Genomic DNA, 115,343 nt, shown 5'->3' on the forward strand with positions numbered 1-115,343 from the left:
CGGTGGCTTCGCCGGTGGCGTAGAGCTTGATGCCGGCCTGCTCCATGCCGCGCTCCTTCCACACCTTCAGGAAGGCCGGCGGCATCACGCCCGAGGGGAAGAAGAAGAACACGGCCTGGGGCTTGGCGTCCTTGATGCGCTGCACGTACGCCGAGAAGTCGGGGTTGTTCATCGGCGTGCGCACTTCGCCCGACACCTTGCCGCCGCCGGCCGTGAAGGTCTTCTTGAAGGCGGTCTCGGCGTCGACGCCCGAGGCGTAGTCGGCGACCACGGTGTAGGCGTCCTTGATGCCTTCCTTGAGCATGTAGCGCGCCATCGGGTCCGTCACCTGCTGCACGGTGAACGACAGCCGCGCTACGTACGGCGAGCTGGTGGTGATGGCCGAGGAGGCCGCGTTCATCACGATGGTCGGGATCTTCGCCTGCGTGGCGATGGCGCCCACGGCGTAGGCGTTGGGGCTGAAGTCCAGGCCGGTGAGCACGCTCACCTTGTCGCGCACGATGAGCTCCTGCGCGATGCGCTTGGCGGCGTCGGGCGCGGGGCCGGCGGTGTCCTTCTTGATGATCTCGACCGTGCGGCCGCCCACCTTGCCGCCGTGCTCCTTCAGGTAGAGCGCGATGCCGGCGTCGAACTGGCGGCCGTAGTCGGCGTACGGGCCCGAGTAGGTGGCGATGAGGCCGATGCGCAGCGGCTCGCCGGCGGCCTGCGCGGTCGCTCCCAGCAGGCCGAAGCCGGCCAGCAGCAGGGTCGAGAGGATGGTTCTCTTGGTCATCGTCGTCATGGGAAAACGCCTTTCAGGTGGAGTGGATGCGCCCCTTCGGGCGCCGCTGTCATGTAACCGATGTGCAAACAAAGCGGGCGATGATGCCCGAGGCAGGCGTCAGACCTGCGTATCGGGCACGCGCACCGTGAGGCCATCGAAGGCCGCGGTGATGCCGAGCTGGCAGCTCAGGCGCGAGCCGGGCCGGCGCTCGGACGCCACGGCATCGAGCAGCGCGCTCTCCATGTCGTCGGGTGGCGGCAGCAGGTCGATGAAGGCGTCGTCCACGTAGACGTGGCAGGTGGCGCAGGAGCAGCAGCCGCCGCACTCGGCGTCGATGCCGCGCACGTTGCCGCGGATGGCGGTCTCCATCACGCTGGCGCCGACCTTGGCGTCGACCGAACGCGTGGTGCCGTCCTTGAGGATGTAGTGGATCGTGGGCATGGGTTCTAGAACATGTCGAAGTACTCGCGGTGTTCCCACTCGCTGACTTCGAGGTTGAAACGGGCGATCTCCGCTTCCTTGATGTGGCAGAGGTAGTCGACGAAGGGCTTGCCCATCTGAGCGTTGAGCATCTCGTCCTGGCGCAGGCAGGCGAGGGCGTCGCTCAACGAGCGGGGCAGCTGCTCCGCCGGCGTTTCGTACGGCGCATCGGCAGAGGGGCCGGGGTCGATCCTGTTGCGGATGCCGTCCAGGCCCGAGAACAGCTGCGACGCCAGGTACAGGTACGGATTGGCCGTCGGCTCGCCCACGCGGTTCTCGATGCGCGTGGCCGCCTGGCCCGGGCCGCCGAGCACGCGCAGCATCGCGCCGCGGTTGTCCTTGGCCCAGATCGCGCGGTCGGGCGCGAGCGAGAAGGGGCGGTAGCGGCGGTAGCCGTTGATGGTGGGGCTTGCGAGCGCCGCGGCGCCGCAGGCGTGCGCCTTGAGGCCGCCGAGGTAGTGCATGCCGGTCTCGCTCAGCGGCTGGCCGCTCGAAGCCTCCGGCATGAAGGCGTTGACGCCGTCGCTCCTGCGGCGCAGCGACTGGTGCAGGTGCCAGCCGCTGGACATCACGTTCGGGATCTTCGGCCGGCACATGAAGGTGGCGTGCAGCCCGTGGCGCTGGCAGACCTGCTTGATGGCGCTGCGCAGCAGCACCATGGTGTCGGCGGGCATGACGCCGGCGGTGGGGCCGAAGGTGAGCTCGAACTGGCTGGGGCCGAATTCGATCTCGAGCGAGCGCAGCGGCAGGCCGAGCGCCATGAGCTGCGAGCGCAGCAGCTCCATCAGCCCGTCGACGCGGTCGTAGCGCAGCTCGGTGAGGTACTGGTGGCCGTGCGACAGCAGCGACACGCGCGGCGGCTCGCCGGGCTGGCCCGAATCGGCCAGGCCCATGCGGGCGTCGTCGAGCCTGAAGACGTGGAACTCGACTTCCAGGCCGGCGATGAAGTCCAGCCCCAGCTCGTCGAGCTGGCGCACCGCGCGCTGCAGGATCTGCCGCGTGGCGAAGGGGCAGGGCTTGCCGTCGGCCATGTAGGCGTCGCACATCACCCAGCCGGTGCGCGGCGACCACGGCAGGACCTTGAAGGTGGCCGGGTCGGCCACGATGGTGAAGTCGGCGCCGCCCTGCAGGCCCTCCATGGCGAAGCCGCCGCCCTGGGTGAACACCGGGAACACGGTCTTGTGGGATGTGTCCTTGGCCAGCAGGGTGGAGGTGAGGTTGACGCCCTCCCAGAGGGCCGAGCGCGCCTCGGCCGCGACCAGCGTCTTGCCGCGCAGGATGCCGTGCTGGTCGGGCCAGGCGAAGCGCACGAGGTCGACTTCGCCGCCGTCGATGCGGCGCACCAGTTCCCTGGCCTGCGCGTGCTGGTCTTCGCTCCAGAGGCCGAAGCGGTCGACGAATGTGTGGCTCGTCATGGCGTGTGCTCAGGCTGCGGCCAGGCGTGCGGAGGCCCAGTCCGACTTCAGTCGCCGCGCGCGGTCGGCGTCCTGCCAGTAGGCCTCGGTGGCGGCCTCGTCGGCGACGTTGCGGCCGATGCCGTCGATGGACGGCGGGCCGGTCATGGCGCTGGCCTGCGCGGCGTCGATGACCATCGGCGCGCCTTCGCCGGCCAGCGTGGCCTCGATCGCCTTCACCAGCACGCGGCGGTAGGCAATGATCCCCTTGTCGGTGCTGCCCAGGTGCTCGCGCGTGCGGTCTTGAATAGGGCCCTGCGACTCCACCGCCCACTGGTCGTGCACGTTGATGTCGTCGCCCATGCCGGTGTAGGTCTCAGTGAGCTGCTCTTCGATGCTGTAGCCGTAGTTGTTGCGCTTGTTCTTGCGCGAGGTGTAGTCGGGCAGCTCGTAGAGCTTCAGGCGCTGCTCGCGCATCTGCTGCTTGTCGACCGGGCCGGTGAAGCTTGTGAAGATGGCGTACCAGTAGCAGTGTGTGTCGTCCACCGGCACGTGCCACTGCGAGATGGTCATCTCGGAGCTCATCGGGATCACGAAGGCCTGCGGGAACACCAGGTTGGTCACGCGCACGTGGGTGGTGTCTTCCGACAGCTTGCGCAGCGCCTTCAGGCGGAAGCCGTAGTCGGTGGGCTCGACGCTGATGTCGGGCCGGTCGTATTCGCGCAGCACCTTGGTGATGGGCATGTCGGAGTCGGCCGAGGCGCCGCGGAACTGCTTGCCGTAGCTTTCGGAGGTGTCCTCGTCCTCGAAGAAACGGTGCAGGTACGAGGCATGCGCCGGGTCGATGCCCACCTCGAGCGCCTGCAGCCAGTTGCACTCGAACAGGCCCTTGAACGCGAAGGTGTGGCTGTCGGGCGCGACGAAGCAGTCGAACTCGGGAAAGGCGGGGGGCTCGCCCTCGCCGATGTAGGCGAAGACCACGCCGCTCTTCTCGACCACCGGATAGGCCGACTGCTTGATGCGGCTGCACAGCTTGCTGGTGGCGGGCTCGGCCGGGGTCTCGAGGCAATTGCCCCTGGCGTCGAACAGCCAGCCGTGGAAGGCGCAGCGGATGCCGCCGTTCTCGAGCCGGCCGAAGGCGAGGTCGGCGCCGCGGTGCGGGCAGTCGCGGTCGAGCATGCCGAGCTGGCCGCTCTCGTCGCGGAAAAGGACGAAGTCCTGCCCCATGAGCTTCACCGGCTTGACCGGGCGCGGGCCCGCCAGTTCGTCGGCCAGGGCCACCGGCTGCCAGTAGCGGCGCAGCAGCTTGCCGGCGGGCGCGCCGGGTCCGACGCGGGTGATGAAATCGTTCTGCTCTGCGCTGATCATCGTGCGGGCTCCATCGTGGGGACTGTGGAAAGAGGCTTGCAGCCATTGCATGCAACTGTATGCATTGTCTTGGTGATCCTCGATCCGGGTCAAACTTTCATCTGCCAAATTGCCCCGATATGGGGCCTGCAAACGCCAAAATCAGGGTAAACGCTGAGCGTATCGTCGGTTTTTGACACTTCTTGTGAAGAGATGCATGCAACAACCGAGCCAGAGTAAATACGCTGCGTGCAATGTGGTGCCCGTCTCCTAGAATCCGCCCATGGACTCCCAACAATCCCGCGTGCTCGTGCAATTGCGCGACATGATCCTCAAGGGCGAATTCGGGCCCGGAGAGCGGCTGGCCGAGATCCCGCTGGCCGAGAAGCTCGAAGCCTCGCGCACCCCGGTGCGGCTGGCGCTGGCCAGCCTGGAGCACGAAGGGCTGATCGAGCAGTCGCCCAGCGGCGGCTACCAGATGCGCCGCTTCACCTCGCAGGAGGTGGCCGACGCCATTCGCGTACGCGGCGTGATCGAAGGCTTCGCCGCGCGCCTGCTTGCCGAGGACGGCGCCTCGCGCCAGCTGCTGCGCGACCTGAAGGAATGCCTGGAAGACGGCGACCGCGCCGTGAACAAGCCCAGCATGGAGATCGACGACTACGCGGCCTACGTCGAGATGAACGACCGCTTCCACAAGCTGATCATCGAAGGCTGCGGCAACCTCGCGCTCAAGCGCGTGATGGACATGCTCGGCGGCCAGCCCTTCGCCGCCCCGAGCGCGATGCTGCCGATGCAGTCGTCGATGGAAGAGGGCCAGCAGTGGATGCGCCAGGCTCACCGCACGCACCATGCGATGGTGCAGGCCATCGAGCGCGGCCAGGGTTCGCGCGCGCAGGCGCTGGGCGAGGAGCATGTCGAGATCGCGCGCATGAACCTCGACTACGCGCTGGAGCGGCCCGAGCTCGCGGCCGAGCTGATGCCGGGCATCAAGCTGGTGGCGAAGGGCCGCGGCGGCGCCTGAACCTCCGACGCTGGCGGTGCGGCAGCTCAGCTGCTGAGCGCACGCCTCGGCGTTACCACCGCCTCCACCGCCGCGCCCACTGCCAGCAGGCGGTGATCGGTGTTGCCGATGCTGGCCACCATCAGCCCCACCGGCGCGGTGCCCGCGTCATGGCAGGGCACCGAGAGCGCGCAGCCGTCGAACAGGTTCACCACCGCGGGGTTGCGCAGCATGCGGCCGTTGATCCGGTAGTAGGTGTCATCGTCCTTCAGCACCTCGGCGATCGGCGGCGCGATGTCGGGCGTGGTGGGCATCAGCATTGCGTCGTAGCTCGCGGCCACGGTGTTGATCGAGCGGATGAACTGCCGGCGCAGCGCCTGCAGCTGCAGGTAGTCGGGCGCGGTGATGGTCTCGCCGGTCCTGATGCGGGCCAGCACGCGCGGGTCGTACTTGGTGGCGGCGGTCTTGATGAGCTCGCGGTGCCAGGTGAAGGCTTCGGCGGCGGTGATCATCCCGCGCGGGTTGATGGTCGGCGCCTTCGCGAACTCGGCCATCGGCAGCTCGGTGATCGTCGCGCCCGCGGCGGAGAGCTTGGCCAGCGCCGAGGCGAAGGCCGCAGCCACGGGCGGCGAGAGTTCGTCGAGGAAGAAGGTCCTGGGCACCGCGAAGCGCAGGCCGCGCATCGGCAGCACGCGCAGCGGGCGCGGCAGCTCGGCGGCGAGCACGGAATCGAGCAGGGCGCAGTCTTCCACCGTCCACGCCATCGGACCGGCCGAATCGAAGGAGGTCGACAGCGGCAGCACGCCGTCCAGCGGAACGCGCCGCTGCGTCGGCTTGAAGCCCACCAGGCCGTTGAGGGCGGCCGGAATGCGCAGCGAGCCGCCGGTGTCGGTGCCGATCGCGCCGGCGGCCATGCCGTCGGTCAGCGAGATCGCGCCGCCCGAGGTCGAGCCGCCGGGAATGCGGCCGGTCGCGCGGTCGTAGGCGTTCTTCGGCGTGCCGTAGTGCGGGTTGATGCCCAGGCCGGTGTAGGCGAACTCGACCGTGTTGGAACGCCCGATGACGATCGCGCCCGCGCGCCGCAGCCGCTCGACCGCGATGGCGTCGCGCGCGGCCGGCGGCTGGCCGGCCAGCACCACCGAGCCGCCGAGCGTGGTGACGCCGGCCTCGTCGAACAGGTCCTTCAGCGAGATGGGGATGCCGGCGATGGGCGAGGCGGCGGGGCGGCCGCCCTTGCGTTCGGCGTCGAGCCGCGCGGCGGCGGCGCGTGCCGAATCGGCATGCACGCGGATGAAGGTGCGAGCGCCCTCGCCGGCGGGGTTCTGGATGGCGGCCAGTGCTTCTTCCACGAGCTGGCTGCTGCTGAGGCTTCCGGCGGCGAGGCGGCGCGACATCTCGGCGATCGAGAGCTGCCCCATGGCCCTGCCTCCGGTCGCCTCGGCCGGCTTCTGGGCGAAAGCCCGCGGCCAGAAGGAGGACAGCCCGGCGGTCGCGGCTGCGCCGGCGGCCTGCTGCAGGAAGTGGCGACGTCGTTGTTGTTGCTGCTGCGTCATGGCACGCTCCCCCATCCGGTCGGATGGAATCGGGCCAGTCTACACAGCCATGGCGGCGAACGCGTTGCCGGCCGTTACCGCTGCTGGTGCCGGGCGCCGGGCACTTCGATCAGCAGCTGGGGCTTGTAGCCTTCCTGTTCGCCGTTGCGCGCGTAGCCCAGGGGGTTGGCAACCACGCGGCAGCCGTTCTTCACGTAGTCGGACGGGCAGTGCAGGTGGCCGTGCAGCCAGAGCTGTGCATGGGGCAGCAACTCGTCGAGCGCGTTGCAAAAACCTGCGGTGCCGGGTGTCAATCCGTAGCGCGGATCGCCGCTCTCGAGGCTGGGCGCGAAGTGGGTGATGGCGACCGTGGTCCCGTCGAATGGCTCGGCCAGCGCCTGCTTGAGCCAGTCCTGGCAGGCCAGCCCCTGGTCGCGCAGCTGCGCGGCGAGGAACAGCTCGCCGTTACGCATGGTGGCTGCTTTTTCAAGATAGAAATCGGCCGCGCGCATGGCCTTGCCGCGCTTCTTGAGTGCTTCGGCGAGGCTGTCTGTCGGCTCGGCGAGCGCGTCGAAATCGGCCCAGAGCGTGGTGCCGACGAAGCGGACGCCTTCGATTACCCGGGTTTCGCGCTCCAGCCAGATGATGTTGAGCTCGTCGCAGAGGGCGCGCAGGCGCTGGTGGGTCTCGTCGAAGTCGACGTTGTCGTATTCATGGTTGCCCGGCACGTAGATCACCGGCACCGGCCAGCCCTTGCGGGGGGAGAAGCGGCCCAGGCCGAAGTCGGTGTCGGTCAGGCGGGAGCCCTGCTGGTAGGAGCCGATGTCGCCCGCCAGGATCAGCATGTCGGCGCCGGGCAGGGGCTCGGCTCGGAAGCGGGGATGGGACTCCAGGTGCAGGTCGGACAGCAGTTGCAGCTTCATGGTCGAGCCAGTCTAGGTGAATTGCCCCATGCGTGACACGCATAAGGTTTGGCTTGATATTTTAGGGTTAACCCTTATTCTTGGAGCATCAACCACTCCAGCGCAGCCACGAGCCGCGCACCATCATGTTCAGCCTCATCGCCCAAGTGGCCCGTTTCTTCCGTTCTTCCAGCGCCAATGCCCCGGCCAGCCACGCCGCCGCACTGATGGAAAGCGCCGACATGCGCGCCGGCCGCGGAGCCCATCACGCCCAGGAGCTGCGTGCCGCAGCCAGCGCCTGGCTCAGCGTCGTCCGCTGATCCACATATAGATAGCGCAACAGGTCAGTCGGGCACCTTTTGTCCGAGGACCGAGCCGGCGAAAGCCGCGGCTGCCGAGCGCAACAGCGCATTTCGCAGCCATTCGTGAGAATGCCCGTGCTGGGCGCGCCGATGCCAGATCGCGTCCACGTGTACTGGCGGCTGGTCGAAGGGCAGGTCACGCAGTACCAGCTGGTCGTCGATGCCGGTCACGGTCACGAAGTGGCGGGGCAGCACGGTCAGCAGATCCGAATTGGCGACCACCCTGCCTGCGGTGAAGAACTGGTTCACCGTCACCACGATGCGCCGCTCGCGGCCCATGGCGCCCAGCGTCTGGTCGATGAAGCCGTAGGGCCGGCCCGAGAAACTCACCAGCAGGTGGCGGGCGGCACAGTAGTCGTCCAGCGTGAGGGGCGCATCCGCCAGCGGATGGCCCCGCCGCATCACGCATACATATTGGCCCAGGTAGAGCCGCTGGGTCTCGAACGGAACCCCCACCCCCGACTGCCCCCGCGCCGCGAGGCTCGCGATCACCGCCGGGAAGTAGCCGACCGCCATGTCGACCTCTTCCTGTTCCAGCATGCGGCGCGGATCGCGCGTGGTCAGCGGCAGCACGCGCAGGGAAATGGCCGGAGCTTCCTTTTCGGCGATCTGGACCAGGCCCGGGATGAGCTCCGCCGCGGTGGCATCGGCCATCGCCAAGAGGAATGTCGTGTCGGCCGTGCCGGCATCGAATTCGCCGGGGGCCAGCGTGTGCTGCAACTGGCGCAGGGCGTCCCGCACGGTCGGCCAGAGGGCGAGCGCACGAGGGGTGGGCTCGACGCCTGCGCCGGAGCGGCGCACCAGCTCGTCGCCCAGGACTTCGCGCAGGCGTCGCAGCGCATTGCTTACCGCCGGCTGCGTGATCGACAGGTTGCGAGCGGCTCGCGTGAGGTTGCGTTCGGCCATCACCTCGTCGAAGACGCGGAGCAGGTTGAGGTCGAGCGTGCGAAAGTTGACGTCCATCAGTCTTGTGAATGATAAACATCAGAAAGATAAAGTGGATAAACACTGGGGTAATCCCTAATATCACCCCATCGGCCTTGTTCGCCACCACTGATTACCAATGTCCCAGGAGGGATGCATCATGACCAGCTTCGTTCACGTTGACCAACCTACCGTCCACCCCGGCGTCCGTCGCGCCGAAGTTCTGTTCGGCCAGATCCAGGCCGCACGCGCAGGCGCCAATGGCGCCCGCCCGCTGATCGCCCTGTTGATCGTCGCCATCGCGGCGGCCGTCCTTGTGGTGACCGAGTCGCTCGTTTCCAACTGGAACGACGGCGGCCTGCTTGCTGCCTGGACGGTGTTCTGCATTGCAGCCATCGCCTTGTTCGCGCTGTTCGCCGGCTCGGTCCGCCAGAGCAGCCTCGCCGCCGCGTGGCGCGCAGCTGCCGAACGCCGTGCCGCAGCGCGTGCCGACGCCCGCTTCCTCGCCACCGCTCAAAGCGACCCGCGCGTGATGCAGGAACTGCAGGCCGCCATGTGGCGCCAGCAATCGGAAGGCACCGTGCCCGCAGCCGAAGCCGCCAAGATCGATGCACTGGCCCGCATGAGCGCCCGCTCGCAGGAAGTGCGCATGCCCACGCTGTACGAAGCGATGCGCCGCATGAACAGTTCGCGCTACTACTAAGCAGCAGCGATTCGCCAATAAAGAAAGCCGCCTTCGGGCGGCTTTCTTTATTTATGAGGGGGAGGCGCACAGCCGCTGCGCAAAAAGTGCGAAGGAGTAGACAGAGTCTCAAAATCTGTCATATACTCGTGGGCTTCGCTGCTGAATGCCTCCTGGTGTTCGGGTCTGGCAGGTTCTTAGGGGCTGGTTGGACGGGGTGAAGAAAAGTCTTCGAAAAAGTTGACGCGGTTTGAAAAAACAGTGCATAATCGAAGGCTTCGCTGAAACGAACTGCTTCAGCGACTTGCGATGAGAGTTGCGGGTTGCGAGAGAAGTTGGCGGATGCGAAAAGCCAAAATAGTTTGGTTGATTTGAAAAAATCGTGCTAGACTGCAAGGCTCCGCTGAAATGACTTCGGCGGCTGACAATGAAAGTTGTGAGCTGCGAATAACGAAGAAATGGAAAGCGAAAAAAGTTTGGCGATTCTTTAAAAATCGTGCTAGACTACAAGGCTTCGCTGATCGCAGCAAGCAAACGAAGTAAACGACAAGTTGCTTCGGTGATCGTTAAAAAATTACAGCCGATAAGCGTGGGCGTTTGAAGGTAATTGCACAAGTTCTTCGGAACAAGTCGCAAGACTTAAAACGCTCATGAGAATAGAAGTGAAGTTCACTTCAATTCCGTTTTTGTGAGTTTTGCTCCATCGCGAGATGGGGCGCAAAAATCAAGATCGAACTATAGAGTTTGATCCTGGCTCAGATTGAACGCTGGCGGCATGCCTTACACATGCAAGTCGAACGGCAGCGCGGGAGCAATCCTGGCGGCGAGTGGCGAACGGGTGAGTAATACATCGGAACGTGCCCAATCGTGGGGGATAACGCAGCGAAAGCTGTGCTAATACCGCATACGATCTACGGATGAAAGCAGGGGATCGCAAGACCTTGCGCGAATGGAGCGGCCGATGGCAGATTAGGTAGTTGGTGAGGTAAAGGCTCACCAAGCCTTCGATCTGTAGCTGGTCTGAGAGGACGACCAGCCACACTGGGACTGAGACACGGCCCAGACTCCTACGGGAGGCAGCAGTGGGGAATTTTGGACAATGGGCGCAAGCCTGATCCAGCCATGCCGCGTGCAGGATGAAGGCCTTCGGGTTGTAAACTGCTTTTGTACGGAACGAAACGGCTCTTTCTAATAAAGAGGGCTAATGACGGTACCGTAAGAATAAGCACCGGCTAACTACGTGCCAGCAGCCGCGGTAATACGTAGGGTGCAAGCGTTAATCGGAATTACTGGGCGTAAAGCGTGCGCAGGCGGTGATGTAAGACAGTTGTGAAATCCCCGGGCTCAACCTGGGAACTGCATCTGTGACTGCATTGCTGGAGTACGGCAGAGGGGGATGGAATTCCGCGTGTAGCAGTGAAATGCGTAGATATGCGGAGGAACACCGATGGCGAAGGCAATCCCCTGGGCCTGTACTGACGCTCATGCACGAAAGCGTGGGGAGCAAACAGGATTAGATACCCTGGTAGTCCACGCCCTAAACGATGTCAACTGGTTGTTGGGTCTTCACTGACTCAGTAACGAAGCTAACGCGTGAAGTTGACCGCCTGGGGAGTACGGCCGCAAGGTTGAAACTCAAAGGAATTGACGGGGACCCGCACAAGCGGTGGATGATGTGGTTTAATTCGATGCAACGCGAAAAACCTTACCCACCTTTGACATGTACGGAATTTGCCAGAGATGGCTTAGTGCTCGAAAGAGAGCCGTAACACAGGTGCTGCATGGCTGTCGTCAGCTCGTGTCGTGAGATGTTGGGTTAAGTCCCGCAACGAGCGCAACCCTTGTCATTAGTTGCTACATTCAGTTGGGCACTCTAATGAGACTGCCGGTGACAAACCGGAGGAAGGTGGGGATGACGTCAAGTCCTCATGGCCCTTATAGGTGGGGCTACACACGTCATACAATGGCTGGTACAAAGGGTTGCCAACCCGCGAGGGGGAGCTAATCCCATAAAACCAGTCGTAGTCCGGATCGCAGTCTGCAACTCGACTGCGTGAAGTCGGAATCGCTAGTAATCGTGGATCAGAATGTCACGGTGAATACGTTCCCGGGTCTTGTACACACCGCCCGTCACACCATGGGAGCGGGTTCTGCCAGAAGTAGTTAGCTTAACCGTAAGGAGGGCGATTACCACGGCAGGGTTCGTGACTGGGGTGAAGTCGTAACAAGGTAGCCGTATCGGAAGGTGCGGCTGGATCACCTCCTTTCTGGAAACAGGCAATTTAATTTAAACGCCCACACTTATCGGTTGTTGGAAGAAGTCGAGATCGTCAAGGTCATCGATATGGGTCTGTAGCTCAGCTGGTTAGAGCACCGTCTTGATAAGGCGGGGGTCGTTGGTTCGAGCCCAACTAGACCCACCAAATCTTCTGATATCTCGTGTGAGAGTTGAGGGGGATTAGCTCAGCTGGGAGAGCACCTGCTTTGCAAGCAGGGGGTCGTCGGTTCGATCCCGTCATCCTCCACCAACAACTCGATGCTTACTCAACACCAAAGCGGCTTCCTGCGAAAGCATGAGGCTTCTTTGTTGTTGATCAGGATCTCTTGATCAATCGGCTGTTCTTTAAAAATTCATAGAGTCGAATCAGCGCTGCTGATGGAAACCGCACATTCGTAAAGGTTTAGTGCGGACCGTGCCATCAGCGGCAAGAATTTTTGATTGCGTCAAAAGAAACTTCAATTTCGAATCAAATCGATTTTTGAAGACGGCATAACGCGTCAGGTGAAAGACCTGGCAATTCCTTGATTGACTTTGGTTTCCGTGAGGAAACGTCAAAGTTATAGGGTCAAGTGAATAAGAGCACGTGGTGGATGCCTTGGCAATGATAGGCGACGAAGGACGTGATAGCCTGCGATAAGCTTCGGGGAGCTGGCAAATTAGCTTTGATCCGGAGATTTCCGAATGGGGAAACCCACCGAAAGGTATCGTTATCTGAATACATAGGGTAACGAGGCGAACCGGGTGAACTGAAACATCTCAGTAGCTCGAGGAAAAGACATCAACCGAGATTCCGAAAGTAGTGGCGAGCGAAATCGGAGAAGCCTGTTAGTGATAGCACAAGACATAACGGAACAGCTTGGAAAGGCTGGCCATAGCGGGTGATAGCCCCGTACGTGAAATGACCTGTGTGGTACTGAGCTAACGACAAGTAGGGCGGGACACGAGAAATCCTGTCTGAATATGGGGGGACCATCCTCCAAGGCTAAATACTCATCATTGACCGATAGTGAACTAGTACCGTGAGGGAAAGGCGAAAAGAACCCCGGGAGGGGAGTGAAATAGATCCTGAAACCGCGTGCTTACAAAAAGTAGGAGCCCGCAAGGGTGACTGCGTACCTTTTGTATAATGGGTCAGCGACTTACATTCAGTGGCAAGGTTAACCGAATAGGGAAGCCGTAGAGAAATCGAGTCCGAATAGGGCGATCAGTCGCTGGGTGTAGACCCGAAACCAAGTGATCTATCCATGGCCAGGATGAAGGTGCCGTAACAGGTACTGGAGGTCCGAACCGACTAGTGTTGCAAAACTAGCGGATGAGCTGTGGATAGGGGTGAAAGGCTAAACAAACTTGGAAATAGCTGGTTCTCTCCGAAAACTATTTAGGTAGTGCCTCAAGTATTACCTTCGGGGGTAGAGCACTGTTTTGGCTAGGGGGTCATGGCGACTTACCAAACCAAGGCAAACTCCGAATACCGAAGAGTACAGCTTGGGAGACAGAGCACCGGGTGCTAACGTCCGGACTCAAGAGGGAAACAACCCAGACCGCCAGCTAAGGTCCCTAAAATTGGCTAAGTGGGAAACGAAGTGGGAAGGCTAAAACAGTCAGGATGTTGGCTTAGAAGCAGCCATCATTTAAAGAAAGCGTAATAGCTCACTGATCGAGTCGTCCTGCGCGGAAGATGTAACGGGGCTAAGCCAGTTACCGAAGCTGCGGATTTGCAATTTATTGCAAGTGGTAGGAGAGCGTTCTGTAAGCCTGTGAAGGTGCGTTGTAAAGCGTGCTGGAGGTATCAGAAGTGCGAATGCTGACATGAGTAGCGTTAAAGGGGGTGAAAAGCCCCCTCGCCGTAAGCGCAAGGTTTTCTACGCAACGTTCATCGGCGTAGAGTGAGTCGGCCCCTAAGGCGAGGCAGAGATGCGTAGCTGATGGGAAACAGGTCAATATTCCTGTACCGATGTGTAGTGCGATGTGGGGACGGATCTTAATAGGTCATCCGGGTGTTGGATATCCCGGTTTAGTTGGATGTAGGCGTGCATTAGGCAAATCCGGTGCACATATACCGAGGCCAACGATCGAGCCAGCTTGCTGGTGAAGTGATTGAACGAGGTTCCAGGAAAAGCCACTAAGCTTCAGCTACACACGACCGTACCGCAAACCGACACTGGTGCGCGAGATGAGTATTCTAAGGCGCTTGAGAGAACTCAGGAGAAGGAACTCGGCAAATTGACACCGTAACTTCGGAAGAAGGTGTGCCCTATTAGTGTGAAGTGAACAACGGAGCATGAACGGGTTGCAAAAAATCGGTGGCTGCGACTGTTTATTAAAAACACAGCACTCTGCAAACACGAAAGTGGACGTATAGGGTGTGACGCCTGCCCGGTGCTGGAAGATTAAATGATGGGGTGCAAGCTCTTGATTGAAGTCCCAGTAAACGGCGGCCGTAACTATAACGGTCCTAAGGTAGCGAAATTCCTTGTCGGGTAAGTTCCGACCTGCACGAATGGCGTAACGATGGCCACACTGTCTCCTCCTGAGACTCAGCGAAGTTGAAATGTTTGTGATGATGCAATCTCCCCGCGGAAAGACGGAAAGACCCCATGAACCTTTACTGTAGCTTTGTATTGGACTTTGAACAGATCTGTGTAGGATAGGTGGGAGGCTTTGAAGCAGGGTCGCTAGATCTTGTGGAGCCAACGTTGAAATACCACCCTGGTGTGTTTGAGGTTCTAACCTAGGTCCATTATCTGGATCGGGGACAGTGCATGGTAGGCAGTTTGACTGGGGCGGTCTCCTCCCAAAGCGTAACGGAGGAGTTCGAAGGTACGCTAGTTACGGTCGGACATCGTGACGATAGTGCAATGGCATAAGCGTGCTTAACTGCGAGACTGACAAGTCGAGCAGATGCGAAAGCAGGACATAGTGATCCGGTGGTTCTGTATGGAAGGGCCATCGCTCAACGGATAAAAGGTACTCTGGGGATAACAGGCTGATACCGCCCAAGAGTTCATATCGACGGCGGTGTTTGGCACCTCGATGTCGGCTCATCTCATCCTGGGGCTGTAGCCGGTCCCAAGGGTATGGCTGTTCGCCATTTAAAGAGGTACGTGAGCTGGGTTTAAAACGTCGTGAGACAGTTTGGTCCCTATCTTCCGTGGGCGCTGCAGATTTGAGGAAGCCTGCTCCTAGTACGAGAGGACCGGAGTGGACACACCTCTGGTGTATCGGTTGTCACGCCAGTGGCATTGCCGAGTAGCTAAGTGTGGAAGAGATAACCGCTGAAAGCATCTAAGCGGGAAACTCGTTTCAAGATGAGATCTGCCGGGGCCTTGAGCCCCCTGAAGAGTCGTTCAAGACCAGGACGTTGATAGGTCAGGTGTGGAAGCGCAGTAATGCGTTAAGCTAACTGATACTAATTGCTCGTGCGGCTTGACCCTATAACTTTGATCAGTCAGATCAAGGTGTTATGCCAAGTTGACGCATTCAAAACAATTCGCCAAAAGCTGATTCCAAACTCTATGAATTCGTCTGATTGATCGCGTGATCAACCAGACAACCCTTTATGCCTGATGACCATAGCGAGTTGGTCCCACTCCTTCCCATCCCGAACAGGACAGTGAAACGACTCAGCGCCGATGATAGTGCGGGTTCCCGTGTGAAAGTAGGTCATCGTCAGGCTCTTACAGCCCCAAAAACCCCCGGTCCATCGCGATCGGGGGTTTTTGCTTTGCGCGAGACAAAGACAAATCAATAGACAAGAAAAGCAGAGCCTGCGAAGAGATGGAAATAGCGCTGGGCAGCAAAAACCAAGACAGAGCCCAGAAGAGCCACAAGCGCAGGAGCGCTCCCAGCTACCGGTTGCACAGATCCGTTTGACTCGCTTCAGCTGCGCCCATAGCAACTAATTCCGCAAAGGTTGGGATCTGCAAGTCTGAGTCTCTTAATTGCGAGTTGAGCGACAACAAAAAAAGCCCGATGGCATCCCATCGGGCTTTTTGCTTTTAAAGCAGTCTGCTATCAGGCAGCCAGGCGCTGTTCAATCGCAGCCTTCGTCTCCGGCAGCTCCTTCGGCAGATGATGCTCAAGCTGTTTGAACAGTTCCGCATGCAGCTTCAACTCAGCCTGCCAAGCAGCCTTGTCGATGCTCGTCACGGTAGCGAACTGCTCGGCACTGAAGTTCAAGCCAGTCCAATTCAGATCCTCATACCGCGGGCTCACACCAGTGATGTGATCCACGCCTTCTGTCTTGTTACCTTCGACACGATCGATCATCCACTTCAGCACGCGCATGTTCTCGCCATAGCCTGGCCAGACGAACTTGCCATCGGCGCCCTTGCGGAACCAGTTGGTCGTGTAGATCTTCGGCAGCTTGGCGCCAGCAGCTTCCAGCTTCTTGCCCAGATTGAGCCAATGCTGGAAGTAGTCGCTCATGTTGTAGCCCATGAACGGCAGCATAGCGAACGGGTCGCGGCGCACCACGCCTTGCTGGCCAGCCGCTGCTGCAGTGGTTTCCGAACCCATGGTCGCAGCCATGTAGACGCCTTCGACCCAGTTGCGAGCCTCGGTCACCAGCGGCACGGTGGTCGAGCGGCGGCCACCGAAAATGAACGCGTCGATCGCCACACCCTTCGGATCGTCCCAGGCATCGTCGAGCGCCGGATTGTTCGTCGCAGCCACCGTGAATCGCGAATTCGGATGCGCAGCCTTGGCGCCTGTTTCCTTCGCAATCTGCGGCGTCCAGTCTTTGCCCTGCCAGTCAGTCAGGTGCTCAGGCAGCGTCTTGGTGTCCTGCTCCATGCCCTCCCACCACACGTCGCCGTCGTCGGTCAGCGCCACGTTCGTGAAGATCACGTCGTGGTGCAAGCTGTCCATGCAGTTCGGATTGGTCAGCATGTTGGTGCCGGGCGCGACACCGAAGTAACCCGCTTCGGGGTTGATGGCGTACAGGCGACTGTCCTTGCCAGGCTTGATCCAGGCGATGTCGTCGCCGATGGTCGTGACCTTCCAGCCTTCGAAGCCCGCCGGCGGCACCAGCATCGAGAAGTTGGTCTTGCCGCAGGCGCTGGGGAAAGCCGCCGCCACGTGGTACTTCTTGCCTTCAGGGCTCGTCACACCCAGGATGAGCATGTGCTCGGCCAGCCAGCCTTCGTCGCGGCCCATGTTGGATGCGATGCGCAGCGCGAAGCACTTCTTACCCAGCAGCGCGTTGCCGCCGTAGCCCGAGCCATAGCTCCAGATCTCGCGCGTCTCGGGATAGTGGACGATGTACTTGGTCTTGTTGCACGGCCAGACCACGTCTTTCTGACCGGCCTCGAGCGGCGCGCCCACGGTGTGCACGCAGGGCACGAACTCGCCGTCGGCGCCCAGCACGTCGTAAACGGCCTTGCCCATGCGGGTCATGATGCGCATGTTGACCGCCACGTAGGGCGAGTCGGAAAGCTCGATGCCGATGTGCGCGATCGGCGAACCCAGAGGGCCCATGCTGAATGGCACGACGTACATCGTTCGGCCCTTCATGCAGCCGTCGAACAGCGGCTGCAGGGTCGCGCGCATCTCGGCGGGAGCCATCCAGTTGTTGGTGGGGCCGGCGTTTTCCTTCTGCTCGGAGCAGATGTAGGTGCGGTCTTCCACGCGCGCGACGTCGCTCGGGTCGGACACCGCGAGGAAGGAATTGGGCCGCTTGGCGGGGTTGAGCTTCTTGAAGGTGCCGGCGTCGACCAGTTGCTGGCACAGGCGGTCGTACTCTTCCTTGCTTCCGTCGCACCAGTGGATGGCTTCGGGTTTGCACAGCGCGGCCATGTCGGCCACCCAGGCAATCAGTTTCGCGTTCTTGACGTATGAGGGCGCCTGAATGGTGAGGCCCTTCATCGTGGGTGCGTTCATCGGAAAATCTCCTAAGTTGAAAAATCGTCTTTCCGAACGGGACGCCGCGCCAGCTCAGGCACGGAGGTCCGTTTGAGAAAACGTTTCGCTTCGGGAGATTGCGTCAGCGCGGGCCGCACCGCCCGCGGACAAAGGCGCTAACGCCTGTCAGCGTCAGGCCATGTAGACGGCGATGGATGCCAGCAGCAGCATCAGCACGCCGCCAGCCAGCGGAAGCACCAGCGGCATCAGGTGAACGACCGACTCGACAGCGTCATGTTCGACGGCCGCGCTGTGGCTCGGCTCGACGGGAGTGGGATTGGACATCGGGAAATTCCTCGAATACGCAATTGACAAACTGATGGCATTTTACCGGCGGGCCGTCCGGAGCCGTTCTAGGGGGATGCGAGCCCCCAAACAGCGCCCTGCGGGCTTGATCTTGCAGCTCAATGCTGCTCTTCGGCCTCGAAGCCGGCGTCCTTCAGCGCGGACAGCACGCTGGCCAGGTGGGCCCGTCCACGGGTCTGCAGGACCAGCTCGACATCGACGTTCTGCGCCGCCAGCATGGTGAAGGCGCGTTGGTGATGAACCTCGTCGACGTTAGCGCCCGCTTCGGCCACAGTGGCCGTGATGTGGGCCAGCGAGCCCGGCACGTCGCGTGCGCTCACCCGTATGCGCGCCAGCCGCCCCGCCCGAACCATGCCGCGCTCGATGATGGCCGCCAGCAGCAGCGGATCGATGTTGCCACCCGACAGCACCAGGCCCACGCGCTTGCCCCGGAAGCGCTCGGGGTGCCGTATCAGCGCCGCCAGCCCGGCGGCACCCGCACCCTCGACCAGGGTCTTTTCAATCTCCAGCAGCATCAGCACGCCCTGTTCGATGTCGCCTTCATCCACCAGCAGCAGGTCGTCGACCTTGCTCGAGATGATCTGCTGCGTCAGCACACCGGGTGTACCGACCGCGATGCCTTCGGCGATGGTGCTCGAGCCCTGCGCATGGTGGGTACCCTTGACGGCGTTGACCATCGCCGGAAAGCGCGTGGTCTGCACGCCGACGATCTCGATGTCCGGCTTGCGTTCGCGCGCGGCCACTGCCATGCCCGCGATCAGCCCGCCGCCACCGACCGACACCACCAGCGCGTCGAGATCGGGAACGGCGTCGAGCATCTCCAGCGCCACGGTGCCCTGGCCGGCGATGATCGCCTCGTCGTCGTAGGGATGCACGAAGGTCAGCCCCTCGCGCTGCGCAAGCTCGAAAGCATGGGTGCGCGCCGCTTCCAGCGTGTCGCCGTGCAGCACCACCTCGGCGCCGAAGCCGCGCGTGCGTTCGATCTTCACGCCTGGGGTGAACCGCGGCATCACGATCAGCGCCCGCAGGCCGAGGCGTTGCGCGTGATAGGCCACACCCTGCGCATGGTTGCCGGCAGACATGGCGATCACTCCGCGTGTACCGTTCTCGGAAAGATCCACCAGCTTGTTGCATGCCCCCCGCTCCTTGAACGAGGATGTGAACTGCAGGTTCTCGAATTTCAGGAACACCTGAGCGCCGACGATTTCCGAAAGGGTGCGCGACTCTACGCAAGGCGTGTTGAGCACCTGCCCCTGGAGCCGCGCCGCGGCGCGTTCGATTTCCTGGATTCCGACCATGGCGCGCATTGTGGCTGGAATCGCACCCATCAGGGTTTTTCCCGTTTCACGGTCTTCCCGAAGCCAAAAGTCTGCGTTATGGTCTCTCCGAAATTGTCCTCGTTGGAGGTTGCCTGATGGTCAAGCGTGCGGGTGTCGATGTCGTGGCTGCTGCGGTACGCGGGCAGGCATTGCCGTCGCCCGGACTCAAGGAGGCACCGGTGCTCGAGCTCATGTGCTCGCACTTCGTGCTCACGCTCGCAGCCAAGCAGGGGCCGCGCTTCAACGTGCGGCGCGATATCAACGGGCTGCTCTCGCTCACCGGGCGGCATCTCGTGTGGCCTGCCGCGGTACTGCAGCGGCTGCGCGAATTCCTCGGTCGACGCTGTGCCGGCAACGAAGCCTGGAAGGGCGTCGAAGACTTCGACGGTCGCACGCTGCTGGAGCGTCACGGCGTGTGGCGGGGGCCGTACGAGGAAGGCACGCTCTTCTTCTATCTCGACGAATACGCGAAGGACCAGCCCAAGGACCTGCTTTCGGTGCTGGCCGTCACGCGCGACTGGCTCACGCACGCGCTGCGCAAGCAATCGACGCTGGTCGAGAAGAACATCGACGCGCTCGCGGGCCTGCTGCAGCTCAACAAGGCCGAGCGTGCGCTGCTGCTGTACGGCACGCTCGCGCGCTACCAGCGCGACCTGCGCTCGCTGCTGGTCGAGTTCAAGGTCAACAACGCGCCCGAGGCCTATGCCGCCATCGCCGACATCGCCGGCGTGAACGCGAGCGACGTGGGCGAGGCACTGCGCGCCGGTTCGCGGCTCGAGCGCATCGGGCTCGTCGAGAACCTCATCTCCGAGCACAACATCACCGACCTCGCCGACCTCATGAAGGTCAGCGAGAAGCTGCCGCCGGTGCTCATGCGCGAGTACCGCGACCACAACGAGCTGATGGCCGTGTTCACGCGTCCCTCGGCCAAGAGCGCGCTCACGCCGCAGGACTTCTCCTTCGTGCAGGAAGACGCGCAGATGCTCGTCACGCTGCTGCGTGCCGCCGTCGCGCGCAAGGAGCCGGGCGTCAATGTGTTGCTCTACGGCCCGCCAGGCACCGGAAAGACCGAGCTCGCGAAGGTCGTGGCGCAGGCCGCCGGGCTCGAGCTCTTCGAAGTCGAGTACGCGGACCGCGACGGCAACTCGCTCAGCGGCCGCGACCGCTACCGCTCTCTGCAGATCGCGCAGGTGTTCCTCAAGGGCAGCGCACAGGCGGCGCTGCTGTTCGACGAGGTCGAGGACGTGTTCCCGCCCATCAGCACCGAGGCCGCGCAGTTCATGGCACGCGCCGAGCAGATTCCCGCGCCCACCAGCGGCAGCGTGAGCGGCAAGGCCTGGGTCAACCAGATCCTGGAGGCCAACCCGGTGCCCACGCTGTGGGTCACCAACCGCATCGAGCAGATCGACCCGGCCTTCCGCCGGCGCTTCGCCTATCACCTCGAGCTCAAGTCGCCGCCGCCCGGCGCGCGCGAGCAGCTCGTGAAGAAGACGCTCGAAGGCGTGGTCGTGTCCGAAGCCTTCACCGCCAAGCTCGCGGAGCGCAAGGGCCTCACGCCCGCGCAGATCCGTACGGCGGTGCGCTTCGCCGGACTGGCTGGCGCCGAAGGCGCCTCGATGGAAGCGCTCATCGAACGCCAGTTGCGCAATGCCGACCTCGCCCTCGGCACCGCCGATGCCGCGCGCGGTGAACGCCGCAGCGTCACCACCTACGACCTCGACATGCTCAACGTCGAGACCCGCTTCGAGATCCCGCGCATCGTCGAGGCGCTGAAGGCGCGTGGCCACGGCACGCTGTGCTTCTACGGCGCGCCGGGCACCGGCAAGACGGCGCTGGCCGAGCACATCGCCCGCTCGATCGGCCGCCCGCTCATCGTGAAGCAGGCCAGCGACCTCATGAGCAAGTACGTCGGCGAAACCGAGCAGAACATGGCCGCCATGTTCCGCGAGGCCGAGACCGAGAAGGCGGTGCTGCTGCTCGACGAGGCCGACAGCTTCCTGCAGGACCGGCGCGGTGCGCAGCGCACCTACGAGGTCACCGAGGTCAACGAGATGCTGCAGGGCATGGAGCGCTTCAACGGCGTCTTCGTCTGCACCACCAACCTGCTCGACCGGCTCGACCAGGCGGCGCTGCGGCGCTTCACCTTCAAGATCAAGTTCATGCCGCTCACCGCGGCGCAGCGCGAGCGCATGTTCGTCACCGAGGCGCTCGCGGGCGACGCCGAGCTCATGACGGCTGCCATGCGTTCGCGCCTCGCAGCGCTGGGGCAGTTGTGCCCGGGCGATTTCGCGGCGGTGAAAAGGCAGACCGATATCCTGGCCACGGAGTTCTCCGCTAGCGAGTTCCTGGACCAGCTCGAAGCCGAGCACCGCATCAAGCCCGAAGTGCGCGAATCGCGCGGCATGGGCTTCGTGCAGTAGCTCAGGCTCCAGCGGCAAGCCGAAGGCGCGGGCGGCCGTCGCCGCGCAGAACGAAAACATCCGCCCGCCATCGCGGGCACGAGGAGGAGCGCATGGTGGGATCTCGCAAGGTCGACGACGCGCGGCGGCTGCCGCTTCCAGGTGCATGGGCTGCCGCCGGCGCGGCGCTCGCTGCCGCGTTCCTTCTGGCGGGCTGCGGTGGCGGTGGAGGAGGCGGCGGCGGCGGCGGTGGCTTGCCGATCGGCCTGATCCCCGGCGCCACGACACCACCGGCAACAACTCCCCCGAGCAGCGGCGACGGCATCGTCGCCTCGGCCACTGTCGCGGGACTGTGCGCATCGCCGCGCAGCGGCATCAACCCGGACACCAATGCGGCCTATCCCGACCGCGGCGGCACGCTCGACAATGAAAAAAGCTGGGTGCGCGGCTGGATCGACGAAACCTACCTCTGGTACGGCGAAGTGCCCACCACCCTCAAGGCCGCCGACTACGCCACGCCCATCACCTGGTTCAACGTGCTCAAGACGACGGCCACCACGCCCTCGGGCCGCGCCAAGGACCGCTTCCACTTCACCTACGACACCGAGGCGTATCGCCAGCTCACGCAGGGCGGCGTCTCCGCCGGCTACGGCATGGAGACGGCCGCGATACGCAGCTCGCCGCCGCGTGACATCCGCATCGCCTTCGTCGAGCCGAACTCGCCCGCCACCAATGCTGGCCTGCTGCGCGGCGCGAAGATCCTCACCATCGACGGCATCAACGTCGTCAGCAGCACCGGCACGGCCAACGTCAACGCGATCAACGGGGCGCTTTCGCCCAAGGCCATCGGCGAATCGCACACCTTCACCTTCGAGGTGAACGGCGTCGCGCAGTCGCCGGTGCAACTGACGGCCGCGAAGATCACCAGCACGCCGGTGCAGAACGTGCAGGTCATCGACACCGGCAGCGGCCGCGTGGGCTATCTGCTGTTCAACGACCACATCACCACGTCCGAGACGCAGCTCATCAATGCGGTGAACACCTTCAAGCAGGGCGCCGGCATCCAGGACCTGGTGCTCGACATGCGCTACAACGGCGGCGGCCAGTTGCTCATCGCCAGCCGGCTGGCCTACATGATCGCGTCGCCGTCGGTGACAGCCGGCAAGACCTTCGAGCAACTGGTCTTCAACGACAAGAACCCGTTCCACCTCACGGTCGCGCAGACGCTCACGCCCTTCACGGCCACCAGCCGCAGCGGCCAGGCGCTGCCCACGCTGGGCCTCTCGCGCGTGACCGTGCTCACCGGTCCCGACACCTGCTCGGCGAGCGAGTCGGTCGTCAACAGCCTGCGTGGCGTGGGTGTCACCGTCAACCTCGTCGGCGGCACCACCTGCGGCAAGCCCTATGGCTTCTATCCGCAGGACAACTGCGGCACCACCTACTTCGCGATCCAGTTCAAGGGGGTGAACCAGAAGGGCGAGGGCGACTACGGCGACGGCATGGCGCCCAATGCCGGCTGTGTCGTGGCCGACGACTTCAATCACCAGCTCGGCGACAAGGCCGAGGCGCGGCTCGCTGCCGCGCTCGCGCTGCGCAGCTCGGGCTCCTGTCCCGTCTCCGCCAAGACGACCGTGCAGGGCCTGGAGAAGGCGACCGAGCCTGAAGCGGAGCAGCCCTATCTGCGAGGCCGCTCGCCGCTGCGCGAGAACCGCCTGGTCGGCGTGCCCGATCCGGCCTGAGACACCGCGCCGCCCGAGCAGTTCTGAGCGCTGCCAGGGCCTCCTTCGGCTCGCGGAAAACCCCTAGCGCTGGCGCTTGCCACCCCCGTCGCTCGCGCCGTAGAGTGGGTGAAACGTTTGCGCAAAGCTTTGCGCAAACGTTTGTATCTCGGAGCGGCAGGACTTGGCCGGCTTGAGAACCAACTTCCTAGTACCAGGAGAGACACGATGCGCAAATGGATCGGGGCGATGTTGATCGCCGTCATCACGACGTTGGCGGGCTGCGGAGGCGGCGGGAACGGAGGCTCGGGCATCGGCCTCGGTCCGGGCTGGGGCGCTGGGGGCGGTGGTGGATCGGGCGGCGGCAGCGCCGGTCCGCAGAAGATCATCATCGACAGCGACTACAACACCATGAGCGACGATGGCCAGCTCGGCGTGATGGCCGCGCAGCTGCAGGCCGAGGGCAAGGTGCGGGTCATGGGCATCAGCGTGGTCTCGGGCAACCAGTGGCTCAAGCAGGGCGTGGCCGACGCGCTGATGTCGGTGGAGCGCCTGGGCGTGGGCGACCGCATCGGCATCTACTCGGGCGCGAACTACGCGCTGAACCACACCTTTGCCGACGTCGAGGCCGAGATGGCCGCCGGTGCCGGCGGCGATGGCTACCTCGGCGCCTGGGGCGGCCCCGAGCCCAGGACCGATGCCGACCTCAAGCCCTCGCCCGACGGCTTCGCGAAGCACACGGTGCTGCAGCGCAAGACGGCTGTCGACTTCATCGTCGACACCGTGAAGGCCAACCCCGGCGAGATCACCATCCTGGCCATCGGCCCGCTCACCAACATCGCGCTCGCGGTGAAGCAGAACCCCGAGATCGTCCCGCTCATCAAGAAGATCATCTACATGGGCGGCGCCATCGACGTGCCCGGCAACACCACCAAGGCGGCCGAGTTCAACTGGTGGTTCGACCCCGACGCGGCGCAGTTCGTGGTGCGGCTGCCGATCCCGCAGGTCGTGGTGCCGCTGGACGTGACCGACACCGTGTTCCTCACCAAGCCCATCTACGACCGCATTGCGCACCCGGCCAAGCCCACGGCCGTGACCGACGTGTTCCAGAAGCTCAACGGCTACGGCTTCGACGGCAAGAACGGCTTCGAGACCAACCCGAACTACACGCAGAACATCTGGGACACGCTCACGCTGGCCTACCTGATCGACCCGAGCTACGCCACGCAGACGGTGGACCGCTACGTCGACGTCATCGCCAAGCCGGGCGCGGCGGACAACGGCCGCTCCATCGGCTATTCCTCGCAGCCCGCGGGGCCGATGCTGCAGAAGATGACGGTGGTGAAGAAGTTCGACAACGCGCGCTTCTTCGAGCTCTACGTCGACCTGCTCACGCGGCCCGTGCCCGTGGTGTTGCCCTTGACGTCGAACTGAGCGGCGTCATAAGCCGCGCTTATCCAAACGCAACCGGGAGACCCGTTCCCGGCAGGCGCCGTCCTTCGGATACTCGCCCACGTCCGCTTCTCCGCGGACGCACAACGATTCCGACAGAGACGCCGCCGCCGTGCCTTCCCCCATCACCGCCATCGACAGCCACGCCCACGTGTTCGCGCGTGGCCTGCCCCTGGCGGCGACGCGCCGGCACGCGCCTGACTACGAGGCGACGCTGGCCGAGTACCTCTCGCTGCTCGATGCGCACGGCGTCTCGCACGGGGTGCTGGTGCAGCCCAGCTTCCTCGGCACCGACAACGGCTTCCTGATCGACGCGCTGCGCGCGGCCCCCGCCCGCCTGCGCGGCGTCGCGGTGGTCGATCCGCTGGTGGACGACGCCACGCTGCAGGCCATGGCCGAAGCCGGCGTCGTCGGCATCCGCCTCAATATCGTGGGCATGCCGCTGCCCGATCTCGCCCGGCCCGATTGGCAACGGCTCTTCACCCGCGTGAATGCGCTGGGCTGGCATGTGGAGCTGCATCGCGAGTCGCGCGACCTCGCGCTGGCCGCGCAGCCTGTGCTCGATGCCGGATGCGCGTTGGTCGTCGACCATTTCGGCCGGCCCGCATCGGCGCCCGCCGACGATGAAGGCTTCGCCTGGCTGCTCGGCGCCGCGGACTGCGGGCGCATCTGGGTCAAGCTCTCGGCCGCCTACCGCAACTGGCCCGCGTCCACCGATGCCTGCGCGCATGACGCCGCGCAGGCGCTGCTGAAAGCCTTCGGCCCCGAGCGGCTGATGTGGGGCAGCGACTGGCCCCACACCCAGCACCGCGAGATCGCCGACTACACAACCGCCCACGCGACGCTCGCCGGCTGGGTGCCCGACGCCGCCGTGCGCCGACGCATCCTGGTCGACACGCCGGCGCTGCTTTTCAAGTTCAAGACAGGAGACATCAGAGATGACCAATGAAATCACCCGCGCGCGGCTCTTGCGCGCCGTTCCGCTCGCGCTCGCCGGCGCAGCCCTGCTGATGGGCAGCCTGGGTGCGCATGCCCAGGCGTGGCCGTCCAAGCCCGTGCGGCTGGTCGTGAGCTATCCGCCGGGCGGTACGGTCGACGCGGTGGCGCGCATCGTGGCGCCCAGGCTCTCGGCGAAGCTGGGCCAGCCGGTGGTGATCGACAACCGCGGCGGCGCGGGTGGCGCCATCGGCGGCGACCTCGTGGCCAAGAGCGCGCCCGACGGCTACACCGTGCTGCTCGACGCCTCCAACCATGCGCAGAACCCGGCGCTGCGCAAGATGCCCTTTGACACGCTGCGCGAACTGGCGCCGGTGTCGCTGCTGGTGAAGGTGCCCAACGTGCTGGTGGTGAACCCGTCGGCGCCGTTCAAGAGCGTTGCCGACCTGATCGCCCAGGCCAAGGCGAAGCCGGGCGGCATCAACTACGCGTCTTCGGGCAACGGCTCGGCGCAGCACCTCGCGGGCGAACTGTTCGCATCGATGGCGGGCGTGCAGATGACGCACGTGGCCTACAAGGGCGGCGGCCCGGCGCTCACCGACGTGATGTCGGGGCATGTGCCGGTGTTCTTCGCCAGCCTGGCTTCGAGCATGCCCTTCATCAAGGACGGCAAGCTGCGCCCGCTGGCCGTGACCGGCAAGGCGCATGCGCCCGCGCTGCCGCAGCTGCCCACCGTGGCCGAGGCCGGACTGCCCGGCTACGAGGTCTACGAATGGAACGCGGTGTTCGTGCCGGCCGGCACGCCCGCGCCGTTGGCGGAGCGCCTGTCGAAGGAATTCGCCGCCGCGCTCAAGGACCCGGAAGTGCGCAGCCGGCTCGAAGCGCTGGGCGCCGAGGTGATCGGCTCCAGCCCCGCCGAGCTCGACAGCTTTCGCCGCGCCGAGATCGCCAAGTGGACCAAGCTCGCGAAGGACAACAAGATCCAGCTCGATTGAGGCCGCAGCCTCAGCCGCGCAGCATGGCCGCGAACGCGTCGGCGAAGGTGGGCCGAGAGCGCGCCAGCCACAGCGCCGAAAGCTCGAAGGCCGGCAGCCCCGCGCCGTCGCGCACCTCGGCGTAGCGCACGCCTTCGTGCCGCAGCGCGCGCACCGAGCGCGGCAGCAGCGACCAGCCCAGCCCGGCCGCCACGCAGGCCAGCACCGTCAGCGTGCGATTGGCGTCCTGCACCACCCGCGTCTCGTGGCCGGCGCGGCGCAGCGCGCCCAGCAGCTGTGCGCGCAGGGCGGGAATCTGCTGCTCCGGGAACCACACCAGGCCGTGCCGCGCGACATCGGCGAGCGACACGCAGCCGTCCGCATCCAAGGGCCACGCGGCGGGCAGCGCGGCGATCAGCGGCTCCTCGCCCAGCCGCAGCTCGTGCACCCGCGCCGTGACCGACACCGGCGGATGCAGCAGCGCGATGTCGATGCGCCCGCCTTCCAGCGCCGCCACCTGCTCGGCGTTGCTCATCTCGCGCAGCACCACGTCGAGCTGCGGATGCTCGGCGCGCAGCCGGCGCAGCGCGTTCGGCAGCACCTCGTACACCGCATGCGTGACGAAGCCGATCGTGAGCCGTCCCGCGCGGCCCGCGCCCATCGCGCGGGCACGCTCGGTGGCCGCATCGCCATAGGCCAGGCTGGCGCGCAGGTCGTCGATGACGGCCCGGCCCGCATCGGTGAGCAGGGCGCCGCGGCGCGTGCGCGTGAAGAGCGGCGTGCCGAGCTCCTTCTCGAGCCGGTTCAGCGTCTGCGTGAGCGCCGGCTGCGCCAGGCCCAGCCGCTCGGCCGCCTTGGTGAGGCTGCCCGCCTCGGCGATCGCGACGACGCAGCGCATCTGGCGGGTGTCCACGGCGGCGCCCCTGTTCTCTTCTTTCAGGCCGTCAGAAGGCTTCGCAGACGCGCAGCACCTCGCTGCCGTAGGCCTCGAGCTTCTTGGTGCCGATGCCGCTGATGCCCTGCAGGTCCTCCAGCGAGGCGGGCGCGCGCTCGGCGATGGCCGCCAGCGTGGCGTCGTGGAAGATCACGTAGGCCGGCAGGTTGTGCTCCTTCGCCACCTCGGCGCGCCAGGCCTTGAGCGCGTCGAAGCGCTTGCGGCCCGTCTCGTCGAGCTTGGCGGCGGCCGGCGGCGGCGCGCCCTTGGCGGCCTTCTCGCGCCGGGGCTTGCGCTCGGCGGGCGACGACACCGATTCGCGCAGCGTCACCGGCGTCTCGCCCCTGAGCACGGCGCGCGAGCCCTCGGTGAGCTTCAGCGTGTTGAAGGCCTCCGCGTCCACCGCCAGCGCGCCGGTGGCGATCAGCTGGCGCAGCACGCCGCGCAGCGCCACCTCGCTGAACTCCGCGCCGATGCCGAAGGTGCTGATGCGCTCGTGGCCGAACTGCTTGACCTTCTCGGTCGTCTTGCCGCGCAGGATGTCCATGATGTGCCCGGCGCCGAAGCTGATGCCGCTCAACTGCTGCACGCGGTAGATGGTGCTCAGCAGCTTGCGCGCGGCATCGGTGCCGTCCCACACCTGCGGCGGGTTCAGGCAGTTGTCGCAGTTGCCGCAGGGCGTGCTCTTCTCGCCGAAGTAGCCCAAGAGGCGCACGCGCCGGCAGTCGCTCGCCTCGGCCAGCGAGAGCAGGGCGTCGAGCTTGCCACGCATCACCTGCTTGAATTCCTCGCCGGCGGGGCTCTCGTCGATCATGCGGCGCTGGTTGACCACGTCCTGCAGGCCGTAGGCCATCCAGGCGTCGGCTGGGCCGCCGTCACGGCCTGCGCGGCCGGTTTCCTGGTAGTAGCCCTCGATGTTCTTGGGCATGTCGAGGTGGCCGACGAAGCGCACGTCGGGCTTGTCGATGCCCATGCCGAAGGCGATGGTGGCGACCATCACGATGCCTTCCTCGCGCAGGAAGCGGTCCTGGTGCTGCTGGCGCACCGCGGCGTCGAGGCCCGCGTGGTAGGGCAGGGCGTTGATGCCCGCGTCGCGCAGTTGCACCGCCACGTCTTCCACCCGCTTGCGCGACTGGCAATAGACCACGCCCGCGTCGCCCTCGTGCTCGCGCTCGATGAAGCGCAGCAGCTGCGTGGTGGCGTCCTTCTTCTCGACGATGGTGTAGCGGATGTTCGGCCGGTCGAAGCTGGAGACGAACTGGCGCGCGTCCTCCAGCTGCAGCCGCTCGACGATGTCGGCCCGCGTGAGCGCGTCGGCCGTGGCGGTGAGCGCGATGCGCGGCACGCCCGCGTAGCGCTCGTGCAGCACGGTGAGCGCGCGGTACTCGGGGCGGAAGTCGTGGCCCCACTGGCTCACGCAATGCGCCTCGTCGATGGCGAAGAGCGACAGCTTGCCGCGCTCCTTCAGCGAATCGAGTTGCGACAGGAAGCGCGGCGTGTTCACGCGCTCGGGCGCCGCGTACAGCAGCGTGATCTCGCCGCGCAGCATGCGGCGCTCGACATCCTGCGTCTCTTCCCAGTCGAGCGTGGAGTTGAGGAAGGCCGCGCTCACGCCGGCCTCGTGCAGCGCGCCCACCTGGTCGTGCATCAGCGCGATCAGCGGCGACACCACGATCGCCACGCCCTTGCCCGCGCGCTGCCGGGCGATCGCCGGGATCTGGTAGCACAGCGACTTGCCGCCGCCCGTGGGCATCAGCACCAGCGCGTCGCCGCCGGCCACCACGTGGTCGACGATGTCCTGCTGGGCCCCCCGGAACTGCGCATAGCCGAAGACCTCGTGGAGGATGTCGGAGGGGGCGCTGCTGCCGGAGATGTCGATGGGTTGGGGGGCGAGAGAGGACACGGGCGGCGGGCGGGGGGAGGTCGGAAGGGAGGGGAAAGAGGGCGGCCGTCGATTGTCCCCCAGCGCCACAGATATGACTGTGGCACGAGGTTTGCAATGGTTGCTGCCGTCCTGCGTCCCTCCTGTCTAGACAGCAAAAAGGTGCATTTCCCAAGCAAATGCACCAGAAATGGTCTTTCGGGTTATCCTGTATATACAAGTTGGGGCGCCTGGCAACAATGCGAGGCGTGCGTTACCCGGCCATCGGGCTCGCCGCCGAGCCTTTTTCCCTCAAAGAACAGACCCAGGAGTACCCATGGTCAAGACGGTAGTTGTGAAGTTCGCCTCGCTGGTTGCAGCGGGCGCATGTGCGGCAGGCATGGCCGGAACGGCCGCCGCCCAGGATCTGACGAAGATCTCGCTCGGCATGTCCGGCTGGACCGGCTTCGCGCCGCTCTCGCTGGCGGACAAGGCCGGCATCTTCAAGAAGAACGGCCTGGACGTCGAGCTCAAGATGATCCCGCAGAAGGACCGCCACCTCGCGCTGGCCTCCGGCGCCATCCAGTGCGCGGCCACCACGGTCGAGACGCACGTGGCCTGGAACGCCAACGGCGTGCCGATCGTGCAGATCTTCCAGATGGACAAGTCCTACGGCGCCGACGGCCTCGCGGTGCGCGGCGACGTCAGCAAGTTCTCCGACCTCAAGGGCAAGACCATCGGCGTCGACGCCCCCGGCACCGCGCCCTACTTCGGCCTGGCCTGGATGCTCAGCAAGAACGGCATGTCGCTGAAGGACGTGAAGACCACCACGCTGTCGCCGCAGGCCTCGGCCCAGGCCTTCGTGGCCGGCCAGAACGACGCCGCCATGACCTACGAGCCGTATCTCTCGACCGTGCGCGCCAACCCAGCCGCCGGCAAGATCCTGGCCACCACGCTCGACTACCCGATGGTGATGGACACCGTCGGCTGCGCGCCCACTTGGCTCAAGGCCAACGCCAAGGCCGCCGCCGCGCTCACCAAGTCGTACTTCGACGCGCTGGACATGATCAAGGCCGAGCCCGAGAAGTCGAACGAACTGATGGGCTCCGCCGTGAAGCAGAGCGGCGAGCAGTTCGCCAAGTCGTCGGCCTTCCTGCGCTGGCAGGACAAGGCGGCCAACCAGAAGTTCTTCGCGGGCGAACTCACCAGCTTCATGAAGGAAGCCACGCCGATCCTTCTGGAAGCCGGCGTGATCCGCAAGGCGCCGGAAGATCTCTCGGCCACCTTCGATGCAAGCTTCGTCAAGTAAGGCCTGTCAGATGTCGCAGATGCCGTCCGCCATGGTGGCCGCAGCGCCAGCCTCGAGGCCCGCAGCGGTGCCTGTCGTCGCGCCCGCGCGCCGCCGCGCGCTCGCGCCACTGGAGCCCATCGGCACGCGCGCCCGCGTGCTGCTGGGGCTCGCCTTCTTCGTCGTCTTCGTGCTCGTGTGGGCCATCGCCACGCTCGGCGGCTTCGTGCCGCCGACCTTCCTCGCGAGTCCGCCGACCATGGTCAAGGAAGGCTGGCTGCTCTTCACCGAGTACGGCTTCATCGGCGACATCGGCATGACCGTGTGGCGCGTGTTCGGCGGCTTCCTGCTGGCGGCCGTGTTCGCCGTGCCGCTGGGCATCGCCATGGGCACATGGAAGGCCGTGGAAGCCTTCTTCGAGCCCTTCGTGTCCTTCTGCCGCTACCTGCCGGCCTCGGCCTTCATTCCGCTGCTCATCCTGTGGGCGGGCCTGGGCGAGATGCAGAAGCTGCTGGTGATCTTCATCGGCTCCTTCTTCCAGATCGTGCTGATGGTGGCCGTCACCGTGGGCGGCGCGCGGCGCGACCTCGTGGAGGCCGCCTACACGCTGGGCGCCAACAGCCGCGGCATCGTGGCGCGCGTGCTCATTCCGGGCGCGGCGCCGGGCATCGCCGAGACGCTGCGCCTCGTGCTCGGCTGGGCATGGACCTACGTGATCGTGGCGGAGCTGATCGGCTCCTCCTCGGGCATCGGCCACATGATCACCGACAGCCAGGCGCTGCTGAACACCGGCCAGATCATCTTCGGGATCATCGTGATCGGCGTCATCGGCCTTTTGTCCGACTTCGCCTTCAAGGCAATCAACCGCCGTCTCTTCGCGTGGGCAGCACTGTGATGTCGCAGAACCAACTTTCCATCCAGGGCGTCTCGCGCGTCTTCACCGGCGCCAAGGGCCAGCGCACGCAGGCGCTGCAGCCGATCGACTTCGAGGTGAAGGAGAACGACTTCGTCACCATCCTCGGCCCCTCGGGCTGCGGCAAGTCGACGCTGCTGCGCATCGTGGCGGGGCTCGACTTCCCGACCACCGGGCAGGTGCTGCTCGACGGCCAGCGCATCGAAGGCCCGGGCGCCGACCGCGGCGTGGTGTTCCAGAGCTACACGCTCTTTCCGTGGCTCACGGTGGCGCAGAACATCCGCTTCGGCCTGCGCGAGCGCGGCATGAGCGAGGCCGACCAGAAGGAGCGCAGCGAATTCTTCATCGCCAAGGTCGGCCTGCGCGGCTTCGAGAACCACTTCCCGAAGCAGCTCTCCGGCGGCATGCAGCAGCGCACGGCCATCGCGCGCGCGCTGGCCAACGACCCCAAGATGCTGCTGCTGGACGAACCCTTCGGCGCGCTCGACAACCAGACTCGCGTGCTCATGCAGGAGCTGCTGCTGGGCATCTGGGAGTCGGCGCAGAAGACGGTGCTGTTCGTCACGCACGACATCGACGAAGCGATCTTCATGGCCAACCGCGTGGCGGTGTTCAGCGCGCGGCCCGGGCGCATCAAGACCGAGATCGCGGTCGACTTCCCGCACCCACGCAGCTACACCATCAAGACCTCGCCGGAGTTCATGGAGATCAAGGCGCGCCTGACAGAAGAAATCCGCGCCGAATCGATGGCCGCGGCGGAGCATTGACGAAGACACGATGAAACGCGACCTGCCGACCCTCGCGCTCTACGCGCAAGTCATGGATCACATCTCCCGCAAGATCCAGGACGGGACGTGGCCGCCCGGCCACCGCCTGCCGTCGGAGCACGAACTGGTCGCGCAGTTCGGCATGGCGCGCATGACGGTGAACCGCGCGCTGCGCGAGCTGGTGGAGCAGGGCCGCATCGTGCGCGTGGCGGGCGTCGGCAGCTTCGTGGCGGAGAACAAGCCGCAGTCCACGCTGCTGCAGATCGCCAACATCGCCAGCGAGATCCGCCAGCGCGGGCACGACTACCGCTGCGAGATGATCGCCGTCGAGCGCCTCGCCGCCTCGCCCGACGTGGCCGCATGGCTCGACAAGCGCGCCGGCGACTCGGTGTTCCACAGCGTGTGCCTGCACCTGGAGAACGGCACGCCGGTGCAGCTGGAGGAGCGCTTCGTCAACCCGCAGGTGGTGCCCGACTACCTCGAGCAGGACTTCTCGGCGACGCCGCCCAGCGAGTACCTGGTGCGCAACGTGCCCTTCGACCAGATCGAGCACGTGGTCGACGCAGTGCTGCCCAACGCCGAGCAGGCCGAGCGCCTCGCGATGACGCCCACTGACCCCTGCCTGCTGCTCACGCGCCGCACCTGGTCGCGCAACGTCCCCGTGACCTGGGTGCGCTGCCTGCACCCCGGTTCGCGCTACAGCCTGGGAAGCCGTTTCAAGGCCGACGGCAACCCCAGCTTCGGCTGAAGCAATGAACTCTCCCCCAGTCTTCGCGCACTTCGTGTCGCTTCGCCAACCCCCTCGCCGGGGGCAACACCTGCGGCCCGGCAAAGCCGGTTCCGCGGTGTTCCGCGAAGGGCCGTAGGTCTTTTTTAACGTCGTCATCGGCTTCGATTTCACTCGCAACTACTTGTATAGACAGGTTCACATGACAAGCAAACATACCGCCAACCCAGAAGCCTCCCTGATCCTCACGCCCGGCAAGGTCGACCTCGCCACGCTGCGTCGCATCCAGGCCGGCGGCGTGCGCCTGTCGCTCGATGCGTCGGTGCGCGAGGGCATGCAGCGCGCCGAGGCCGCCGTGCGCCATATCGTCGAGAACGACCAGGTGGTCTACGGCATCAACACCGGCTTCGGCAAGCTCGCGAGCACGCGCATCGGCAACGACCACCTGGCCGAGCTGCAGCGCAACCTGGTGCTCTCGCACAGCGTGGGCACGGGCGAGCCGCTGGCCGCGCCTGTCGTGCGCATGATCCTCGCGACCAAGGCGGTGAGCCTGGCGCGCGGTCACTCGGGCGTGCGGCCCGCGCTGGCCGACGCGCTGCTGGCGCTGTTCAATGCGGGCGTGATGCCGCGCATCCCGGCCAAGGGCTCGGTCGGCGCCTCGGGCGACCTCGCGCCGCTCGCGCACCTGGCCTGCGTGCTGATCGGCGAGGGCGAGGCCACGCTGGCCGACGGCACCGTGGTCAGCGGCGCCGAGGCGATGAAGCACATCGGCCTCGAACCCTTCGTGCTCGGCCCGAAGGAAGGCCTGGCGCTGCTCAACGGCACGCAGGTATCGACCGCGCTCGCGCTGGCCGGCCTCTTCGGCGCGGAAGACGTATTCGCCGCCGCGCTGATGTCGGGCGCACTGTCGCTCGAAGCCATCCAGGGCTCCATCAAGCCCTTCGACGCGCGAATCCACGCCGCGCGCGGCCAGCCGGGCCAGATCGCCGTGGCGGGCGCGGTGCGCACGCTGCTCGAAGGCAGCGAAATCGTTCCCTCGCACGCGGACTGCGGTCGCGTGCAGGATCCGTATTCCGTGCGCTGCATCCCGCAGGTGATGGGCGCCTGCCTCGACAACCTCGCGCACGCCGCGCGCGTGCTGGTCATCGAAGCCAATGCCGCGTCGGACAACCCGCTGGTCTTCACGGACACGGGCGAGGTCATCTCGGGCGGCAACTTCCACGCCGAGCCCGTCGCCTTCGCGGCCGACATCGTGGCGCTGGCCGTGAGCGAAGTCGGCGCGATCTCCGAGCGCCGCCTCGCGCTGCTGCTGGACAGCGGCCTGTCGGGCCTGCCGCCTTTCCTGGTGCGCGACGGCGGCCTGAACTCCGGCTTCATGATCGCGCAGGTCACGGCCGCGGCACTTGCGTCGGAGAACAAGTCGCTCGCGCACCCCGCCAGCGTCGACAGCCTGCCGACCTCCGCCAACCAGGAAGACCACGTGTCGATGGCCACCTTCGCGGGCCGCCGCCTGGCCGACATGGTCGACAACACGGCTGTTGTCGTCGGCATCGAAGCGATGGCCGCCGCGCAGGGCATCGAACTCAAACGCAAGCTCAAGAGCTCGCCGCTGGTCGAAGCCGAATTCGCCGCCATCCGCCGCAAGGTCGCCTTCCTCGAGACCGACCGCTATCTCGCCCCCGACATCGAAGCCATGCGCCAGTGGGCGCTGAAGGCCGAGCTGCCGGCCGCGCTGCTCGACATCCTGCCCAGCCACTCGTAAAACACACCCCGATTAGGAGAACCACGCCATGAACGCTCCCGACAAATTTGCCCTGAACACTGCCACCGACCCGCGCCACGACCCGACGCGCGTGATCCGCGCCCCGCGCGGCAGCGAGCTCAACTGCAAGAGCTGGCTCACCGAGGCTCCCTTCCGCATGCTGCAGAACAACCTCGACGCCGAGGTGGCAGAGCGCCCGCAGGACCTGGTGGTGTACGGCGGCATCGGCCGCGCCGCGCGCGACTGGGCCTGCTTCGACCAGATCCTCGCCTCGCTGAAGGAGCTGAACGACGACGAGACGCTGCTCGTCCAGTCGGGCAAGCCCGTCGGCGTCTTCAAGACGCACGAGAACGCGCCGCGCGTGCTGCTGGCCAATTCGAACCTCGTGCCGAAGTGGGCCAACTGGGAGCACTTCAACGAACTCGACCGCAAGGGCCTCTTCATGTACGGCCAGATGACGGCCGGCAGCTGGATCTACATCGGCAGCCAGGGCATCGTGCAGGGCACCTTCGAGACCTTCGTGGAGGCCGGCCGCCAGCACTACAACAACAGCCTCGCGGGCAAGTGGATCCTCACGGCCGGCCTGGGCGGCATGGGCGGCGCGCAGCCTCTGGCGGCCACGCTGGCCGGCGCTGTGTCGCTCAACATCGAGTGCCAGCAGTCGAGCATCGACTTCCGCCTGCGCACCCGCTACGTCGACAAGCAGGCGCGCGACATCGACCACGCCTTCGAACTCATCAAGCAGCATTGCGATGCGAAGGAAGCCGTGTCGATCGCGCTGCTGGGCAACGCGGCCGAAATCCTGCCCGAGCTGGTGAAGCGTGCGAAGGCCGGCGGCCTGAAGCCCGACCTCGTGACCGACCAGACCTCCGCGCACGACCTGATCAACGGCTATCTGCCGGCCGGCTGGACCGTGCCGCAATGGCAGGCTGCGATGAAAGACCCGGCTCAGCACGAAGCGCTGAAGAAGGCCGCCGCGAAGTCGTGCGCCGTGCACGTGCAGGCCATGCTCGACTTCCAGGCCATGGGCATTCCCACGGTCGACTACGGCAACAACATCCGCCAGGTGGCCTTCGACGAAGGCGTGAAGAACGCCTTCGACTTCCCCGGCTTCGTGCCGGCCTACATCCGTCCGCTCTTCTGCGAGGGCAAGGGCCCGTTCCGCTGGGTGGCACTCTCGGGCGACCCGGAAGACATCTACAAGACCGACGCCAAGATCAAGGAGCTGTTCCCCGAGAACAAGCACACGCACCGCTGGCTCGACATGGCGCGCGAGCGCATCGCCTTCCAGGGCCTGCCGGCGCGCATCTGCTGGCTGGGCCTGGGCGAGCGCCACATCGCGGGCCTGGCCTTCAACGAGATGGTGAAGAACGGCGAGCTGAAGGCGCCCATCGTCATCGGCCGCGATCACCTCGACACCGGCTCGGTCGCCAGCCCCAACCGCGAGACCGAAGCGATGAAGGACGGCACCGACGCGGTGAGCGACTGGCCGCTGCTCAACGCGCTGCTCAACACCGCAGGCGGCGCCACCTGGGTCAGCCTGCACCACGGCGGCGGCGTAGGCATGGGCTATTCGCAGCACTCGGGCGTGGTGATCGTTTGCGACGGTACCGACGCGGCCGCCAGGCGCATCGAGCGCGTGCTCTTCAACGACCCGGCCACGGGCGTGATGCGCCATGCCGACGCGGGCTACGACATTGCCGTCGCCACCGCGAAGAAGCAGGGCCTTAAGCTGCCGATGGTGAAGTGAGGGCGGGCGCCGCCGCGAAGAACGGCGGCACCTTAAGCCGAAGGTAGAAAGAAAAAGCAGGCCCATTCCCACTCGATGGGAATACGGGCTTGGAAGTGGGAACGGCGGGCAAGATACTGCACGCCGGTTCCATTCATCCGATCGACCGCATGACGACCCCGACCGACGCCCCCGCCAACGACCGCGCGCTCTTCGTGCTGTCGGTGCTGGCGCAGAGCAAGGCGTCGATGACGGCGGCCGAGCTGGTGCGGGCCACGGGTCTCTCGCAAAGCACGCTGTACCGGCAGATCGCCACCTTGCGTCGCTGGGGCTTCGTGATGGAGTCCGATGGCCGCTACTCGCCGGGCCCGGTCAGCGTGCAGCTGGCCACCGGCTTCGACGGCAACTCCGACCTCGTGATCGCCGCGCGCGCCGACATGCGCCTGCTGGCGCAGCAAAGCCACGAGAGCGTGGCGCTGGTCACGGCGGTGAACGACCGCGTCGTGTGCCTGGAGATGATCGACAGCGAACAGTCGCTGCGCTGCTCCTTCGACCGCGGCCGCAGCGTGCCCGCGCGCGACGGCGCCAGCGCCAAGTGCCTGCTGGCCCACATGCCGATCGACCAGCGCGACGCCCTGCTCGACGGCCTCGGCGAAAGCCCCGAGCGCCGCGCCGAGCGCGCCGCCGAACTCGACGCCATCCGCGAGGCCGGCCATGCCGTGACTCACGGCGAGGTCGACGCCGGCGTGTGGGGCGCGAGCGCGCCGGTGCTGGCCCCGGGCCGCCGCCTGCGCGGCGCGATCACGCTGATGGCACCGCTCACGCGCGTCGAGGGCATGGAAGCTGCATTGCTGCACATGACCGTCGTCACGGCGGCGCGCATCTCGCGGGCGCTGCAGTAGCCACGCCAGCTCTTCTTTCTTTTCTTTCCCTCTCACCTCCACTCACACCACGAAAGCCCATCGCCATGAACACCCGCCGTTCCATCGTCGCCGCCGCACTCTCCGGCCTTGCCATCTTCGGTTTCGCGGGTGCCGCGCATGCGCAGGGCGAGCCGCTGCGCGTGGCCACCGACGCCACCTTCCCGCCGATGGAATTCGTGGAGAACGGCAAGCGCACCGGCTTCGACGTGGAGCTGGTCGAGGCCGTCGGCAAGACGCTGGGCCGCAAGATCGAATGGATCGACATCGACTTCAAGGGCCTCGTGCCGGGCCTGATCTCCAAGCGCTTCGACATGGCAGTCTCTGGCATCTACATCACCGACGAGCGCAAGAAGGTGGTCGACTTCACCGTGCCCTATTACGCGGGCGGCCTCGTGGTGATGGTGAAGGACGGCAACACGGCCATCAAGACGCCGGCCGACATCAACGGCAAGAAGGTCAGCGTGCAGGTGGGCACCAAGTCGGTGAGCTACACGAAGGAGAAATTCCCGCAGGTGCAGCTGATGGAAGTCGAGAAGAACCAGGAGATGTTCAACCTCGTCGACATCGGCCGCGCCGACGCCGCCGTGACGGGCAAGCCCGCCGCCTACCAGTACGTGCGCACGCGCGGCGGCCTGAAGGTGCTGCCCGAGCAGATCACCACCGAGGAATACGGCATGGCCATCCGCAAGGACACGCCCGAGCTGACCAAGGCGGTGAACGGTGCCATCGAGAAGCTGAAAGCGGACGGCACCTACGACCAGATCGTCAAGAAGTGGTTCAGCACGGCCGCCAAGTAAGCCCGCCATGGATCTCGATTTCTCGCCCGTCTGGGAAGGCTGGCACGACCTGCTGCGCGGCGCGCTGGTCACGGTGGAAATCACCGCCTGCGCGCTGGCGCTGGGCTGCGTGCTGGGCCTGCTGGTCGGCATCGGCCGGCTGAACCCAAAGCGGCGCTGGCTCTACGGCATCTGCACGGCCTACGTGGCGGCCATCCGTGGCACACCGCTGCTGGTGCAGCTGTTCATCCTGTTCTTCGGCCTGCCGCACTTCGGCATCCTGCTGCCGGCCTTCGTGTGCGGCGTGCTGGGGCTCGGCGTGTATTCGGGCGCCTACGTGTCGGAGATCGTGCGCGGCGCGATCCAGTCGATCGACAAGGGCCAGACCATGGCGGCGCAGTCGCTGGGCATGACGCCCGGCCTCGCGATGCGCCACATCGTGCTGCCGCAGGCGGTGGTGCGCATGATCCCGCCGCTGGGCAACGAGTTCATCGCGCTCATCAAGAACTCGGCGCTGGTGTCGCTGCTGACCATCCACGACGTGATGCACGAGGGGCAGAAGATCATCAGCGTGTCGTACCGCTCGCTGGAGGTGTACCTGGCCATCGCGGTCGTGTACTTCGTGCTCACCGGCACGATGACGCTGGTGCTGCGGCATTTCGAACAGCGACTGCGCCAGGGCGGGATGGTGCGATGACCGGCGTGCTTCGTCGCTTCTCGCGCACCTCCCTGCCCGCCACGCCGTGGAAGAACGGCGGCGGCACCACGCAGGAGATCGCCAGCTGGCCGCAGGGCGCGGGGCTCGACAGCTTCGGCTGGCGCGTGAGCATCGCCACCATCGCGGCGTCGGGGCCGTTCTCGGTATTCGCGGGCGTGGACCGCAGCATCACGCTGCTCGAGGGCGACGGCGTGCGGCTCTTCACGCACGAAGGGCGCATCGAACACCGGCTCGACACCGCACTGCAGCCATTCGCTTTCAGCGGCGACGAGGCCATCGACTGCACGCTGCTCGGCGGCGCCTCGAACGACTTCAACGTGATGACGCGGCGCGGCCAGTGGCGCGCCGAAGTCCGCTTGCTGGACGGCGCCACGGCCATCGAGCCCGCGCCGCATGGCGTGCTGCTGGCGCTGCGCGGTGCCTGGCGCCTGGACGACGAAGCCTGCGGCGAGGGCGAAGGCCTGCAGTGGGCCGATGCCGCGCGTGGCTGGCAGGCGCTGCCCGAGGGTGCCGGCGCGCGGCTGCTCGCGGTGCGCATCCTGCCGACGCAACAACAGGAGTGACGATGAAATCCGTCAACGAACTTCCCTCCGCCGACGGCCTCTGGAGCGGCATCCGCTTCGCCGCCGATGCGAATGTCGAAGGCGCCATCGTGGTGGAGCAGGGCGCGATCCGCTGGGTCGGCGCCCGAAGCGCGCTGCCGGCTGAATTCGCCGCCCTCGCGCCGCACGACGGCGGTGGCGCGCTCGTCACGCCGGGGCTGGTCGATTGCCACACGCACCTCGTCTACGGCGGCCAGCGCGCCAACGAATTCGCGATGCGCCTGGCGGGCGCCACGTACGAAGAAGTGGCGAAGGCCGGCGGCGGCATCGTCTCGTCGGTGCGCGCCACGCGCGAGGCCGACGAGGACACGCTCTTCGCGCAGGCCGCCGCGCGGCTCGAACAACTGCTGGCCGACGGCGTGTGCGCCATCGAGATCAAGTCGGGCTACGGCCTCTCGCTGGAGCACGAGCGCAAGCAGCTGCGCGTGGCGCGGCGCCTGGGCGAGGCGTACGGCGTGACGGTGCGCACCACTTTTCTCGGCGCGCATGCGCTGCCGCCCGAGTACGCGGGCCGCAGCGGTGAGTACATCGATCTCGTCTGCCGCGAGATGCTGCCCGCGCTCGCGGCCGAAGGCCTGGTCGACGCGGTGGACGTGTTCTGCGAGCGCATCGCCTTCTCGCTCGCCGAGACCGAGCAGGTCTTCAGGGCCGCGAAGGCGCTGGGCCTGCCGGTGAAGCTGCATGCGGAGCAGCTCTCTGACATGGGCGGCGCCGCATTAGCCGCGAGCTACGGCGCGCTCTCGTGCGACCACATCGAGCACCTGTCGGCCGAGGGCATCGCGGCGATGCGCAGATCCGGCACCGTGGCCGTGCTGCTGCCGGGCGCCTACTACACGCTGCGCGACACGCACCTGCCGCCCATCGCCGCGCTGCGCGCCGCGGGCGTGCCGATGGCGGTGTCGACCGACCACAACCCCGGCACCTCGCCCGCGCTGAGCCTGCTGCTGATGGTGAACATGGCCTGCACGCTGTTCCGCCTCACGGTGCCCGAGGCGCTCGACGGCGTCACCGTGCACGCCGCGCGCGCGCTGGGCCTGCAGGACACGCACGGCGCCATAGCGCCCGGCATGCCCGCCAACTTCGTGCTGTGGAACGTGCGCGAGGCGGCCGAGCTCGCCTACTGGTTCGGACAGCAGCCCGTGCGCACGGTGGTGCGGCAAGGGCGCATTGCCATTGGAGCCAACGCATGACGACAAACACCCTTTTCGCTGCCGACGCGCTGCTGCCCGAAGGCTGGGCCCGCAACGTGCTGCTGGCGTGGGACGACGCGGGCCGGCTCACGCAGGTGCAGGCCGGCGCGCAGCGCCCCGCCGGCACCGAGGCCGCGCGCGGCCCCGTGATCCCCGGCATGCCCAACCTGCATTCGCACGCCTTCCAGCGCGCCTTCGCGGGCCTCACCGAGCACCGCGCCGAGCAGCACGACAGCTTCTGGAGCTGGCGCACGCTGATGTACCGCTTTGCCGCGCGCCTGGGCCCGCAGCACATGGAAGCCATCGCGACCTGGCTCTATGCCGAGATGCTCGAAGCGGGCTACACCGGTGTGTGCGAGTTCCAGTACGTGCACCACGACGTGGACGGCCGCCCCTATGCCGACGACGCCACGCTGAGCCTCGCGCTGCTGCGCGCGGCGAAGAAGGTGGGCATCGGCTTCACGCTGCTGCCGGTGCTCTACCAGACCGGCGGCTTCGGCGAGCAGCCGCCCACCGAAGGACAGCGCCGCTTCGTGCGCTCCACCGAATCGATGCTGCGCCTGCTCGAAACGCTCAAGCCGCAGTGCGATGCGCAGGGCGCGCGCCTGGGCCTGGCGCCGCACTCGTTGCGCGCCGTTCCGCCGGAAGGCCTGCGCGATGCCATCGCGGGGCTCGAAGCCATCGACCGCACCACACCCATCCACATCCACATTGCCGAGCAGACCAAGGAAGTGGACGACTGCGTCGCCTGGAGCGGCCTGCGCCCGGTCGAATGGCTGCTCGACCACGCCCCGGTGGACGAGCGCTGGTGCCTGGTGCACGCCACGCACATGAACGACGCCGAATACGAATACGCGGCCCGCAGCGGCGCGGTGGCGGGTCTGTGCCCGACCACCGAGGCGAACCTCGGCGACGGCATCTTCGACTTCGCCAAGTGGCGCAGCCACGGCGGCGCCTGGGGCGTGGGCTCCGACAGCCACGCCAGCGTGAACGCGGCCGAGGAACTGCTGATGCTCGAATACAGCCAGCGCCTGGCCCGGCGCCAGCGCAACGTCGGCGCCAGCGCGGCGCAGCCGCATGTGGCCAGCGCGCTGACGCTGGAGGCGGTGCAGGGCGGGGCGCGGGCCTCGGGCCGCGCCACGGCCGGCCTCGCGGCGGGGCAGCAGGCCGACTTCGCGGTGCTCGATGCCTCGCACATCGCGCTGCAGGGACTGCCCGCGCCCGATATGCTTTCCGCCCACGTCTTCGCGAGCCATCGCACCTCGGCCATCGAGGGCGTCTGGGTCGCGGGCCGGCCGCGCGTCTCGGCCGGGCGCCACGCGCTGCACGACGAAGCCGCCACCGCCTTCGTGGCCGCGCGCACCCAACTGCTACAGGATTGATCGACCCCACCATGGCCTTCACCACCGCCGAACCTCCTTTCCGCTTCCGCCAGGGCACGCGCCCGTTGCTGATCTCGATGCCGCACGTCGGCACCCACGTGCCGCCCGCGCTGGCCGCGCGCCTCACCGACGAGGCGCGCCAGGTGCCCGACACCGACTGGCACCTCGAGCGCCTCTACGACTTCGCCGACGAGCTGGGCGCCTCGGTGCTGGTGGCGACGCATTCGCGCTACGTGATCGACCTGAACCGTCCGCCGGACGGCGCGAGCCTCTACCCCGGCCAGAGCGTGACGGGCCTGTGCCCGGTCGACACCTTCGACGACACGCCGCTGTACGCCGACGCCGCCGACGTGCCGGGCGATGCCGAAGTCGCCGAGCGCCGCGAAGCCATCTGGCAGCCCTACCACGCCAAGCTCGCCGAGGAGCTCGCCCGCATCCGCGCGCAGCACGGCGTGGCCGCGCTGTGGGACGCGCACTCGATCCGCTCGGTGCTGCCGCGCTTCTTCGACGGCAAGCTGCCCGACCTGAACCTGGGCACCGGCAAGGGCATCAGCTGCGACCCGTCGCTCGCGCAGACGCTGCTTGGCATCGCAGAAAGCGCCACCGGCTACACCGGCGTGCTCAACGGCCGCTTCACCGGCGGCTACATCACGCGCAACTACGGCAACCCCGCGCAGAACGTGCACGCGGTGCAGCTGGAGATGACGCAGTCGAGCTACATGCAGGAGAAGCTGCCCTTCGACTACCTGCCCGAGGTGGCGGCGGGCGTGCAGCCGCACGTGCGGCGGATGATCGAGGCGGTGCTGGCCTTCGTGGAAGGCCGCGCAAAGGGCTGACCGCGGGCAGGGGCAGGGGCCCTTCCTACAATCGGGGGTCTATGAAGCCCGTCACCTACACCCGCGGCCAGGCCCTGCCCGGCATCCTCGCCAAGCGCATCGCCATCCTCGACGGCGCCATGGGCACGATGATCCAGCGCTTCAAGCTGACGGAAGAGCAATACCGCGGCGAGCGCTTCAAGGACTTCGAGCGCGACGTGAAGGGCAACAACGAGCTGCTCTCGCTCACGCGGCCCGACGTGATCCGCGACATCCACGAGGGCTACCTCGCGGCGGGCGCCGACCTCATCGAGACCAACACCTTCGGCGCGACCACCATCGCGCAGGAGGACTACAAGATGGCGCACCTGGCGCGCGAGATGAATCTCGAATCGGCCAAGCTCGCGCGCGCGGCCTGCGACAAGTTCAGCACGCCCGACAAGCCGCGCTTCGTGGCCGGCGCCCTCGGCCCGACGCCCAAGACCGCAAGCATCAGCCCCGACGTGAACGACCCGGGCGCGCGCAACGTCAATTTCGAGGAACTGCGCGCGGCCTACTACGAGCAGACAGAGGCGCTGGTCGAGGGCGGCGCCGACGTGATCCTGGTCGAGACCATCTTCGACACGCTCAACGCCAAGGCCGCGCTGTTCGCGGTCGACGAGTATTTCCATAACAGCGGGCAGCGCCTGCCGCTCATCATCAGCGGCACGGTGACCGACGCGTCGGGCCGCATCCTCAGCGGCCAGACCGTCACCGCCTTCTGGCACAGCGTGCGCCATTCGCAGCCGCTGGCCATCGGCCTGAACTGCGCGCTGGGCGCGGCGCTGATGCGCCCCTACATCCAGGAACTGGCGCGCGTGGCCGGCGACACCTTCATCAGCTGCTACCCGAACGCCGGCCTGCCCAACCCGATGAGCGACACCGGCTTCGACGAGACGCCCGAGGTCACCTCGCGCCTGCTGCACGAGTTCGCCTCCGAGGGCCTGGTGAACATCGTGGGCGGCTGCTGCGGCACCACGCCGGACCACATCGCGGCGATCGGCAAGGCCGTCGCGCCGATGGCCGGCCGGGTGCTGGGCACCAACAACGCCGGCTTCTACAAAGAGGCAGCTTGAGCGCTCCGGTCGCGTCCGCGGCCGATTGACGGGCCCCAGCCCCCGGGCCTACGCTGGGGCGCAAGGAGCCTTGCCATGAACTCATCACTCACCTGGCGCTGGGCCGCCGTCGGCGCGCTGGCCCTGGTGCTGCCGCTCGCCGCGCAGGCGCAGCAGGCCTTCACGCGCGGCGCGGTCAACCTGCGCGCGGGGCCTTCGGGCGACTATCCGCTGGTGGCGCGGCTCGGGCCAGGCCAGCCGCTCGAAGTGGTGGGCTGCACCAGCGGCTACGGCTGGTGCGACGTGGTGCTGCCCGACGGCGGGCGCGGCTGGATCTGGGCGCGCAACCTCGATTACGCCTACCAGGAGCAGCGCGTGCCGCTGGCCACGTACGGCGCGCTGATCGGCGTGCCGATCATCGGCTTCGCCATCGGCAGCTACTGGGCCGACTACTACCGCGACAGGCCCTGGTACGGCGACCGGCGCTGGTGGGGCGGCCGGCCGCCTCCGCCCGTGGCGGGCTGGCGTCCGCCGCCGCCGGTACGGCCCGGATGGCAACCGCATCCGTGGCAGCCGGGGCCGGGGTTCCGGCCACCCGCGCCGGGCTTCAGGCCACCGCCCGCGCCGGGCATCCGTCCGCCGGTGGACCCGGGAATCAGGCCGCCACGGCCGCAGCCGGGGTTCCGGCCAGGGCCGCCGCCGGGCAAGCCGCATCCGCATCCCGGAGGAGGCGGTGGGCATCGTGGGGGAGGCCGTGGCGGTGACCATGGCGGAGGTCACGGCGGCGGGCACCGGCACTGAGGGCCGGTGCCTCAGTCTTCCGCGACGCGCACCACGCGCTTGCCGAAGTTGCGGCCCTGAAGCAGGCCGATGAACGCATCCGGCGCGTTCTCCAGGCCGTCGATGCGGTCCTCGCGCAGCGTGATCTTGCCGGCCTCGACCCACTCGTCCATCTCGCGCCGGAACGCATCGAAGCGCTCGCCGTAGTGGTCGAGGATGACGAAGCCCTGCATGCGGATGCGCTTCTGCAGCAGCGCCGCCGTCAGCAGCGGCAGCCGGTTCGGGCCCGTGGGCAGCGTCTCGCTGTTGTAGTCGGCGATGTGCCCGCACACCGGCACGCGCGCGCCGATGTTGAGCAGCGGCAGCACCGCGTCGAACACCTCACCTCCGACGTTCTCGAAGTAGACGTCGATGCCCTCGGGGCAGGCGGCCGCGAGGCGCGATGCGAACGCCGGGTCGTGGCGGTCGATGCAGGCGTCGAAGCCCAGCACCTCGACTGCGTGGCGGCATTTGTCCGCGCCGCCCGCGATGCCGACCACGCGCGCGCCCTTGAGCCTGGCGATCTGCCCGACCACCGAGCCGACGGCGCCGGTCGCGGCCGCCACCACCACCGTCTCGCCCGGCTTGGGCTGGCCGATGTCGAGCAGGCCGACGTGGGCGGTGAAGGCCGGCATGCCCAGCCCACCGAGTGCCAGCGAGGGCTGGGCCATGTCGCCGAGCGGCATCAGGTCCTGGCCGTCGGACAGCGCGTAGTCCTGCCAGCCGGTGTTGCCGAGCACGAGATCGCCCGGGCGGAACTGCGGATTCCGGGACTCGACGACGCGGTTGACCGTGCCGCCCGGCATCGGCTCGCCCACTTGCACCGAGGCGGGCGCATAGAGCGGCGGCACCTCGTCCATCAACTGGCGCATGTACGGATCGAGCGACAGGTGCAGCGTGCGCAGCAGCACCTGGCCCTCGCCGGGCACGGGGACGGCGGCTTCCTCCAGCCGGAAGTTCTCCGGCGTCGGCAGGCCGCGCGGCCGGGCGGCGAGGACGATGCGGCGGTTGACGGTATCGACGGCGTTGCTGTTCTGGGACATGGGGCGTGGCTCCTTGATTAATAGACCAGTCGTCTAGTGCGTGGGCAAAAAAAAGCGGGAGCGCGTTCGCCTCCCGCCGGGTGATTTCCTTCAGTGGTCCGAAGACAGGCCCAGCTGCTGCCGGGTGTCGCGCATCGCCGCGTCCAGCGACGAGCGGTCGCGCGTGATCTTGGCCAGCAGGCTGGCGCCGAGCCAGCGCTGGTAGAGCGCGACGGCGACGCCCTGGGCGTCCTGCCCTTGCGGCATCGCCTTGATCGAGCCGTCGGCCTGGCCGGCTTCGATGCAGCCGGCGAGCCGGTCGGTGATGGCGCGGGTGCCGCGCGCCAGCGCCGCGCGCATGCTCTCGGACAGGTCGCAGACCTCGGCGCCAAGCTTGACGACGAGGCAGCGGCTCTGCGCCTCCTCGCCGGTCTGGGAGTCGAGCCAGTCGTCGAAGTAGGCGATCAGGCGCTGGGCGGCGGTGCCGGACCCCTCGGTCAGCAGGGCGTCGGTGCGCCCGAGGTACTCGCTGAAGTAGGCCTCCAGAACCGCCTCGCCGAAGACTTCCTTGGAGCCGAAGTAGTGATAGAACGAGCCTTTCGGCACCTTCGCCGCCGCCAGCACCTCGGCCAGCCCGACGCCGGTGAAGCCCTTTCGCAGCAGCAGCGGATGGGCCACGTCGAGGATGTGCTGGCGGACGTCGGTGATGGGTGCGGCTGCGGCGTTCATGGGCCGCACTCTAGCGGCAATTAGACCAGTCGTCTAGTCTTGCGAGCCAATGGTGTCGCCGCTGACTTTGGGACTGCATTCGCCCGCCGCAGCCCGTCCCTTGGCGATCAGATTCACAAAATGCTGGGCTCCCAGGCCGAGTGGGCGCTCACGTGACCACACCACGTCCACCCACAGGTCGAGCCCGTTGCTGAGGTTCTCGAACGGAATCTCGACCAGCGCGCCCGCCGCCACATGGGGCCGCGCGAAGTTGCGCGGCAGCCAGCCCCAGCCCAGCCCGGCGGTGATCAGGCTCAGCGCGGCCAGCGCGTTGTCGGAGCGCCAGACGTGGCGCGCGAACACGAAGCGCGGGTCGCTGGTGGCGAGGTCGCGCCCGGCCACGACGATCTGGCGGGTGTTGGTCAGGTGGTCCTCGCGCAGCCGGCCGCCGTTGGCGGCGAGCACGGGATGGTCGGGCGCCATCACCGCCACCATGAGCTCGCTGCCGACTTCCTGGAAGCCTTCGCGCCCGTCGAGGCTGGGTCGCTCGAAGACCAGTGCCAACTGCGCCCGCCCGCTGTGCAGCAGCGCCAGCGCGTCGGCCTGTGGGGCGGCCAGCACCTCCACCTGCAGCAGCGGATGCTCCCGCGCCAGTTCCGACAGCGGGCCGGTCCACGGTGCGGCCAGCAGTTCGGGCGCGATGGCCAGCGTGAGCCGGTCTTCCAGTCCCTGCGTGAGCGCCAGCGCTTGAACCTGAAGCTGCTTCAGCTGGGCCGCCAGCAGCCGCGCCTGCGGCTCCAGCGAGCGCGCTGCGGCCGTGGGCTGGGGCTCGCGGCCGCTGCGGTCGAACAGCTGCAGGTCGAGCTCGGCCTCGAGGTTGGCGACAGCCATGCTCACCGCCGACGGCACCCGGCGCAGCGCCCGCGCGGCGGCAGAGAAGGAGCCGTGGTCAATCACGGCCAGGAAGACTTCGACGTTGTCGCTGGAAAAGGCCATGGCGCCGATCTTTCAATAAAACTGAAACAAGTTAACTTTTTATATCAGCCCGGGACAAATAAAGTCCAGTCATCGCATCAACGAACACAGAGAGAAAGCCATGCAAGGGATTCAGCGTCGCATCGTCTACATCAGCCTCTACGAAGGCATCGCCATCGTGGCCGCCAGCGCGGGCCTGGCTCTGATGACGGATGCCGGCCTGGGCCATTCGGGCGCGATGGCGGTGGCGGCCTCGGTCATCGCGGTGATCTGGAACCTGGTCTTCAACTCGCTCTTCGAGCGCTGGGAGTCGCGCCAGGTCGTGCGCGGACGCAGCCTGCGCCGCCGCATCGCGCACGCCATCGGCTTCGAGGGAGGCCTGATCGCCTTCCTGGTGCCGATGTTCGCCTGGGGCCTGGGCGTCACGCTCTGGCAGGCGCTGGTGATGGACCTGGGGCTGGTGGTGTTCTTCCTGGTCTACACCTTCGTCTTCAACTGGGCCTTCGATCGCGTGTTCGGTCTGCCGGCCTCGGCCGCGGCGAAGGTGCCGGTGGCGGCCTGAGGGCCGCCCGGGAAGAGAGGATCAAGGCGGCGTGGCCGCCTTTTTCTTTTGCTCGGCCACCCGCATCTCGAGCGCGGCCTGCAGCCGCAGCGCCTCCTGCGGCGTGAAGAGTTCCGCCTGCAGCTGTGCCCGCGTGGCCTCGTCGGCCGCGGCGTAGCGCGACAGGCGGCTCTGCCAGTCCTGCTCCTGCCGGTCGAGCGTCGCGAGACGCTGCGCCGCCTCGTAGCCGTACTGCTTCGAGCGCTCCTCGAAACGCTCCTGCGGACTGGCGCCGCGTGCTTCCAGTGCGGCGGTCTGCTCGCCTACGGCCAGTTGCGCAACGGAGGCCGTGCGGTCGGCGCGCTGCTCGGGCGTGAGCCAGGTTTCCTCGGTCTTCGCGAGCGCCTGGCGTTTCTGCTCGGGTGTGAGGCTGGCGTTGCGCTCGATCTCCAGCTTCTCGACGCTGAAGCGGTCGAACTTCTCGTCGGCGCCGAACAGGCCCTCGACTTCCTCGGGCGCGAAGTAGCGCGAGCGGATGCCGGCGCGCGCATCGAGGATCCGGCGCAGCCCGGCCGGGTCGCCGATGTTGGCTGCCGGCAGCGCCTCCAGCGCGTTGCGGTAGTCGATGTAGCGCTCCAGCAGGCCGAGCGCGCGCATGCGCCATTCGGGCGGCAGGTACCTGTCGATCCTGGCGCGCATCTCGGCCATCAGGCCTTCCTTGTCGCGCGCCTGGCTGCCGTCGAGCATCTGCTCGAAGATGCGCAGCAGGGCGGGCGTCAGCAGCGGATCGGGGGCGTGGGGGCTTGCGTCTGGCGCGGATCTGGAGACATCGGGAAGGTCCGACGAGGTGGCCGGCAGGGCTGCCGATACGACCGCGGGAGCCGGAGCCTCCTCGCCGCCGGCCAGCCACCACGCGGTGCCCGCGGCCAGCACCGCCGCGGCCGCCGCGAGCGGCAGCATGAGCTTGCGGGGCATCGTCTCCTCAGAGGCCGAGTTGCTTCAGTCTCGCCGCCTGGTTCACGTACAGCGTCACCGGGCTCACCGAGAAAAGGTCGCGCAGGCCGAGCATCTGGTTGATCTCGTCCAGGTGGTTCTGCCTGTAGCTGCCGATGTAGGTGCCCAGGTGCGAGCTGCAGGCCGATGCGAGCCCGTCGTTGGGCTCGCCGTGCACCACGCTCGTCAGCGACAGCGCGTAGTCGGAGGCGTCGAACACGTTGGTCAGCGGCTGGGTGCCCGACCAGGAGAAGTAGCGCACCCCGTTGACCAGCTCGGTGCCGTTGCCGCAGGCGGTGGTGGGCACGCCGTCGGGGAACTTGGCGTTGAACTTCGCCGAGCCGGCGGTGTTGAGCGAATCCAGCGCACCCAGCCCGTTCTGCGGTGTGTTGTTGCCCGAGAGAATGCCGATGAGGCTGGAGAACGCGTTGACCACGCTCACCACCACGGCGCGGCTGATGCTGCCGTCCGGCAGCGTGTTGCCGAGCACGTCGGCCACCTTGCTGCCCTTGTGCGGGCTGCCCACGGTGGTGACGGAGGCCACCAGCTGCGGCGCCACGCCCGAGACGTAGCGCGCCGTGGGGCCACCGTGCGAATGGCCGATCAGGTTGACCTTGCTCGCGCCGGTCAGCGCCAGGACGTCCTTGACCTGCTTGAGCAGCTGCTCGCCGCGCACCTCGCTGCTGTTGGTGGCCGCCACCTCGGCGACGAAGACCTTGGCGCCCTGCGCGCGCAGTTCGCCCGGAATGCCGTACCAGTAGTCGATGCCGGCGATGGTGTCGAAACCCAGCATGCCGTGCACCAGCACGATCGGATAGGCCGTCTGCGCGCTGGTGTTGGCCGCTTGTGCCGTCTGCGCCAGGGGCGCGAGCGCCAGCATGCCGCACACCAGCAGCGCGCCGGCCGTCCGCCGGGCCGCGCCGCCCTGTTTGCTGCCCGTCGCCTCGGTCCTCGAAGCCGCATTCCTCTTCATTCGAATCATCGGAACTCCCTGTGTCGGTTGGTAGGGTGGGGGCACGCAAAAAACGAACGAGCGTGCACTTTTCATTCTGCGAAACCGACCGGGCCGGATCGATCCGGACTTTCCCTTTCATGATTCGGACTTACTCCTGCAGCCCCTGCGGCGTATGGGAGGGCGATAGACTCCCCCAACCCGCGCACGAATAACCGCTTTTGCCTCCGAGTCCAACCATGTCTTCCCCAATGCCGCCTCCCATGAAGCTTTCAGGCCTGGAGCCGGTCTCCATCGGCGAAGGCACGCTGTTCGTCAACATCGGCGAGCGCACCAACGTCACGGGCTCCAAGGCCTTCGCGCGCATGATCCTCAACGGCCAGTTCGAAGAAGCGCTGGCGGTGGCACGCCAGCAGGTCGAGAACGGTGCGCAGGTGATCGACGTGAACATGGACGAGGCCATGCTCGACAGCAAGGCCGCGATGGTGCGCTTTCTCAACCTCATCGCCAGCGAGCCCGACATCGCGCGCGTGCCGGTGATGGTCGACAGCTCGAAGTGGGAGGTCATCGAGGCGGGCCTGCGCTGCATCCAGGGCAAGGGCATCGTCAACTCGATCTCCATGAAGGAGGGCGTCGACAAGTTCAAGCACGAGGCCAAGCTGGTGAAGCGCTACGGCGCCGCCGCCGTGGTGATGGCCTTCGACGAGAAGGGCCAGGCCGACACCTACGCGCGCAAGATCGAGATCTGCGAGCGCGCCTACCGCATCCTGGTGGACGAGGTGGGCTTCCCGCCCGAGGACATCATCTTCGACCCGAACATCTTTGCCATCGCCACCGGCATCGAGGAGCATGACAACTACGCGGTCGACTTCATCGAGGCCACGCGCTGGATCAAGCAGAACCTGCCGGGCGCGAAGGTGTCGGGCGGCGTGTCGAACGTGAGCTTCAGCTTCCGCGGCAACGATCCGGTGCGCGAGGCGATCCACACCGTGTTCCTGTACCACGCGATCAAGGCGGGCATGGACATGGGCATCGTCAATGCCGGCATGGTCGGCGTGTACGACGAAGTCGAGCCGAATCTGCGCGAGCGCGTGGAGGACGTGGTGCTCAACCGCCGCCCCGACGCCGGCGAGCGCCTGGTCGAGATCGCCGAGAGCGCCAAGGGCGCGGCCAAGGACGACAGCAAGAAGCTCGAATGGCGCGGCACGCCCGAGCAGCCCGTGCCGGTGGCGCAGCGCCTGTCGCACGCTCTGGTGCACGGCATCACCGAGTTCATCACCGAAGACACCGAAGAGGCCTACCGCGCGATCCTCGCGAGGGGCGGCCGTCCGCTGCACGTGATCGAAGGTCCGCTGATGGACGGCATGAACGTGGTCGGCGACCTGTTCGGGCAGGGCAAGATGTTCCTGCCGCAGGTGGTGAAGTCGGCCCGCGTGATGAAGCAGGCCGTGGCGCACCTCATTCCCTACATCGAGGAAGAGAAGCGCCAGGACGAGGCGGCCGGGCGCGACGTGCGCTCCAAGGGCAAGATCATCATCGCCACCGTGAAGGGCGACGTGCACGACATCGGCAAGAACATCGTCACCGTCGTGCTCCAGTGCAACAACTTCGAAGTGGTGAACATGGGCGTGATGGTCCCGTGCCACGAGATCCTCGCGAAGGCGAAGGTCGAGGGCGCGGACATCGTGGGCCTGTCGGGCCTCATCACGCCGAGCCTCGAAGAAATGCAGTACGTGGCCGGCGAGATGCAGAAGGACGACCACTTCCGTATCCGCAAGATTCCGCTGCTGATCGGCGGCGCCACCACCAGCCGCGTGCACACGGCCGTGAAGATCGCGCCGCACTACGAGGGGCCGGTGGTCTACGTGCCCGACGCCTCGCGCAGCGTGAGCGTGGCGCAGAGCCTGCTGAGCGACCAGGCGGCCGCGTACATCGAGGAGATCAACGCCGACTACGTCAAGGTGCGCGAGCAGCACGCCAACAAGAAGCAGGTGCCGCTGTGGCCGCTGGCCAAGGCGCGCGCCAACAAGACGCCCGTCGATTTCGCCAGCTACCTGCCGCCGGTGCCGAAGTTCATCGGCCGGCGCGTGTTCAGGAACTTCGACCTCACCGAACTCGCGAAGTACATCGACTGGGGCCCGTTCTTCCAGACCTGGGACCTGGCGGGCCCGTTCCCGGCCATCCTGAAGGACGAGATCGTCGGCACCGAGGCCGTGCGCGTGTATGCCGACGGCCAGCGCATGCTCAAGCGCCTCATCGAAGGCCGCTGGCTCAGCGCGAGCGGCGTGGTGGGCTTCTGGCCCGCCAACACCGTGAACGACGACGACATCGAGCTCTACACCGACGAATCGCGCAGCGAGGTGGCGCTCACCTGGTACGGCATGCGCCAGCAGACCGAGAAGCACGAGATCGACGGCGTGATGCGCCCGAGCCGCTGCCTGGCCGACTTCGTCGCGCCCAGGGACAGCGGCGTGAAGGACTACGTCGGCATGTTCGCCGTGACCGCCGGCCTGGGCGTGGAGAAGAAGGAGAAGTACTTCGTCGACGACCTCGACGACTACTCCGCCATCATGCTCAAGGCCCTTGCCGACCGGCTGGCCGAAGCCTTCGCCGAGGCGCTGCACCATCGCGTGCGCACCGACCTGTGGGGCTACGCGAGCGACGAGAGCCTGAGCAACGACGACATGATCGCGGAGAAGTACCGCGGCATCCGCCCCGCGCCCGGCTACCCGGCCTGCCCCGACCACAGCGTGAAGAAGCCCATGTTCGACCTTCTGAACTGCGCGGACATTGGCATGAGCCTGACGGAAAGCCTCGCTATGATGCCCGCCGCCAGCGTGAGCGGGTTCTACCTGAGCCACCCCGATTCGACGTACTTCAACGTCGGCAAGATCGGACACGACCAGTTACAGGACCAGGCCGCGCGGCGCAAGGAAAGCGAAGCCGACCTCGAACGCCTGCTCGCGCCCAACCTTTGAACCTGCCGGCCGGCGCGGCCGTCCGGCACCGGGAGTCGTTATTCAGAAGCTGATGTTTGCAGCCGCGCACTACGCGGCCCTGGCGGTTTTCGTGACGGGCTGCTGGGGCTATGGACGCGCGCTGCTGGGCCGCCTCGCGCCTCCCCCGCGCCGCGACGCGGGGCTCGAAGCCGCCATGGCCGTGGCCCTGGGCGTGGGAATCTTCATCTGCGCCTTCCAGGCCCTGGCCATCTTCGGAGCCTTCAGGCCCGGCGCGACCGCGGCGATCGTCGCCGTCGGCGTGGCAGCCGCGGCGCTCCAGTTGCCCTCATGGCTGCGCGAGCGGCGCACGCTGTTGCTCGCGAACCCGCCCGCGGCGCCCTGGAGCTACGTCGAGCGCGTCGCGGCGATCGCGCTGGCGCTGGTCGTGCTGCCCGCGCTGGCCGCCCCGCTCGCGCCGCCCATTGCCTTCGACGAGCTGATGTACCACCTGCCCTATGCGCAGCAGGTCGCCGAGCAAGGCTCGCTGGGCATCCACGACTGGCTGCGCTACCCCTGGTTCCCGTACAACTACAACCTGCTGTATGCCGGTGCGCTGCAGCTGGGCGACGACGTGCTGCCGCACTTCCTGAACGGCCTGGCCGGAGCGCTGTCGGTGGTCATGGTCTACCGCCTGGGCATGCTGCATGCCGGCCGGCTCACCGCGTGCATCGGCGCGGCCATCTGGCTGGGGCTCGGCGACTACTCCAACGCGCTGATCGACATGGGCGTGGCGCTCTTCGTGCTCTCGGCCTGCGTGGCGCTGTGGTGGTGGCGCGAGTCCGAGGTCGGCAAGCCTGTGCACGGTGGCATCCGCTGGCTCGGCCTGGCAGCCTTCTGCCTGGGCGTGGCCGCGGGCTCGAAGTACCAGGCGCTGGTCTTCCTGCCGCTGGTGGCGCCCTTCGTCTTCCGCCACGAGCGCAGCCTCAAGGCCTGGGCGCTGATGTTCGCCTGCTTCCTGATTCCCTGCGTGTACTGGTACGCACGCAATGCCATCATGACCGGCGACCCCTTCAACCCCATCGGCGCGCGCGTGTTCGGCTTCACCGAATGGACGCCGGCCGACTACGTGCAGCAGGTGGCCGACGTGCGCGTGCATGCCGAGCTGCCCAACGCGCTGCTGTGGTCGGTGTTCTTCGCGCCGTTCAGCCCGCTGTGGAAGCGCTCCGCGGCGGTGCGCGCGGCCGGCTGGTTCTGCCTGTACTCGGTGGTCGTCTGGGTCGCGACCTCGCGCTATCCGCGCTACCTGACGGCCTCGTTCCCGCTGCTGGCGGCCATCGCGGCCGTCGGCTGGCAGGTGGTGTTCGGCTGGATCGCCGCGGGCTTTCGCCGCTTGGCCGGGGGCAAGGGTGCGGCAGCCGACGTTCCGCCCGCCGCCGTCACCGCGCGTACCCCGGCCCGCGTGGGCGACTGGGCGATCGTGCTGCTGCTGGCGGTGCTGGCCGCGGTTTCCGTGCGCCAGACGGCTGCCAAGGTCGCGCTGGTCGCCACCACGCCGGAGGCCCGTGAAGCCGTGCTGCGCAAGCACGTGCCGGGCTACGCGGCCATGGACTACCTGCGGCGCAACGCCAAGGGTCGCGTCTATCAGATCGCGCTGAACGAGGCGATCTACTACGGCCCCAACCCCATCTGGGGCGACACCCTCGGGCCCTGGCGCTACACCGACTTCGGGCGCCTGTCGGGCGGCGATCTCGCGCGCAAGCTCTCGGGCATGGGCTTCGTTGCCATCGTGCTGCCCGATTCGGTGGTGCCGGTCTTCACCGCGCGCATCGACTTCGACAAGTACTTCGCCGTGGAATACCAGAAGGACGGCAGCCGGGTCTACCGTATCCTTCCCGTCGCACCATGAACGACGCGGCAGACATCTCCAGCAGTACCCGGCAAGGCCTCGGAGGCAGCGGCCTGCGCGTCGCCGTGATCATCCCCTGCTACAACGAGGCGCTGGCCATCGAACAGGTGGTTCGGGGCTTTCGCGCCGCGCTGCCGGAAGCCGACATCCACGTCTTCGACAACAACTCCAGCGACGACACGGCCGCCGTGGCGCGCGCGGCCGGCGCCACCGTCACCCACGTGGCCCTGCGAGGCAAGGGCAACGTGGTGCGGCGCATGTTCGCCGACGTCGACGCCGACGTGTACGTGATGACCGACGGCGACGCCACCTACGACGCGGGCGCCGCGCCGCGCCTCGTCGAACGTCTGGTGAACGACAACCTCGACATGGTGGTCGGCAGCCGCGTGGACGACGGCCAGGACGTGCACACCTACCGCGCGGGCCACCGCTTCGGCAACCGCATGCTCACGGGCGCGGTGGCGCAGCTCTTCGGCGGCGGGCTCACCGACATGCTCTCGGGCTATCGCGTGTTCTCGCGGCGCTATGCCAAGTCGTTCCCGGCGCTGTCGCGGGGCTTCGAGACGGAGACCGAGCTCACCGTGCACGCGCTCGAACTGCGCATGCCCTATGCGGAGGAAGCCACCGCCTACAGCACGCGTCCCGAAGGCTCGGTGAGCAAGCTCTCGACCTACCGCGACGGCTGGCGCATCCTCAAGACCATCTGCAAGCTGTTCGTGAGCGAACGGCCACTGCAGTTCTTTTCGATCATCGGCGCGCTGCTGGCGCTGATGTCGGTCGCGCTGGTCGTGCCGGTCTTCATGACCTACGTGCAGACCGGGCTGGTGCCCCGCTTGCCCACCGCGGTGCTGGCCACCGGGGCGATGCTGGCGGCGATGCTGTCCTTCGTGTGCGGCGTCATCATGCAAGCCATCACCTTGGGCCGACGTGAGGCCAAGCGGCTGAGCTACCTCGCGATTCCGAGCGTGCGCGAACGGGTGTCGCGCGGCTTGGCGGCCGGCCCACGATGAAGATAGGCCGCGAGTTCCTCGTCTTCGCCGCCGTCGGCGTGATCGGGCTCGTGGTCGACGTGGTGGTGCTGTACCTGCTGGCGCCGCTGCTGGGCTGGTACGCGGCGCGCGTGGTGTCGTTCCTCGCGGCGGCGACCACCACCTGGGCCTTCAACCGCCGCTACACCTTCGCGGCCAGCGCGGCGGCCGGCCGTTCCATCTGGCGCGAATACCTGGGCTATCTCGCGACCATGACCGCGGGCGCGGTGCTCAACTACGGTGCCTACGTGCTCACGCTGCACTGGGTGGAAGGCCGCTGGGCCGCGGCGCTCGGCGTGGCGCTGGGCAGCCTCGCGGGCATGAGCGCCAACTTCCTGTCGGCGCGTTATCTCGTCTTCCGGTCTCACCGCAACGGCTGAGGCCGGCGGTGCGGCGCGCTCAGTGCGCGCCCGAGACGACGACCGGAATCTCCGTCGCAGGCGGCGTGTTGCGGCTGCGGCCGCAGCGCACGATGCCGTCGATCATCACCATGCCCACGCCCGGGATGTCGCCCAGCTGCACGCTCTCGAGCAGGCCCGGCGCGGGCGAATGTTGCGCGCGGTCCATGAAGACGAAGTCGGCGGCACGGCCCACCTCGACGAGGCCGCAGTTGAGCTTGCGGATCTTCGCGGTGTTGCCTGTCGCGAAGCAGAACACCAGCTCGGCCGGTATGTTCGCGATGGACGACAGCATCGCCACCATGCGCAGGATGCCCAGCGGCTGGACGCCCGAGCCTGCCGGGCCGTCGGTGCCGAGGATCACGCGGTGCGGGCACTTGAGCTCCAGCGCGGCCTTCGCCGCCGCGATGGCGACCTTCTCGTTGCCGTTGTGCACGATCTCGATGGCGCGCGAGCTCTTCTCGCAGAGCTCGCACACGTGCGCCTCGGGCAGCGAGGTGTGGCCGCCGTTGATGTGGCCGATGACGTCGGCGTCGGCCTCGAGCACCACGTCCTTGTCGATCAGCCCCGAGCCGGGAATGGACGGGCCCCCCGTGTGGATCGTGCTCTGGATGCCGTACTTGCGCGCCCAGGCCACCATCTCCTTGGCCTCGTAGCCGGCCTTGACCGAGCCCAGGCCCACTTCGCCGAGCAGGCCCACGCCGGCCTCGGCGAGTTCCTTGAAGTCGCTCTCGACCATGCCCTTCTCGATGACGGGCGCGCCTGCCAGCACCTTCACGCCGCCGGGGCGGAAGTTGTCGAAGGCGCGCTGCGCGGTGATGGCCAGGGCCTTCAGGCCGACGATGTCCTTGGGACGGCCGGGCAGGTGCACCTCTCCGGCGGAAATCATGGTGGTCACGCCGCCGTGCATGGTGGAGTCGATCCAGCCGAGCTGGCCCTGGCGCGGGGTCCAGTCGCCGAACACCGGGTGCACGTGGCTGTCGATCAGGCCGGGGGCCACGCAGGTCTTCTTCGCGTCGATGACGGTGACGGCGCCTTCGAGGTCGCAGTCCTTTTCCTTGCCGATCGCGACGATCAGGCCGTCGTTCACGACGATGGTGTCGGCATCGAGGATGGGCTTGTCGATGTCGCCCGAGAGCAGCAGCCCGATGTTCCTTATGACGACCTTGCCCGACTTGCCGCCGGCTGCGATTTCTGCCATTTCGTGTTTTCCTCGTGGGGTGGGGTGTTGTCTTGCACTTCGTCCGCGCGCACGGTGCGCAGCACGGTCTCGATCACGAAGTCTTCCCAGTGCGCGATCGCCTCGGGCGACTCCAGCGGCTCGCCGAGGAAGGCGGTGAGCGTGTGCCGGTTGGAGGTGTAGAAGTAGCCGGTGGAGGCAATCAGCAGGTAGATGTCGCGCGCCACCAGGTCCTTGCGGAACAGGCCCTGCGCGGCGCCGCTCGCCAGGATCTCCTCGATGATCGCCACCGCGCGCGACGAGTATTCGCGTGCGCGCAGCGACTTCGAAATGTGCCGGCCCTTGTGCAGGTTCTCGGTGTTCAGCAGCGTGACGAACTCGGGATTCTTGCGGTAATAGCCCAGCACGAAGCGGATGACTTCGGTGAGCGCGTCCACCGGCCGCGAGGCGTCGAGCGCGATGGCGGCCTCGGCGTCGTCCATGCGCTGGTAGATGCCTTCGAGCACCGCGATGAAGAGGCCTTCCTTGCTGCCGAAGTAGTAGTAGATCATCCGGTCGTACGACTTCGCGGCCTTGGAAATCTTCTCCACGCTGCCGCCGTCGTAGCCGTACCTGGCGAAGACCTTGGTCGCGGCCTTCAGGATGCTGTCGCGCGTGGCCTGGGCAGCCGCCTCGCGCACGCCCGTGCGGCGCTGCGGCTTGGTGACTGCCTTGCGTTCCATCAGCGGCCGGAATGAAGGGCGAGGCGGTCGCCGCCGGGCCGCCCCAAGGCGGACCGCGCCTCCCCCATGGGGGGTGGAGTTACACGAGCGCAGCGAGTGAAAAGCCGGGGGGCTTTCATTTCTCTGCGAAGGCGCGCTCGACGACGTAGTCGCCGGGGGTCGACGTGTTGCCTTCCTTGAAGCCGCGAGCCTCCAGGATGTGCTTCAGGTCGACCAGCAGGCCGGGGCTGCCGCACAGCATGACGCGGTCTTCCTCGACGTTCAGCGGCGGCAGGCCGAGGTCGTCGGTGAGCTTGTTGCTCTCGATCAGGTCGGTGATGCGGCCCTGGTTGCGGAACTCCTCGCGCGTGACCGTGGGGTAATACAGCAGCTGCTTCTCGATCATCTCGCCCAGGAACTCGTGCTTGGGCAAGTGGTCGGTCACGAGGTCGTGGTAGGCCAGTTCGTCGACCTGGCGCACGCCGTGCACCAGGATGACCTGCTCGAACTTCTCGTAGGTGTCCGGGTCGCGGATGATGCTCATGAACGGTGCGAGGCCGGTGCCGGTGCCGAAGAGGTACAGGCGCTTGGCAGGCAGCGTGTAGTCGATCAGCAGCGTGCCGGTGGGCTTGCGGCCCACGATGATGGTGTCGCCCACCTGGATGTGCTGCAGGCGCGAGGTCAGCGGGCCGTCTTCCACCTTGATGCTCAGGAACTCGAGATGCTCCTCGTAGTTCGGGCTCACGATGCTGTACGCGCGCAGCAGGGGCTTGTTGTTGACCTTCAGGCCGATCATCGTGAAATGACCGTTGGAGAAGCGAAGCGCCGGGTCGCGCGTGGTGGTGAAGGTGAACAGGCGATCGGTCCAGTGGTGGACGCTCAGGACGCGTTCTTCGCTGAATGCACTCATACGGAACTCAAGAGTTGGTTGGTAACAGGGGAGGTTGGCTGAGCCTGCGTGCACGCCTTTGGGGCGCAAGCCGCCGGCCGGCTCCGAACCCTCCATTGTCGTTGGTCGGAGAAACCCCGATGAACACCGCGAGAAAACACCATTGCAAGCATCGGGCCCGTTTGCTACATTGACCTTTGATGTAGTGAATGCAACATGAAAGTGTAGGGAATGCTACACAAACGGAAGTCGATGCACAAGCGGGCGGACGGCACGTTTGTTGCAAACCCCGGCAGCCTGGATTTGCCTTTCGCTCACCACCGAACGCCCACGAGATCGCCCCGATGACAGAACACACCAAGACAGATGGCCTCCCCGGCATGGACATGCCCGTGGTGGCCGAAGCCGGCAGCAGCGCCTTCGGCAAGGCGCCGCTGCGCAACGAGCGCATGAGCACGGCCAAGGTCGAGTGCAACGCCTGCCCGGTGCTCTGCCAGATCTCCGACGGCCGCACCGGCGCCTGCGACCGCTACGCCAACAAGGAGGGCGTGCTGGTGCGCGTCGATCCCGTGGTGCTGCTGCGCCGCACGGTCGAGAGCGAGAAGCCCGCGCTGGTGCCCTTCAACCGGCCCGGCGCCGAAGAGGCCCCCGCCAGCCCCGACTGGAACGGCGACCTGCTGCACGCCGACGAAGTCTTCGTCACCGGCGTGGGCTCCTCCACCACCTATCCCGACTACAAGCCCGCCCCCTTCATCGTGGCCTCCAAGGCCCAGGGCGTGGACATGGTCACCGTCGTCACCGAAGGCATCTTCAGCTACTGCAGCTTCAAGGTGAAGATCGACACCGACCGCTTCCTCGGCCCCGAGCAGGCCAACGTGCGCTACCGCGGCGAGGTCGTGGGCCACGTGACCACGGCCGAATACGGCTCGCAGATGCTCTCGCTCGGCGGCGTGCACCACCTCACCGGCGGCAGCAAGAAGGAAGGCCGCATGACGGCCGAGCTGATGCAGCTGCTGGGCAACAAGAAGGCGGTGGAGTGCACCATCGACGGCGGCTCCACCCTCGTCATCCAGGCCGGCAAGGCGCCCATCGTCAACGGCGTGGAAGAGCAGCGCATGCGCGTGGGCTGCGGCTCGGCCGCGGTCGGCATCTTCGCGCGCCAGTTTGCCGGCGTGGCCGACGAGGTGGTCGTGGTCGACGACCACATCACCGGCGTGCTCACCGAGCACCAGGCCGGACGCTGCCTCGACATGGCGCCCTCGGGCATCCAGATGCTGGGGCGCAAGTCCACGCCGGGGCGCTACTTCCAGGTGGCGAACCCGGGCAACGGCTGGGGCGGCACCGACATCGCCGATCCGCTCGCGATCATCGAGGGCTGGGAAGAGGGCGTCGCCCGCCCCGGCCTGCGCCTGCTCATGACATCGACCACCGGCGAGCACGCGCAGTGGTACGTGCTCGACGACGCGCTCAAGCCCGTCGAGCAGCCGATGCCGCCCGAAGTGAAGCGCATCGTCGACCGCATCGGCGAGAACTGCGAACCGTCGCTTTGCACGGTGCTGTTCCTCGGCGGTGCGGGCGGCAGCCTGCGCGCGGGCGTCACCGAGAACCCTGTGCTGCTCACGCGCGCCATCAAGCGCGCGCTGGTCAACGTCACCTGCGGCGGCGCGCCGGCCTATGTGTGGCCCGGCGGCGGCATCACGGTGATGGCCGACGTCATGCGCATGCCCGACAACAGCTTCGGCACCGTGCCCACGCCGGCCATCGTCGCGCCCATCGAATTCAGCATGCGGCGCGACGACTACGAGGCGCTCGGCGGCCACGTCGAACACATCTTCCCGCTCGAGCAGGCGCTCGCTCGCGGTGCATGGCAGGAAGACGGCGCACCGCTCGCGCGCCAATGGCTCGCGGTGGACGACGCCAACCCGTGGCCCCTGGGCCACGCCCCGATGCTGGGCTGATCATGTCCGCCCAACGCACAGCGCTCGACAAGAGCCGCTGGCATTTCAACCACGGCCCGATCGATATCGTGGCCGAGGCGCATGGCGACCCGTACGCCGTGGCCGCCGCGCACGACGCGGCGTGGGCGCGCTTCGTCCACGTGCTCGACGAGCTCGTGCGTGAGCTGCCGCTGCTGCGCCTGCCCGTCGTGGACAAGATGCGCCCGCGCAACGTGGTGGCACGCCGCATGTGGGATGCCTGCGCCGCTTTTTCGCCGATGTTCATCACACCGATGGCGGCGGTGGCCGGCTCGGTTGCGCAGGAACTCATCGCGTTCTACGAGCGCCCCGGCGTGGAGCGCGCGTGGATCAACAACGGCGGCGACATCGCGCTGCATCTTGCGCCGGGGCAGTCCGCGCGCGTGGGCGTGTTCGCCGACATCGCGCGCTTCGACCTGCGCGGCCATCTGGCCGGCGAAGGCGGCGTCCTTACCACCGACGGCCAGTTCGAGCTGCGCGCCGACCAGCCCGTGCGCGGCGTCGCCACCAGCGGCTGGCGCGGGCGCAGTTTCTCGCTGGGTATCGCCGACAGCGTGACGGTGCTGGCCGCCACCGCAGCGCAGGCCGATGCCGCCGCGACAGTGATCGCCAACGCCGTCGACGTGGACGACGAGGCCATCGCGCGCCGCCCGGCGAGCGAGTGCAAGGACGACAGCGACCTCGGCGACACCCTCGTCACCGTCGACGTGCCCGCGCTGGCCCCCGCGCAGGTGCGCAGCGCACTCGATACGGGCGCGATATGCGCCAAGGTCCTGCAAAAAGGAGGGCTCGTATGGGCCGCTCTACTCGTTTGCCAGGGGCAGTGGAGACTTGTCGAACCCTTATGCTCGAAGGCGCTCGATGCAGAGTCGCCGAAATCCGTTGGTTCAGTATTTGCTTAACGAAAAGCAAGGTTCTTTTTCATGATCGAAATCCGCCGCGTCTTCACCCAGGTCGAGCACATCCACCACGAGTTCGGACCGCGCGCCGACACCCCGCTGGTGCGTGGTGCCATCGGCGCGGTGCTGACCAATCCGTTCGCGGGCCGCTACGAGCCCGACATCCTGCCGATGATGGCGCTGCTCGACCCGGTGGGCGTCGACATGGCGCACCGGCTGCATGCCGCCATGGACGTGCCGCTCGAGCAGATCGCCACCTACGGCAAGGGCGCCATCGTCGGCGCCGATGGCGAACTGGAGCATGGCGCGCTGTGGCACGTGCCCGGCGGCTACGCGATGCGCGAACTGCTCGGCTGGAAGGGCAGCCGCGCCGCCTACACCGCTGGCAAGGCCGAGGAAAAAACCGGCCAGCCCGGCAACGCGCTCTCGATCGTGCCTTCGACCAAGAAGGTCGGCCCGCCCGGCGCCGCGCTCGACGTGCCGCTGACCAACATCAACGCCAGCTACGTGCGCGGCCAGTTCGACGCCATCGAGGTGCGCGTGCCCGGCGCGCCTGCGGCCGACGAGATCGTCTTCATCCTCGCGATGAGCACCGGCTACCGCATCCATGCCCGCGTGGGCGGGCTGCTCGCGAAAGACATCAGCAAGTGGGACGGCCTGCGCTGACCCGCGAAGACCCGCACAGAGACAAGACAAGGAACACACAGAACATGACCGCCAACATCCGCAAGCTCGTCGTCCAGGTCGATGAAACCCGCAAGGAAATGGGCAAGGACATCACGCCGCCCACGCGCCGCGCCGTCGCCATCGCCGTCATCGAGAACCCTTACGCGGGCCGCTACAGCGAGAACCTCGACGAGCTCATCGCCATCGGCGAGGAACTCGGCGCGCTGCTGGGCCAGAAGGCCGTGAAGGCGCTGGGCATCGAGCCCGGCCAGGCGCAGAGCTACGGCAAGGCCGCCATCGTCGGCGAGCGCGGCGAGCTCGAGCATGCCGCCGCCATCCTGCATCCCAAGCTGGGCGCGCCGCTGCGCGTTGCAGTGGAGAAGGGCGCCGCGCTCGTGCCCTCGGCCAAGAAGCAGGGCACGCTGGGCACCGCCATCGACGTGCCGCTGGGCCACAAGGACGCCGCCTTCGTGCGCAGCCACTTCGACGCGGTGGAAGCCCGCGTGAGCGACGCGCCGCGCGCCAACGAGATCGTGGTGGCCGTGGCCGTCACCGACAGCGGCCGTCCGCTGCCGCGCATCGGCGGCCTGCAGGTTTCTGAAATCAAGGGCGAAGACGGCCTGCGCTGAAAACAGACGCACCGCACAGCCCCCGCGTCCGCACAACTCGAATTCTTTCTGCCTTAACCCCTAGGAGCTTCTCGATGAATCCATTGCGCCATGTTTTCTGCGCCGCTTCCGTCGTCACGCTGGCTTCGGCCCTCGTTCCCGCGCACGCGCAGGGCGTGATCAAGATCGGCGAAATCAACAGCTACAAGGCGCAGCCCGCCTTCCTCGAGCCCTACAAGAAGGGCATGGAGCTCGCGGTCGACGAGATCAACGCCAAGGGCGGCATCAACGGCAAGAAGATCGAGCTCATCAGTCGTGACGACAACGCCAACCCCGGCGACGCCGTGCGCGTGGCCGAGGAGCTCATCTCGCGCGAGAAGATCGACGTGCTGGCCGGCGCCTTCCTGTCGAACACCGGCCTGGCGCTGACCGACTTCGCCAAGCAGAAGAAGTTCTTCTATCTCGCCGCCGAGCCGCTCACCGACAAGATCGTCTGGAGCAACGGCAACAAGTACACCTACCGCCTGCGTCCCTCGACCTACATGCAGGTCGCGATGCTGGTGCCCGAGGCCGCCAAGCTCAAGAAGAAGCGCTGGGCGCTCGTGTACCCCAACTACGAATACGGCCAGTCGTCGGTCGCCACCTTCAAGACGCTGCTGAAGGCCGCGCAGCCCGACGTCGAGTTCGTCGCCGAGCAGGCGCCGCCGCTGGGCAAGGTCGACTCGGGCAGCGTGGTGCAGGCCCTGGCCGATGCCAAGCCCGACGCCATCTTCAACGTGCTCTTCGGTGCCGACCTCTCCAAGTTCGTGCGCGAAGGCAACACGCGCGGCCTCTTCAAGGACCGCGAGGTGGTGAGCGTGCTGACAGGCGAGCCCGAGTACCTCGACCCACTGAAGGACGAGGCGCCCAACGGCTGGATCGTCACCGGCTACCCGTGGAGCGGCGTGAAGACGCCCGAGCACAAGGCCTTCCTCGATGCCTACCAGGCCAAGTTCAAGGACTATCCGCGCCTGGGCTCGGTGGTCGGCTACAGCGCCATCCACTCGATTGCGGCCGGCATCAAGAAGGCCGGCGGCACCGACACCGAGAAGCTCGTGGCCGCCTTCAAGGGCCTGCAGGTCGACACGCCTTTCGGCAAGATCAGCTACCGCGCGCAGGACAACCAGTCCACCATGGGCGCCTATGTCGGCAAGACCAAGAACGACGGCGGCAAGGGTGTGATGGTCGACTACGTCTACCTCGATGGCGCGAAGTTCCAGCCGAGCGACGAAGAAGTGAAAAAGATGCGCCCTGCGGACTGACCGCACGGCACCTCCACCGCATTCGCTGCCTTTTCGCATTAGGGCGCGGATGCGGACGTCTCCAGTTTCCTCAGGGTCCTTATGAGCTTCTCTGGCTTCGTTGTTCAGTTGCTCAACGGGTTGGCCGGCGCGTCCTCGCTCTTCTTCGTGGCGGCCGGTCTCTCGTTGATCTTCGGCGTGACGCGCATCGTCAACTTCGCCCATGGTTCGTTCTTCATGGTGGGCATCTATCTCGCGTACACGCTCGTCGACAAGCTGGGCTCGAGCCTGGGCTTCTGGCCTGCGCTGCTGATCGCCGCGCTGGCGGTCGGCGTGCTCGGTGCGCTGATCGAGGTGCTGCTGCTGCGCCGCATCTACAAGGCGCCGGAGCTGTTCCAACTGCTGGCCACGTTCGCGCTGGTGCTCGTCATCAAGGATGCGGTGCTGTGGCTCTGGGGCCCCGACGAACTGCTCGGTCCGCGCGCGCCCGGCCTCAAGGGCTCGGTCGAGATCCTCGGGCGGCAGTTTCCTTCCTATGACCTGTTCCTGATCGTCATCGGCCCGGTGGTGCTGGGCCTCGTGTGGCTGCTGCTCACCCGCACGCGCTTCGGCACGCTGGTGCGCGCCGCCACGCAGGACCGCGAGATGGTCAGTGCGCTGGGCGTCAACCAGGCCTGGCTCTTCACGGCAGTGTTCGCGCTCGGCGCGTTGCTCGCGGGCCTCGGCGGCGCGCTGCAGTTGCCGCGCGAACCCGCCACGCTGGAGATGGACCTGAACACCATCGGCGCCGCCTTCGTGGTCGTGGTGGTGGGTGGCATGGGCTCGCTGCCCGGCGCCTACATGGCCGCGCTGCTCATCGCCGAGATCAAGGCGGTGTGCATCTGGCTCGGCGTGGTGCAGATCTTCGGCATTGACGTCTCGTTCTCCAAGCTCACGCTGATGGTCGATTTCCTCGTGATGGCCATCGTGCTGGTGTGGCGCCCCTGGGGCCTGTTCGGCCGTCCGCAGGCACCCAGCCGCTACGTGGGCATGCAGGAAGAGCCGCTGCGCCGCCCGGGCAGGGCCTATGTGGTGGCGGCCGCAGTCTTCGCGCTGGTGCTGGCGGTGCTGCCGTTCCTGACGGTGAACTCGCCCTACACCACGGTGCTGATGATCGACCTGATGATCGCGGCCCTCTTCGCCACCAGCCTGCACTTCATCATGGGGCCGGCCGGCATGCATTCCTTCGGCCATGCGGCGTACTTCGGCCTCGGCGCCTACGGTGCGGCGCTGCTGGTGCGCGCGCTGCACCTGCCGATGGAACTCGCGCTGATCGTCGCGCCGCTGGTGGCGGCGCTCGGCGCCTTCGTCTACGGCTGGTTCGCGGTGCGGCTTTCGGGTGTGTACCTGGCGATGCTCACGCTCGCCTTCGCGCAGATCACCTGGGCCATCACCTACCAGTGGGACAGCTTCACCGGCGGCAGCAACGGCCTGACCGGCGTGTGGCCTTCCGAGTGGCTTTCCGACAAGCAGGCCTACTACTGGCTCACACTGGTGCTCGTGGGCCTCGGCGTGTGGTGGCTGCGGCGCGTGCTGTTCTCGCCCTTCGGCTACGCGATGCGCGCGGGTCGCGACTCGGTGCTGCGCGCCGACGCCATCGGCATCGACGTCAAGCGCATGCAGTGGGTGGCGTTCATCATCGCGGGCACCGTGGCGGGCCTGGCGGGTGCGCTCTTCGCCTTCTCCAAGGGCAGCATCTCACCGGAGACGCTGTCGGTGGGCAAGTCGGTCGACGGCCTCGTGATGGTGCTGCTCGGCGGCATCCAGACGCTCGCGGGCCCGGTGGTCGGTGCCGTCACCTTCACCTGGCTGCACGACACCGTGGCGCGCAACACAGACTACTGGCGCGCAATGCTCGGCGCCATCATCCTGATCCTGGTGCTGCTGTTCCCGCAGGGCATCGCGGGCTCCATCAAGCAGCTTGCGGACCGCTGGCGCGCGCCGAAGGAAGGTGAAGCCGAAAAGACCGGAGCCAAGGCCAAGCTCGAGGAGGTGAAGGCATGAGCAACACGCTCCTCAAGGTCGAGAACCTCGGCAAGTCCTTCGGCGGCGTGAAGGCCGTGGACGGCATCAGCTTCGAGCTGCCGCCCGGCGAGCTGCTCGCGCTCATCGGGCCCAACGGCGCCGGCAAGTCGACCACCTTCAACATGGTCAACGGCCAGTTGAAGGCCGACCAGGGCTCCATCACGCTCGATGGCCAGGAACTCGTGGGCCGCAAGCCGCGCGAGATCTGGCGCATGGGCGTGGGCCGCACCTTCCAGATCGCCGAGACCTTCGCCTCGCTCACCGTGGTCGAGAACGTGCAGATGGCGCTGCTGTCGCACGACCGCAAGCTCTTTTCCACATGGCGCCGTGCCGCCGACCACAAGCGCGAGGAGGCTCTGGCGCTGCTCGACCAGGTCGGCATGAAGTCGCAGGCCGACCGGCCCTGCAGTGTGCTGGCCTACGGCGACGTGAAGCGCGTCGAGCTCGCCATCGCAATGGCCAACTCGCCCAAGCTGCTGCTGATGGACGAGCCCACCGCCGGCATGGCGCCCAAGGAGCGCAACTCGCTCATGGCGCTGACCAAGGAACTCGTCATCCAGCGCGGCATGGCCGTGCTCTTCACCGAGCACAGCATGGACGTGGTGTTCGCGTACGCCGACCGCATGATCGTGCTGGCGCGCGGGCGCCTCATCGCCCAGGGCAAGCCGCTCGAGATCCGCGACCATCCCAAGGTGCAGGAGGTGTACTTCGGCACCGGCAAGACATTCGAGAAGAAGATCGCCGAGAAGGCCGCAGCCATTGGAGAAGCAGTATGAGCACGCATGAACCTCTCCTGCAGGCCAAGGCACTGTGCGCCTGGTACGGCGCCGCGCAGATCCTCTACGACGTCGATCTCGAAGTGCGTCGCGGCGAAGTGGTCGCGCTCATGGGCCGCAACGGCGCGGGCAAGTCGACCACGCTCAAGGCGCTGATCGGCATGCTCACCAAGCGCCGCGGCGCGGTGCGCTTCCTGGGTCACGACATCTCGAAGAGCGAGCCGCATCATGCGGCGCGCCTGGGCCTGGGCTTCGTGCCCGAAGACCGGCGCGTGTTCACCGATCTCACGGTGATGGAGAACCTCGAGGTCGGCCGGCAGGCCGCGCGCCGCTGGGCCGACGGCAGCGACGCGCCGCTGTGGACGCCCGAGCGCCTGTTCAAGCTCTTCCCCAACCTCGGCGAGATGCCCAACCGCCCGGGCGGGCGCATGAGCGGCGGCGAGCAGCAGATGCTGACCGTGGCGCGCACGCTGATGGGCAACCCGTATCTCGTGCTGCTCGACGAGCCTTCCGAAGGCGTGGCGCCGGTGATCGTCGAGCAGATGGCCAACATGATCCTGGAGCTCAAGGCGCAGGGCGTGAGCATCCTGCTGTCGGAGCAGAACATGCACTTCGCCGAGCTGGTGTCCGACCGCGCCTATGTGCTCGAGAAGGGGCAGATCCGCTATCACGCCACCATGGCCGAGCTTGCGGCCAACGACGAAGTCCGCCGCGCTTACCTGAGTGTCTAGCATGAAGCACACCCCCAGTCTTCGCGCACTTCGTGTCGCTTCGCCAACCCCCTTGCAGGGGGCAACACCGACGGCCCGGCAAAGCTGGTTCCGTGGTGTTCCTGGAAAGTTTCTCTTGTCCTGATTCAAGTTCCCCTTCCAGTCCTACCAGGAGTCCACGCCATGCATCGCAGAACCCTCGTGAAATCCGCCGCCGGCCTCGGGCTGGCCAGCGGCCTCGGCAGTCTCGGCTTCAACGCCTTCGCGGCCGGCAAGATCAAGCCCGGCGCCAAGGCGGCGCTGATCGTGGTCGACGTGCAGAACTGCTTTCTCGACGGCGGCACGCTCGCGGTGAAGGGCGGCAACGAAGTCATCCCGGTGATCAACGCGCTCGCGCCGGCGTTCGAGAACATCGTGGTCACGCAGGACTGGCACACGGCGGGCCACGCATCTTTCGCCAGCACCTACAGCGGCAAGAAGCCCTTCGAGACCACCAAGCTCAGCTACGGCACGCAGGTGCTGTGGCCCGACCACTGCGTGCAGGGCACCGACGACGCCGCGCTCGGCAAGGACCTGAAGGTGCCCACCGCGCAGCTGGTCATCCGCAAGGGCTTCCACAAGGACATGGACAGCTACTCGGCCTTCGAGGAGGCCGACCACAAGACGGCCACGGGCCTCGCCGGCTACCTGAAGGCGCGCGGCATCAAGACCGTGTTCGTCACCGGCCTGGCCACCGACTTCTGCGTGGCCTGGACCGCGATGGACGCGCGCAAGGCCGGCTTCGAGGCCTACGTGATCGAGGACGCCACGCGCGGCATCGACCTCAACGGCTCGCTGGCGGCGGCCTGGAAGCAGATGACGGCCAAGGGCGTCAAGCGCATCCAGTCGGCCGACATCCAGACCGCCTGAGCGCGCCGCCGTGAAGAAGAACGAAAAGAACGGGCAACACACGGATCCACGACGCATGAAACTTTCCATCACAAGGCGCGCCATGGTCGCGGGCGGCGCCGCCCTGGCCTTCGGTCCCGGCCTGTTGCGCACGGCGCGCGCGGACAACAGTGTGAGCGACACCACCATCCGCATCGGCCAGTCGGCCGTGTTCAGCGGACCGGCGAAGGACTTCGGCATCGACTACCGCGCGGGCATCAAGCTGTACTTCGACCGCGTCAACAAGTCGGGCGGCGTGAACGGCCGCAAGATCGAGCTCATCACCTACGACGATGCCTACGATCCCGCGAAGACGGCCGTCAACACCGCCAAGCTGATCGACGAGGACAAGGTGTTCGCGCTCACCGGCTACGTGGCCACCGGCAACCTCGCGGCGGCGATGCCGCTGGCGGAGAAGGCCGGCGTGCCGATGTTCGCGCCGCTGGTGGGCACCACGTCGTTCCGCACCAAGGTCAACCGCTACCTGTTCCACGTGCGCGCGGGCTACGACCTGGAGCTGCGCAAGATCATCAGCCACCTCTCGACCATCGGCATCCAGTCGATCGCGGTGGTCTACCAGGACAGCGCCTTCGGCAAGTCGAACCTCGCCACCTGCGAGGAGCTGGCGGCCGACTACAAGGTGAAGGTGCTCAAGACCTTCCCGCTGGCCATAACAGCTGAAGACGCCAGGCAGGTCGTCACCGGCCTGGCCGACGCGAAGCCGGGCGCGGTCGTGATGATCATGGCCGGGCGCATGGTCGAAGTGTTCATGCGCGACTACCGCGCCAACGCCGTGGGCGCACCGCTGTACACGCTCTCCGTCGGCATCACCGACGCGGCCGGCTCGGCCAAGCGGCTCGAAGGCAAGCTCGCGGGCCTGGTCACGGCCAGCATCGTGCCGCCGCCGCAGGCGCTGCGGGTGCCGATCGTGGCCGACTACCAGCGCGACCGCGCCGAGTTCGGCGAGAAGATCGACAGCTACACCGCGTTGGAAGGCTACATCGTCGCGCGCGTGATGGTCGAGGGCCTGCGCCGCGCCGGCAAGGCGCCCACGCGCGACAGCTTCATCGCCGGCCTCGAGAGCATCGGCAGCACGCGCTTCGGCGACTTCCCCATCGAGTACAGCGCGAAGAACCACAACGGCTCGACCTTCGTCGATCTGGAGATATACGCCCGTGACGGCCAGTTGCGGCGCTGAGCCGCTGCGCCTGCTGGTCAACGGCCGGGCGCAATCGATAGCAGGAGTTCCGCGCGAGGCGACGCTGCTGCACCTCCTGCGCAACGACCTGGGGCTGAACGGTCCCAAGTACGGCTGCGGGCTGGGGCAGTGCGGCGCATGCACCGTGCACGTCGATGGCGTGGCCGCGCGCTCGTGCGTGATTCCGGCGCACGGCGTGGCGGGGCGCGCCATCACCACGCTCGAAGGACTGGGTTCGCGCGGCAGCTGGCATCCGGTGCAGGCCGCCTTCGAGGATGCGCAGGCCGCGCAGTGCGGCTACTGCCTCAACGGCATGGTGATGCAGGCGGCTGCGCTGCTGGCGCGCGACCCGCAGGCCAGCGAGGCGCGCATCCGCGGCGAGCTTTCGGGCAACCTGTGCCGCTGCGGCACGCACATCGAGATTCTTGATGCGGTGCAGCGCGCGGCGGTGCGCATGCGCGAGCAACCCGCCACATGACGCGCCGCGCCGATCTTCCGCGCACGCGCGCCGAATTCCTCGCCTCAGACGGCGTGCTGCTGGTGGTACGCGAGACGCCGGCCGCGCCGGTGCCCGCCAAGGGACAGCCGGCCTTCGTTGCCGGCAACCCCGTCGAGGGCGACGAGATTCTTCTTGCGGTATGGGACGACGGCAGCGCCTCGGCGCTCAACGGGCACGTCGACCTGGGCACCGGCATACAGACCGCACTGGGCCAGATCGTGGCCGAGGAACTCGACCTCGGCATGCCCTGCGTGCGCGTGATGCTCGGCGACACCGCGCGCGCGCCCAACCAGGGCGCGACCATCGCCAGCGCGTCGATCCAGATTCATGCGCAGCCCTTGCGGCTGGCGGCGGCACAGGCGCGTGCATGGCTGCTGGCGCGTGCTGCCGAGCGCTTGGGCGTGGCCGCGGATGCGCTGCAGATGCGCAATGGCGTGGTGCGCGTCGCCGAGCTGCCCGACCGGCACGTCAGCTATGCCGAACTCGTCGCCGGCCAGCGCACCGTGCTGCGGCTCGATCCGCAGGCGAAGCCCAAGGACCCGGCCGACTACCGCGTGGTCGGCACGCGGCAGGCGCGCGTCGACATCCCGGCCAAGCTCGCGGGAGAGCTCGTGTTCGTGCACGACATGCGGGTGCCTGGCATGCTGCACGGCCGTGTGGTGCGCCCGCCGTATGCCGGCGCGGACCACGGCGAGTTCATCGGCAACACGCTGGAGTCGGTCGACGAATCGTCGATCGCGCACATTCCCGGCATTCGCGCGGTGGTCGTCATCCGCGACTTCGTCGGCATCGTGGCCGAGCGCGAGGAACACGCCGAGCAGGCCCTTCGCGAGCTGCGCGTGAAGTGGAAGCCGTGGCCCGGCATGCCCGACCTGGGCGACCTCGCCCAGGCCCTGCGCGACAACCCCTCGACGCAGCGTCTGCTGGTCGACGAAGGCGACGTGGACGGCGCCATCGCATCGGCCGCGAAGCCCATGCGCCGCACCTACGTGTGGCCCTACCAGATGCATGCCTCCATCGGCCCCTCGTGCGCGCTGGCCGACTGGCAGCCCGCCGACGGCAGCGGCATGCAACTGCGCTGCTGGACCGGCTCGCAGAACCCGCACGTGCTGCGCGCCGATCTCGCGAAGCTCATGGGCGTGGACGACGTGCAGGTCGACGTGGTCCGCATGGAGGCGGCGGGCTGCTACGGCCGCAACGGCGCCGACGACGTGGCCGCCGATGCCGCGCTGCTCGCGCGCGCCGTCGGCGCGCCGGTGCGAGTGCAGCTCACGCGCGAGCAGGAACACGCGTGGGAGCCCAAGGGCGCGGCGCAGCTCATGGAGATCGACGGCGGCCTCATGCCCGACGGCAACGTCGCCGCCTACGATTTCGAAACCTCGTATCCCTCGAACGGCGCGCCCACGCTGGCGTTGCTGCTCACGCGCACCATCGAGCCGGTGGCGCAGGCCTTCGAGATGGGCGACCGCACCGCCCGCCCGCCCTACAGCTACGACAACCTGCGCGTGAAGGTTAACGACATGGCGCCGATCGTGCGCGCCTCGTGGCTGCGCGGCGTGTCGGCGCTGCCGAGTTCGTTCGCGCACGAGTCCTACATCGACGAACTGGCGACGGCGGCGGGTGTCGATCCGGTGCAGTTCAGGCTGCGGTACCTGGAAGACCCGCGCGCCGTCGAGCTCGTGCAGGCCACCGCGCAGAAGGCCGGCTGGCGCATGCGCACCGGGCCGCAGGAGAACGCCGACGGCGGGCTCGGCGAGGGCGGCGACATCCTCTTCGGCCAGGGCTTTGCGTACGCACGCTACATCCACAGCAAGTGGCCGGGCTTCGGCGCGGCGTGGGCCGCGTGGGTGGCCGACGTCGAGGTCAACCGCAAGACGGGCGAGGTGCATGTGCGCCGCGTGGTGGTTGGGCACGACGCGGGGTTGCTGGTAAACCCGGCGGGCGTCGAGCACCAGGTACACGGCAACGTGATCCAGACCACGAGCCGCGCGCTGAAGGAGCGCGTGGAATTCGCGCCGCAGCAACAGCAGCAGGATGCGGCGACGGGTGCGCAGCTGCCTGGCGTCCTGCCTTCCGGCGTGGTCGCCAGCCGCGAGTGGGGCGGCTACCCGATCATCAACTTCCGCGAAGTGCCGGTGATCGAGGTGATGCACATGCCGCGGCCCGGCGAGCCTTCGCTGGGCGCGGGCGAGTCGTCGTCGGTGCCGGGCACTGCGGCGATCGCGAACGCGATCTTCGATGCGACGGGCGTGCGCTTCAGGGTGCCGCCGTTCACGCCGGAGACGGTGCTCGCGGAATTGAACAAGGGCTTGCTGCCTCCGGCTCCTCCGGGAGATGGCGGGGGAGGCGAGCTGCGTGGGAATGGTGATGCCGTCGTGCCCCCATCCGGGCCTTCCCCCGGTGCCGGAAGGAGCAATGCGGTCTGGCCTCGGCGCAAGGGGCTGCGGGCCACTGGTGCTGCATTGGTTGTCGGTGGCATCGGCGTCATCGCCGGCCTGCTCGGCTGGCGATCGGCCATCGCGCCGGTGTCGCTCACCGCGCCGGTCTACAGCCAGGCCACCATCGAGCGTGGCTGGGTGCTCGCCTCGGTCGGCGATTGCGCCGTGTGCCACACGGCACCCGGCGGCATGGCCAACGCGGGGGGGCGCGCCATGGACACACCCTTCGGCACGCTCTACACCACGAACCTCACGCCGGATGCCGAGACGGGCCTGGGCCGCTGGTCCTTCAGCGCTTTCCAGCGTGCGATGCGCGAGGGCGTCTCGCGCGACGGGCACTATCTGTATCCCGCATTCCCCTACACCGCTTTCGCGAAGACCAGCGACGACGATCTGCAGGCGCTGTATGCGTACTTCATGTCGCTGCCCGCCGTGCGGGCGGAAACGCCGAAGTCCGAGCTCAAGTTTCCATTCAGCATTCGCCCGCTGATGGCCGGCTGGAACGCGCTCTTCCATGACCCGGCGCCGATGCAGCCCGTGGCCACGCAGAGCGCGGAGTGGAATCGTGGTGCCTATCTGGTCAACGGCCTGGGGCATTGCGGCGCCTGTCATACCCCGCGCAATGCGCTGGGCGCGGAGCAGGGCGGCAGTGCCTTCCTGTCGGGCGCGATGGTCGATGGCTGGGAGGCGCCGGCGCTCACGCAGCTGGCATCGAAGTCGGCGGTGCCGTGGGATGCCGACGAGTTGTATCGCTACCTGCGCAACGGCCACACGCAGCGGCACGGCGTCGCGGGCGGGCCGATGGCCGAGGTTGTGCGCGAGCTCGCGCAGGTGCCGGACGAGGACATTCGCGCGATGGCCACGTATCTGGGCTCGTTCAACCCCGCGCCGGCCGCGGATCCTGCCGCTGTCGCGCAACAGGTTGTGGGCAACGCGGCGCGCACGCAGGGGCGACTGCTGGGCCCCGCACAGCGCATGTTCGACAGTGCCTGCGCCTCTTGCCACCACGACGGCAACGGGCCCACGCTGCTCGGCGTCAACACGCCGCTCGCGCTCAACAGCAACCTCACGAGCGCGCGGCCCGACAACCTGCTGCGCACCATCCTCGACGGCGTGCGCGAGCCGGCGAGCCGCGACATCGGCTTCATGCCCGGCTTCCGCGATGTGCTCGACGACCGGCAGATCGCCGAGCTTGCCGGCTACATGCGCGCACGCTTCGCGCCGCAGGAGCCCGCGTGGACCGACCTGCCTGCCGAGGTGGCGCGCGTGCGCGCGACGCCGGGGCACTGAGGCCGTAGACAAGGAGTGCCGAGCCGGCCGAGCGGGCTGTTTTCTGCGTGCGCCGCTACGATGCAACGTAGCAGCCACATTCATCACGGAGACACCACGCCATGCCGCTCGATCTTTCCACTTCTTCCAGCCTGCCCCGCGACGCCGGACGCGCCACGCTCATCGGCCGTCTCTGGCATCCGGGCGTGGGCCCCGTGCTGGTCGCAGTTCACGAAGGTGGCCTGCACGACCTGTCGAAGCTCGCTCCCACCATGAGCGATCTGCTCGAAGGCAACACACCACCTGCGGAAGCGGTTCGCGCCGCACTCAGGAGCGCGCCGCGCATTGCCGCGCTCGACGAAGCCCTTGCCAACAGCGACGAGGCCGCGCGCGACACGGGCAAGCCCTGGCTGCTCGCGCCATGCGACCTGCAGGCCATCAAGGCGAGCGGCGTCACATTTGTTGCGAGCCTGCTCGAGCGCGTGATCGAGGAGCAGGCGCGCGGCGATGCATCGAAGGCGGAAGCCACGCGAGCGGCCATCGGCAGCGTGCTCGGCGACAACCTCGCGGACATCGTTCCCGGCTCGCCCGAGGCGATGAAGGTCAAGCAAGTGCTGATAGCGCAGGGCGCCTGGTCGCAGTATCTGGAGGTCGGCATCGGGCCCGACGCGGAGATCTTTACCAAGGCGCCCGTACTTTCAGCCGTCGGTACCGGCGCCGATGTCGGCATTCATCCGGGCTCCGCATGGAACAACCCGGAGCCCGAGGTCGTGCTCGCGGTGAACAGCCGCGGCGAAACATTGGGCGCGGCGCTGGGCAACGATGTGAACCTTCGCGACTTCGAAGGCCGAAGCGCGCTGCTGCTGGGCAAGGCGAAGGACAACAACGCGTCGTGCGCGATCGGCCCGTTCATTCGCCTGTTCGATGAACACTTCGGTATTGCTGACGTGAGGCGCATCACCGTCGAGCTGGAAGTGACGGGGCCCGAAGGCTTCACCCTGGAGGGCTCGAGTTCGCTGTCGAAGATCAGCCGCGACCCGCTCGACCTCGTGGCGCAGACGATAGGAGCCAATCACGCTTATCCGGACGGCTTCATGTTGTTTCTCGGAACGATGTTCGCACCGACACAAGATCGTCACGGGCCTGGGCAAGGATTCACACACGTCGTGGGGGACCGCGTGCGCATTGCCGCACCGGAACTCGGTGCCTTGGTGAATCGCGTGATGCATTCGGACAAGGCGCCGATGTGGACTTTTGGTATCAGTGCGTTGATGCGCAATCTAGCTGCGCGCGGTTTGCTCTGATTGGCATGTAGGCGTTCTGTATGAGTTTCAAAAAGGGGTGTACTCCTTAGTAATTCATACGAGTCGTGTTGCAATCTGTTGCTGTTGACCGCATCACTTGTTCCCCTCAAGATTGCTGCTGTTAAGAAACGTTTGAACGAGGGGAGTAGAGGTTGGCGCAGAGCGAGATCGATCTATTGCAGGAGCCCGTCGAGGGCCCGCTACCTTGCGGTGAAGACCTGGAATACGACCCCGATTTCATGGCGTTGCACCAGGCGACGGCGGGCAAGCGCGAACAGCAGTTCGGCTCGACCATCATCCCCGCCGAGCCGCCCGATTGGGCCCGTGTGGAACGCATCGCGAAGCAGTTGTGCTCGCGTACGCGAGACCTGCGCGTGCTGGTGCCTCTCACGCTGGCCTGGACCGAGAGCCGAGGCTTGCCCGGGTATGTAGAAGGTCTGCAACTCGTCGACGTCGTGCTTCAGAGATTCTGGGACGACGTGCATCCACGCGTCGTCGACGACGGCTTCGAAGACCCGCTGCCGCGCATGAATGCGCTGGCCGCATTGGCCGAAGCCGAAGGACTGGGACGCAGCGTGCGCGATGCGCGGCTGCTCGACGAAGGCGCAGGCGCGTCGATGAGCCTGCGCCAGGTCGAGGCCTTGCTCGATTCGAGCAAGACCGATCATCAGATCGATTACCCCGGCGGTATCGGCCGGTTGAAGGACGCGGTGCGGCGAGCGCAGGACAAGGCGGCGCCACCTGTGGTGGCATTGCGCGCGGCGCTGGAGTTGCTGCAGCGAATTCGCGAGACCTGCGAGCGCGCGCTGGGACAGAGCTGGGCGCCCGATTTCTCGCGGCTCGAGCGTTCGTTGCGCACCGTTGCCCAACTGTTGCCGGAGCAGGCGCATGTCGAGGCGACAGTGGCCGGCGAAACCCACGCCGAAGCCGTTGCGCAAGAGGGCGGTGCGGCCGGGACCGTGGCGAATGGTGCTGTTGGCGGTACTGCTGCAAATGTCGGTACCGGCCTACGTCAGGTATTTATTAAGGATATTGAAATATCGAGCCGTGAAGATGTGCAGGTGCTGCTCGAGAAGGCTTGCCAGTTCATGGAACGCACGGAGCCCAGCCATCCTGCGCCCATGCTCATACGCAGGGCGCAGCGGCTGCTGGATCTCAACTTCTTCCAGATCATCGAAGAGCTCGTGCCAGAGGGATTGCAAAAGATAGAGAGCCTTGCAGGACGTCCGTTGAACGGGGGCAGCGCGGAGTAACAGGCGGAGGCCGTCGCGGGCCCCGCGAGCCGAGAGGCCGGCCGGGGGTCGTACCCACACGCATTACAGATTCAAGAGGAAGCTTATGGCAGACAACCGTGTCAGAAACAGTGGTCAGAAGTTCATTGCGCGCAACCGCGCGCCGCGTGTGCAGATCGAGTACGACGTCGAGATCTACGGCAGCGAGCGCAAGATCCAGCTGCCCTTCGTGATGGGCGTGATCGCCGATCTCGCGGGCAAGCAGATCGACCCGATGCCCGACCTCGCCGAACGAGAGTTCATGGCGGTGGACATCGACAACTTCGACGAGCGCATGAAGGCCATCAAGCCGCGCGTTGCCTTCCAGGTGCCCAACACGCTCACCGGCGACGGCCAGATGAACGTCGACATCACCTTCGACAGCATGGACGACTTCTCGCCCGCGCGCATCGCCCGCCAGGTCGGCGCGCTGCAGCAGCTGCTCGAGGCGCGCACCGAACTGTCGAACCTGTTGTCGTACATGGACGGCAAGAACGGCGCCGAACAGCTGATCGCGCAGGCGCTGCAGAACCCGGCACTGCTGAAGTCGTTGGCATCGGCCCCGAACCCCGCCGTTGCAAAGGCAGTGGAAGCCGCGAACGAAAAGGCCGGCACGCCCGGCACGTCTTCCGAATAAGCGCGAGCAGCAGCAAGGACCGCCATCATCATGAGCACCGCCCCCAAACAGACCACCGCGCGCGCACCGGCTTCCGTCGAGACGCTGGAGCCGAACGAGTTCTCGAACCTGCTGCAGCGCGAGTTCAAGCCCAAGACCGACCAGGCCCGCGAGGCGGTGGAAAACGCCGTCAAGACGCTGGCCGTGCAGGCGCTGGAAAGCACCGTCACGGTCTCCAACGATGCGTACCGCACCGTTCAGGCCATCATCACCGAGATCGACCGCAAGCTCTCGGAGCAGATCAACCAGATCCTGCACCACGAGGAGTTCCAGCAGCTCGAAGGCGCATGGCGCGGCCTGCACTATCTGGTGAACAACACCGAGACCGACGAGCAGCTGAAGATCCGCGTGATGTGCGCATCCAAGCGTGAAGTCGCTCGCTCGCTCAAGCGCCACAAGGGCATCGGCTGGGACCAGAGTCCGCTCTTCAAGAAGATCTATGAAGCCGAGTACGGCCAGTTCGGCGGCGAGCCCTTCGGCGCACTGATCGGCGACTTCCACTTCGACCACAGCCCGCCCGACGTCGAGATGCTCGGCGAAATGGCCAAGATCGCCGCGGCCGCGCACTGCCCCTTCATCGCCGGCGCTTCGCCCACCGTGATGCAGATGGATTCGTGGCAGGAGCTTTCGAACCCGCGCGACCTGACCAAGATCTTCCAGAACACCGAACACACCGCATGGCGCTCGCTGCGCGACTCGGAAGACGCGCGCTACATCGGCCTGGCCATGCCGCGCTTCCTGGCTCGCCTGCCGTATGGTGCGCGCACCAACCCGGTCGACGAGTTCGAGTTCGAGGAAGAGACCGACTCGGCAGCCCACAACCGCTACACCTGGGCCAACTCGGCCTATGCGATGGGCGTGAACATCAACCGCTCGTTCAAGCAGTACGGCTGGTGCACGTCGATCCGTGGCGTGGAATCGGGCGGCGCTGTCGAGAACCTGCCCACGCACACTTTCCCGACCGACGACGGTGGCGTGGACATGAAGTGCCCGACCGAGATCGCCATCAGCGACCGCCGCGAGGCCGAGCTCGCCAAGAACGGCTTCATGCCGCTGGTGCACCGCAAGAACTCCGACTTTGCGGCCTTCATCGGCGCGCAGTCGCTGCAGCTGCCGGCCGAGTACTACGACGCCGACGCCACGGCCAACGCGAACCTCGCGGCACGCCTGCCGTACCTGTTCGCCTGCTGCCGCTTCGCGCACTACCTGAAGTGCATCGTGCGGGACAAGATCGGTTCGTTCCGCGAGCGCGAGGACATGGAGCGCTGGCTCAACGACTGGATCATGAACTACGTCGACGGCAGCCCCGGCACCTCGTCGCAGGACACGAAGGCAATGAAGCCGCTGGCGGCGGCGGAAGTCCAGGTGGAAGCCATCGAGGACAACCCCGGCTACTACGCCGCCAAGTTTTTTCTCCGGCCGCACTATCAGCTCGAAGGGCTGACGGTGTCGTTGCGGCTGGTTTCGAAGCTGCCATCCAACAAGAAGGACAGCAGCTAATTCAACGGCGTCCCGGAATCGGGCGCAAATAACTCTGGGGGTTTAAATCATGGCAGTAGACATGTTCATGCGCGTTGAAGGCGCAAACGGCGAATCGAAGGACTCGAACCACAAGGAGTGGACGGACATCAAGTCGTTTGCGTGGGGAGCAACGCAGCCTGGCAACATGGTCAGCGGCGGTGGCGGTGGCGTTGGCAAGGCCAGCTTCAACGACCTGCAGGTTCTGGCGCGCATCGACAAGGCGGCGCCTTCGGTGATGAAGAACTGCGCGAGCGGCAAGCACCTGGGCAAGGTGGAAGTGTCGGTGTGCAAGGCCGGTGGTTCGCAGATCGAGTACACGCGCGTCACGCTCGAAGAAGTGCTGGTGACCTCGGTGCAGTACACCGCCGAACAGGGCTCGGACGCCGTGTTCGTGCAGTACGCCTTCCAAGCCGCCAAGGTGAAGCAGCAGTACTGGGAACAGACCGACAAGGGCGGCAAGGGCGCCGAGACGGTCCTGGCCTGGAACATCAAGGAAAACAAGGAGTCCTGATCTCCTTTTCCCGATGCGCGGCCGGCCTTTCGGGCCGGCCGCGACGTTTTTCCCGACGGCCTCCACGGCCGTCCTTCGCACGGCGGCCTTCTCAACGTTCGCGCCGCGTGCCAGCAAGTCAGCGAGGAAGCTTCATGGGCGATGGGTTTGCAGTACTGGGCGAGCGCTCAGTGGCCGAGCACACCGAATGGGTACAGCGGCAGATCCGCTCCAATCCCCAGAATGCAGGCTTGCGTCTTGCCTTGTGCCACTTTCTCGCATTGCGTGGAGAGTGGCAGCGGGCCGAGGACCAGCTCAAGCTCGCCACCAAGCTGGATCCCACTTTCACGCCCGCCAGCGTCACCTGCTCGATGGCGCTTTCGGGCGAACGCCACCGCAGCGAGTTCTGGTCGGGCGGACGTGCTCCGGCCATCGTCGGCGGCAATGCCGAATGGGTCGAGCAGTTGATCGCCGCCGCAGCCCTGCCAGCGGATCGTGCCGAGGAAGCCGCAGCCCTGCGCGAAAGCGCGCGGCAGGCCGCGCCCGCACTGCATGGCAGGCTCACCAGCGTCGACCGTTCCGATTCGCGTGCCGTGCAGGCGCTTGATGGCGAGCCGGTGCAGCACAGCGATTTCGAATGGCTCTGCGACGGCGACGTGCGCATCGGTACCGTGTTCGAGTTGCTCACGCCCTCGGGCTACGCATGGCTGCCGCTGACGGAAGTGCGCCGCGTCAAGTTTTCCCGGCCGCAGCACCTCGTCGACCTGCTGTGGGCTCCCACCGAATTCGAACTGCACGACGGCCGCGCGCTCAACGGCCTGGTGCCGGTGCGCTATCCGGGCCAGCTCGAGGGCCTCGACGACGAGGCCGCGCTGGGCCGCCGCACCGACTGGCTGCCGCTGGCCGGCGAAGAGCAGTACGCAGGCCTGGGCCAGCGCACGCTGATCAGCGAGGCCGGCGACCATTCGCTGCTCGACCTGCGCCTCATCGAGTTCTCGCGCGAGGGCAGCGCCGGATGAGCGGAATGATGGACACCGACGGCGACCAGCAGGAAAGCGTCGCGCGCGACCGCCTGCAGCCGGTGCTGCTCGACCGCCTCACCGACAAGGCGCCGCAGACCCGACAGGAGCGCGCGGGGGCCTTCCTCATGAGCGGCAGGCTGCTGCGCGATTCGGTGCTGCGCGACCTGCAGTGGCTGCTCAACACGACCAACTTCGGCGCCGAGCACAACATCAACACCATGCCGCGCGCGCGCCGCTCGGTGCTGAACTTCGGCGTTCGCGGCTGGGCCGGCGGGCGCATGTCCGAAGTCGACTTCGCCGATGTCGAGGCCGCCATCCGCGCGGCCATCATCGACTTCGAACCGCGCATCATGAAAGACAGCATCGACGTGCGCTGCGTGACCGATGCGACCGACCTCGAGCACCACAACCTGCTCGCGCTGGAGATCCGCGGCACCTTGTGGTCGGTGCCGTATCCCATCGAATTCATCCTGCGTTCCGAACTCGATCTCGAAAGCGGGCACATGGTCCTTCGGCCTACCGGAGGCCTCTGATGGATGCCCGGCTGCTGGATTACTACAACCGCGAGCTCACCTACATGCACGAGCTCGGGGCCGAGTTCGCGCAGCGCTACCCGAAGATCGCGGGCCGCCTCGGCATGCGAGGCATCGAGGTCAGCGACCCGTACGTGGAGCGGCTGCTCGAAGGCTTCAGCTTCCTCACCGCGCGCATCCAGCTCAAGATGGACGCCGAGTTCCCGCGCTTCTCGCAGCGGCTGCTCGAAGTGGTGTACCCCAACTTCCTCGCACCGCTGCCCGCCATGGCCGTGGTGCAGATCGACGGCAACCTCAACGAAGGCTCGCTGAAGGCGGGCTACGAACTGCCGCGCCACACCATCCTGCGCGGCCGGATGATCAAGGGCGAGCAGACGGCCTGCGAGTTCCGCACCGGCCATGCCGTCACGCTGTGGCCCATCCGCATCGCCGAGGCCGGCATCGGCCCGGTGCCGGCGGAGATCGCGCATGCGATGCCCATGGTCGCCCGGCAGGCGAAGAGCGCCATCACCATCAAGCTCGAAGCAGTGGGCGGCGCGCGCTTTGCCGACATGCCGCTGGACCGGCTCGAATTCTTCCTCTCGGGCGCGGAGCTGCATGCGCTACGCATGCTCGAACTCGCGACGCACCACAGCGTCGGCGTGGTGTGCCGCAGCGGGCCCGGCACCACGGCGCGCATCGTGCCGCTGGGTGACGATGCCATCAGGCACGAGGGCTTCGAGCCCGACCAGGCGCTGCTGCCCTATGACGCGCGTTCGTTCCAGGGCTACCGCCTGCTGCACGAGTACTTCGCCTTCCCCGACCGCTACCTGTTCTTCAGCGTGAACAAGCTGCGTGCGGCGGTCGCGGCCATGGGCGGCACGACGATGGAAATCGTGATCCTGCTCGACCGCGCGGATGCCGACCTCGAACGCCTGGTCGACGCCAAGCATTTCTCGCTGTTCTGCACGCCCATCATCAACCTCGTGCCGCGCCGCAGCGACCGCATTCCGGTGGGGCCGGGCCAGCACGAGCACCATGCGGTGATCGACCGCACGCGTCCGCGCGACTTCGAGATCTTCACGGTAGAGCGCGTCACCGGCCACATGGCCAACGGCTCGGAGGAGCGCGAATTCCGGCCCTTCCTCGGCTCCTTCGCGGCCGACGATGGCGACTTCGGCGCCTACTTCTCGCTGCGCCGCGAACCGCGCCTCGTGTCGGACCGCGCGCGCGCGCAGGGTACGCGCACCAGCTACACCGGCAGCGAGGTCTATGTGTCGCTCGTCGACCAGCACGACGCGCCGTTCCCGCACAGCCTGCGCCACATCACGCTCGACGCGCTGTGCACCAACCGCGACCTGCCGCTGCTGCTGCCGACCGGGCTCGAATCCGACTTCACGCTGCGCGTGTCCGCGCCCGTTCGCTCCATCCGCATCCTGCGCGGGCCTTCGCGGCCCTACCCGGCGCTGGCCGAGGGCGCGCTCACCTGGCGCCTCATCAGCCACCTGGGCCTCAATTACCTGAGCCTCACAGACGTCGACCCCACGCAGGGCGCGGCCGCGCTGCGCGAGATGCTCGACCTGTACGGCAACCTCGCCGACCCCTCGGTGCGCCGCCAGATCCAGGGCGTGCGCTCGATGGCGCTGGCGCCGGTGTTCCGCCGCCTGCCCGAGCCCGGCCCGATCGTGTTCGGCCGTGGCGTGGAGATCGCGCTCAAGATCGACGAGGTCGCGTTCTCGGGCGCGAGCCCGTATCTCTTCGGCGCGGTGCTGGAGCAGTTTTTCAGCCGCCACGTGTCGCTCAACGCGTTCACCGAATTCGCGCTGGCCAGCCTGCAGCGCGGCGAAATCGCGCGCTGGACCCCGCGCGTGGGACGCCGCCCCGCCGTATGAGCGAAACGGGCTTCACCGACGCGGTGCAGCAGCACCAGGAGCAGCAGGAAGCCGCTTCGGCCGGACATGCGCAGGGCATGGTGCCGGACGCGGCAGAGATCGCCGTCGATCACGAGGTCCTCCAAGCGTCCGCGCAAGGAGCAGGCCTGCCCCCCGCGCGCGGGATCGCGCAGGCCGACCCGGAGCTCTGGGCCAGGCTGCTCGAGCAGCCCTTCGAGCACGACCTTTTCATGCTGCTGCGCCGCCTGGACGCGCAGGACGACCATCCGCTGCTGGGCCGTGCGCCACGCCCGCTCGACGAGCCGCTGCGCCTCGGGCAGGAGCCCTCGATGGCCTTCGCGCCATCGAACGTCTCGGGCGTCGAGGCCGACGGCGACGGGCCGCCGCGCATCTCGATCTACGGCTTCGGCCTGTTCGGCCCCAACGGCCCGCTGCCGCTGCACCTGACAGAGTACGCGCGCGAGCGCAAGCGGCACCACGCCGACAACACCATCAGCGCGTTCGCCGACCTGTTCCACCACAGGCTCATCCTGCTGTTCTATCGGGCCTGGGCCGACGCCCAGTCGGTCAACAGCCTGGACCGCACCGATGGCCACCGCTTCGTCGACTACGTCGCGAGCCTCATGAACATGGGCCAGCCCGGCCTCAAGGAGCGCGACCGCATCGCCGACCATGCGCGCACCTTCATGGCGGGCCACCTCGTTCGCCAGACGCGCAACCCCGAAGGGCTGATCCAGATCATGCGGCTCTACTTCGACGCGCCGGTGCGCATCGACGAGTTCGTGAGCGACTGGGTGATGATCGACGAGCGCCAGGTCAGCCGCATCGGCACGCTCGGGCGCAACCACCGGCTCGGAGGCGGCGCCACCATCGGCCTCGCGGTGCGCGACGCGCAGAGCAAGTTCCGCGTCGAACTCGGGCCGCTCTCGCAGGAGCAGTACCGCGAGTTCCTGCCGGGCAGCAAGCGCCTGCAGCAGGTGGTCGACTGGGTGCGCCAGTACGTCGGCATCGAGTTCGCGTGGGAGCTGCGGCTCGTGCTCAAGAAGCAGGACGCGCACGGCATGCGGCTCAACAGCAACCAGCGGCTGGGCTGGGGCAGCTGGCTGGGCACGCGCATGTCCGACACCGACGCTGGCGACATGCTGTTCCAGCCCGAAGCATTGTTTTCCCGTTCCGCATCGGCGGCTCCTACCGATGCATTCCTTACCCGCTCTTCCGCAACTTCGCGCGAGACGCCGACGACATGACCACATCACGGTCTTTTCGGGAAACACCGTGGAACCGGCTCTGCCGGGCCACCGGTGTTGCCCGCTGCAAGGGGGTTGGCGTAGCGACACGAAGTGCGCGAAGACTGGGGGTTAGCTTTAATCCATGACCGACATCCGCCGCGTCTCTCTGTTCTCGAAGCTCAATCCGATGCTCTACAAGGCATTGGAGACCGCCACCGCCTTTGCCAAGCTGCGCGGCAACGCCTACGTCGAGCTGGTGCACTGGTTGCACCAGATCATGCAGCAGCAGGACAGCGACATGCTGCGCATCATCAGGCGCGCGGGGCTCAACCTCGACGCGGTCGAGCAGGACCTGGTGCGCGCCCTCGACCGGCTGCCGCACGGCGCCACCTCGATCAGCGACATCTCCGAGCACGTCGACAACGCCGTGGAGCGCGCGTGGGTCTATGCGAGCCTGCGCTTCGAGGCCACCTCGATCCGCGGCGCCTACCTGCTCGCGGGCATCATCAAGACGCCGGGGCTGCGGCAGGTGCTCTCGGGCATCTCGCGCGAGTTCGACAAGATCGTGCCCGACGTGCTGGTGGCTCAACTGGCCTCGTGGACCGAAGGCTCGCCCGAAGACGACTTCGATGCCGCTGCGGCCAGCGCAGCAGGCGGCGCGCCGGCCGCGGCGCACCACCAGGGCGACGGCCCCGCAGCCGGTGGTTCCGCGCTCGCCAAGTACGCGAGCGACCTCACTGCCAAGGCGCGCGCGGGCGAGCTCGATCCGGTCTACGGCCGCGACGACGAGATCCGCCAGATCATCGACATCCTGATGCGCCGCCGCCAGAACAACCCGCTGCTCACCGGCGAGGCCGGCGTCGGCAAGACGGCGGTGGTCGAAGGCCTGGCCTCGCGCCTCGCCGCGGGCGACGTGCCGCCCTCGCTGAAGGACGTGTCGCTGTGGGTGCTCGACCCCACGCTGCTGCAGGCCGGCGCGGGCGTGAAGGGCGAGTTCGAACAGCGGCTACGCCAGGTGATCGACGAAGTCGAGAAGAGTCCGAAGCCCATCGTGCTCTTCGTCGACGAGGTGCACACGCTGGTGGGCGCGGGCGGCCAGGCCGGCACCGGCGACGCGGCCAACCTGCTCAAGCCCGCGCTCGCACGCGGGCGGCTGCGCACCATCGGCGCGACCACCTGGTCTGAATACAAGAAGTACATCGAGAAAGATCCGGCGCTCACGCGGCGCTTCCAGACCATCCAGGTGCACGAGCCCACCGAGCCCAAGGCGGTGCTGATGCTGCGCGGCATCTCTGCCGAGCTCGAGAAGCATCACGGCGTGCTCATCCTCGACGCCGCGCTCGAGGCGGCCGTGAGCCTGTCGCACCGCTACATTCCCGCGCGCCAGCTGCCCGACAAGGCCGTGAGCCTGCTCGATACCGCATGCGCGCGCGTGGCGCTGAGCCAGCATGCCCTGCCCGCCGCCATCGAAGACCTGCAGCGCCGCATCGAGGTGCTGGGCATCGAGTCGGGCATCGCGGGGCGCGAGGCCGCCATCGGCGTGGGCGAGCACCAGCGCGTGGAAGACATCGCGGCGCAGGTCGAGCAGGCGAAGGCCGAGCTCGAGGTGCTGGAGAAGCGGCGCGTGGAAGAAAGCGCGCTGGTCGAGCGCATCGTCGCGCTGCGCAAGCAGCTCTCGCCGGCGGCAGTGCCGCAAGCTCAGGCCGAGGCATCGGACGCGGAAGGCGCCGAGGATGTCGAAGCCGCGGCCAATGCCGACGTGGACCCCGATACGCCTCCCGCCGAACCCCAGCGCACGCCCGACGAAATTCGCGCCGAACTCAACGAAGCGCAGGACAGGCTTTCGCAGCTGCAGGGCGAGTCGCCGCTCATCCTCGCCGCCGTCGATGCGCAGGCTGTCGCCACCGTGGTGGCCGACTGGACTGGCATTCCCATCGGCCGCATGGTGCGCGACGACGCGCAATCGGTGCTCAAGCTCGGCGAGATTCTCTCGGCGCGCGTGGTCGCGCAGCCCGATGCGCTGGAAACCATCTCGCGCCGCATCCGCACCGCGCGCGCGCGGCTGGACAACCCCAACAAGCCCGTCGGCGTGTTCCTGCTGTGCGGCCCCTCGGGCGTCGGCAAGACCGAGACGGCGCTGGCGCTCTCCGAAGCGCTGTACGGGGGCGAGCAGAACCTCGTCACCATCAACATGAGCGAGTTCCAGGAGTCGCACACCGTCTCCACGCTGAAGGGCGCGCCGCCCGGCTACGTGGGCTATGGCGAAGGCGGCGTGCTTACCGAAGCCGTGCGCCGCAGGCCCTACAGCGTGGTGCTGCTCGACGAGATCGAGAAGGCGCACACCGACGTGCACGAGATCTTCTTCCAGGTCTTCGACAAGGGCTGGATGGAAGACGGCGAAGGCCGCCACATCGACTTCCGCAACACCGTGATCATCATGACCTCGAACGTCGGCACCGACCTGGTCATGCAGCTGTGCGAAGACCCGACCCTGCGCCCCGACCCCGAGCCGCTGGCCGCCGCGCTGCGCGAGCCGCTGCTCAAGGTGTTCGCGCCCGCGCTGCTGGGCCGCCTCGTTGTAGTGCCTTATTACCCGTTGCACGCAGAGGCGTTGCATCGCATCATCCGCCTCCAGCTCGATCGCATCGCGACGCGCCTGCAGGCGAACCACGGCATCGCACTGGCCTACGACGACAGCGCCGTTGAGCTCGTCGCACGCCGCTGCACCGCCATCGAATCGGGCGGCCGGATGATCGACGCGATCCTCACGCACACCATCCTTCCGCGCCTGAGCGAGGAAGTCATCGGCGCCACCGTCAGTGCGCGCAAGCTGAGCGGCGTGCAGCTCAGCGCCGCGGACGACGACTTCCGCTACGAATTTTCCGAAGCGTAAAAAATAGAAGGAGACAACCCCCATGGCCAGAGTCGTTCGAGCCCACACGCCACTGGACGAGAGCCAGCTGCTGTTCCGCTCGATGCGGGGCACGGAGGGTTTGTCGCAGCTTTTCGAGTTCGAGGTCGACCTGCTGAGTCCGAGCGCGTCGCTGGATCTGAAGGCAATGCTCGGCAAGCCGCTCGTGCTCGAGATCCAGACGGCGGTGGCCGGTTCGCCGCGCTTTCTCAATGGCCAGGTGGTGCGCTTCGCCGCGGTGGGGCGCGAAGGCGGCACCTCGCGTCACACGGTCTACCGCGCCACCGTGCGCCCGTGGCTCTGGTACCTGACGCGGTCGAGCGACAACAAGATCTTCCAGGGCAAGTCGGTGGTCGAAGTCATCGAGGAGGTACTCTCCGACTACGGCTTCGCCTACGAGAACAAGCTCTGCGAGAACTACCGGCAGTGGGAGTACTGTGTGCAGTACAACGAGAGCGACTTCGCCTTCGTGAGCCGGCTCATGGAACTCGAGGGCATCTACTACTACTTCAAGCACGACAGGAACCAGCACACGCTGGTGCTTGCCGACGACCTGAGCGCGCACCAGCCGATGCCTGGGTACGAGACCATCGATTACTTCGCGGCCGACCGCGACATCGACGAGGACCTGGAGGTCATCCGCGAATGGCAGCCGAGCGAGGAGATCCGCTCGGGCAGCTACACCGTGAACGACTTCAACTTCACCACGCCCAAGGGCGACCTGTCGAACGTGCGGGCCCTGCCGAGGCAGCACGATCACGCCGACCACGAGATCTACGAATGGCTGGGCGACTATCCGTCGCCCGGCGACGGCGAGCACTACGCGCGAGTGCGGCTTGAAGAAGTGCAGGCCCTGGCGCAGCGCAGCGCCGGCCATGCCACCGTGCGCGGCATGGCCCCCGGCTACAGCTTCAAGATGCGCAATTCGCCGCGCGGTGAGGACAACCGGGAACACCTGATCGTTGCCGTCTCCTATGCCTTGCGCGAAGGCGGCTACGCAACCGGCGCCGAATCGGGCGGGTACGACTTCAACTTCGTGGTGCAGCCCACCACGCTGCCGTTCAGGGCGCCACGCCAGACGCCGCTGCCACGCACTGGCGGGCCGCAGACCGCAACGGTGGTGGGGCCCGAGGGAGAAGAGATCTGGACGGACGAGTACGGTCGAGTGAAGGTGCAGTTCCACTGGGACCGCTACGGGCAGCGCAACGAGAACAGCTCGCGCTTCGTGCGGGTGTCGCACATCTGGGCGGGGGAGCGTTTCGGGGGCGTGTTCACGCCGCGCATCGGCCAGGAGGTGGTGGTGGACTTCATCGGGGGGCGGGTCGACCGGCCGGTGATCGTGGGGCGCGTGTACAACGCCGACCAGATGCCGCCGTTCTCGCTGCCAGGCGAGGCGACGAAGAGCGGTGTGGTGACGCGCTCGAGCAAGGGCGGTTCGCCGGCGAACGCGAATGCGCTGGTGTTCGAGGACGCGATGGGCGCCGAGCAGGTGCTGCTGCATGCCGAGCGCAACCTGGACACCGAGGTGGAGGCGGACGAGACGCACACCACGGGCGCGACGCGCACCACGCTGATCAAGGGCCATGAGTCGGCGACCTACGAGTCGGGCGAGGAGCGGCACATCACCGCGGGTGCGGTGGAGACCATCGACGGCGGCGAGGAGCGCACGGTGACGGGGGGTGCGACGGAGACGGTGAGCGATGGCGAGAAGCGCACCATCACCGGCGGCGCGACGGAGATCATCACGGGCGGCGAGACCCGCACGGTGAACGACGGCATCGTCGAGACCGTCAACGGCAGCGTGCTGCTGACGGTGAACGGCAGCACGATCCGGCTCGTGAGCGGTTCGGACATCCGCATCGTGGGCGGCGGGCGCATCGAGATCGTCAATGCCGTCGACACCAAGATCGTGCTCGGTCCCGATACCACGGTGGTCACCGGGCCCAAGATCGTGGACGCCCCCACGATCGTGCACAACTCGACCAACTACACGCTCAACACGAGCAACTACACGCTGAACGCCAACGTGATCGTCTACAACGTGCCGGACCACACGGTGAACACGGATGACCACTTCCACTGGCGAGAGACCAACTATCACGCGTCGTGGGTCAAGAAGTCCCAGTTCACGGCGCAGGCCTACGACTTCTACGCCGTCAAGGTGATGCTGTCGGTGGGGACCTTCACTTCGATCAACGGGCTCTTCGTCAACATGGCGGTGGTCAACTCCAACGAGAACATCTGGCAGAAGAAGATCGCGTTCGCGGACCTGAAGATCGTGGGCAAGCACCTGTCGAAAGGCGCCCTGCGCCTGGCCTACGGGGCATTCTGGGTCCGCACGAACTGAGGCGCGGGGCGCTCTAAGAAGAATCCGCCGGCAGCTTCCGGCGCAAGGGCAGGGCAGGGCAGAAAGAGGACAAGGAGACATTCATGGCCAGAGTCGTACGCGCGCATACCCCCCTGGGGGACGATCAGCTGCTGTTCCGCTCGATGCGGGGCACCGAGGGGTTGTCGCAGCTGTACGAGTTCGAGGTGGATCTTCTGAGCCGGAATCCCACGGTCGACCTCAGGTCGATGCTGGGAAAGCCGTTGACGCTCGAGATCCTCACCGCCGGGCAGGAGCCGCGGTTCCTGGACGGCCATGTGGTGCAGTTCTCCGCGATCGGCCGCGAGGGCGACACCGAGCGCCATACCATCTACCGGGCGTCGGTGCGGCCGTGGCTGTGGTATCTCACGCGTTCGAGCGACTGCAAGATCTTCCAGGACAGGACGGTGGTGGAGATCCTCGAGGAGGTGCTCGGCGGCTACGGCTTTCCGGTCGAGAACAAGCTGTGCGGCAGCTACCGCCAGTGGGAGTACTGCGCGCAGTACAACGAGAGCGACTTCGCCTTCGTGAGCCGGCTCATGGAGCTCGAGGGCATCTACTACTACTTCAGGCACGAGAACGGCCGGCACACGCTGGTGCTCGCCGACGACCTGAGCGCGCACGAGCCGCTGCCCGACTACGACTGCATCGACCATTTCGCCACCGACCGCGACATCACCGAAGACATGGAAGTGATCCGCGAGTGGCAGCCCGCCGAGGACCTGCGAAGCGGCCGCTACGTGGTGGACGACTACAACTTCACCACGCCCAAGGGCGACCTCATCAATGTGCGCAGCCAGCCTGGCGACTACGATAACGCCGACCACGAGATGTACGAATGGCTCGGCGACTACCCGTCCGCCGGCGACGGCGAGCACTATGCGCGCATGCGCCTGGAAGAGGCGCAATCGCTGGCAGTGCGGAGCGCGGGCCGCTCCACGGTGCGCGGCATGGCGCCGGGCGGCAGGTTCACGCTGCGCAACGCCCCGCGCGGCGACGACAACCAGGACTACCTGGTCGTGGCCGTGTCGTACGCGCTGCGCGAAGGCGGCTATGCGAGCGGCGCGCAGCAGGGCAACTACGACTTCGACTTCGTCGTGCAGCCGGCGGACAAGCCCTTTCGCGCGCCACGCCAGACGCCGCTGCCGCGCATGGCCGGGCCGCAGACCGCAACGGTGGTGGGGCCCGAGGGAGAAGAGATCTGGACGGACGAGTACGGTCGAGTGAAGGTGCAGTTCCACTGGGACCGCTACGGGCAGCGCAACGAGAACAGCTCGCGCTTCGTGCGGGTGTCGCACATCTGGGCGGGGGAGCGTTTCGGGGGCGTGTTCACGCCGCGCATCGGCCAGGAGGTGGTGGTGGACTTCATCGGGGGGCGGGTCGACCGGCCGGTGATCGTGGGGCGCGTGTACAACGCCGACCAGATGCCGCCGTTCTCGCTGCCAGGCGAGGCGACGAAGAGCGGTGTGGTGACGCGCTCGAGCAAGGGCGGTTCGCCGGCGAACGCGAATGCGCTGGTGTTCGAGGACGCGATGGGCGCCGAGCAGGTGCTGCTGCATGCCGAGCGCAACCTGGACACCGAGGTGGAGGCGGACGAGACGCACACCACGGGCGCGACGCGCACCACGCTGATCAAGGGCCATGAGTCGGCGACCTACGAGTCGGGCGAGGAGCGGCACATCACCGCGGGTGCGGTGGAGACCATCGACGGCGGCGAGGAGCGCACGGTGGCGGGGGGTGCGACGGAGACGGTGAGCGATGGCGAGAAGCGCACCATCACCGGCGGCGCGACGGAGATCATCACGGGCGGCGAGACCCGCACGGTGAACGACGGCATCGTCGAGACCGTCAACGGCGACGTGCTGCTGGTGGTCAACGGCACGGCCGTGCGGCTGGTCACGGGTGCGGACATCCGCATCACGGGCAGCGGGCGGCTGGAGATCATCAATGCCCTCGACGGCAAGCTAGTGATAGGGCCGCACCTGACGACGGTGACCGGCACCAAGACCGTGTCCGCGCCGACGATGACCTACAACGCCACCAACTACATCATCAACACCACCAACTACACGTTGAATGCGAACGTGTCGGTGTTCAACACGCCGAGCCAGACCAGCAATGCGGCGGACCAGTCGTGGCTCTACAAGCTGTGGAACGGCATCACCTACAAGCGCTTCCGGCTCTTCCTGCGGGCGACCGACGTCTATGGCGCGAAGGTGCAGCTCTCGGCGGCCAACACCATGCTCAACGTCGTGTTCGCGAACTGGTCCCTCCAGTTCATCATCGACGCGCCGATCGCGATGAAGACCCTCACGAAGGAGCGCCACATCTTCGGGCTGAAGATCGCACAGCCGTCGGGCATCAAGTTCACCCTCAACAAGGCCACGAACCGGAAGTGAAGAGCCGATCCGCCGAAGCCGCAGGAAAGGAAAGCCGCCATGGACAGAATCGTCCGCGCCCATACCCCGCTGGGTGACGACCAGCTGCTGTTTCGCTCGATGCGAGGCAGCGAGGGACTGTCGCAGCTCTTCGAGTTCGAGGTCGAGTTGCTGAGCGCCAACGCCTCGATCGATGCGAAGTCCCTGCTGGGCAAGCCGCTCGCGCTCGAGATACGGACCGCGGGCGCCCCGCGCTTCCTGCACGGCCATGTCGCACGCTTCACCGTGGTGGGGCGCGAGGGCGGAAGGACTCGCCACACCATCTACCGCGCGACGGTGCGTCCGTGGCTCTGGTATCTCACCCGGGCGAGCAACAGCCGCGTGTTCCAGGGCAAGAGCGCGGTGCAGATCATTGCAGAGGTGCTGGACGCCTACGGCTTCGTGTTCGAGAACCGGCTCTGCGGCGACTACCGCGCCTGGGACTACTGCGCGCAGTTCAACGAGACCGACTTCGCGTTCGTCAGCCGGTTGATGGAGCTCGAAGGCATCTACTACTACTTCAAGCACGAGAGGAACCAGCACACGCTGGTGATGGCCGACGACATCTCCGGCCATGACGAGTTGCCCGACTACGGCTGCATCGACTTCTTCGCGGCCGACCGTCCGATCGGGGACGACCTCGAGGTCGTCGATGCCTGGCAGCCCAGCGCCGAGCTGCGCACCGGCAGCTATGCGGTGGGCGACTTCAACTTCACCATGCCCAGGGCCGACATGTTCAGCGTGCGGAAGTTGCCGATCGGCGCGAGCCAGGATGGCCACGACATGTACGAGTGGATGGGCGATTACGCAGCGCCGGGCCAGGGCGAGCACTACGCGCGCGTGCGGCTCGAGGAGGCGCAGGCGCTGTCGGAGCGCAGCGACGGCCATGCCACCGTGCGCGGCATGGCGCCCGGCTGGCGCTTCACGATGCGCGGCGCGCCGCGCGATGCCGACAACTGCGAATACCTGCTGGTGTCGGTGGCGTACGACCTTCGCGAGGCCGGCTATGCGAGCGACGAGGGCCGGGGGCGCTACAGCTTCGGATTCGTGGCGCAGCCCGCGGCACTGCCTTTCCGTGCGCCGCGCGGCACGCCGATGCCCCTGGCCACCGGGCCGCAGACCGCCACCGTGGTCGGCCCGGCCGGACAGGAAATCTGGACCGACGAGTACGGCCGCGTGAAGCTGCAGTTCCGCTGGGACCGCCAGGGGCAGTCCAACCAGGACAGCTCTGCCTGGGTGCGCGTGTCGCAGGCTTGGGCCGGGGACGGCTTCGGCACGGTGCACGTGCCGCGCGTGGGCCAGGAGGTGGTGGTCGACTTCATCGGCGGGCGCGTGGACCGGCCCATCGTGATCGGGCGTGTCTACAACACCGATTGCATGCCGCCCTTCGACCTGCCAGCGGAAGCCACCAAGAGCGGCATCGTGTCGCGCTCGACCCCCGGCGGCACACCCGCGGACGCCAACGCCATCGTGTTCGAGGACAGGATGGGCGCCGAGCAGGTGCTGCTGCATGCGCAGCGCAACCTCGACACCGAGGTCGAGGCCGACGAGACCCACACCACCGGCGGCACGCGCACCACGCTGATCAAGGGTCACGAGTCTTCCACCTTCGAGTCCGGCGAGGAGCGCCACATCACGCAGGGCGCAGTGGAGACCATCGATGGCGGAGAGACGCGCACCGTGACCGGCGGCGCGATCGAAAGCGTATCGGACGGCGAGAAGCGCACCATCACCGGCGGCGCCACCGAGATCATCAGCGGCGGCGAGCGGCGCACGGTCACCGGCGGCATCGATGAGACCGTCAACGGCGACGTGATCGTCACCGTCAATGGCGCGGTGCTGCGCCTCGTGACCGGTGCCGACATCCGCATCACGTGCGCGGGCCGCGTGGAGATCATCAATGCCATCGACGGCAAGCTGGTGCTCGGTCCCGACAACACGGTGGTCACCGGCCCCAAGACGGTTACCGCTCCCGACATCACCTACAACAGCACGACGTCCGAGATCAACGTGACGAACTTCAAGCTCAACGCGACCGTGAGCGTCTACAACACGCCCACCCAGATCATGAAGGGCGACACCGACAACTGGTGGCAGCGCATGCTGATGGAGGGCACCAAGCGCCAGGCGCTCGCCTATGCCTGGAGCTTCGACCGGTATGGCAACAAGATGCAGTTCTCGGGCATCAACTGGCTGATCCAGAGCCTGTTCGTGAACATCTCCGGGGTCAACTGGCTGGAGGCCAAGTACAGGCCCAAGCTCAAGGCGCTGAAGAGGAAGAAGAGCGTCGTCACCGCCAACGCCGGCGGAACCGAATCGACCAGCACCGGGCTGGAGAACAACACATGAGGCGCGCGCCCCCCGGCTGCGCAATGCCCCGGATCGAAAGGATGCTCGCATGCAGTGGGCCGACATCCTCGGCATGAGCGTCGGGGACCTCGTGGCGCTGGCCGCCGTCGTGCTGGCCGTGCTGCTCATCGGCGGCAGCGTGGTCACCAGCGCGCGCTTTCGCGGCGAGGAGAAGCTGTGGGAGCAGCTGCGCGCCCATGGGCGGCGCACCGAGGCCGAGATCCTCGGCATCGCGCGCCCGCCCGACCGCCTCATCATGCGCGGGCGTCATGCGGCCGACATGGCCGCCGCGGAGCTGCGGCTGACGTTCAGCGACGCCGCCGGCCAGCGCCGCGACGCCAGCGTGCGCACCTTCATCGACACCGAGCTGATCGCCAACTTCACTGCGGGGCGCAAGGTCCACGTGGTCCATTCCGACGACGAGCCGCCTCAGGTGGCGATCGACCGAGATCGCACGCAACTCGAGATACCCAGTACCGACTGATGAAGATCATCAAGCCGCTGCGCGTCAGCATGCTCACCCGCCCCTTTCCGAAGGACCAGCGCCACTGGCTTTCGATGACCGCGATCGCCATGGCGGACGGCCTCGCCGCCGACGCGCGCCTGGTGCCTGAGCCCGAGATCTGGAAGACCCTCGCCGCGGAGCTCGGCAACGACTTCGCCTTCGATGCGGGCATGCCCAAGGCCGGACCCGAATTCCTCGTCACGGGCAACGCCTACACGCACCACCAGCAGGACAAGACCCAGTGCGCAGTCTCGGTGCAGCTGCAGGGCCGGCGCAAGACGCTGCACGTATCGGGCGACCGGTTCTGGCTCGACGGCCGGGCCACCGTGCCGCAGCCCTTCGATGCGATGCCCATCGACTGGCGCCATGCCTTCGGCGGACCCGGGCATGCGGAAAACCCCGTCGGCATCGGCCTGCACGACGAGGTCGTCAACGGGCTTCGCACGCGGCGCCTGCCGAACATCGAACTGCCTGCACAGCGCCTGAACCGGCCCGACGAGGTCCGCGCGCCCGCGGGCTTCGGTGCCCTGGACGAAACCCGTCCCTCGAGGGCGGCGCGCCTCGGGCGCAACTACGACGAGCATTGGAAGCAGCACCTGTTTCCCGGCTATGCCTCCGACATGGATTGGCGCTACTTCAACGTCGCGCCCGAAGACCAGTGGCTCACCCCGGCGGAAGGCGGCCTCGAGGGCGCCGCGTTCGAGATCGTCAACATGCACCCGGTGCATCCCGTGCTGTCGGGACGCCTGCCCGACTGGCGCGTGCGCGGCTTCGTGGTCCGCGGCGCGCATCATCCGCGCCCGTTGGACGGCGCGGCGCTGGAGGACTTTCCGCTCGCCTTGAGCACGGCCTGGTTCTTTCCGCACCTGGAACGCGTGGCCCTGATCTTTCACGGCGTGACGCCGATCGCCGAGGACGACGCGGCCGACATCAGCCATGCGATGGTTGCGCTCGAGGAGGGCGTCGAGGCGCCGCTTCCGCTCGAAGGCTACCGGGAGACGCTGGTCACGCGCTGCGAGTCGGAAGACCGCGCGCTCTACTTCATGCGCGACGAGCAGCTGATGCCGGAGCGCATCATCGGCCCGTGGCCGGATCTCGACGCGGCGATGCCGCCGCCGAGTCCGCTCAAGCGCAACATGCAGGCACGCGCGCAGCAGCTGAGTGCCGAGTTGGACGCGAAGGCCCGCGCGGCCGGCGTGGACACTTCCGAATACGAGAAGGCCGTGCCCGCCGACCCAGCCTTGCCGACGCTGCACGAGCTGCCCGCCTTCATCGCGAAGATGCGCCAGTCGATCGCCGACCAGCGCCGCAAGCTCGACGAGGCCCGCGAGGAAATCGACCGTGCGGCAAAGGCCAATGCTCCCGAGTCGCGCAAGGCCGGCTTCGACACATCCACGTTCGTCGCCGAGGCCGCCTCGACGAAGCCCAAGGGCCCGCCACGCTTCGACATGTGGCCGCGCGTCGAGCGAATGGCGAGCGACAACCATGCGGGCGGTGCGACCCCGATGACGGCCGAAGCCAGGGCCCAGATGAAGCGGATGATCGAGGGGGCGGACGAGAAGCTGCTCGCGAACTACCGGCGCACGGCCCAATACCAGGACGCCGCCGACCCCATGCCCTCGGAAGCGGCGCGACGGGTGCGCGAGCAGGTCGCCTCCATCCTTGCGGGCTCGCGCGATTTTTCGGGCATGGACCTGACAGGTGCCGATCTCTCCGGCATGGACCTGCGCGGCACGCGCTGGCACGAGACCCTGCTCGAAACCGCGGACTTCACCGGCAGCTGCCTCGACGACGCCGACATGTCGCAGGCGCTGCTCGTGCGTGCCAGGTTCGTGCGCACCTCGCTGCAGGGCGCGAACTTCGCCAAGGCCAACATGGCGCTTGTGCATGCCGAATCGGCCGACTTCAGCCGGTCCCGCTTCGACGGGACCACGCTCGACCAGCTCCATGCGAGCGGCTGCGATTTTGCGGAAGCGGCCATGGACAACCTGGTGCTGAGCCAGGCGCGCATCGAGGGCTGCAGCTTCGAGGATGCCAGGCTCTCGGCCGTCGATTTCGACGACGGCACCGAACTGCGGGTGGTGCGCTTCGACCGCGCGCGCCTGTACAAGGCATCGTGGATCGAATGCGCGGTACAGGAGCTGAGCTTCATCGGCGCACAGCTCGAGACCTGCGACTGGACCGACACCCGCTGCGATGGCGGCATCGACTTCTCGGCAGCGCGGATCGACAGCACCTGCTTCGTGGGCGAGGCGGTGCTGCGGCATGCCTGCTTCCGCGATGCTTCGCTGGTCGACTGCAGCCTGCGCGACGCGCGGCTCGACGAAGCCGACTTCACGCAGGCGAAGCTGGACAACAGCGACTTCTCGAACGCATCGATGCGCGGCGCCGTGCTGCACCGTGCGGACGCCATGAACTGCATGTTCGTTCGTACCGACCTCACCGCGGCTTCGCTGGTGGACATCAACCTCATTGCCGCGAACCTCGACAAGGCCGTGCTGGTTTCGGCCGACTTCCTTCGGGCCAACCTGTTCCAGGCCGACCTCGGGCAGTGCCTGATCGACGATACGACCCGCTTCGACGAGGCCTACACCGAGCAGGTCAAGACGGTGCCACGGCGCAAGCCCGAAGAGAAGACCGCATGACACCCACGCGATTGCAGGCCATGGTCAAGGGCGGACAGGAGATCAGGGAGCGGTCGCTGCGCGGCCTCGACCTGCGCGGGCTCGACCTCTCCGGCGGATTGTTCGCGCACAGCGACTTCACCGGCGTCGAACTGGAGGGCGCCAATCTGGAGGGGAGCGTGTTCGACGAATGCCGGTTCGAGGGCGCCGCCCTCGGCTCCTCCAACTTGGCCGACTGCGTCTTCAATGCCTGCGAGGCGGCGGACGCCGGGCTGGACGATGCCGTGCTCCGGGACGTGACCTTCCATCGCTGCGACCTGTCGGGCGCGAGCATGCAGCGCGTGGATGCCGGCGTTGCCAGCTTCGATCACTGCGCGCTCGATGGCGCGTCCTTGCGCGGTGCCGTGTCGGAATCGCTGATCTTCTACGGCTGCACGCTCGAGCGAACCGATTTCACGGGCACTGCGCTGCCGAAGGCGACCTTCTACCAGGCCGACCTGCGCACCGCTGTGTTCGCCGGCTGCGACTTCGACAAGGCCATCTTCACGGAGTGCGACCTGTCGGGGCAGGTGCTGCGCGGGCTGCGCTTCGAGTCATGCCAGTTCACCGACGCCGATCTTCGGCACTGCGACTTCGAAGGCGCATCGCTCGCGCGCTGCAACTTCAAAGGTGCCCTGATGGAAGGCGCCAACCTGCGGCGCGTCCAGGCGCAGCAGTGCCTCTTTCCGTTCGTGCAGTTCGCGGGCGCGGCCTGCACGGCCGGCGTCTTCACGCAGAGCATCTGGATCGACGCAAAGCTGGAGAAGGCCGATTTCTCCTCGGCCGACCTGGAGCAATGCATCTTCCACCGCGCGCGCTGCGGCGAGGCCCGCTTCACGCAGGCCCGGCTCACGTATGCGGATTTCTCCTACGCGGACCTGCACGACGCCGACTTCCACGGTGCTACGCTGATGCGCACCAAGGTGCACCGTGCGCTGCTCGAAGGCACGCGCATTCCCGACCCGGGCGGCCTGCTGGCGAATGAGCCCGAACTCTTCGCGGCCGAGGAGTTTTCCGCGCGCCGCCGCTTCGAACCATTGACGACGACGAAACGAGGTTCCTCATGACAGTCGCTTCGCTGAGAACAACACACAGGCCCGCCGCGGCCGTCGAGGGCCCGCCGCCTGCGGCTGCGGCGGGCGGGGTGGTCAACGCGCTGGGCGTGGTCGCCTCGGTGCTGCCGGGCGGCATCTACGGCGTCGAGAGCGACGGCCGGGTGCTGCGCTGCCTGCGCGCTGCCAGCTGCCTGCTGCGTCCGGAGATCGGCGACATGGTGCTGGTCAGCGGGCCCGACGAACGCCGCCTTTATCTCACCGCGGTGGCCGAGCAGGCCCAGCCCGGCGTGGCGCGCGTCGAAGTCGAGGGCGACCTGATGCTCGCCTCGGCCCGTGGGGCGGTCAGCATGGAAAGCGCCACGCAGCTGAGCCTGCGGGCAGGCCATGGCACCACATTGAGCGGGCCGCAGCTCGAGATCGACGCGGACGAGGCGCGCTGCCGCATCGGCCGGCTCGACTACAGCGGCGAGGAAGCACGGGCGACCGTGTTCAGCATGCGCGTGATCGGGCGTGTCTACGAGGTCGTGGTGGACCGCCTGGTGCAGCTAAGCAAGAGCGCCTTCCGCATGACCGAAGGCATCGACCAGGTGCAGGCCGGCCAGATCGACTACCGCGCCAGCGAGATGACCCGGCTGCACGGCAAGAACACCGTGATCACGGCGCGCGATCTCGTCAAGGCAGATGCCAAGCAGATCCACATGGGCTGACCGCATTCCGGAAAGCCGCAAAGAACCCGCAAAGGAGAATCCGCATGTTTGCCAACTGCCAGCTCATGGGCATCGACATCGCATTTCCCGATGTCTGCAAATCGCCCATGGTTCCCATTCCGTGGCCGAACTTCGCGCTGGGATGCACCGCCATTCCGAAGGCCTGGAACATCCTCTATCTGTGCACGCCCGCGCACAACCTCGCGACCACAACCCCGCTGACCAACGGCGACAACGCCGGCGTGGGCCTGGGCGTCGTGGTGCCGCGCGTGATGTCGGAGTCGCGGCACACCATCGGCGCGTTCACGCTGCGCATCAAGGGTTCGCCGCAGACACGCGTGACCAGCCTCACGCGCCAGAACGGCGGCAACGCCTTCGGCATGCGCATCGTGCCGAGCCAGCCCAAGATCCTCGTGCTGGCGGCCTGAGGCGAGAGGCTCAGCCGTTGCGCGGCGACGCTGCGCCCGCCAGCGTCACCTGCTGCGGAAACCCCACCCACACCGCCAGCGCCGAGTAGTTGTCCTGCGAGTCATCGGCCTTGGCTTCCGCCGCGCGGCGGATCAGTGCCAGCCATTCCTCCGCGCTGTCGGCCAGCTGCAGCGAGCGCTCCATCACCTGCTGCGAGATCAGCTGCCAAAGCCCGTCGGTGCAAAGCAGGAATGCATCACCATCGGCCAGCCGCTGCGGCGCGGTGATGGTCGCCTCGGCCGTTGCTCGCGCACCGAGCGCGCGGTACAGCAGATTGGTTTTCACCAGCCGCTCGCCGCCGTTCTGATGGCTCGCGGCCGCATCGCCCGAGCGCTCCGACAGGCTGTGGTCCTCCGTGCGCTGCATCAGCGCGCCGCGACGGAACCAGTAGAGGCGGCTGTCGCCCACGTGCGCCCAGCAGGCCTGGTTGGTGATGCGGTCGACGAACAGCGACACGAAGGTCGCGCTCATGCGGCTCTGCTCGGTCAGCTCGCGCTGCTTGGCAAGGATGGCGTCGTTCGCCGCCTTCACGCAGCGCTGGATGTTGTCGGCCGCCAGCGAGGGCGCAGCGACGAAGGTGTCTAGTGCGGTGTCGACCGCGATGCGCGAGGCCAGCTCGCCGCCCGCGTTGCCGCCGACACCGTCGCTCACCACGAAGCAGCCGTTGCGTTCGTCGAGGTGGTAGCCGATGGCGTCCTGGTTGCCGCTGCGCTCGCCGACGCAGGAGAACTGCGAGGTCGAGATCGGCACGGCGAACGAGGAGGAGGACGAGGAAGAGCGTGTGGCTTCAAGCACGGCGCATCTCCTTCAGCCGTTCCATCTCCTTGTCGTAGGCCTGCTGGAAGGCCCGGCCGAACACGGCCTGGAAGTCGTCCTCGACGGCCGCCGTGGTCTCGGTGTGCAGCTGCTGCAGCTCGCGCCACAGGCGCGCTTCGCGGCCGCCAGGCAGCAGCTTCTCGCCGAGGCTGCCGTCGTGAGGGGTGTCGCGGCTGAGAGCGGCGGGGTCGAAGCGCTTGAGCAGCGTGAGCAGCGCGGCGCGCATGCCCGCGACCATGCCGAGCTGGTGCGACTGCAGGTCGCCGAGCGCGTCGTGCACGGCGGCCTCGGGCGGCAGGAAGCCGGGCATGCGCGCACCGAACATCTGCATCAGCACGGCGCGGCCATTGGGCAGGATCTTGAAGGGGTTGTTCTCCTCGTCCACGATCATCGTGATCTCGGCGCGCACTTCGCGCTTGAGCATGGCGCGCGAAGACAGCAGTTCGATGGTGCCGTCGGTGAAGGCACGCATGATGCGGCCGAGCCGCTGCATGGCTTCGATGTCGAGCGGCTGCTGGCCGGCGACTTCCGGAACGCCGGCGCCCTCGAGGAAAGCCCTGAAGAGGGCTTCCGATGACGACGATGGAAGCGCTGCTGTCCCGGGCTGCGGCGTGCTTGCTGGCGAGGGTGCTGACGTCGCCGCTTCGGGTGCCGGGACAGGTTCTGCCACCGGCGGCGGCTCCGTAAAGAGGGGCGGCTCGGGTCTTGTCTCCTGCATCACGGGCGCAGGCGGTGGCGCGGGAGGAGAGGGCGGCGGAGGTGGTGGGGGCGGAACCGGCGCGGGCGGAGGCGGGGGTGGAGGCGAGGGAGGCGGGGGCGTTGCTTCCACTCGCGGCGGCTCGACGACAGATGCCGGCGCAGGTGCCGGCATCGCCACCGGATTCGGCGGACGGAACTGCGCCGCCACTTCGCGCGCATGGTTCGAATGGCTGTAGCCCGGTGTGGCCGGCCTGTTGTTGTGCAGCAGGTCGACCGCCGGGTGCGTGTCGCCCGGCAGCAGCGGATCGGTATGGGGCAGTGCCGTGGGGCGCGGGTCGGAGAGCGGCGAATGCGCGCTCTCGTCGGACGCGAAGAAGGACAGTGGATCGACGCCGCGCTTGAGCGCAACGTCAGACATGTCCCTGGTCGCGTCGGGATTCAGCTCGGCGAGCGGGTCGACCGGATTGCGGCGTGCCTGCGACGGCAGCTCGAAGGGCTCGTGCGCCATCGGGTCGGGCATCGGCGCGGGCGTTGTGTCGACACGGCGCGGTGCGTTGGCGAGGATGGCGTCCCAGTCGGCCGCGGAGGGCATCTGCGACGAACTGGCGTTCGTGCCCGGGCTCTGCGTGGGCGGAGTCGATGGCGAAAGCGTCGCCCAGGGATCGGGCTGAGGCGCGGGTGCGGGCGCAGGCGGCTGCTGGTATTGCTGCTGCAGCGGTGGAACAAAAGCCGGGCTGGGTGGCGACGGTGCGAAAGCAGCAGGTGGCGGCGGCGCCGGCACCGCCTGGCGCGGCGGCGATGGCATTGCCACCGTGGGCTGCGTGTCTCCGATGGGCAGGGCCCCTTCGCCGAACAGGTCGGAGAAGACGTCGGATGCGCCGGAAGACGGAAGCAGCGCGTCGATGGGGCCTGCTGCCGATATCGGTGGCGCGGCCATCGGCGGCGGTGGCATGTACTGAGCCGGCGCCGCTGCCGGTGGCGGGGGAAAGGGCGGGGGTGGTGGTGCAACAGGGCGTGCGGCATGCTGAGCGCTCGAGGCCTCCAGCACATAGCTGCCGATCGTCACCCGGTCGCCATCGGCCACGCGCGATTCCTGCTCGTGCGCGAGCGGGCGTCCGTTCACGCTGATGGGCAGCACCGCGCTCATGTTGCGCAGCACCGCGGCGCCATCGTCGTCGAAGCGCACGGTGGCCTGCAGGCGCGAGATCTGGCGCTGCTCGTCAGGCAGCACAAGATTGTTGTCGGGGCTGCGTCCGATCGTTCCTCCGGGCGCGGCGAGCAATGCCGAGGGGCCCGTGGCCACCGGCCTGCCTGCGTGTTCGATCACTGTCCAACGCATGGCTTCTCCGTGTTGGTCTTCTCGCGCCGCAGTGCCGGTGCGGCCGCGATGTTCTTCATCAACGCTTCATTCGCTTGGCGGCCTCGAACGCGGGGCCCCACACCGGATGCTTGCGCTCCGCCACGTTGAGCTCGAAGGTCGGGAACGCATCGAGGATCTTGCGGAACTGCAGCCGGCATTCGGGGATCTGGTTGGCCACGCAGTAGCTGAAGGCCTCCAGCTTCATCGCATCGAGGCGCGTGGCCGGCTCCGCGGCTTCGAACACCGAGACGCCGCCGCTCTTGAGCGTGCTGAGTGCCTTGGCATAGTCCCCTTCGTCATACGCCTGTTGCGCCTTCTCGAGCGTGGTGCGCGCCACTTGCTGGCTCAGTCGTTCGGGTTGGGGCGCGGGCTCCGGCGGCGGTGTGGTCGTGCAACCGGCGACCGCAAGAAGAGCTAACGCCAGAGCAGGCAGACATGACTTCAATCTTCTCTCCTACCTTGCAAAGGGCAATGAAAAGGCAATGCTTGAGATAGTGTGCCGCTCAGTCGCGACATGCACGCCATGCGCCATCGTAAGGGCGCATGACTTCGATAATATAAGCCGCGAACCCTCGGGAGATTTCAATGCATCGACGAAGCTTGCTACAAGGCGCACTCGCAACCACACCGTTGTTTGCGGGCCTCATCAGCGGATGCGCATCGACGGCCAAGTCAATGCCCACGCCCTACGCCGTCACCATCAGGATCGACGACGGCGTCAATCCGGACGGACGAGGACAGGCCGCTCCCATCCTGGTGAAAGTCTTCGAATTGAAATCTTCCGGTAACTTCGAGACAGCAGACTACTTCGCATTACAAGACCGTGACAGGGAAACGCTGAGCACGGAACTGGTCAACGCCGACCAGGCGATCATGCGCAGCGGCGAAGAGCGGGTATTCAAGCGCGAGGCCGGTCTGGACTCGCGCGCCATAGGCATCATCGCCGGTTATCGCAAGCTGGAGGCCGCTCGCTGGCGCATCGTGCTGCCGCTGAAGGAGCCCAAGCAAACCAACCTGTACAAGGTGTGGCAGTTCTCGCCGAGCGAGCAGGCCGTGCATGTCGCTGTGCGCAAGACAGGCATAGAGCTGCTACCAAGTCGTTAACTTTGGACCGAAGGTATTGATTCGCTAGTACCAAAGTGCGAGAAATTCATAAGCGAAATGCGGTGCAAAACGTAAGACTCGACGTGTAGCATCGAGAGCAAAACAAGTGGACCGGGAGGCCGCTCTCCAGCGCATCTCCCGCTCCGGCGTGAGCACTCCCCAGGAGGACTTTTTGGTGACAGTTCGCAATCGGGGCGCCGCAAAGAACGGCGCTCATCCGCAGGCATTGGCGAATCGCGTTGTGTGGTCCGAGGGCATGTACCTGCGCCCGCAGCACTTCCAGCAAATGGAACGCTATGTCGAGCAGTACGTGACCCGGCGCACCGCGGGCCTGCAAGGCGCCTACTGGGGCTGGCTGCACCTGGACATCGATCGCGACGCCTACGCGCTGGGCCGCGTGTCGCTGCTCGGCGGCGCGGGCGTGATGCCCGACGGCACGCCCTTCTCGTTCGGCGCCGAAGACGCGCCGCTTCCTTATGAAGTGCCCAGCGATCTCACCGACGAACTCATCGTTCTCGCGCTGCCCTTGCGCAGGCCCGGCAGCGAGGAAGTCATCTTTTCGGAAGACGAAGGCTCCGCCGCGCGCTTCGGCGTGATCGAACGCGAGGTGAACGACGGCAATGCCGTCGCCTTGGGCCCGGCCGTGCTGCAGCTCGCGTCACCACGCCTACGCCTTGCGCGTGCGTCTTCCCTCACCGCCGAATGGCAGGCCATCGGCGCGGTCCGCGTGATCGAGCGCCGCACCGACCACAAGCTGGTGGTCGACGCCAACTACATCCCGCCGGTGCTCGACGCCTCCGCGCACGCCATGCTGCGCAGCATGATCGCGGAGCTGCACGGCCTGCTCACGCAGCGCTCGGAGGCACTGGCCTCGCGCCTCTCGCAACCCGGCCGCGGCGGCGTGAGCGAAGTCTCCGATTTCCTTCTGCTCGAGCTGGTCAATCGCTATCTCGCGCTCACCTGGCATGCGCAGCAGGCCGTGCAGGTGCACCCCGAAGAACTTTTCGTCGACTGGCTCAAGCTGGCCTGCCACCTGGCCACGCACACGTCGCCCACGCGCCGTCCGGTGCTGTGGCCGATCTACGACCACGACAACCTCAACGAATGCATACGCCCGCTGCTCGAAGAGCTCCGGCGTTCGCTCTCCGCCGTGCTCGAGCAGAGCGCGATCGCCATCGAACTCGAGGAGCGCAGCCACGGCGTGCGCGTGGGCCGCATGCCCGACCCGGTGCTGGTGCGCAACGCCGGCTTCGTGCTCGCGGTGCATGCCGACCTGCCGGCCGACGCGATCCAGCAGCGCTTCCCCACGCAGGTGAAGATCGGCTCGGTCGAGCGCATCCGCGACCTCGTGCAGCTGCAGCTGCCGGGCGTGGTGGTGCGTCCGCTGCCGGTGGCACCGCGGCAGATTCCGTACAACGCGGGCTACCACTATTTCGAACTCGACAAGAGCGGCGACATGTGGCGCCAGCTCGAGAAATCGGGCGGCGTCGCGATGCACCTGGCCGGTGACTTTCCCGGTCTGGCCATGGAGTTCTGGGCCATCCGTCCGTGAGGGACTCTATGAACGGTGTCAACGACATGGCCGTCGGCCCGGGGGGCTTCGTGCCCCCGAACCCGGGTGGCGGCAACGCCGATGCGGGCGGCATGCCCGCCGCGCAGCGCGGACTCGGTGCGCAACCCGACTCCTTCACCGCATGGCATGACGCGCGGCGCCCGCATGCGGGCGACACGGCGCTCGCGGGCAACAACCCGCTGGTGGCTGCGGCCAACCCGCTGCTCGACCTGATCCCGCAGATCCGCGCCACCGGCCACCATCCCGCGCCCTCGCAGCTGCGCGAGCACCTCGTCGACGAGGTGCGCCGCTTCGAGACGCGCGCGCAGCAGGCGGGCATCTCGCCCGAGGTGATCATCGGCGCGCGTTATTGCCTGTGCACCGCGGTCGACGAGGCCGCGGCGCTCACGCCGTGGGGCGGCAGCATCTGGTCGTCGCAGAGCCTGCTGGTGATGTTCCACAACGAGACCTGGGGCGGCGAGAAGTTCTTCCAGCTTCTGTCGCGCCTGGTGCAGAACCCGCAGCAGCACCTGCACCTGATCGAGCTCATCTACTTCTGCTTGGCCATGGGCTTCGAGGGGCGCTTTCGCGTCATCGACAACGGCCGCTCGCAGCTCGAGACGCTCAAGCAGCGGCTGCTGCAGATCATCCGGCAGACGCGCGGCGAGATCCCGGTGCCGCTGTCGCCGCACTGGCAGGACGGCAGCGCCCCGGTGCGCCGTTCGCGCAACTGGCTGCCCGTGTGGGCCGTGGGCGCGGTCGCAGCGGTGCTGCTGATGGGCGTGTTCGCCTTCCTCACCTTCAATCTCGCGGGCCACTCCGACGGTGCGTTCGCGGCCGTCAATGCGGTGCGCCTGCCGCAGGCCGAGCGTGCCGTCGTCATGCCGGCGCCGGTGCCGCGCCTGCAGCGCTTCCTCGAGCCTGAAATTCGCGAAGGACTGCTCACCGTGCGCGACGAGGCGGATCGCAGTGTCGTGGTGCTGCGCGGCGACGGCCTCTTCGCCTCGGGTTCCGACCGCGTGCTCGACCGCTACGCGCCGGTGCTCGCGCGCGTGGCCGACGCGCTCAATTCCGTGGAAGGCAATGTGCTGGTCAGCGGCTTCAGCGACGACCAGCCGATCCGCAGCGTGCGCTTCCCCTCCAACTGGCAACTCTCGCAGGCCCGCGCCGACGCGGTGAAGAAGATGATTGCAGCGCGCATTGCGCGGCCCGAGCGCCTGCGCGCCGAAGGCCGCGGTGACGCCGACCCGCTGGTGCCCAACGACTCGCCCGCCAACCGCGCCCGCAACCGCCGCGTCGAGGTGACGCTGCTGGTGGCGCCGGTGGCTCCTGTGCCGCTCGTTGCCCCCGCGCCCGTACCTGCCCCCGCACCGCGCTCCGGAGGCACCCGCTGATGCTGCGCGCCATCTTCCGTTTTCTCATCAGCCGCGACCTGTGGGTCTTCCTGGGCCTGGTCGCGCTCGCCTTCCTGATCTGGGTCATCGGCCCGGCCATCGCGGTCGGCCGCTACCGTCCGCTCGAGGACGAGATCGTGCGCATCGTGGTCATCGTGCTGATGTTCACGATCTGGCTCGTGCGCGTCATCTACCGCAAGTGGCGCGAGCGCCGGCTCAACGCGCAGCTGCTCAACCAGCTGCGCACGCCCTCCAAGAGCGAGAAGGAGGCCAAGCCCGAGGACGCGCCCGAGATCAAGGAGCTGCAAAGCGGCTTCACCGACGCCACCAACATCCTGAAGAACATGCGCTTCGGCGCGGATGCCGACGGCAAGCCCGCGAGCCGCTTCTCGCTGTTCGACCGGCAGTACCTGTACCAGTTGCCCTGGTACATCTTCATCGGCGCGCCGGGCTCGGGCAAGACCACCGCGCTGGTCAACTCCGACCTCGACTTCCCCCTGGCCGACCAGCTCGGCAAGGCGGCGGTGCGTGGCATCGGCGGCACGCGCAACTGCGACTGGTGGTTCACCAACGAGGCGGTGCTGATCGACACGGCCGGGCGCTACACCACGCACGAGAGCAACCGCGAGACCGACGAGGGCGAGTGGAAGGGCTTCATCGAGCTGCTGAAGAAGTTCAGGCCGCGCCAGCCGATCAACGGTGCGATCCTCACCATCAGCATCGCCGACCTGCCGCTGGCCGACGACGCACAGCGCGCGCGCCACGCGATGGCGCTGCGCAAGCGGTTGCTGGAGCTGCGCAACGACCTTGGCATCGATTTCCCGGTGTACGTGCTGGTCACCAAGACCGACCTGCTGGCCGGCTTCAACGAGTACTTCGGCTCGCTGGGCCGCGCGGAGCGCCAGCAGGTGTGGGGCTTCACCTTCCCGATCCAGGGCAACCCGGCGAAGGCCGGCAAGGGCAACAAGGGCGCGGCGCCCGTGGGCGGCGACCTGCGCGAGCGCTTCCACCAGGAATACAAGCTGCTGCACCAGCGCCTGGACGAGCGACTGCCCGAGCTGCTGGCGGCCGAGTCCGACCCGATGCGCCGTGCGCAGGCCTACCTGCTGCCGCAGCAGTTCGCGAGCTTCGAGGACATCCTCGGCACCTTCCTGGCCGACGTGTTCAACCCGTCGAAGTTCGAGGCCGCGTCGATGCTGCGCGGCGTGTACTTCACCAGCGGCACGCAGGAGGGCACGGCCTTCGACCGCGTGATGGGCGCCATCAAGCGCTACCTGCAGGTCAACGCGCCGCCGGCGCCGCCGCCGGGCCCGGGCAAGAGCTACTTCCTGAAGGAGCTGCTGCAGCAGGTGATCTTCCGCGACGCGGGCGTGGCGGGCACCAACCTGCGCTGGTACCGGCGCAAGCGGGCCATCGACATCGCGGGCTACAGCGTGATCGGCGTGCTGCTGGTGCTGCTGCTGGGAGCCTGCGTGAACAGCTGGCGCAACAACAAGGAGTACGTGGCCGAGGTCGACACCAACGCCAAGGCCTTCAACAAGGCCGCCGCGCGCGGCGAGCTGCCCACGGTGGTCGACACCAGCGGCGACATCGCCAGCTCGCTGCTCATCCTCGACAGGCTGCGCGACCTGCCGAAGTCCAGCCACTTCGACATCGGCGATCCGCCGACCTCCTACCGCTTCGGCCTGTACCAGGGCGAGAAGCTGCAGGCGGCGACCGACGGCGTCTACCAGCGCGCGCTCGAGACCGTGCTGCTGCCGCAGGCCGCGCAGCGCGTGGAGCAGTCGCTGCGCGAGGCCGCGAAGAACGACGCCGAATACAGCTACGAGGCGCTCAAGGCCTACCTCATGCTGTACGACGCCGAGCGCTACGACGCCGACTTCCTGCAGGCCTGGCTGCTCACCGACGTGGACCGCAAGATCGGCGCCTCGCTCACGCGCGAGCAGCGCGCCAACCTGGAGTCGCACCTGAAGGCGCTGTTCTCGGGCCGCGTGGTGACCTCGCCCTTCGCGAAGGACGACAGGCTCATCACGCAGACGCGCGAGCGCCTGGCCGGCGTGCCGCTGGCGCAGCGCTCGTATGCGCGGCTGCGCCGCATCCTGCTGCAGACCAGCCAGCCCAATGCCTTCACCATCGCCGAGGCGGGCGGCGCCGAGTCGGCGCTGGTCATCCGCCGCGCGAGCGGCAAGCCGCTGACCGACGGCATCCCGACGCTCTTCACCTACCGCGGCTACTGGGACATCTTCGACAAGCGCATGGCCGAGACCGCGCTGTCGCTCGAGCAGGAAGACCGCTGGGTGCTGCAGATCCGCGCGCCCGGCATCGCCGACATCACCTCGCGCGAGCTGCTGCTGCGCGAGGTGCGCCGGCTCTACCTCACCGACTACATCAAGGTGTGGGACGACTACCTCGTCGACATCCGCCTGGCCGACAGCCGCTCGCTGCTGCAGAGCATCCAGATGACGCGCGTGCTCTCGACCGCCGAGTCGCCGATGTCGCGCATCATCCGCGGCGCCGCGCGCGAGACCGACCTCCTGCGCAGCCACGACGAGGCCGCGCGCAGCCTGCTCGACCAGGCGCAGAACCGCGTGCAGAGCACGCGCGAGCGCATCGAGCAGCTCATCGGCCAGCCTGACGGCAGCCAGCGCCGCAACACGCGCGTGGACCGCCCCGAGTCGCTGGTGGACAACCACTTCGAGCCGCTGCGCCGCATGGTCACCGCGCCCAAGCAGGGCGGGCAGGCGCCCATCGACGCGACGGCCGCACTCATCAACGAGCTCTACAACTTCCTCACCGCCACCGACACGGCGCTGCGCAGCGGCAACATCCCGCCGACCAGCGACGCGGTCACCAAGGTGCAGGCAGAGGCGGGGCGCCTGCCGGTGCCCTTCCAGGGCATGCTGAACGACCTCTCGGCCACCGCCTCTTCGAAGGCGGCTGCGGTCACGCGGCAGAACATCGGGCAGAGCGCGGCGGCCAGCATCGGCTCGTTCTGCAATCAGGCGATCGCGGGGCGCTATCCGTTCACGCGCGGCTCCAGCCGCGACGTGGCTTCGGGCGACTTCGCGCAGCTGTTCGCGCCGGGCGGGATGATGGACGACTTCTTCCAGAAGAACCTCATCACGCAGGTCGACACCTCGGTCAACCCCTGGACTTTCAAGCGCGGCGTGGACGGCAGTGCCACCGGGCGCTCGGCGTACCTCGATTCGTTCCAGAAGGCGCAGGCGATCCGCGACGTGTTCTTCTCGGGCATGGCGGGCGGGCGCACGCCCTCGTTCACCATCGACATCCGGCCCGAGGACATGGACGCGGCGCTCACGCAGTTCACGCTCGACGTCGACGGCCAGACGGTTCGCTACGCCCACGGCCCGCAGGCGCCCAGCACCGTCAAGTGGCCGGGCCCGCGCAACAGCAACCAAGTGCGCCTGCAGGTGACCACCGCCAACGGCACGCCGGCCGGCGGCATCGTGACCGAAGGGCCGTGGGCGCTGCACCGGCTCTTCGACAAGGCTTCCATCTCGGCGGGCAGCTCGCCCGAATCCTTCAACGCCAGCTTCGACCTGCAAGGCAAGAAGGTGGTGCTCGCGGTCACCGCCAACAGCGTCTACAACCCGCTGCGCCTGCCGCAGATGAACAGCTTCTCGTGCCCCGGGAAATCATGAACACCCCCAGGCTTCGCGCACTTCGTGTCGCTTCTCCAACCCCCTTGCAGGGGGCAACACCTGCGGCCCGGCAAAGCCGGTTCCGCGGTGTTCCTGGCATATGCCGCGATGTTGTTTCGAGGCATATGCAATGAACAGCAGCATTCCTCCACAGGCCTGGGTGCCGGTCGACGAGCAGATCGGCTGGTACGGCAAGCTGCCCTCCGCCGGCGACTTCCTCTATCGCCGCATGCCGCGCGAGTTGCAGGCCTGGTGGGACCGCTGGATGCAGAACGGCCTGGGCAGCTTCAAGCGCTGGCCCGACGCGATGACGCGCCACTACGCGGTGGCGCCGGTGTGGAACTTCGCGATTCCCGCCACGCAGGGCGTCGACGCGGTGCAGTTCGGCTGCATCGCACCCAGCTGCGACCGGGTGGGCCGCTACTACCCCGTGTGCATCACCCTGCAGGTGGCCGCGCGCAACTACCGCCCCTCGGTGCTCGAAGGTTCGGCCGAGTGGTACTGGCAGTGCGGCAGCGCGATGCTGCAGGCCATCCGCCACGGCGTGGCACCCGACCAGTTCGACAGCCAGGTGCTGGCGGCCGGCCGCGCGGGCTTCCAGACGGCCAGCGGCGGTTCGGACGACATCCTTTCGATCCTCGGGCCTACGGCCGGTGGCGCCAGCGCCCAGCAGCGCCTGGGCTGGCCAGAGCTTCCACTGTGCTTCGACCCTTTCGGCAGCACCAGCTACTGGTGGACCAACCAGGCCGACGGGTCTCCGTTGCGCACCGCGGCCCATGGCGGCGGGCTCAACACGCCGCTGTTTTCCAAGTTGTTTTCGCAGGGACATGTGCCATGGGCATGAACAAGAAGAGCCATATCGGCCGGCAGGCCCGGAGGGGCCAAGAGGGTCATGGGGGCCGTGAGGATCATGTGGGCGGCCGTCCCGCAGGAGGAAAAGAAGCATGACGACCATGCACGGCATCGGAAGCCCGGCGGCCGACGCGCAGGACGAGCGCCCGCATCCCCTGGGCGCCAACCACCGCCTCGACGAGTTCGAGCTGCTCGAGGTGATCGGCGAGGGCGGCTTCGGCATCGTCTACCGCGCCTACGACCACTCCCTGCAGCGCGAGGTCGCCATCAAGGAATACATGCCCGCGATGCTCGCGCGCCGCGTGGGTGACAACAGCGTGCACGTGCGCTCCGAGCGGCTCACGGCCACCTTCCAGGCGGGCCTGCGCAGCTTCATCAACGAGGCGCGCACGCTCGCGCAGTTCAGCCACCCGGCGCTGGTGCGGGTACACCGCTTCTGGGAGGCGAACTCCACCGCCTACATGGCGATCCAGCTCTACAAGGGCCGCACGCTGCGCCGCCTGGCGGAAGACGAGCCCGGCAAGGTCACCGAGCCCTGGCTGCTGGGCATGCTGGGGCCGCTGCTGGGTGCGCTGGAGACGCTGCACCGCAGCCAGTGCTTCCACCGCGACATCGCGCCCGACAACATCTTCATCCAGCAGGACGACCTGCCGGTGCTGCTCGACTTCGGCGCGGCGCGCAAGTCCATCGCCGATCTCGTCGACGAGGTGGCGGTGATGGTGAAGTCGGGCTACTCGCCCATCGAGCAGTACGCCGACGACAACACCCTGCTGCAGGGCGCATGGACCGACCTGTACGCGCTGGGCGCTGTGCTGTACCGCGCGGTCACCGGCCATCCGCCGCCTTCGGCCGTGGTGCGCAGCGTGCAGGATGCCTACGTGCCGCTGTCGTCCATGGGCCGCGACGACCTGAGCCCGGCCTTCTGCGCCGCCATCGACCACACGCTGGCCGTGCACAGCAAGGACCGCACGCAGACCGTGGCCGCCTTCGCCGCCGAGCTCGGGCTGGTGAAGCTGGGCGACATCTACGTGAGCGGCATGGGCGTGCCGGCGGTGATCATTCCCGCCGCGCCCGTTTCGGCCACGCCGCCGCCTCCGCAGCTCACGCCGCAGCAGTTCTCGCCGGTGTCGGCGCCGGCGCCGCTGGAACCGATGTCGATGCCCATGCCGGTGGCCGCCCCCGAACCGGTGCGCGCTCCCGCGCCGGCGCCCGTACCGCGCGCGGCGCAGGACGAGCGCGACAGCCGCGCCAAGGCCCGCAAGGCCGTGGCTGCCGCGCCCGCGCAGAAACAGAAGCTCAAGCGCCCGCCCTGGGGCATGGTCGGCGTGCTGCTGATCGCGCTCGTCGCCGTGGGCGCGTGGATCGGCCTGCGCCTCACTTCGGGCATGCAGCCGCAGGAGCCCAAGACCGCGATGGTGCCGGTGCCGCCGCCCAGCGATCCGATGTCGACCAGCGCAGCGCCGCCGGCAGCGATGCCGCCTGCGGCCACGACCGGTACCGCCACGCCGCCCGCCACCGACGGCGTGCCGCCGGCCGTGGCCGGCGGTGCCGCGGCGCAGCCCCCGGCCGCGGCGGCCAGCGCGCCCGCAGCATCCACCGGGCCCCTGGCGCCGCTCGAGAACGTTCCGGTCACCACGCCCGGGACTGCGCCGGCGACGCCCGCAACACCGGCCACGCCGCCCGAATCCGCATTGGCCACCGCCGAAGCCGAGGACTGGAACCTCGCGCAGAGCGAGAACACGCGCGAAGGCTACGAGGCCTACCTGCGCCGCTACCGCCGCGGCCTGCACGCCCGGGAGGCGCGCAACGCCATTGCCGAGATCAACCGCGTCTCGCCGCCTTCGGTGCCCGTTGCCCCCGGCACACAGCCGCCCGGAACCACGGTCGCCGGCGCCACGCCCGGCACGCCTGGCGCCACCGCCACTCCGCCCGCGGCGGCGCCCGGCATGGGCCGCGTGCTGTTCAACGTGCGGCCTTGGGGCCAGGTGTTCGTCGACGGCGCCGATCGTGGCGTCAGTCCGCCGCTGAAGTCGCTGTCGCTGCGCCCCGGCATCTACAACATCGAAGTGCGCAACGGCGACCTCGAGGTGTACCGGCAGCGCGTGACGGTGCAGGACAGCAAGTCGGCGCCCGTGGTGAGCCACGAGTTCAAGTAGCCGGATCCTGCGGCCCTGCCGGCTCCGGGCCGCAACCCGCCTCGGGTTAGGTGCGCAATGCGGGAGCGCGCTCTTGCATATCTCGCTTTAGGCGGCCCCGCGCAACGCCCTTCGATACTGCACCGCCTCCGCCAGGTGCCCGACCTGCACGGCCTGCGACCCGGCCAGGTCCGCGATCGTGCGCGCCACCTTCAGCGCCCGGTGCGTGCTGCGCGCCGACCAGCCGAGCTTGGCGGCCGCGTTGAACATGAACGCGCGCGCCGCGTCGTCGAGTGCCGCATGACGGTCGATGGCCGCGCCTTGCAGCGACTGGTTGGCATGGCCCTGGCGCTGCATCGCGCGCTCGCGCGCGGCGACCACGCGTTCGCGGATGCTGTCGGTCGATTCGCCTGCGGGCGCCTCGAGCAGCAGCTGCGCGGACACCGGAGGCACTTCGATGTGCAGGTCGATCCGGTCGAGCAGCGGGCCGCTGAGCTTGCCTTGGTAGCGCGAGACTTGCTCGTGCGTGCAGCGGCAGGGCCTGGATGACGAGCCGAGATAGCCGCAGGGACACGGGTTCATCGCGGCGACGAGCTGGAAGCGCGCCGGGAATTCGGCGCGCCGCGCGGCGCGGGCGATGGTGATGGTGCCGGTCTCCAGCGGCTCGCGCAGCGCTTCGAGGGCGGATCTGGCGAACTCGGGAAATTCGTCGAGAAAAAGGACTCCATGGTGCGCGCGGGAGATTTCACCGGGCCGTGGCGGTGAGCCCCCGCCGACCAGTGCCACCGCGCTCGCCGTATGGTGCGGCGAGCATGTCGGCCGCACCCGCCACCGCTCGGTCGCGAAGCGCCCACCCAGGCTGGCCACGGCCGCGCTCTCCAGTGCCTCGTCGATGTGCATCGACGGCAGCAGCCCCGCGAAGCGCTGGGCGAGCATCGACTTGCCCGAGCCCGGCTCGCCCACCATCAGCAGGCTGTGGCCGCCCGCCGCGGCGATTTCGAGCACGCGCTTGACGCCCGTGTGTCCCTTCACTTCCGCAAGATCGGCGTAGCGGGGCGGGTTCGTGTCGGGCGCGGCCCGGATGCGCGCCCAGCCGTCGTCCGTGGTGTCGGGCAACTGTGAAGCCTCGTCGTCGGTGGCCACGAACTGGCGCACCACGTCCAGCAGATGCCTGGCGCCGTACACCTCGCCGCCTGGTACCAGCGCCGCCTCCTGCGCACTTTCCAGGGGCAGCACCAGCCGCGTAGCGACGCCGCGCGTGTGCAGCGCGAGCGCCATGGCCAGCGCGCCGCGCACGGGCCGCAGCTCGCCCGAAAGCGAGAGCTCGCCGGCGAACTCGTGGCCGGCGAGCTTCGCGTTGTCTATCTGGCCGCTGGCCGCGAGGATGCCCAGCGCGATGGGCAGATCGAAGCGTCCGGAGTCCTTCGGCAGGTCGGCCGGCGCGAGGTTGACCGTGATGCGCTTGTTGTTGGGGAACTCCAGCCCCGCGTTCTGCAGCGCCGAGCGCACGCGCTCTCGCGCCTCCTTGACCTCGGTTTCGACCAGGCCGACCAGCGTGAAGCTGGGCAGGCCGTTCGCCAGATGCACCTCAACCGTGACACTGGCCGCTTCAAGACCCAGCAAGGCGCGGCTTTGCACCAAAGACAGTCCCATTTCTCTCCCTCTCCCCAAGATGGTGCGCGTTTTTTGAGCATTCCCGCGGTGGTGCGGCGCACCGTGCATCTGCAACCACTCGCAACAGCTGTTGTAACGATTTGGCTCTCAACAGCGCCGCGGACACCGCTGCAAGGGGCGGCATTCGTGCACTTTGGCACGCTCCCTGCTTTGAGCCTTCCGGTCCAACCACACACTTGCGAGGAGTTCCCTGATGACGCACCGTACCGCCGCCCAGGCGCTGA

The 115,343-nt window shown here is 67.2% G+C and carries 89 protein-coding genes, 2 tRNA genes and 3 rRNA genes (2 of these 94 cut by a window edge); 70 read left to right on the forward strand and 24 right to left on the reverse strand.

Translation table 11 applies throughout. The annotated features are described in order from the left end of the window. The 4 genes from ABL838_RS00990 to ABL838_RS01005 all read right to left on the reverse strand — a co-directional run. On the reverse strand, positions 1-781 hold the 5' portion of the coding sequence (locus ABL838_RS00990) for an ABC transporter substrate-binding protein (RefSeq protein WP_418123703.1). 422 nt of this gene lie to the left of the window's left edge; only the first 781 of its 1,203 coding nucleotides appear in the window; it begins with the start codon at positions 779-781; its stop codon lies off the left edge, out of view. 99 nt (positions 782-880) lie between these two features. After that, positions 881-1,204 (reverse strand): 2Fe-2S iron-sulfur cluster-binding protein, encoded by a 324-nt coding sequence (locus ABL838_RS00995; RefSeq protein ID WP_184638831.1) that lies wholly within the window; start codon positions 1,202-1,204, stop codon positions 881-883. A 5-nt stretch (positions 1,205-1,209) separates the two neighbouring features. After that, positions 1,210-2,658, reverse strand: coding sequence for a glutamine synthetase family protein (locus tag ABL838_RS01000; protein ID WP_418123705.1), 1,449 nt, complete (start codon positions 2,656-2,658; stop codon positions 1,210-1,212). Between the two features lie 9 nt (positions 2,659-2,667). Continuing rightward, a complete protein-coding gene (locus tag ABL838_RS01005; protein ID WP_418123707.1) occupies positions 2,668-4,005 on the reverse strand; it encodes a Rieske 2Fe-2S domain-containing protein in 1,338 nt (445 codons plus the stop codon). A gap of 262 nt (positions 4,006-4,267) precedes the next feature. Between ABL838_RS01005 and ABL838_RS01010 the strand changes: the two genes are divergently transcribed. Continuing rightward, on the forward strand, positions 4,268-5,005 hold the full coding sequence (locus ABL838_RS01010; protein WP_126020480.1) for a GntR family transcriptional regulator: 738 nt from the start codon (positions 4,268-4,270) through the stop codon (positions 5,003-5,005). Between the two features lie 26 nt (positions 5,006-5,031). Here the strand turns inward: ABL838_RS01010 and ABL838_RS01015 are convergent, their stop codons facing one another. Continuing rightward, on the reverse strand, positions 5,032-6,537 hold the full coding sequence (locus ABL838_RS01015) for an amidase (RefSeq protein WP_418123709.1): 1,506 nt from the start codon (positions 6,535-6,537) through the stop codon (positions 5,032-5,034). A gap of 74 nt (positions 6,538-6,611) precedes the next feature. Then, positions 6,612-7,439: a metallophosphoesterase gene (locus ABL838_RS01020; protein WP_369660092.1), complete on the reverse strand. Its 828-nt coding sequence runs from the start codon at positions 7,437-7,439 to the stop codon at positions 6,612-6,614. Positions 7,440-7,564: 125 nt separating this feature from the next. Here ABL838_RS01020 and ABL838_RS01025 point away from each other — a divergent pair, with 125 nt between their 5' ends. Beyond that, positions 7,565-7,738, forward strand: a complete 174-nt coding sequence (locus ABL838_RS01025) for a hypothetical protein (protein ID WP_165909565.1) — start codon at positions 7,565-7,567, stop codon at positions 7,736-7,738. Positions 7,739-7,762: 24 nt separating this feature from the next. Here ABL838_RS01025 and ABL838_RS01030 read toward each other — a convergent pair whose 3' ends face one another. Continuing rightward, entirely contained in the window at positions 7,763-8,743 is a 981-nt protein-coding gene (locus ABL838_RS01030) for a LysR family transcriptional regulator (RefSeq protein WP_184638823.1), read from the reverse strand. Positions 8,744-8,864: 121 nt separating this feature from the next. Here ABL838_RS01030 and ABL838_RS01035 point away from each other — a divergent pair, with 121 nt between their 5' ends. From ABL838_RS01035 to rrf, 6 genes are all read left to right on the forward strand, one after another. Next, positions 8,865-9,407 carry a hypothetical protein gene (locus tag ABL838_RS01035; protein ID WP_126020473.1) on the forward strand — a complete coding sequence of 181 codons (543 nt, stop codon included), beginning with the start codon at positions 8,865-8,867 and terminating at the stop codon, positions 9,405-9,407. A 711-nt stretch (positions 9,408-10,118) separates the two neighbouring features. After that, positions 10,119-11,653: ribosomal RNA gene (locus ABL838_RS01040) — 16S ribosomal RNA — on the forward strand. 79 nt (positions 11,654-11,732) lie between these two features. Continuing rightward, positions 11,733-11,809, forward strand: a tRNA-Ile gene (locus tag ABL838_RS01045). A gap of 29 nt (positions 11,810-11,838) precedes the next feature. Beyond that, a tRNA-Ala gene (locus ABL838_RS01050) sits at positions 11,839-11,914 on the forward strand. 316 nt (positions 11,915-12,230) lie between these two features. After that, a 23S ribosomal RNA gene (locus ABL838_RS01055) occupies positions 12,231-15,101 on the forward strand. Positions 15,102-15,229: 128 nt separating this feature from the next. Further along, a 5S ribosomal RNA gene (gene rrf, locus ABL838_RS01060) occupies positions 15,230-15,342 on the forward strand. Together the 16S, 23S and 5S rRNA genes with 2 tRNA genes alongside form the textbook arrangement of a ribosomal RNA operon. 339 nt (positions 15,343-15,681) lie before the next feature. On the opposite strand, the gene ABL838_RS01065 is transcribed toward rrf, so the two are convergent. From ABL838_RS01065 to ABL838_RS01075, 3 genes are all read right to left on the reverse strand, one after another. Then, entirely contained in the window at positions 15,682-17,547 is a 1,866-nt protein-coding gene (locus tag ABL838_RS01065) for a phosphoenolpyruvate carboxykinase (GTP) (protein WP_418123711.1), read from the reverse strand. A gap of 153 nt (positions 17,548-17,700) precedes the next feature. Continuing rightward, complete coding sequence (locus ABL838_RS01070; RefSeq protein WP_165909630.1) at positions 17,701-17,853, reverse strand: hypothetical protein; 153 nt, start codon at positions 17,851-17,853, stop codon at positions 17,701-17,703. A 119-nt stretch (positions 17,854-17,972) separates the two neighbouring features. After that, entirely contained in the window at positions 17,973-19,172 is a 1,200-nt protein-coding gene (locus ABL838_RS01075; RefSeq protein ID WP_418123713.1) for a threonine ammonia-lyase, read from the reverse strand. A 116-nt stretch (positions 19,173-19,288) separates the two neighbouring features. On the opposite strand from ABL838_RS01075, the gene ABL838_RS01080 reads away from it, so the two are divergent. The 5 genes from ABL838_RS01080 (at position 19,289) to ABL838_RS01100 (ending at position 26,693) form a co-directional block, all read left to right on the forward strand. Then, on the forward strand, positions 19,289-21,613 hold the full coding sequence (locus ABL838_RS01080) for an ATP-binding protein (RefSeq protein WP_369660087.1): 2,325 nt from the start codon (positions 19,289-19,291) through the stop codon (positions 21,611-21,613). A gap of 92 nt (positions 21,614-21,705) precedes the next feature. Beyond that, positions 21,706-23,331, forward strand: a complete 1,626-nt coding sequence (locus tag ABL838_RS01085; RefSeq protein WP_418123715.1) for a S41 family peptidase — start codon at positions 21,706-21,708, stop codon at positions 23,329-23,331. 207 nt (positions 23,332-23,538) lie between these two features. Beyond that, positions 23,539-24,744 carry a nucleoside hydrolase gene (locus tag ABL838_RS01090; RefSeq protein WP_418123717.1) on the forward strand — a complete coding sequence of 402 codons (1,206 nt, stop codon included), beginning with the start codon at positions 23,539-23,541 and terminating at the stop codon, positions 24,742-24,744. A 130-nt stretch (positions 24,745-24,874) separates the two neighbouring features. Further along, a complete protein-coding gene (locus ABL838_RS01095) occupies positions 24,875-25,711 on the forward strand; it encodes an amidohydrolase family protein (RefSeq protein WP_418123719.1) in 837 nt (278 codons plus the stop codon). Continuing rightward, positions 25,701-26,693, forward strand: a complete 993-nt coding sequence (locus ABL838_RS01100) for a tripartite tricarboxylate transporter substrate binding protein (protein WP_418118697.1) — start codon at positions 25,701-25,703, stop codon at positions 26,691-26,693. Before ABL838_RS01095 ends, ABL838_RS01100 begins: the two co-directional genes overlap by 11 nt. Before the next feature lie 10 nt (positions 26,694-26,703). Here the strand turns inward: ABL838_RS01100 and ABL838_RS01105 are convergent, their stop codons facing one another. Continuing rightward, entirely contained in the window at positions 26,704-27,585 is an 882-nt protein-coding gene (locus ABL838_RS01105; RefSeq protein ID WP_418118698.1) for a LysR family transcriptional regulator, read from the reverse strand. A gap of 31 nt (positions 27,586-27,616) precedes the next feature. Continuing rightward, positions 27,617-29,509 (reverse strand): DNA helicase RecQ, encoded by a 1,893-nt coding sequence (gene recQ, locus ABL838_RS01110; protein ID WP_418123721.1) that lies wholly within the window; start codon positions 29,507-29,509, stop codon positions 27,617-27,619. A 295-nt stretch (positions 29,510-29,804) separates the two neighbouring features. Here recQ and ABL838_RS01115 point away from each other — a divergent pair, with 295 nt between their 5' ends. From ABL838_RS01115 to ABL838_RS01185, 15 genes are all read left to right on the forward strand, one after another. Beyond that, positions 29,805-30,776, forward strand: a complete 972-nt coding sequence (locus ABL838_RS01115) for an ABC transporter substrate-binding protein (protein ID WP_126022527.1) — start codon at positions 29,805-29,807, stop codon at positions 30,774-30,776. A 19-nt stretch (positions 30,777-30,795) separates the two neighbouring features. Then, positions 30,796-31,650, forward strand: coding sequence for an ABC transporter permease (locus ABL838_RS01120; RefSeq protein ID WP_418120425.1), 855 nt, complete (start codon positions 30,796-30,798; stop codon positions 31,648-31,650). Further along, positions 31,650-32,435, forward strand: coding sequence for an ABC transporter ATP-binding protein (locus ABL838_RS01125; RefSeq protein WP_369660081.1), 786 nt, complete (start codon positions 31,650-31,652; stop codon positions 32,433-32,435). Before ABL838_RS01120 ends, ABL838_RS01125 begins: the two co-directional genes overlap by 1 nt. A 10-nt stretch (positions 32,436-32,445) precedes the next feature. Further along, positions 32,446-33,183 (forward strand): histidine utilization repressor, encoded by a 738-nt coding sequence (gene hutC, locus ABL838_RS01130; protein ID WP_126022525.1) that lies wholly within the window; start codon positions 32,446-32,448, stop codon positions 33,181-33,183. 181 nt (positions 33,184-33,364) lie between these two features. Then, positions 33,365-34,924: a histidine ammonia-lyase gene (gene hutH, locus ABL838_RS01135; RefSeq protein ID WP_418123723.1), complete on the forward strand. Its 1,560-nt coding sequence runs from the start codon at positions 33,365-33,367 to the stop codon at positions 34,922-34,924. A gap of 28 nt (positions 34,925-34,952) precedes the next feature. Next, positions 34,953-36,674 (forward strand): urocanate hydratase, encoded by a 1,722-nt coding sequence (gene hutU / locus ABL838_RS01140; RefSeq protein WP_418123725.1) that lies wholly within the window; start codon positions 34,953-34,955, stop codon positions 36,672-36,674. Between the two features lie 149 nt (positions 36,675-36,823). Further along, positions 36,824-37,555 carry an IclR family transcriptional regulator gene (locus ABL838_RS01145; RefSeq protein ID WP_418123727.1) on the forward strand — a complete coding sequence of 244 codons (732 nt, stop codon included), beginning with the start codon at positions 36,824-36,826 and terminating at the stop codon, positions 37,553-37,555. 65 nt (positions 37,556-37,620) lie between these two features. Continuing rightward, on the forward strand, positions 37,621-38,373 hold the full coding sequence (locus tag ABL838_RS01150; protein WP_418123729.1) for a transporter substrate-binding domain-containing protein: 753 nt from the start codon (positions 37,621-37,623) through the stop codon (positions 38,371-38,373). A gap of 7 nt (positions 38,374-38,380) precedes the next feature. Beyond that, the gene (locus ABL838_RS01155) at positions 38,381-39,049 is read left to right on the forward strand and encodes an amino acid ABC transporter permease (protein ID WP_369660077.1); all 669 of its coding nucleotides are present in this window, start codon (positions 38,381-38,383) and stop codon (positions 39,047-39,049) included. Continuing rightward, a complete protein-coding gene (locus tag ABL838_RS01160; protein ID WP_418123731.1) occupies positions 39,046-39,633 on the forward strand; it encodes a HutD family protein in 588 nt (195 codons plus the stop codon). The genes ABL838_RS01155 and ABL838_RS01160 overlap by 4 nt, the downstream gene beginning before the upstream one ends. Positions 39,634-39,635: 2 nt before the next feature. Beyond that, on the forward strand, positions 39,636-40,862 hold the full coding sequence (gene hutI, locus ABL838_RS01165; RefSeq protein WP_418123733.1) for an imidazolonepropionase: 1,227 nt from the start codon (positions 39,636-39,638) through the stop codon (positions 40,860-40,862). After that, on the forward strand, positions 40,859-42,244 hold the full coding sequence (locus ABL838_RS01170) for a formimidoylglutamate deiminase (RefSeq protein WP_418123735.1): 1,386 nt from the start codon (positions 40,859-40,861) through the stop codon (positions 42,242-42,244). The genes hutI and ABL838_RS01170 overlap by 4 nt, the downstream gene beginning before the upstream one ends. A gap of 11 nt (positions 42,245-42,255) precedes the next feature. Then, positions 42,256-43,080, forward strand: a complete 825-nt coding sequence (hutG, locus tag ABL838_RS01175) for an N-formylglutamate deformylase (protein WP_418125822.1) — start codon at positions 42,256-42,258, stop codon at positions 43,078-43,080. 41 nt (positions 43,081-43,121) lie between these two features. Continuing rightward, on the forward strand, positions 43,122-44,174 hold the full coding sequence (locus tag ABL838_RS01180) for a homocysteine S-methyltransferase family protein (RefSeq protein ID WP_418123737.1): 1,053 nt from the start codon (positions 43,122-43,124) through the stop codon (positions 44,172-44,174). Positions 44,175-44,249: 75 nt separating this feature from the next. After that, entirely contained in the window at positions 44,250-44,954 is a 705-nt protein-coding gene (locus ABL838_RS01185) for an SH3 domain-containing protein (protein WP_418123739.1), read from the forward strand. Positions 44,955-44,965: 11 nt separating this feature from the next. On the opposite strand, the gene ABL838_RS01190 is transcribed toward ABL838_RS01185, so the two are convergent. From ABL838_RS01190 to ABL838_RS01200, 3 genes are all read right to left on the reverse strand, one after another. Continuing rightward, positions 44,966-46,015 (reverse strand): NADP-dependent oxidoreductase, encoded by a 1,050-nt coding sequence (locus ABL838_RS01190; RefSeq protein ID WP_418123741.1) that lies wholly within the window; start codon positions 46,013-46,015, stop codon positions 44,966-44,968. A gap of 90 nt (positions 46,016-46,105) precedes the next feature. Further along, positions 46,106-46,723: a TetR/AcrR family transcriptional regulator gene (locus ABL838_RS01195; protein WP_418123742.1), complete on the reverse strand. Its 618-nt coding sequence runs from the start codon at positions 46,721-46,723 to the stop codon at positions 46,106-46,108. Positions 46,724-46,756: 33 nt separating this feature from the next. Next, the gene (locus tag ABL838_RS01200; protein WP_184640506.1) at positions 46,757-47,698 is read right to left on the reverse strand and encodes a LysR family transcriptional regulator; all 942 of its coding nucleotides are present in this window, start codon (positions 47,696-47,698) and stop codon (positions 46,757-46,759) included. Between the two features lie 100 nt (positions 47,699-47,798). Here ABL838_RS01200 and ABL838_RS01205 point away from each other — a divergent pair, with 100 nt between their 5' ends. Further along, positions 47,799-48,239, forward strand: coding sequence for a PACE efflux transporter (locus ABL838_RS01205; RefSeq protein WP_126022511.1), 441 nt, complete (start codon positions 47,799-47,801; stop codon positions 48,237-48,239). A 21-nt stretch (positions 48,240-48,260) separates the two neighbouring features. Here the strand turns inward: ABL838_RS01205 and ABL838_RS01210 are convergent, their stop codons facing one another. Next, positions 48,261-49,193, reverse strand: a complete 933-nt coding sequence (locus tag ABL838_RS01210) for a lipase secretion chaperone (protein ID WP_418123744.1) — start codon at positions 49,191-49,193, stop codon at positions 48,261-48,263. 7 nt (positions 49,194-49,200) lie between these two features. Beyond that, positions 49,201-50,091 carry an esterase/lipase family protein gene (locus ABL838_RS01215; protein ID WP_418125823.1) on the reverse strand — a complete coding sequence of 297 codons (891 nt, stop codon included), beginning with the start codon at positions 50,089-50,091 and terminating at the stop codon, positions 49,201-49,203. Positions 50,092-50,426: 335 nt separating this feature from the next. Here ABL838_RS01215 and metH point away from each other — a divergent pair, with 335 nt between their 5' ends. Genes metH through ABL838_RS01235 form a run of 4 tightly spaced genes read left to right on the forward strand, consistent with a single transcriptional unit; the run spans position 50,427 to position 56,416 of the window. Further along, positions 50,427-53,141, forward strand: coding sequence for a methionine synthase (metH, locus tag ABL838_RS01220; RefSeq protein WP_418123746.1), 2,715 nt, complete (start codon positions 50,427-50,429; stop codon positions 53,139-53,141). A gap of 52 nt (positions 53,142-53,193) precedes the next feature. Beyond that, positions 53,194-55,008, forward strand: a complete 1,815-nt coding sequence (locus ABL838_RS01225) for an ArnT family glycosyltransferase (RefSeq protein ID WP_418123748.1) — start codon at positions 53,194-53,196, stop codon at positions 55,006-55,008. Continuing rightward, positions 55,005-56,018 (forward strand): glycosyltransferase family 2 protein, encoded by a 1,014-nt coding sequence (locus ABL838_RS01230; protein ID WP_418123750.1) that lies wholly within the window; start codon positions 55,005-55,007, stop codon positions 56,016-56,018. Before ABL838_RS01225 ends, ABL838_RS01230 begins: the two co-directional genes overlap by 4 nt. Further along, positions 56,015-56,416 (forward strand): GtrA family protein, encoded by a 402-nt coding sequence (locus ABL838_RS01235; RefSeq protein ID WP_126022507.1) that lies wholly within the window; start codon positions 56,015-56,017, stop codon positions 56,414-56,416. Before ABL838_RS01230 ends, ABL838_RS01235 begins: the two co-directional genes overlap by 4 nt. A 19-nt stretch (positions 56,417-56,435) precedes the next feature. Here the strand turns inward: ABL838_RS01235 and ABL838_RS01240 are convergent, their stop codons facing one another. From ABL838_RS01240 to ABL838_RS01250, 3 genes are all read right to left on the reverse strand, one after another. Continuing rightward, positions 56,436-57,635, reverse strand: coding sequence for an amidohydrolase family protein (locus ABL838_RS01240; protein ID WP_126022506.1), 1,200 nt, complete (start codon positions 57,633-57,635; stop codon positions 56,436-56,438). After that, the gene (locus ABL838_RS01245) at positions 57,590-58,336 is read right to left on the reverse strand and encodes a TetR family transcriptional regulator (protein WP_126022505.1); all 747 of its coding nucleotides are present in this window, start codon (positions 58,334-58,336) and stop codon (positions 57,590-57,592) included. The genes ABL838_RS01240 and ABL838_RS01245 overlap by 46 nt, the downstream gene beginning before the upstream one ends. A 115-nt stretch (positions 58,337-58,451) precedes the next feature. Next, positions 58,452-59,225: a ferredoxin--NADP reductase gene (locus ABL838_RS01250; RefSeq protein ID WP_184640497.1), complete on the reverse strand. Its 774-nt coding sequence runs from the start codon at positions 59,223-59,225 to the stop codon at positions 58,452-58,454. Between the two features lie 323 nt (positions 59,226-59,548). Here ABL838_RS01250 and ABL838_RS01255 point away from each other — a divergent pair, with 323 nt between their 5' ends. The 30 genes from ABL838_RS01255 to ABL838_RS01400 all read left to right on the forward strand — a co-directional run bounded on the left by ABL838_RS01255 (position 59,549) and on the right by ABL838_RS01400 (position 99,831). Beyond that, a complete protein-coding gene (locus ABL838_RS01255; protein WP_184640495.1) occupies positions 59,549-61,162 on the forward strand; it encodes a 6-hydroxynicotinate reductase in 1,614 nt (537 codons plus the stop codon). Between the two features lie 2 nt (positions 61,163-61,164). After that, the gene (locus tag ABL838_RS01260; RefSeq protein WP_126022502.1) at positions 61,165-62,082 is read left to right on the forward strand and encodes a UPF0280 family protein; all 918 of its coding nucleotides are present in this window, start codon (positions 61,165-61,167) and stop codon (positions 62,080-62,082) included. Positions 62,083-62,103: 21 nt separating this feature from the next. Beyond that, a complete protein-coding gene (locus ABL838_RS01265; protein ID WP_301506502.1) occupies positions 62,104-62,745 on the forward strand; it encodes an amino acid synthesis family protein in 642 nt (213 codons plus the stop codon). 44 nt (positions 62,746-62,789) lie between these two features. Next, complete coding sequence (locus ABL838_RS01270) at positions 62,790-63,374, forward strand: amino acid synthesis family protein (RefSeq protein WP_126022500.1); 585 nt, start codon at positions 62,790-62,792, stop codon at positions 63,372-63,374. Positions 63,375-63,448: 74 nt separating this feature from the next. Next, positions 63,449-64,654: an ABC transporter substrate-binding protein gene (locus tag ABL838_RS01275; protein WP_418123754.1), complete on the forward strand. Its 1,206-nt coding sequence runs from the start codon at positions 63,449-63,451 to the stop codon at positions 64,652-64,654. Between the two features lie 81 nt (positions 64,655-64,735). Continuing rightward, complete coding sequence (locus tag ABL838_RS01280; protein WP_418123756.1) at positions 64,736-66,676, forward strand: ABC transporter permease; 1,941 nt, start codon at positions 64,736-64,738, stop codon at positions 66,674-66,676. Continuing rightward, the gene (locus ABL838_RS01285) at positions 66,673-67,473 is read left to right on the forward strand and encodes an ABC transporter ATP-binding protein (protein ID WP_126022497.1); all 801 of its coding nucleotides are present in this window, start codon (positions 66,673-66,675) and stop codon (positions 67,471-67,473) included. Before ABL838_RS01280 ends, ABL838_RS01285 begins: the two co-directional genes overlap by 4 nt. Next, a complete protein-coding gene (locus ABL838_RS01290; protein WP_418123758.1) occupies positions 67,470-68,204 on the forward strand; it encodes an ABC transporter ATP-binding protein in 735 nt (244 codons plus the stop codon). The genes ABL838_RS01285 and ABL838_RS01290 overlap by 4 nt, the downstream gene beginning before the upstream one ends. A gap of 162 nt (positions 68,205-68,366) precedes the next feature. Continuing rightward, positions 68,367-69,092, forward strand: a complete 726-nt coding sequence (gene pncA, locus ABL838_RS01295) for a bifunctional nicotinamidase/pyrazinamidase (RefSeq protein ID WP_184640486.1) — start codon at positions 68,367-68,369, stop codon at positions 69,090-69,092. A gap of 55 nt (positions 69,093-69,147) precedes the next feature. Continuing rightward, positions 69,148-70,308 (forward strand): ABC transporter substrate-binding protein, encoded by a 1,161-nt coding sequence (locus ABL838_RS01300; RefSeq protein WP_418123759.1) that lies wholly within the window; start codon positions 69,148-69,150, stop codon positions 70,306-70,308. Further along, the gene (locus ABL838_RS01305) at positions 70,286-70,786 is read left to right on the forward strand and encodes a (2Fe-2S)-binding protein (protein ID WP_126022494.1); all 501 of its coding nucleotides are present in this window, start codon (positions 70,286-70,288) and stop codon (positions 70,784-70,786) included. The genes ABL838_RS01300 and ABL838_RS01305 overlap by 23 nt, the downstream gene beginning before the upstream one ends. Continuing rightward, positions 70,783-74,535: a molybdopterin cofactor-binding domain-containing protein gene (locus ABL838_RS01310; protein ID WP_418123760.1), complete on the forward strand. Its 3,753-nt coding sequence runs from the start codon at positions 70,783-70,785 to the stop codon at positions 74,533-74,535. Before ABL838_RS01305 ends, ABL838_RS01310 begins: the two co-directional genes overlap by 4 nt. A 101-nt stretch (positions 74,536-74,636) precedes the next feature. After that, on the forward strand, positions 74,637-75,818 hold the full coding sequence (locus ABL838_RS01315) for a fumarylacetoacetate hydrolase family protein (RefSeq protein WP_418123761.1): 1,182 nt from the start codon (positions 74,637-74,639) through the stop codon (positions 75,816-75,818). Positions 75,819-75,970: 152 nt separating this feature from the next. Then, the gene (gene tssA / locus ABL838_RS01320; protein ID WP_418123762.1) at positions 75,971-77,071 is read left to right on the forward strand and encodes a type VI secretion system protein TssA; all 1,101 of its coding nucleotides are present in this window, start codon (positions 75,971-75,973) and stop codon (positions 77,069-77,071) included. A gap of 85 nt (positions 77,072-77,156) precedes the next feature. After that, positions 77,157-77,726 (forward strand): type VI secretion system contractile sheath small subunit, encoded by a 570-nt coding sequence (tssB, locus tag ABL838_RS01325; protein ID WP_184640478.1) that lies wholly within the window; start codon positions 77,157-77,159, stop codon positions 77,724-77,726. Between the two features lie 30 nt (positions 77,727-77,756). After that, complete coding sequence (gene tssC / locus ABL838_RS01330; RefSeq protein ID WP_019658415.1) at positions 77,757-79,265, forward strand: type VI secretion system contractile sheath large subunit; 1,509 nt, start codon at positions 77,757-77,759, stop codon at positions 79,263-79,265. A gap of 49 nt (positions 79,266-79,314) precedes the next feature. Next, entirely contained in the window at positions 79,315-79,797 is a 483-nt protein-coding gene (locus ABL838_RS01335) for an Hcp family type VI secretion system effector (RefSeq protein WP_126022489.1), read from the forward strand. Between the two features lie 134 nt (positions 79,798-79,931). Continuing rightward, on the forward strand, positions 79,932-80,795 hold the full coding sequence (locus ABL838_RS01340) for a type VI secretion system accessory protein TagJ (protein ID WP_369660056.1): 864 nt from the start codon (positions 79,932-79,934) through the stop codon (positions 80,793-80,795). Between the two features lie 8 nt (positions 80,796-80,803). Next, positions 80,804-81,331, forward strand: a complete 528-nt coding sequence (tssE, locus tag ABL838_RS01345; protein ID WP_126022556.1) for a type VI secretion system baseplate subunit TssE — start codon at positions 80,804-80,806, stop codon at positions 81,329-81,331. Then, complete coding sequence (tssF, locus tag ABL838_RS01350; RefSeq protein WP_126022487.1) at positions 81,331-83,202, forward strand: type VI secretion system baseplate subunit TssF; 1,872 nt, start codon at positions 81,331-81,333, stop codon at positions 83,200-83,202. Before tssE ends, tssF begins: the two co-directional genes overlap by 1 nt. Then, complete coding sequence (gene tssG / locus ABL838_RS01355; protein WP_418123763.1) at positions 83,199-84,449, forward strand: type VI secretion system baseplate subunit TssG; 1,251 nt, start codon at positions 83,199-83,201, stop codon at positions 84,447-84,449. Before tssF ends, tssG begins: the two co-directional genes overlap by 4 nt. A 124-nt stretch (positions 84,450-84,573) precedes the next feature. Then, positions 84,574-87,324, forward strand: coding sequence for a type VI secretion system ATPase TssH (tssH, locus tag ABL838_RS01360; protein ID WP_418123764.1), 2,751 nt, complete (start codon positions 84,574-84,576; stop codon positions 87,322-87,324). 22 nt (positions 87,325-87,346) lie between these two features. Continuing rightward, positions 87,347-89,689, forward strand: coding sequence for a type VI secretion system Vgr family protein (locus ABL838_RS01365; protein ID WP_184640468.1), 2,343 nt, complete (start codon positions 87,347-87,349; stop codon positions 89,687-89,689). Between the two features lie 83 nt (positions 89,690-89,772). Further along, a complete protein-coding gene (locus ABL838_RS01370; RefSeq protein WP_418123765.1) occupies positions 89,773-92,106 on the forward strand; it encodes a type VI secretion system Vgr family protein in 2,334 nt (777 codons plus the stop codon). 39 nt (positions 92,107-92,145) lie between these two features. Then, the gene (locus ABL838_RS01375; protein ID WP_418123766.1) at positions 92,146-94,473 is read left to right on the forward strand and encodes a type VI secretion system Vgr family protein; all 2,328 of its coding nucleotides are present in this window, start codon (positions 92,146-92,148) and stop codon (positions 94,471-94,473) included. A 49-nt stretch (positions 94,474-94,522) separates the two neighbouring features. After that, positions 94,523-94,957, forward strand: a complete 435-nt coding sequence (locus ABL838_RS01380) for a hypothetical protein (RefSeq protein ID WP_126022481.1) — start codon at positions 94,523-94,525, stop codon at positions 94,955-94,957. After that, a complete protein-coding gene (locus ABL838_RS01385; RefSeq protein WP_418123768.1) occupies positions 94,957-97,623 on the forward strand; it encodes a DUF2169 family type VI secretion system accessory protein in 2,667 nt (888 codons plus the stop codon). Before ABL838_RS01380 ends, ABL838_RS01385 begins: the two co-directional genes overlap by 1 nt. Then, positions 97,620-98,708, forward strand: coding sequence for a pentapeptide repeat-containing protein (locus tag ABL838_RS01390; protein WP_418118726.1), 1,089 nt, complete (start codon positions 97,620-97,622; stop codon positions 98,706-98,708). Before ABL838_RS01385 ends, ABL838_RS01390 begins: the two co-directional genes overlap by 4 nt. Further along, positions 98,705-99,403 carry a DUF3540 domain-containing protein gene (locus ABL838_RS01395; protein ID WP_418123769.1) on the forward strand — a complete coding sequence of 233 codons (699 nt, stop codon included), beginning with the start codon at positions 98,705-98,707 and terminating at the stop codon, positions 99,401-99,403. The genes ABL838_RS01390 and ABL838_RS01395 overlap by 4 nt, the downstream gene beginning before the upstream one ends. A gap of 44 nt (positions 99,404-99,447) precedes the next feature. Next, positions 99,448-99,831 carry a DUF4150 domain-containing protein gene (locus tag ABL838_RS01400; RefSeq protein ID WP_418123770.1) on the forward strand — a complete coding sequence of 128 codons (384 nt, stop codon included), beginning with the start codon at positions 99,448-99,450 and terminating at the stop codon, positions 99,829-99,831. A 10-nt stretch (positions 99,832-99,841) separates the two neighbouring features. Here the strand turns inward: ABL838_RS01400 and ABL838_RS01405 are convergent, their stop codons facing one another. The 3 genes from ABL838_RS01405 to ABL838_RS01415 are packed head-to-tail and all read right to left on the reverse strand — an operon-like array spanning position 99,842 to position 103,083. Beyond that, positions 99,842-100,666: a PP2C family protein-serine/threonine phosphatase gene (locus ABL838_RS01405; RefSeq protein WP_126022478.1), complete on the reverse strand. Its 825-nt coding sequence runs from the start codon at positions 100,664-100,666 to the stop codon at positions 99,842-99,844. Continuing rightward, positions 100,659-102,725 carry a type VI secretion system-associated FHA domain protein TagH gene (gene tagH, locus ABL838_RS01410; RefSeq protein WP_418123772.1) on the reverse strand — a complete coding sequence of 689 codons (2,067 nt, stop codon included), beginning with the start codon at positions 102,723-102,725 and terminating at the stop codon, positions 100,659-100,661. The genes ABL838_RS01405 and tagH overlap by 8 nt, the downstream gene beginning before the upstream one ends. 58 nt (positions 102,726-102,783) lie before the next feature. Next, on the reverse strand, positions 102,784-103,083 hold the full coding sequence (locus ABL838_RS01415; protein ID WP_311737037.1) for a TssQ family T6SS-associated lipoprotein: 300 nt from the start codon (positions 103,081-103,083) through the stop codon (positions 102,784-102,786). A gap of 338 nt (positions 103,084-103,421) precedes the next feature. Between ABL838_RS01415 and tssJ the strand changes: the two genes are divergently transcribed. The 6 genes from tssJ to ABL838_RS01445 all read left to right on the forward strand — a co-directional run bounded on the left by tssJ (position 103,422) and on the right by ABL838_RS01445 (position 113,466). Further along, positions 103,422-103,850: a type VI secretion system lipoprotein TssJ gene (gene tssJ, locus ABL838_RS01420; RefSeq protein ID WP_240650660.1), complete on the forward strand. Its 429-nt coding sequence runs from the start codon at positions 103,422-103,424 to the stop codon at positions 103,848-103,850. Positions 103,851-104,106: 256 nt separating this feature from the next. After that, on the forward strand, positions 104,107-105,402 hold the full coding sequence (gene tssK, locus ABL838_RS01425; protein ID WP_240650671.1) for a type VI secretion system baseplate subunit TssK: 1,296 nt from the start codon (positions 104,107-104,109) through the stop codon (positions 105,400-105,402). Between the two features lie 8 nt (positions 105,403-105,410). Continuing rightward, positions 105,411-106,796 carry a DotU family type VI secretion system protein gene (locus tag ABL838_RS01430; RefSeq protein ID WP_418123774.1) on the forward strand — a complete coding sequence of 462 codons (1,386 nt, stop codon included), beginning with the start codon at positions 105,411-105,413 and terminating at the stop codon, positions 106,794-106,796. Beyond that, positions 106,796-110,458 (forward strand): type VI secretion system membrane subunit TssM, encoded by a 3,663-nt coding sequence (gene tssM, locus ABL838_RS01435; RefSeq protein ID WP_418123776.1) that lies wholly within the window; start codon positions 106,796-106,798, stop codon positions 110,456-110,458. Before ABL838_RS01430 ends, tssM begins: the two co-directional genes overlap by 1 nt. A 130-nt stretch (positions 110,459-110,588) precedes the next feature. Then, the gene (gene tagF / locus ABL838_RS01440; protein WP_126022472.1) at positions 110,589-111,302 is read left to right on the forward strand and encodes a type VI secretion system-associated protein TagF; all 714 of its coding nucleotides are present in this window, start codon (positions 110,589-110,591) and stop codon (positions 111,300-111,302) included. Positions 111,303-111,402: 100 nt separating this feature from the next. After that, complete coding sequence (locus ABL838_RS01445; RefSeq protein WP_418123777.1) at positions 111,403-113,466, forward strand: serine/threonine protein kinase; 2,064 nt, start codon at positions 111,403-111,405, stop codon at positions 113,464-113,466. 87 nt (positions 113,467-113,553) lie between these two features. On the opposite strand, the gene ABL838_RS01450 is transcribed toward ABL838_RS01445, so the two are convergent. Continuing rightward, positions 113,554-115,098, reverse strand: coding sequence for a YifB family Mg chelatase-like AAA ATPase (locus ABL838_RS01450; RefSeq protein WP_126022470.1), 1,545 nt, complete (start codon positions 115,096-115,098; stop codon positions 113,554-113,556). A 214-nt stretch (positions 115,099-115,312) separates the two neighbouring features. On the opposite strand from ABL838_RS01450, the gene ABL838_RS01455 reads away from it, so the two are divergent. Then, positions 115,313-115,343, forward strand: partial view of a TorF family putative porin gene (locus ABL838_RS01455; RefSeq protein ID WP_126022469.1) — the 5' portion only. The gene runs 848 nt beyond the window's last position; the window shows 31 of its 879 coding nt (coding positions 1-31); the start codon lies at positions 115,313-115,315; its stop codon lies beyond the right edge, outside the window.

This window comes from Variovorax sp. 160MFSha2.1 (genome assembly GCF_048305075.1).
Lineage (GTDB): Bacteria > Pseudomonadota > Gammaproteobacteria > Burkholderiales > Burkholderiaceae_C > Variovorax > Variovorax guangxiensis.

Coding starts and splice junctions, on each gene's coding strand:
- tssM (WP_418123776.1), top strand. CDS start 106,796: ATGCTGCGCGCCATCTTCCGTTTTCTCATCAGCCGCGACCTGTGGGTC.
- ABL838_RS01090 (WP_418123717.1), top strand. CDS start 23,539: ATGCGCAAATGGATCGGGGCGATGTTGATCGCCGTCATCACGACGTTG.
- ABL838_RS01010 (WP_126020480.1), top strand. CDS start 4,268: ATGGACTCCCAACAATCCCGCGTGCTCGTGCAATTGCGCGACATGATC.
- metH (WP_418123746.1), top strand. CDS start 50,427: ATGAAGCTTTCAGGCCTGGAGCCGGTCTCCATCGGCGAAGGCACGCTG.
- ABL838_RS01115 (WP_126022527.1), top strand. CDS start 29,805: ATGGTCAAGACGGTAGTTGTGAAGTTCGCCTCGCTGGTTGCAGCGGGC.
- tagH (WP_418123772.1), bottom strand. CDS start 102,725: ATGCGTTGGACAGTGATCGAACACGCAGGCAGGCCGGTGGCCACGGGC.
- tssH (WP_418123764.1), top strand. CDS start 84,574: ATGACCGACATCCGCCGCGTCTCTCTGTTCTCGAAGCTCAATCCGATG.
- ABL838_RS01385 (WP_418123768.1), top strand. CDS start 94,957: ATGAAGATCATCAAGCCGCTGCGCGTCAGCATGCTCACCCGCCCCTTT.
- ABL838_RS01230 (WP_418123750.1), top strand. CDS start 55,005: ATGAACGACGCGGCAGACATCTCCAGCAGTACCCGGCAAGGCCTCGGA.
- tssJ (WP_240650660.1), top strand. CDS start 103,422: ATGCCCACGCCCTACGCCGTCACCATCAGGATCGACGACGGCGTCAAT.
- ABL838_RS01430 (WP_418123774.1), top strand. CDS start 105,411: ATGAACGGTGTCAACGACATGGCCGTCGGCCCGGGGGGCTTCGTGCCC.
- hutG (WP_418125822.1), top strand. CDS start 42,256: ATGGCCTTCACCACCGCCGAACCTCCTTTCCGCTTCCGCCAGGGCACG.
- ABL838_RS01250 (WP_184640497.1), bottom strand. CDS start 59,225: ATGAGTGCATTCAGCGAAGAACGCGTCCTGAGCGTCCACCACTGGACC.
- ABL838_RS01020 (WP_369660092.1), bottom strand. CDS start 7,439: ATGAAGCTGCAACTGCTGTCCGACCTGCACCTGGAGTCCCATCCCCGC.
- ABL838_RS01315 (WP_418123761.1), top strand. CDS start 74,637: ATGCCGCTCGATCTTTCCACTTCTTCCAGCCTGCCCCGCGACGCCGGA.
- ABL838_RS01065 (WP_418123711.1), bottom strand. CDS start 17,547: ATGAACGCACCCACGATGAAGGGCCTCACCATTCAGGCGCCCTCATAC.
- ABL838_RS01280 (WP_418123756.1), top strand. CDS start 64,736: ATGAGCTTCTCTGGCTTCGTTGTTCAGTTGCTCAACGGGTTGGCCGGC.
- ABL838_RS01015 (WP_418123709.1), bottom strand. CDS start 6,537: ATGACGCAGCAGCAACAACAACGACGTCGCCACTTCCTGCAGCAGGCC.
- ABL838_RS01125 (WP_369660081.1), top strand. CDS start 31,650: ATGTCGCAGAACCAACTTTCCATCCAGGGCGTCTCGCGCGTCTTCACC.
- ABL838_RS01075 (WP_418123713.1), bottom strand. CDS start 19,172: ATGGTCGGAATCCAGGAAATCGAACGCGCCGCGGCGCGGCTCCAGGGG.
- ABL838_RS01215 (WP_418125823.1), bottom strand. CDS start 50,091: ATGCTGGCGCTCGCGCCCCTGGCGCAGACGGCACAAGCGGCCAACACC.
- ABL838_RS01030 (WP_184638823.1), bottom strand. CDS start 8,743: ATGGACGTCAACTTTCGCACGCTCGACCTCAACCTGCTCCGCGTCTTC.
- tssK (WP_240650671.1), top strand. CDS start 104,107: ATGTACCTGCGCCCGCAGCACTTCCAGCAAATGGAACGCTATGTCGAG.
- ABL838_RS01240 (WP_126022506.1), bottom strand. CDS start 57,635: ATGGCAGAAATCGCAGCCGGCGGCAAGTCGGGCAAGGTCGTCATAAGG.
- ABL838_RS01340 (WP_369660056.1), top strand. CDS start 79,932: ATGGGCGATGGGTTTGCAGTACTGGGCGAGCGCTCAGTGGCCGAGCAC.
- ABL838_RS01245 (WP_126022505.1), bottom strand. CDS start 58,336: ATGGAACGCAAGGCAGTCACCAAGCCGCAGCGCCGCACGGGCGTGCGC.
- ABL838_RS01310 (WP_418123760.1), top strand. CDS start 70,783: ATGACGCGCCGCGCCGATCTTCCGCGCACGCGCGCCGAATTCCTCGCC.
- ABL838_RS01375 (WP_418123766.1), top strand. CDS start 92,146: ATGGACAGAATCGTCCGCGCCCATACCCCGCTGGGTGACGACCAGCTG.
- ABL838_RS01035 (WP_126020473.1), top strand. CDS start 8,865: ATGACCAGCTTCGTTCACGTTGACCAACCTACCGTCCACCCCGGCGTC.
- ABL838_RS01285 (WP_126022497.1), top strand. CDS start 66,673: ATGAGCAACACGCTCCTCAAGGTCGAGAACCTCGGCAAGTCCTTCGGC.
- ABL838_RS00995 (WP_184638831.1), bottom strand. CDS start 1,204: ATGCCCACGATCCACTACATCCTCAAGGACGGCACCACGCGTTCGGTC.
- ABL838_RS01200 (WP_184640506.1), bottom strand. CDS start 47,698: ATGGCCTTTTCCAGCGACAACGTCGAAGTCTTCCTGGCCGTGATTGAC.
- ABL838_RS01120 (WP_418120425.1), top strand. CDS start 30,796: ATGCCGTCCGCCATGGTGGCCGCAGCGCCAGCCTCGAGGCCCGCAGCG.
- ABL838_RS01180 (WP_418123737.1), top strand. CDS start 43,122: ATGAAGCCCGTCACCTACACCCGCGGCCAGGCCCTGCCCGGCATCCTC.
- ABL838_RS01185 (WP_418123739.1), top strand. CDS start 44,250: ATGAACTCATCACTCACCTGGCGCTGGGCCGCCGTCGGCGCGCTGGCC.
- ABL838_RS01275 (WP_418123754.1), top strand. CDS start 63,449: ATGAATCCATTGCGCCATGTTTTCTGCGCCGCTTCCGTCGTCACGCTG.
- ABL838_RS01395 (WP_418123769.1), top strand. CDS start 98,705: ATGACAGTCGCTTCGCTGAGAACAACACACAGGCCCGCCGCGGCCGTC.
- ABL838_RS01235 (WP_126022507.1), top strand. CDS start 56,015: ATGAAGATAGGCCGCGAGTTCCTCGTCTTCGCCGCCGTCGGCGTGATC.
- pncA (WP_184640486.1), top strand. CDS start 68,367: ATGCATCGCAGAACCCTCGTGAAATCCGCCGCCGGCCTCGGGCTGGCC.
- ABL838_RS01205 (WP_126022511.1), top strand. CDS start 47,799: ATGCAAGGGATTCAGCGTCGCATCGTCTACATCAGCCTCTACGAAGGC.
- ABL838_RS01390 (WP_418118726.1), top strand. CDS start 97,620: ATGACACCCACGCGATTGCAGGCCATGGTCAAGGGCGGACAGGAGATC.
- tagF (WP_126022472.1), top strand. CDS start 110,589: ATGAACAGCAGCATTCCTCCACAGGCCTGGGTGCCGGTCGACGAGCAG.
- ABL838_RS01000 (WP_418123705.1), bottom strand. CDS start 2,658: ATGACGAGCCACACATTCGTCGACCGCTTCGGCCTCTGGAGCGAAGAC.
- ABL838_RS01210 (WP_418123744.1), bottom strand. CDS start 49,193: ATGCCCCGCAAGCTCATGCTGCCGCTCGCGGCGGCCGCGGCGGTGCTG.
- hutI (WP_418123733.1), top strand. CDS start 39,636: ATGAAATCCGTCAACGAACTTCCCTCCGCCGACGGCCTCTGGAGCGGC.
- hutC (WP_126022525.1), top strand. CDS start 32,446: ATGAAACGCGACCTGCCGACCCTCGCGCTCTACGCGCAAGTCATGGAT.
- ABL838_RS01290 (WP_418123758.1), top strand. CDS start 67,470: ATGAGCACGCATGAACCTCTCCTGCAGGCCAAGGCACTGTGCGCCTGG.
- ABL838_RS01170 (WP_418123735.1), top strand. CDS start 40,859: ATGACGACAAACACCCTTTTCGCTGCCGACGCGCTGCTGCCCGAAGGC.
- ABL838_RS01080 (WP_369660087.1), top strand. CDS start 19,289: ATGGTCAAGCGTGCGGGTGTCGATGTCGTGGCTGCTGCGGTACGCGGG.
- ABL838_RS01070 (WP_165909630.1), bottom strand. CDS start 17,853: ATGTCCAATCCCACTCCCGTCGAGCCGAGCCACAGCGCGGCCGTCGAA.
- ABL838_RS01365 (WP_184640468.1), top strand. CDS start 87,347: ATGGCCAGAGTCGTTCGAGCCCACACGCCACTGGACGAGAGCCAGCTG.
- ABL838_RS01085 (WP_418123715.1), top strand. CDS start 21,706: ATGGTGGGATCTCGCAAGGTCGACGACGCGCGGCGGCTGCCGCTTCCA.
- ABL838_RS01150 (WP_418123729.1), top strand. CDS start 37,621: ATGAACACCCGCCGTTCCATCGTCGCCGCCGCACTCTCCGGCCTTGCC.
- ABL838_RS01100 (WP_418118697.1), top strand. CDS start 25,701: ATGACCAATGAAATCACCCGCGCGCGGCTCTTGCGCGCCGTTCCGCTC.
- ABL838_RS01160 (WP_418123731.1), top strand. CDS start 39,046: ATGACCGGCGTGCTTCGTCGCTTCTCGCGCACCTCCCTGCCCGCCACG.
- ABL838_RS01265 (WP_301506502.1), top strand. CDS start 62,104: ATGATCGAAATCCGCCGCGTCTTCACCCAGGTCGAGCACATCCACCAC.
- ABL838_RS01025 (WP_165909565.1), top strand. CDS start 7,565: ATGTTCAGCCTCATCGCCCAAGTGGCCCGTTTCTTCCGTTCTTCCAGC.
- ABL838_RS01190 (WP_418123741.1), bottom strand. CDS start 46,015: ATGTCCCAGAACAGCAACGCCGTCGATACCGTCAACCGCCGCATCGTC.
- ABL838_RS01370 (WP_418123765.1), top strand. CDS start 89,773: ATGGCCAGAGTCGTACGCGCGCATACCCCCCTGGGGGACGATCAGCTG.
- ABL838_RS01335 (WP_126022489.1), top strand. CDS start 79,315: ATGGCAGTAGACATGTTCATGCGCGTTGAAGGCGCAAACGGCGAATCG.
- tssE (WP_126022556.1), top strand. CDS start 80,804: ATGGACACCGACGGCGACCAGCAGGAAAGCGTCGCGCGCGACCGCCTG.
- hutU (WP_418123725.1), top strand. CDS start 34,953: ATGAACGCTCCCGACAAATTTGCCCTGAACACTGCCACCGACCCGCGC.
- ABL838_RS01255 (WP_184640495.1), top strand. CDS start 59,549: ATGACAGAACACACCAAGACAGATGGCCTCCCCGGCATGGACATGCCC.
- ABL838_RS01300 (WP_418123759.1), top strand. CDS start 69,148: ATGAAACTTTCCATCACAAGGCGCGCCATGGTCGCGGGCGGCGCCGCC.
- ABL838_RS01225 (WP_418123748.1), top strand. CDS start 53,194: ATGTTTGCAGCCGCGCACTACGCGGCCCTGGCGGTTTTCGTGACGGGC.
- tssF (WP_126022487.1), top strand. CDS start 81,331: ATGGATGCCCGGCTGCTGGATTACTACAACCGCGAGCTCACCTACATG.
- ABL838_RS01380 (WP_126022481.1), top strand. CDS start 94,523: ATGCAGTGGGCCGACATCCTCGGCATGAGCGTCGGGGACCTCGTGGCG.
- ABL838_RS01450 (WP_126022470.1), bottom strand. CDS start 115,098: ATGGGACTGTCTTTGGTGCAAAGCCGCGCCTTGCTGGGTCTTGAAGCG.
- ABL838_RS01005 (WP_418123707.1), bottom strand. CDS start 4,005: ATGATCAGCGCAGAGCAGAACGATTTCATCACCCGCGTCGGACCCGGC.
- tssB (WP_184640478.1), top strand. CDS start 77,157: ATGGCAGACAACCGTGTCAGAAACAGTGGTCAGAAGTTCATTGCGCGC.
- ABL838_RS01195 (WP_418123742.1), bottom strand. CDS start 46,723: ATGAACGCCGCAGCCGCACCCATCACCGACGTCCGCCAGCACATCCTC.
- ABL838_RS01270 (WP_126022500.1), top strand. CDS start 62,790: ATGACCGCCAACATCCGCAAGCTCGTCGTCCAGGTCGATGAAACCCGC.
- ABL838_RS01400 (WP_418123770.1), top strand. CDS start 99,448: ATGTTTGCCAACTGCCAGCTCATGGGCATCGACATCGCATTTCCCGAT.
- hutH (WP_418123723.1), top strand. CDS start 33,365: ATGACAAGCAAACATACCGCCAACCCAGAAGCCTCCCTGATCCTCACG.
- ABL838_RS01145 (WP_418123727.1), top strand. CDS start 36,824: ATGACGACCCCGACCGACGCCCCCGCCAACGACCGCGCGCTCTTCGTG.
- ABL838_RS01155 (WP_369660077.1), top strand. CDS start 38,381: ATGGATCTCGATTTCTCGCCCGTCTGGGAAGGCTGGCACGACCTGCTG.
- ABL838_RS01445 (WP_418123777.1), top strand. CDS start 111,403: ATGACGACCATGCACGGCATCGGAAGCCCGGCGGCCGACGCGCAGGAC.
- tssG (WP_418123763.1), top strand. CDS start 83,199: ATGAGCGAAACGGGCTTCACCGACGCGGTGCAGCAGCACCAGGAGCAG.
- tssC (WP_019658415.1), top strand. CDS start 77,757: ATGAGCACCGCCCCCAAACAGACCACCGCGCGCGCACCGGCTTCCGTC.
- ABL838_RS01260 (WP_126022502.1), top strand. CDS start 61,165: ATGTCCGCCCAACGCACAGCGCTCGACAAGAGCCGCTGGCATTTCAAC.